Consider the following 84,018-nt stretch of genomic DNA (forward strand, 5'->3'; position numbering starts at 1 on the left):
TGGCGCGACGTCGTCGTGGACGCGACCACGGGCAAGGCCACCGTCCGGACCGACAAGGACGACGACGACCAGGACGACCGGGACGACGCGAAGGCGCTCAACGCCGCCAAGATCGACGCGACCCAGGCCGCCCGTACCGCGCTCCAGACCGCCAAGGGCACCGTCACCTCGGTCGAGCTCGACGACGGCGACGCCTGGCAGGTCGAGGTCACCGGCACCGACGGCAAGGAGCGCGAGCTGGACGTGAACGCCACGTCCGGCAAGGTCACCGCCAACACCGTCGACGACGACTCCGGCGACGACGACAAGGGCGACGACAACGACGACGACGACAGTGACGACGGCGACGACGACTGACCGGGGACCGGGGACCGGGGCTCGGGGTCAGTGCAGGCCGGGGTCAGAGCAGGCCGTGGTCGTGGGCATAGATCGCGGCCTGCGTACGGTCGCGCAGGCCCAGCCTGCCGAGGATGCTCGACACGTGGTTCTTGACGGTGCCCTCGCTGACGTAGAGCCGGGCCGCGATCTCGCGGTTGGTGGCGCCGGTGGCGATCAGCCGGATCACCGCCAGCTCCCGGCCGGTCAGCGCCGCTCCGCCGGTCCCGCCGCCCCCGGTCGCCGGCCGGGGCGGCGGGCCGTCCAGGGCACCGAGGAGCCGCCCGGTGACGGCCGGGGCCAGCTGGTCGACCCCGGCATGGGCCAGCAGTACGGCCCGCGCCAGCTCGGCGGCGGGCAGGTCCTTGAGCAGGTAGCCGTTGGCGCCGGCCCGCAGCGCCGCGACGATGTACTCCTCGTCGTCGAAGGTCGTCAGCATCAGGATCCGGCAGCCGGGCAGCAGCCGGCGCAGCTCGGCCGTCGCCTGGACCCCGTTCAGCACGGGCATCCGCACGTCCATGAGCACGACGTCCGGCACCAGCTCCATGGCCCGCTCGACGGCGGCCCGCCCGTCCTCGGCGACGCCCGCGATGACGACGCCGGGCTGCAGGCCGAGCAGCGAGGCGATCCCCTCGCGAATGAGCCGCTGGTCGTCGGCCACCAGGACGCGGACGCCGGTGGCCTCAGCCTCGGCCATGACCGCCCCCGGCGGGTACGGTCGCGTTCACCCGGGTCCCGCGCCCAGGCCCGCTGTCGATGAGCAGCGAGCCGCCCACCATCTCCAGGCGCTCGCGCATGCCCTGGATGCCGAATCCGCCGGAAGGACCGGGCGTGAAACCGCGGCCCTCGTCGGCGATCAGGAGGCTGGCCTCCCGTTCGGCCAGCCGGACGCGTACCGTCGCCTGGTCCGCGGCCGCGTGCCGGCACGCGTTGGTCAGGCCCTCCTGGGCCGCGTGATAGAGCGCGAGCAGTGCCGTGCCGCCGTAGCCGGACTCCTCGCCCCGGATGTCGAGCGTCACGCCGAAACCACCGCCCCTGAGCCGTTCCGCCAGCGCGGCCAGGGCGCCGGCCAGGGAGAACGTCTCGTCGGGGGTCCGCAGGGAGCCGACCGAACGGCGGACGTCCTCCAGCGCGAGCCGAGCGGAGTCGCGCGCGTCGGCCAGCGCGCGGTCGGCCGCACCGGGATCGAGGTCGCGGAACGCCGCCGCCTTCTCCAGCTGGACGGAGATCACGGTCAGATGGTGGCCCACGTCGTCGTGGATGTCACGGGCCAGCCGGTTGCGCTCGGCGGCGGTGGCCAGCTCGGCGACCTGGCCTGCGTAGCCGCGCAGCCGCCGGTGGGAGTCCGCCAGCTCCGCGAGCAGGCCCTCCGCGCGGGCCCGCGCAGTGTCCTCGCGGTGCGCGACCGCGGCCATCGCGATCGCGAAGACCAGGCCGATGCAGAACATCAGCAGGTCCGAGATGCCCTCGCTGTCGGTGTGCCAGCCAGGCCGCGCCGACAGGGCCAGGACCACAGCACCCAGGCACAGTGCAGCCAGCGCGTATCCGGCGCGGCGGCCCAGCGTGAAGTAGCCGATGAACGGGATCAGCAGGAACAGCGACCGAGCCGTACCGGCGCAGTCGAGCGCGCTGACCAGGACGAACAGCCCAGAGCGCAGCGCCAGGAGCGCGATCGCCTGCCCGCGCGGCGTACGGGCGCCGTACAGCCGCCGCTCTACCGGCTCGAACGCCGCCAGCACGAGCAGTGCCCCGACGAATCCCGCCGTGCGCGGCGCACTCGCCGGGCAGACTCTGGCCAGGTCGCTGTAGAGCCCCGCCGCCAGGACCGTGGCGTACAGGAACGTCGCCAGCCAGGAGACGGTCCGCGGCCGGGACGCCGTCCCCTCGCCCACCATGCGCTCAGCGTAGGAGCCGGGAACGTCCCGCGATATGGACCGGCGCCGGTATTGGCCAAAGGTCATGGGTCGGATGGCCGGCGGGCCCGGCCGCACGGCACTTACCGCCCGTACAGGGGATTCGTAGGTTCGGGGCACCTCGAACCCACGAAGGAGTTCCCATGCCCCCCTACCTCGTTGCTGCGCCTCAGTGCCGTGGCCGGCGGGATCTGCGGAGTCGCGATCGCGGCCGGCGGTCTCGGCGAGATCCTCAACGATGGCAAGACCGCCCCGACCGAGTTCCTCAACGGGCTGTCCCCGGCGTTCGGCCTGGCCTTCCTCGTCGGCCTCTACCTGGCACAGCGCACCGCCGTCGGCACGTTCGGCACCGTGGCGTTCATGGTCAACTACATCGGGCTCGCGCTGTTCGCGGGAGCGGCGTTCGCCCGCAACTTCGTCCTCGTCCACCTGCCGAAGAGCCAGGTGGAGGAGCTTCTGGAAGGACGGCCCCTGATCGCCTTCCTGATCGCCGCCCTGCTCACCCTTACGGGGACGGTGCTGTTCGGCCTGGCCATGTACCGCGCGGGCGTCGTCCCGCGCCCGGCCGTGCTGCTGTACGTCGTGGGCTTCGCCCCGGTCTGCCTGTCGTTCTTGCTCCCCGTGCTGGCCGTCCGTACCGGCCACATGGTCGCCGGAGCGGGCATCCTCTGGCTGTCCCTGGCGATCTGGTCCCTGCACTCCGTACCCGCGCCCAGGCACACGGCGGCGCCCGCCGCCCGCTAGCCGTCGCCAGGACCGTCGCTAGGACGGTCGCTAGGACGGTCGCCCCTGGTGGGGCTCCTAGCCGTCGCGTTCCAGGGGCGGGACGATCAGGGTCGGGCGGGCCGCGTGGTGCAGGACGCGGTCGGAGACGCTGCCGAGCAGGACCGACTTGACCCTCGACAGCCCGCGCGACCCGACCACGATGAGCGAGGCGTCCAACTCCTTGGCGAAGTCCACGATCGTCGCCCAGACGGGGCCGGTGCCGCGTTCGGCGCGCGGTACGGCGTCGAGGAGTCCGGCTGCGATCGCGAGGTCGGCGCCCTCCTGAGCCACCCGCTCGGCCTGCCGCTCCTCCTCCCGTTGCTCGCTCTCCTGCTGGAGGGGGATGGGTCCGCCGGCGGCCAGCGGGGCCCAGGCGAGCTGGCTCAGCAGCGGCTCCCAGACGGTGAGCACGACAGTGGGTTCCGGCCGGAGCCGGGCCCCGGTATAGGCGATGGCGGCCTGCGCGTCCAAGGACCCGTCGAAGCCGATCAGGTAGGTCATGCCCCTGGCATATCCACCCTGACCAAAACCGAACGCACTCCGTTGACTCGTGGCGTGTTCGCCCTTCCCGACCCCCGGAAAAGGCGAACACGCCACGAGTCAACCGGAGGTGGGGGCGCGGCCGGGGCCGGAGGGGCCGGCGAAGGCCTGGGCCACGTCGAGCCAGTGGCCGGCGTCCGGGCCGTGGGCGACGACGGCCAGGTCGGCGCGGTGGCGGCGCTGGGTCGCCAGCAGGCAGAAGTCCAGTGCGGGCCCGGAGACGGACTGCTCGGCGTCCTCCGGGCCCCAGGTCCACTCCTCGCCGTCCGGGCCGGTCAGGACGACGCGGATCGGCGCGGTGGGCGGCTGCAGGCCACGGTTGATGTACGTGAAGTCGCGCGCCCGTACGCCGATATGCGCGACATGGCGGAGGCGGGCGGTCGGCTCCCGTTCGACGCCGAGCGCGTCGGCGACGTCCTGGCCGTGGGCCCAGGTCTCCATCAGGCGGGCGGTCGCCATGGACGCCACGCTCATCGGCGGCCCGAACCACGGCAGGCGCGTCCCCGGCGGCACCTTCGCCAGGGCCTCGACCATCTCGCGACGGCTCGTACGCCACCGTTCCAGCAGGTCGGCGGGCGCTTCACGGGCACCCTCGGCGGCGCCCTCGTCCACGAACCGGTCGGCCTTGTCGGCTGCCTCGGTGAGGATCCGGTCGAACGCCTCGGGGTCGGTGGCCGCCACGACGGACTGGCGGTCGGTCCAGGCCAGATGGGCGATCTGGTGCGCGATCGTCCAGCCCTCGGCGGGCGTCGGTACGGTCCAGTCGGACAGCGGCGCGACCAGGGCGTCGAGCGCGTCGCCCTCGGCGGTCAGGTCGGCGAGCAGTGCGGTGCTGAGGTCGGGCATCTGGCAATGGTCTCCCGTTCAGGAGGCGATGACGAGGTTCAGGAGGCGGTGACGAGGGTTCGGGCGGCGGCGTAGTCGGCCTTGCCGTTGGGCAGCCGGAGAGAGCCGTCCGTCCGGACGAAGGCCTTGGGGATCTTGTAGCGGGCCAGCCGGCCGGCGCAGGCGGCGCGCAGGTCGGTGTCGCCCGGCGCGAGCGCGGGGTTCAGCACGGCCACGATCTCGCTGCCCCAGCGCTCGCTCGGGCGGCCGAGGACCAGCGCGTCCGTCACGCCGGGAATCGCGCGCAGGACGGCCTCGACCTCCTCGGCGAACACCTTCTCGCCGCCGGTGTTGATCGTCGTGGCCTCGCGTCCGTGGACCTCCACGCCGCCGTTCGCGAGCAGCCTGGCGCGGTCGCCCGGGACCACCACGCGCTCGCCGTCCACCGTGGGGAACGTGGCGACGGTACGTTCCGGGTCGCCCAGGTAGCCGAGCGGGATCGAGCCGCCCTTGGCCAGCCAGCCCATCTCGTCCTCGCCCGGCACCAGCTTCCGGGTCCGGTCGGCGCTGATGACGGAGGTTCCGGGCTGCAGGGAGAACGCGCGGTCGCCGCCCTCGCGCCGCGTGACCTGGAAGCCCGACTCCGACGAGCCGAGCACGTCCACGATGCCGCGCGCGTTCGGCATACCGGCCAGCAGCCGCCGGGCCACGCCGGGATCGATGGCCGCCGCCGAGTTGATCAAGGTACGGACCGAGGTCAGATCGTGGTCGCCGCGCTCCACCGCGTCCGCGAGCGGGCGGGCGAACGCGTCGCCGACCAGCGGCATCCGGGTGGCGCGCTCGCGGGCGGCGGTGGCCAGCAGATCGTCGGCGTCCAGCCCGTCGCCGCGGGACGGGAGGATCACGCAGCCGCCGCCGCACCAGCCGCCCAGCGCGGTCCAGGTGCCCGCGCCGTGCATCATCGGCGGGCCGATCAGGACCCGTGTCGGCGACGTGAGCGCCGCGTCCACCGCCGTCTCGATGTCGGTGACCAGGGCGCGGTTGCGGTCGCGCAGGCCGAGCGGCCCGTCGATCAGGTCGCCGATCCGCCACAGCACGCCCTTGGGCAGGCCCGTGGTGCCGCCGGTGTAGAGGATGTGCAGGTCATCGGCCGTCGGTACGACGCCGTTCAGCGGCTCGGGGGACGCGGCTGCCAGCGCGGCCTCGTAGTCGAGGGCGCCGGGCAGCAGGTCGTTCCCGGAGTCGTCGGCCACCTGGAGCAGGAGCGGCGGCGGGTCGAGCCGGGCGGCGACGCGGCCGATCGTCTCGGCGAAGCTCGCGTGGAACAGCACGGCGCGCGGCCGGGCATCGGCGAGGACCTGCGCCAGCTCGTCGTCCACGTACCGGTAGTTGACGTTGAACGGAGCCACCCGCGCCTTGTGGGCGCCGAGCAGGCCCTCCAGGTATTCGGGGCAGTTGTGCAGGTAGAGCGCGAGGTGGTCGTGCGGCGACTCCCAGGGCTCGGTGGCCGTTCCCTCCCGTACACCGAGGCCGTGCGCGTGCAGCACGTGCGCCAGCCGGCGGGTCCGTTCGGTGACCTCGCGCCAGGTCAGCCTGCGGTCGCGCCAGACCAGGCACTCGCGGTCCGGAACGGCCGCCGCGATGGCCTCGTGAAGGGTGGCCAGATCGAGCTGGGGCATCGCTCTCCTCCAGGTGGGGGCACCTGGAGATCAAGGTAAGGGATCGGTGACCGAATGACGTTCAGCGGGGTGCGTTCCCCAGCCTCCGCGTCCCCCGGTCGACCGTGGCCAGGCTCGGGCGGCCCTCGCCGATCCGGAACTTGCGCAGCGTGAGCAGTTCCGGCGTCTCGGCCGTACGGATCGACCGGACCGCCTTCATCGTGGCCGTGATCCCGGACGTCGTCACGTCCATCACCACATAGCCGTGCGCCGCCGAGTTGAAGTACTGGAGGTGCGGATTGCTGCCTTGCAGCGCCCACGTCAGCTCGGTCTCCGGCGGAACGATCAGGCCGCCCTGCCCGAACGTCGCCATCTCGACGAAGTTGGACGAGGTCACCGAACCGCCGAGCAGCGCCACCCCGATCGGATCCTGTGCCGGGTCGTCGAAGTCGGGCCGCAGGTAACCGGCACCGAACGAGTGCAGATCGCCGGTGATCGTGACCAGGTTCTCCACATTCGCGTTCCGGAACGAGGACAGCAGCCGGGTCCGCTCGGCCGGGAAGCCGTCCCACTGGTCGAGGTTGAAGAAAACCGAGAATCGGCCGTCCGATTTCGCCTTGCCCTCGTACAGGTGCGGGAACAGTTGCTTCAGGTAGATGTCGAAGAGCTTGAACTGCATCAGCATCACCTCGTTCCCCCACACCTTCCAGGTGGCGGTGGAGGAGGTGATCTGGTCGGTGAACCAGTCGCGCTGCCGCGTACCGAGCATGGTCCGGGACGGGCTCAGCCGTTCCGGGCACCCGGCCGTCGCGTACTTGTCGAGGAGCCCGAGCCCGCACGGCGGCTTGCTGCGGTACGTGCGCTCGTCGGTCAGCACCAGGTCCATCAGCCCGCCGAAGTTCAGCGTCCGGTAGATGGTGAGCGCACCGGTCGGACCGCCCGCCGGGTCGAACCGGGCCCCGGCCGTCGAGTACTCCGACCAGGCGCGGACCGAGGCCAGCTTGCGTTCCGGCGCGTGGTTGGCGGCCTCGTCGTCGGAGTCGGTGTCGTACGCCCCGTACGAGTCGTTCGCGAACTCGTGGTCGTCCCAGATCTGGATCATCGTGAAGCGCTCGTGCAGCCGCTGCAGGTCCGGATCGGTGCGGTAGGTCTTGTAGAGCGCGCGGTAGTGCGCCAGCGTCTCGGCACGGGTCGCCCCGCCGGGCAGCGCGATCTCCCGTACCTGCGCGCCCTGGAAGCTGGAGTCGGCCGTCGTCTCGTAGATGTAGTCGCCGAGATGGACGACGAAGTCGATGTCCTCGTTCGCCAGGTGCCGCAGCGCCGTGTAGTAGCCGTTGGTGTAGTCCTGGCAGGAGATGTAGCCGAACCGCAGCCCGGCGAGCGCGGCTCCGGGTGCGGGCAGCGTACGGAAGCGGCCCGTACGGCTGGCGGTGCCGTCGACGATGAAGCGGTAGTAGTACATCCGCCACGGCTTCAGGGCCCGTGCCTTGATCCGTACCTTCACGGTGTGGTCGCGCTTGGCCTCGGCCGTCGTCACGCCGCGTACCAGCGGCTTCGTGAACGTCTCGTCGGCCGCGATCTCGTACGCGACCCGTCCACCGGCCGCGCCCGCCGCCTCGGGGGCGACCCGCGTCCACAGGACGACGCCGTCCGGGGACGGATCGCCGGAGGCCACGCTCTGCGGGAAGACCTGCGGGGCGAGGCGTGCGCCCCGGATCTCGAAGAGGCGGGCGACCTCTCCCGGCGCCCCGGCCGAAGCGGGCACCGCCTCTCCGACCGACCAGGTCACCGCGGCGGCGAACGACAGGCCGAGGAAACTTCGGCGGGACACTTCGGACACAGGGACCTCCGGGGGGAGAGGCGGGGCGGGGGAGCTTGTCCGGCGCAACCCTGACGGTGACGGACGATCACCCGGTTATCAACAGGTGTCCGGCCCCTGGCGGTGACCGGAAGCGGCAACCCTGCCGTCGAGGCGTTCAGTGGGCGCGGACGTTCAGTGGGTAGCGCGCCATGGTCGTCGACGGGGCTTCGGAACATTGAAGCCTCTTGGTCTCTCCGCTCCGTGCAGGTATCTGCGGAGCTGAGCCTTCTTTTCTCTCGCTCCTCTATGGCTGTTCTGGGTGGACGGCTGAGGTGACCTCTTCGCGTAGTCGTACGTCACGGAGGTAGGTGCGGATTGTCGTCACGTTGGTTGGGGTTGCAGGTGGAGGAATTTGTTGATCTGCGGCCAGGTGCATATGAAGCCTTGCGCTTTGCGGTACCCCGCGCCGCCCGTCACCCTAAGACACTTACCTCAGCCACCACCGCAACCAACGTGACGCCCGCCCGCTACTGAGCGGCAGATGAACGCAGGGCCGCAGCGGCCACCCCAGCCTCCCACCTACCTGAGCCACACCATTTCGGTAGCAAAAGACCTGGCAGGTGATGACCTAGATCAAGCCGATTGGTCGAGGTTCGGTATGGAGAGTGATGTAACACACAGAACGGTGCTTTGTTCGAGATCTTATTGTGATCTTTTCGAGTCATGCATTATTATGGGACTCTGATGGGAGGTGGGTGGGCAATGGTGCAGATGGCGGCTATTTTTGATGTCGGTATGGCGCTCGGTGAGAAAGAATCCCGATCCCGGTCCATGCCCGACTCCCATGCTGCGCTGTTGTCGCCCGAGCGGGAACGGTTTTCGGATCTGTCCGAGACCGAGTTGCTCGAGGCCGCCGCTTCCGCGCGCCGCCAGACCTCCTGGGCGCAAGCCCGTGAGCTTGCGGCGATCGCCGAGCTGTACCACCGGCGCCGCCGAGCCGAAGACGACGACCAGAGCGAGAACCAGGGCGAGCACGATCCCCGTGTCCTGTCCGCACACGAATCGGTGGTGGAAGAGGTCGCGGCGGCGCTGACCATCACCGGCAACGCCGCCGGCACCCTGGTTCACCTGGCCGACCGGCTCAGCACCGACCTCGCCGGTACCGGTGAGGCTCTGGAGGCCGGGCGGATCGACCTGCCCCGCGCCCGGGCCATCTGCGACGTCACCGATGGCCTGCCCGAGGGCCTCGCCGAACGCCTCGAAGCCGCTGTCCTGGACGCGGCGCCGTCCCAGACCACCGGGCAACTACGCCGACGACTCAAGCGCATCACCCATCGCCTGGCCCCCGACCAGGTCGAAGACCGCAAACAGCGGGCGGTACGGCAACGACGCCTGGAGCTGTGGGAGACCGCCGCGGGCACCTGCGACCTCGCGCTTCTGGACCTGGCACCCCAAGACGCCCACGCCATCTACAACAAGATCACCGCAGCGGCACACGCCCTGGTCGCCGACGGCGACACCCGCCCCCTCAACGCCATCCGCGCTGACCTGGCCCGGGAACTGCTGAACGGTGCCGCGCTTCCTGACGCCATCCGCGCCCAACTCCAAGCAGCAGCCGCAGCGACAGAGGCAGAGGTCTCAGCCCCCGCCCCCGCCCCCTGCCTGCGCGCCAACGAACCGGCCACCACGACTCCCCGGACTGCCCCGGCCACTGCCCACGGGCCGCCTTCTCCCGCTCCGTTGGGGGCTGGCGGTGGACCACTCGCCGATGACGCGGGTCATCGGCCCGGTGGCCAGGTGAACGGACTCCCGGGTTCGGGCGCGCGTCCAGGCGGGCCAGAGGACGAGAGGGTGATCGCGGTCGTCGCCGGGATCATCGACCAGAGACTCACAGCGGTACGAGACCACGTCCGAGCCGTCGGCAGGCTCGAAGCACTACCGAGGCTGAGCGCACGAGCCGTACAGGACGTCCATGACGCGCTCGCCGAGCTCCGCGACACCCGGTGTCAGGCCGCTCAGGGCATCCATGACGCTGATGCCACCGACGCCGTCACCAATGCCGCCACCGGCGCGCACGGGCGGCCCAGCTACCGCCCGCCAGCTCAGCTGCGGCGGCAGGTCCAGGAACGGCACGCCACCTGCGTCTTCCCGACCTGCAACATCCGCTCCAGCCGCTGCGACCTGGACCACGCCGTCCCGTACGGCAAGGGCATCACCTGCGCCTGCAACCTCGCCCCACTGTGCAGACGCCACCACCGGACCAAACAGACCAGCGGCTGGACACTCCACCAACCCTGGCCAGGCCTACTCGTATGGACCACACCCACCGGCGCATGGCACATCACCCGACCCGACAGACAGTAGGTCTCGGCGGGCGAGATGGCGCGAGCCGATCGCTGTTGTCCGGGAAGGTGCGCCGGGCGGCAGTCTCACAGCGTGAACCCCGCGCGGTCGATGATGATCTTCGGCTCCTTGGGGTTGGAGTCACGTACGGCGATGGCGGGTGTCAATTGCAGAAGTCGGCGGCACGGATGTCCGCACTCGCCTGCACATGGTCAGGGGGCCCGCGCCGCGCTGAAGTCGCCAGGGGCCGTCAGGCGTCGTCTGCTGCTCGTGGGCGTAGGAAGAGATACATCAGTCCTGCCGCGCATGCAGCCACGGCCGCGCTGACTGGCGGCACGAACTGCCATCGGATCCCGAGCAATACCGCTGGGACGCCCACTCCGAAGAAGATCGCGAAGATGGTGAGGAGTAGCGATATGCCGTACAGCCACAAGCTGAAGGGCTTGTAGCCACGCGGCCGGAGGAGGCGCACCGCACCGAATATGAGGCTCTGCGCCGCGACGAGCGCACCGATCATGCCGAACGCGGCGGTTGCCTGGAGTTCGTCACGAGGGGCGTTTGAAGTGTTCTGCTGTATGCCGTCTTTGCTCAGCACCACGATTTCGCGGCGCCAGACGGTGGCCGTGACCTGGTCACGGGGCTTGAGCCGCTTGCGAAGAGGGCCAGGGTCTCCGAAGCTCACGGTTCCCCGCCAGGAGTTCTCGCCCGCCAAAATGGTTTTGTTGCTCCTGGGCTTGACCTCGATCTTTAACACGGTGAAGTGCCGGGTGCTGAGGCAGTCCGGTGGTCTCTGCTCCGTCTCGCGCGGAGGGCATGCCTGGGCAGCCTGGTAGTCCTGGTAGCGCGCTTTGTCGTGGGGAATCCACCAGGTGAACGCCGCGTAGCAGCCTGCCGCCGGTATCAGGGACAGCAGGATCAGTAGTACCCCCGAGAAGCGGGCCCAGCCCGGCGGCAGCAGAGCGGGGCCCGGTCTATCTGCGCCGTCAGCGCCGGCCTTCGTCGTCGTCATCGCGCGATCCCTGCCTTCAGCCGCGTCCGGGTGCTGCCACGGCGGCCTCTCGACGCCGAGGACTGCATCGGCGTGTCTCTGGCACAGTGCCCGAATCCTTGTCCCCGCGCCAGCGGCCGGGCACCTGCTGCCCACCCACCGCGGGCTTCACACACATCCAGCAGGCTCCTCCCACCGAGCACGCATCAACGTGCTTGATCCGGTCCCGCGAAGCCGGTCCTTGTGGCAGGTTGCCTTTGACGACCAGGATGTACTGGGCGTGGTGGCCTGGTTGTCGACCTGTTCCTCAGCCGTCGACTACAGGTCGAGCGGGACCTGGTTGGAGCTCATCACGGTGCGGGCGTAGTCCTCGGTTTGAAGGATCCCGTTAACTATGGCGAGCTCGTAATTTCTGAGTGAGCTCGCTTCCTCTTCTTTCTTCGCGTACTCGGCGAATCCTGGAGGCAGCAGGGAGATGTGCCGCGTCTCCAGAATGCGCTCTCGCAGGCGGACGAACAAGCCATTGGTCTTGAAATAGGTGTCGAAGGCTTCGGCGAGTTCCAGGGACGGTAGGTTCTTGCAGAGCTCGATCTGGCCGATGTAGGAGTCGGTGTAGCCGAGCGCCTTGGAGAGTTCCACCTTCGAGAGCCCTGCCTGCTTTCGCCACGCCTGGAGTGATCGCTTGATCACATAGAGTAAACGCCAGGTCTGTGGAGGGTCGAGCTTTCTTCGATCACGGCATGTGAGGGAGACCACGCCGCCGGGGCGGGACAATCGGGGAGTGGTCCGTACGCAGAAGCCCCAGGGAGAGGTGACCCGGGGCACCACCGCCCCCAACCGGCTCCGCCGCGTGGACCGCTGGATCGCCGCCACCCAGTCCGGGCCGCTGCGGGCCGGTGCCCGGCCGCTGGCCGTCGATCTCGGGTACGGGGCGTCCCCGGTGACCACGGTCGAGTTCCACGGGCGCCTCCGCGAGGTCTCACCGCGCCTGGAGGTCGTCGGCATCGAGATCGAGCCGGAACGGGTCGCGGCCGGTCAGCGGATCATGTCCGGGTACGAGGGCCTGTCGTTCCGGCGCGGCGGCTTCGAGCTTCCGGTGGACCGGCCGCCGGTGCTGGTCCGGGCGTTCAACGTCCTGCGCCAGTACGACGAGGCGGCCGCGTGGCGAGCCTGGGACGGGCTGTGCGCGCGGCTGGCTCCCGGCGGCGTCCTGATCGAGGGGACGTGCGACGAGATCGGCCGCCGCGCCGTATGGGTCGCCCTGGCCGCCGAGCCGTACACCGGCCGGGCCGAGCCGTTGACGATCACGTTCGCGGCCCATCTGCCGACCCTGGTCAAGCCCTCCGACCTGGCCGAACGGCTGCCGAAGACGCTCATCCACCGCAACGTGCCAGGCGAGCGGGTGCACGCGCTCCTCGCCGACTTCGACCGCTGCTGGGCGATCGCGGCGCCGCAGTCGGTCTTCGGGCCGCGCGCGCGATGGATCGAGGCGGTGTCCCTGCTGGCCCGGTCCCATCCGGTGTTCGCGCGGCCTCCGTACGGCGGCCGTGGCCGGTGGCGGCTCGGCGAGGTCACCCTTCCGTGGTCAGCAGTCGCTCCCGCGAGCCCACCTGCGCCGAGCTGAGGATCTCCACCGCGCCGCCCTCGCCGTCCACCCGGACCCGGTCCCCGGTACGCAGCCGCGTGGTGGCGTTCCCGCAGCCCACGACCGCCGGGAGGCCCAGTTCGCGGGCCACGATCACGGCGGGCGACAGCAGCGCGCCCACGTCGGTCACCAGGGCGGCGGCGCGCGGGAAGAGCGGTGTCCAGCCGATGCCGGCCGCGGTGGTGACGAGGATCTCGCCGGTCAGCAGCTCCGCGCCCTGCTCGGGCGTGTCGACGACCCGTACCGTTCCCTCCACGATCCCGGCGGTCGCCCCGGCGCCGCTGACCGGCTCCTCGCTGAGTCCCGCCAGGGGCCGGCCGCCGTCGTAGTAGTCCAGTCGCCGGCCGCGCCCACCGGCCCACGTGACCGGATCGAACCGGCCGCGGATCAGGGCGGGGTACGGCGACAGTGCGCGGTATCGCTCGTAGGTCCGCCGCCGTACGGCGACCTTCTCCAGCGGGCGCGCGTCGCCGTCCAGTACGGCGAGGATCTCGTCGATGGTCAGGTAGAACAGGTCGTCGCGGCGGCCGGTCAGCTCCCCGGCCCGCAGCACGAACTCGCGTACCACCGAGATGACCCGCATGACCTCGGAGCGGGCCGACTCCTGGTCGTGGACGGCCTGCGCCCAGCGTCCGATGCGGCGCCGGGCCGAGGCCACCCGGTGCCGGTGGTGCCGCCGGAACCGCTTCCAGGCCGCGCGGCTCTTCACCCGCTGCCGCCCGATCAGCTCGACGGCGTCCCGGCCCGGTTCGGTGGCGTTGATCCACTCTTCCTGGTGGTCGATCCAGCCCGGTTCCTCGGCGGGACGCGGCATCGCGATCTCGAACTCGTGCGGGCCGCGATGCCCCCAGCTCCGCAGGTACTCGGTACGGCTGATCTCGCCCCGCGCGAGCCGTGCCAGCCCCGTCATCGGCCCCAGCGCGGCGAGCCCGCCCTCGCCGGGTTTGCCCAGGCCGGCGAGCATCGCGTTCGCGTCGGCCCGTCCCGCCAGCCGGTCCAGGTCCTGCCGTACGGCGACGAACGACGCGCCGTCCTCATGCCCGGTGGCCTCCAGCATGTGGCAGGCGTCCAGGAAGAACGGCAGCAGCGCGTGCCCCCACAGGTGCAGCAGTTCCTGCGGCTCGTTCTCGTCCCGGATCCGGTCGCGCAGCGCCTCGCAGCGTCCCGGCGACGACGCCAGGAAGTCCGGGAGCCGATCCCGGTCGGCGCGTGCCCTGCGGGTCGCCCTCGCTGCAGCGGGCAGCCGTTTGCGCACGTTGTCGGTGATCGACAGCCGCGCGGGCGGGATCTCCACGCCCGGCGGAAGGGTGCCGTAGACCGCCTCCAGCGTCTCCGGCCCGACGCCGAGGGCCGCGATCTGGCTGAGGTCGGTGTAGAAGTGGCCGCCGATGTTGCCGTACGCGCGGTGCCCCGGCAGCGACGACGCCGCCCGCGATCCGCGCATGAACATCTGCACCAGCGACCATGTGCACGGCGTCATCACGTCCGGGACGGACTCGCCCAGCCCGCCCCTGGTCCACAGGTGATCGCCGGTGAGGCTGTCGTTCCAGACCTCGGTGCCCTTCTCGGCGCCTTCCCCGGTGCCCGTTTCGGTGCCGGTCTCCTGGGCCGGGCAGGCCTGGAGGATGTACGGCTCGTGCTCGTGGATCGCCCACTCGACGTCCATCGGCCCGCCGTTCAGGGCCTCGATCCGTTCGCCGAGCCTGGCCAGCCGGGCGGCCTCCTCCGAGTGGAGCACGGGTTCGTTCCGCCAGCGCTCCGGTACGACGCGCTCGAACGTGCCGCCCTGGTCGCCGGCGACCATCATCACCGCCTTGTCGGCGATCCGCCGCTCGACGACCCGGCCGGTGCCCTTCTCCACGATCAGCGCGTCCGGCGTGACCCGGCCGGAGGCCACCGGCTCGCCCAGCCCCCACGCGGCGTTCAGCAGGATCCGGCCCGTACCGCCGCTGACCGGCGCCGCCGTGGACATCACCCCGGCCGCGTCGGCGGGCACCATCGTCTGCACGATCACGCCCAGCGCGACCTCGCCGTGGTCGATGCCGTTGCGGCAGCGGTACTCGATCGCCCGGGCCGTCCACAGCGAGGCCCAGCAGTGCCGGATCGCCGCCAGCAGCGCCGCCTCCCCGCGCACGCCGAGCACCGTGTCGTGCCCGCCCGCGAACGGCAGCCCGGGCAGCCCCGGCAGCTCCTCGGCCGTCGGCGAGGACCGTACCGCCACCGGATGATCGCGGTCGCCCAGCGACGCGTACGTCCAGCGCACCGGCCCGGCGATCTCCGTCATCACGTCCTGCCGCTCGAACAGCTCGGCGATCCGCCGCGCCGCCGCGTCCGCCGTCACCGGCAGCTCCGGGTCCACCCGGGCCGCCATCGACAGGACCGCGCCCCGCAGCCCGCCCCGTTCCACGAACTCGCGGTACGCGTCGGCGGTCACATGGAAGCCCGCCGGTACGGGCAGCCCCGCCGCCGCCAGGCGCGCCAGCTCCGCGCCCTTGCCGCCCACCACCGCCGGACCGGCGGCCGCGTCCTCGAGCGGCAGTACGAAGGTCCGCTGGGTCATCTCGTGCTCCGTCCTCCGGAATCTCCCTGGGTCGCATACCCGGGAACGGAGCGATGATCCTTACCCCTGGCTACCGGCGGTGCAGCTTGTGGGGGGCGGCCTGGACCCTCGGCTGGACGTCGATCCTGTCGATGTTGACGTGCGGCGGCCGGGTGACCGCCCAGGCCACGCAGTCGGCGACGTCGTCGGCCACCAGCGGCTCCGGAACGCCCTCGTACGGCTTGGCGGCCTTGCCTTCATCGCCCCGGAACCGCACCAGCGAGAACTCCTCGGTCTTCACCAGCCCCGGCGCGATCTCGGTGATCCGTACCGGCTCGGCCACCAGCTCCAGCCGCATGACCTCGTTCACCGCGTACGCGGCGTACTTGGCGGCGTTGTAGCCCGCGCCGCCCTCGTACGGGACGTGCGCGGCCAGCGACGTGACATTGACGACATGGCCCGCGCCGCTCTCGATCAGCTTGGGCAGCAGCGCCTTGGTCACCCGCAGCAGCCCCAGCACGTTGCTGTCGTACATCGCCTGCCAGTCCGCCGGATCGGCGTCGGCGACCGATTCGGTGCCGATCGCGCCGCCGGCGTTGTTGACCAGGACATGGCAGCCGGGCACCGCCGCCGCCAGCGCGTCCACCGACGCCTGGTCGGTCACGTCCAGGGTCAGGGCCACGACCTTCCCGGCACCCGGTACCCCCTCGGTGATCTCCTTGGCGAGGGCGTCCAGCCGCTCCCGCCGCCGGGCGGCCAGGACGACATTGAACCCCTCGGCGGCCAGCCGCCTGGCCGTGGCCGCCCCGATCCCGCTGCTGGCTCCCGTGATTACGGCCGTTTTACGCATGACCGTATTTTCGCAGGAGCACTCGTCCGGGAGGGCCGGGGGGTTCGGCTTTGTGGCAAGGGAACGTCATGGGCCGGTACATCCCCGTTGGGGGGAACACCGATCGCTGCGGATAGGTTGCACCATCGGAGGTGGTGTTTTGGTGTCGCGTCGTATCGACCGGGTCGCGACGATCAGCGTTCACACGTCTCCGCTCGATCAGCCGGGGACCGGCGACGCGGGCGGGATGAACGTCTACATCGTCGAGGTGGCCAAGCGGCTGGCGGCGCGGGGGATCGAGGTGGACATCTTCACCCGGGCGACGTCGCGGGCGCTGCCGCCCGTCACCGAGCTGGCCCCCGGCGTCCTGGTGCGCAACATCGTCTCCGGGCCGTTCGAGGAGCTGGAGAAGACGGCGCTGCCCCGGTACATGTGCGGCTTCACCTCGGGCGTCCTGCGCGCCGAGGCGTCCTACGACCCGGGCCACTACGACGTCATCCACACCCACTACTGGCTGTCCGGCCAGGCCGGATGGGCCGCCAAGGAACGCTGGGGCGTACCGCTGGTGCACTCCATGCACACCATGGCCAAGGTCAAGAACGCCGCGCTGGCCGACGGGGACAGCCCCGAGCCGCCGGAACGCGTCCTGGGCGAGGAGCAGGTCGTCGGCTCGTCCGACCAGCTCGTGGGCAACACGGCCAAGGAGTCGCGCGAGCTCATCGACCTCTACGGCGCCGATCCCGCACGCGTCGCCACCGTCAACCCTGGTGTCGACCTCTCCCTCTTCCAGCCCGAGCCGCCGTCCCCGGCCACGGGTACGGCACGTGACCGCCTCTTGCAGTCCGGGCCCGCGCTGACCCGCGAGACGGGTACGGCGCGGGACCGCCTGCGCCTGCCGCGCGACGCGTACGTGCTGCTGTTCGTCGGACGGATTCAGCCGCTGAAGGCCCCGGACGTCCTGCTGCGCGCCGCCGCCCGGATGCTCGCCGACGACCCGTCCCTCCGCCGCCGCATGGTCGTCGCCGTCGTCGGCGGCCCAAGCGGCAGCGCGCGCTGCCGTCCCGAGGGGCTCCAGTCGCTGGCCGCCGAGCTGGGCATCGCCGACGTCGTACGGTTCGAGCCGCCCGCCCCGCAGGCGGAGCTGGCCGACTGGTACCGCGCCGCCGACGTCACCGTCGTGCCCTCGCACAGCGAGTCGTGCGGCCTGGTGGCCGTGGAATCGCAGGCCTGCGGCACCCCGGTCGTCGCGGCCGCCGTCGGCGGGCTGTGCACCGCCGTACGGGACGGTGAGTCCGGGCTCCTGATCAGGGGCCATGACCCGTCCGACTACGCCGCCGTGCTCCGCCGCCTGGACACCGAGCCCGGTCTGCGCTCCCACCTCGCGGGACGCGCCGTACGACACGCGGCCGGCTTCGGCTGGGACGCCACCGTGGATCGGCTCCTCGAGGTGTATACCGGTGCCCAGTCCAATCTTGCCCGTATGCCACTAGCTGCGAAGGTGACCGCATGACCGAGCGAAGCGAGGTCATGCAGTGGCCTGGGGGGTCGTCCCCCAAGAAGGAGTTCGCATGACGCTGGCCTCAGTGATCGAGGAGACGCTGAAGGGCGCGGAGCTGGAGTACGACCAGCCGCGGCCCGGGGCGTTCTTCGTCAAGCTGCCCGGCCAGCACAAGCTCGCCACCATGACCTGGCTGATCGTCGGTGACCACAGCCTGCATGTCGAGGCGTTCTTCTGCCGCCGCCCGGACGAGAACCACGCCGACTTCTACCGCTTCCTGCTGGAGCGCAACGGCCGGATGTACGGGGTGGCGTTCACCCTGGACGACGTCGGCGACGTCTATCTGGTCGGACGTGTCGCGCTCTCGTCGATCAGCCCCGAGGAGATCGACCGGCTGCTCGGCTGCGTGCTGACCTACTCGGACGAGAACTTCGACAAGGCCCTGGAGTACGGCTTCAAGTCGTCCATCCAGCGCGAGTGGGACTGGCGGGTCAAGAGGGGCGAGAGCCTGGCCAACCTCCAGGCGTTCGCCTCGTTCGCCGACCCGGCCAACCGTTCCCCGAACGACTCTTCCCCGGTCAACCGTTCCTTGGGCGGCGCTTCCCCGAACGACTCTTCCCCGGTCAACCGTTCCTTGGGCGACTCCTCCGGCTGAACCTTCTTCATCCCCGGGGTCTTCAACGGCCGGGCCACGGCGCCAAGCCGGCTGGGAAAGGTTCACTGACGCCCGATAGGCTCTGGGGCCATGGCGACCTTGGTATTGCTGCGGCATGGCGAAAGCGTGTGGAACGCCGAAGGGCTGTTCACCGGCTGGGTTGACGTGGACCTGTCCACGAAGGGGGAGGGTGAGGCGACCAAGGGCGGCGATCTGCTGCTCGACGCCGACATCACCCCCGACGTGCTGCACACGTCGCTGCTGAAGCGGGCCATCCGCACCGCCAACATCGCGCTGGACGTGGCCGACCTGCTGTGGATCCCGGTGCGCCGCTCGTGGCGGCTCAACGAGCGCCACTACGGGGCGCTGCAGGGCAAGAACAAGGCGCAGACGCGCGAGAAGTACGGCGAAGAGCAGTTCATGGTGTGGCGCCGCTCGTACGACACCCCGCCGCCGGTGATCAAGGACGACGACCCGCTGTCGCAGGTCAACGACCTGCGCTACGCCGGGCTGCCGTCCGAGCTGATCCCGCGTACCGAGTGCCTGGCCGACGTGGTCGACCGGATGCTGCCGTACTGGTACGACTCGATCATCCCCGACCTGGCCGCGGGCAAGACCGTGCTGGTCGCGGCGCACGGCAACTCGCTGCGCGCGATGGTCAAGCACCTGGACGACGTCTCCGACGAGGACATCGTCGGGCTCAACATCCCGACCGGTATCCCGCTGGTGTACGAGCTGGACGACGACTTCGCCCCGCTCAAGCGCGGCGGCGAGTACCTCGACCCGGCCGCCGCCAAGGCCGCGATCGAGGCCGTCAAGAACCAGGGCGGCGCGGCCCCGGCAGCCCCGGCCAAGGGCGCCAAGCCGAGCCGAGGCCGCCGCAAGAAGTGAGTCGACTCGTGGCGTGTTCGCCATCCCGGAACGGCCACGAGTCGACGGCGTCAGCTGAGGTCGACGATCTCTTCCGGGCGCTGGCCGGTGACGAGGTACACGACGTCCTCGGCCACGTGCACGGCGTGGTCGGCGAACCGCTCGAAGTAGCGCCCGGCCAGCGTGATGTCCACCGCCGGCTCCACCCCGTGCTTCCACTTGGGCGACAGCAGCACGTCGAACAGCTTGCGGTGCAACCGGTCCATGGCGTCGTCGTCGCGGTCGAGCTCCAGGCCCATCTCGACGTCCTGGGACGCGATCACGCTGCCGGTCTTGGCGATCATGCGTTCCGCGATCTGGCCCATCTCCAGCACCGTGGCCTGCAGCTCCGGCGGTACGGCCGATTCCGGGTGCCGCCGGCGGGCGGTCTTGGCGATGTGCACCGCCAGGTCGCCCATCCGCTCCAGGTCGCCGCTCATCCGCAGCGAGGTGATCAGCATCCGCAGATCACCGGCCACCGGCTGCTGCCGCGCCATCAGGTCGAACACGGTCTGCTCGATCTGCGCGTCGATCTTGTTGACGTTCTCGTCGCTGCTGATGACCTCCTCCGACAGCCGCAGGTCGGCGTCCAGCAGCGCGGTCACCGCGCGGGCCATCGCGGAGCGGACCAGCCGGGTCATCTCCACAAGGTTGTCGGAGAGGGCGTCGAGCTCCTCGTGGTAGGCGTCGCGCAATTGAATTCCTCAGGGGTACGTGGATCGGTCGGACTCGTCCACGTCACAGCCTGCCGGACAGGTGTGAACCAACCCGGATAAAGAGGTGAACTTTGGGCGAACGCGCCCGCGTTCGCCCCCTCCATGGTGCAGGAACGGCCAGGTCGGCGCTTACGATCGCTCCTGTGGAGGTCGAGTTGATCGCAGCCCTGACCGGGCTCGCCGGGCTTGCGATCGGGCTGGCGACGGGATTGGCGGTGCGCGTGAGCGAGCGAGCCCAGCGTACGCAGCCCCCTGCGCCGCCCCAGAACGCGCTGCCGCCCGGAGTGGCGTCGGTGCTCAGCGTGCTGCGCTCGTCCGCCGTCGTGGTCGACGGCGAGGACCGGGTGCTGCGCTCCAGCTCCGCCGCCCGCGCGTTCGGCGTGGTCAGCGGCGAGCGGCTGGTCGTGGACGAGCTGCTGGCGATGGCCCGGCTGGTGCGCAGGGACGGCGAGATCCGGGAGACCGAGATCCAGGTCGGCCCGTCCCGGGGCCGCGGCCGCGTCGAGGGCCGCTGGTTCGCCGTACGGGTCGCGCCGCTCGGCTCGCACGGCCTGGTCCTGGTGCTGGCCGAGGACCTCACCGAGATGCGCCGGGTCGAGGCGATTCGGCGGGACTTCGTGGCCAACGTCAGCCACGAGCTCAAGACCCCGGTCGGCGCGCTGTCGCTGCTGGCCGAGACCGTGGAGGGCGCCGCCGACGACGCCGAGGCCGTGCGCCGCTTCGCCGGCCGGATGCAGATCGAGGCGGTCCGGCTGAACAACCTCGTCCAGGACCTCATGACGCTGTCGCGGATCCAGGGCGACGAGCCGCTGCCCGAACTGCACCCGGCCGTGCTGGACGAGCTCATCATCGAGGCGATCGACCGTTCTCAGATCAAGGCCCAGGCCAAGGACATCGAGCTGACCGGCGGCGGCGAGCAGGGCCTGAAGGTCCGCGGCGACGAGGAACTCCTGGTCAACGCGATCCGCAACCTGATCGACAACGCCGTCGCCTACAGCCCCGAGCACACCCGCGTGGTGGTCGCCACCCGCCGGGCCGACGACCAGTTCGTCGAGATCAACGTGACCGACCAGGGCATCGGGATCCCCGAGGACGAACTGGAACGGATCTTCGAGCGCTTCTACCGGGTCGACCCGGCCCGCTCCCGCCAGACCGGAGGCACCGGCCTCGGGCTGGCCATCGTCAAGCACGTCACGACCAAGCACGGCGGCGAGGTCACCGTCTGGAGCAAGGAGGGCTCGGGATCCACGTTCACGATCCGGCTCCCCCTGCTGCACCCGGTCCGGCCGCCCGTGCCCGCCGCCGTACGAGCTACGGCACCCCCGCCCCCACTCTCAGCCCCACTCCCACCCGAAGCCGAAGGACCCGAGCGATGACCTGGCAGACCAGTTCCATCGGACAGACCCGAAAGACCGCCCGGGAGGCAACACCGTGACCCGCGTGCTCGTCGTGGAAGACGAGGAGTCGTTCAGCGACGCACTGTCGTACAACCTGCGCAAGGAGGGCTTCGAGGTCGCCGTCGCGGCCACCGGCCCCGACGCGCTCGACATCTTCGAGCGCAACGGTGCCGACCTGGTGCTCCTGGACCTCATGCTGCCCGGCCTGCCGGGTACCGAGGTCTGCCGCGAGCTGCGGTCGCGCTCCAACGTGCCCGTCATCATGCTGACCGCCAAGGACAGCGAGGTCGACAAGGTGGTCGGGCTGGAGCTCGGCGCCGACGACTACGTCACCAAGCCGTTCTCCACCCGCGAGCTGATCGCCCGGATGCGCGCCGTGCTGCGCCGCCGGGGCGAGGTCGAGGAGCTGGCCCCGGCGACCCTGGAGGCCGGTCCGGTCCGGATGGACGTCGAACGGCACGTGGTCAGCGTCGCCGGCGAGGGCGTCCAGCTGCCGCTCAAGGAGTTCGAGCTCCTGGAGGTCCTGCTGCGCAACGCCGGCCGGGTCCTGACCCGGATGCAGCTGATCGACCGCGTCTGGGGCGCCGACTACGTGGGCGACACCAAGACCCTGGACGTCCACATCAAGCGCCTCCGCGCCAAGATCGAGGCGGCCCCCTCCACACCCCGCTACATCGTCACCGTCCGAGGCCTCGGCTACAAATTCGAGCCGTAAGCCCGGGGACGGCCTAGATATTCGGGCCCTGAGCCTGGGGACGGCCTAGATGTTCGAGCCCTGAGCCTGGGGGACGGCCTACATAGAAGGCGCGGCATAGAAGGCGCGGCCCGTACGGATTTCTCCGTACGGGCCGCGTCGTCGTTCAGCCAGCGGGTCAGTGGCCGCCGGTGGCCGGGGTCTCGGCGCCTCCGGGGGTGGGGCTCTGCGTGCCCTCCGGGGTGGAACCGTGGCCGGGGGAGCCCGCCGGAGCGGGAGTGGTCGGCGTGGCGGTCGCGCCGGGTGCCGGGACGCCGGGGGAGACCGCGGCGTATTCGGCGTACTCGCGCTGGTGCGGTACGACCGGGACCGCGATCTCGATCGACCCGGCGTGCTCGAACTCGAGCTGGATGCGGAGCGTCTCGCCGCCGAGCAACTGGCGGTTGAGGCCGCTCAGGACGACCGTCGGGGCCTTGCCTTCGGGCGTGACGCCGGTGGTGTCGGTCGGCCGCGTCGTCGGGGACCCGGGCGGCGGCGTGGCCGTCGGGGAGTCGCTCGCGGGCGGGGAGGTCTGCTGGCCCGGCTGCGGGGTCGCCTCGGCACCCGGCCGGGTCGCCTCGCCGCTGGGCCGGTCGGTGGCACCGGGCTGCTCGGTGGCCCCGGCGCCCGGCTGCTTGGTCTTCTTGTCCGTGGCCGCCGGCGTGGGCGCGGCGGCGGGCCCGGTCAGCGTCACGGGCGTGCCCTCGCCGGTCGGCTGGGCGGGCGGCAGCGTCACGGCGCCGCCGGTGATCTTCGCCTGGGCGAAGTCGGGCGCGGCGACGCGGACGAGCCGGTCCTGGCGGCCCTCGACCTGGTTGATGATCGTGGCGTAGAGCGGGACCGATGCGCCGGTCGTGAACATCTTGTCGGCCTGCGGGCCCAGCAGGAACATGTTGCGGATGTCGACCTGGGACGTCGCGGCGCCCTTGGGGACCGAGGCGTTGACGCCCTCGGTCAGCTGGGTGGGCGCGGCGGACTGAGGGTTGCTGCCGGCGCCGCAGCCGGAGATCACCGGCGCGATGGCGACGGCACCCGCGATGGCGAGTGCGACCACTCGACGGCTGTTTCGGATCACGGCGTCGAACTCCTCGGGAAGGGCGTTGAAGGCTGTCACGGTGGCGATAAACGCCAGGGGAAGCGTAGCGAGGCCCGGTCGGTAATACCGATTCGGGGGTGGAAACCGGTGTGGCGCGCGCGTAGCACGGACGGACGGGAGCGCGCGTGCTAGCCGAGTGCCTTGATCTTTTCGGTGAGCTCGCGGCCCGCCTGGGGGGAGTGGATGACGTCCGCGACGACGCCGTCCGGCTGGACGAGGACCGCCGTCAGCCCGGGCTTTCCTTCGGGTCCGGTCCCGATCGATCCGGCGGTGGGGCCGTACGTGCCGGCGAGCAGGCTCTGCGTGTCGTCGATGACCGTGGGCGTACCGGTGTGCGCCGTACCGGCCAGGGCCTTCAGGCCGCGCAGCGTCTCGTCGGCCGGGATGGTGGCCTCGCGGCGGTCGGCGGCCAGCCAGAAGTTCAGCTGGAACTGCGTGGCGGGGCCGGCCAGCGCGGCGACCATGCTCTCGCAGGCACAGCCGGGCGGCACGATGCCGATCACGCCGGGACGCAGCTCGCGCAGCGCCTTGGGCCTGCGCTCCTTGCCGATCTCCGCGACCTGGCCCTCGGGCAGGTAGCCGCCGACGCGTCCCGGTCCGGCGGAGGGGTGCGGGGCGAGCAGGGCGGCGGTGGGACGCGGCGCCGGCCGCGGGCCGAACACCGTCATGAGCGCCCCGCTGATCAGCGCGACCAGGAGCGCGCCCGCGATGATCGGGATGGCCACCCCGTAGCCGCCGAACGGGCCTAGGACCTTGCGGGTGCGCTCGCGGCGCCGCCTGCGCCGCTCCTCGCGGCGGTAGGCGTCCACGTCGCGGTCGAGCTCGCGGGCGTCGTCGGGCACCACGACGTCGACTCGGGGGAGCCCGTAGTCATCGGGCTCGGGGTCGCCGTCCGGCCTCACGCCGCACCTCCTCCTCGCTCCGCCTCCTCAGCTCCGCGCAGCACCGGTTTCCACCCGAACCGGTAGTACCGACCGGTGCCGCACCTTCCCTCTCGGTCCGCGCCGTACCCCTTCGCGCTCGGCGGGGTTCCGGGTTTCCCCCCTTCTGGGCGCTTCGTACCCACGCGGCCGGGCACGCTCACCTTCCAGTATGAGCCGCTTCGCGCGTTCCGGCAGGATGCCGGCGGAAGGCCTTTCCGATCATGTTTCGGGACTCCAACAAGTCCGAAATGCACCTTCCATTGGCTTTGTCAAGACCCCAATAAGTGGGTTGACCTGCGCAAATGCCCTTAACGCCGGTACGGTCACCGCCGGGCTCGTGGTACTCTGGTAGTAGCGGAAGGGGTACTTGTCACATGACTTTCCAGGTCGGCGACACCGTCGTCTACCCCCACCACGGGGCTGCTCGAATCGATGCCATCGAGACTCGCACCATCAAGGGTGAGGAACGGATCTACCTGGTGCTGAAGGTCGACAAGGGCGACCTGACGGTGCGGGTTCCAGTGGAGAACGTCGAGGACGTGGGCGTTCGGGACGTCGTAGGCCAGGAAGGGTTGGAGAAGGTGTTCGAGGTGCTGCGCGCACCGTACACCGAAGAGCCCACCAACTGGTCGAGGCGTTACAAGGCGAATCTTGAGAAGCTCGCCTCCGGCGACGTCAACAAGGTCGCCGAGGTCGTCCGCGACCTGTGGCGGCGCGATAAGGAACGCGGCCTGTCCGCCGGCGAGAAGCGGATGCTCGCCAAGGCGCGGCAGATACTGGTCAGCGAGCTCGCGCTGGCGGAGAAGACCAACGAGGACAAGGCCGAGGCTCTCCTCGACGAGATCCTCACGGGCTGAACCGGCCGAGTTGAGCGAGCTGCTACCACGGGTGGGCGTCGGAACCGACGTCCACCCATTTGTATCCACCGAAGACGTGTCCAGTGAAGACTGGGCCCGTGCAGGTAGGGCTGGTGCGGACCGGGCTGGTGCAGACCGGGAACGGGGCCAGGACCGTCCGCTGTGGGTAGCGGGCCTGTGCTGGCCGGGCGAGGGGCAGGGCCTGTCGGGGCATTCCGACGGCGATGTCGCCGCCCATGCCGCCTGCGACGCCCTGCTGTCGGCCTGCGGACTGGGCGATCTCGGTGCCGTGTTCGGTACGGCCGACCCGCGCTGGTCCGGTGCCTCCGGGGCCGACCTGCTCGGCGAGGTGGCCCGGCTGGTCACCGAATCCGGGTACCGGATCGGCAATGTGGCGATCCAGGTGATCGGCAACCGTCCCAAGATCGGCAAACGCCGGGCCGAGGCCGAGAAGGTCCTGAGCGAGGCCCTGGGCGGCGCCCCGGTCAGCGTTTCGGCGACCACCACTGACGGCCTGGGCCTCACCGGCCGCGGTGAGGGCCTGGCCGCGATAGCCAACGCCCTGGTCTTCCCCACCGCCTGAGCCCTGCCCTCTCTGCCCTCTCTGCGTCGCCCCTGTGTCCGCGCTGCCCCTCTGCGCTCGTGCGGGCACGTCGGTGTCGGCATGCCCGCGTTCACTCGGCGGGCGGGACGGGAGAGCTGCGCAGGGAGCCGGACGGCGGGTCCTTGTCCCAGTCCCAGATCGGCAGGTCGCCGTCGTCGTCACCGGCGTCGGGATCCTCCGCACGATCAGCGGCCGGGACCTCCGGCTCGCCGTCGGCACCCGCGGGGCCGTCCAAGGTGATCGGCATGATCATGTCCGGCTGGGTGGTGTTGGCGCGCACCCCGTCGGCGCGTACCCCGTCCGTGCCGGGCCTGCGGGCGACCTCGACATCGGACGGCAGCAGCGCGAGCGGCGGCGGCGTCGGCCTGGCCTGCTCGGCGTGCTCGCCGGGCGGGATGACGGTGACGGCGGCGGCGTCGCCCCCTGAATTCCCTTCGGCAGCGGGCGCGGGCGCGGGGGCGAGACGGCCGGGACGGGCCTGCCGGAGCTGCTTGATCATGCGGAGCCAGAGCCAGACGGCGATGATCAGCATCAGGTGCGGGGCCACCGCCACCCCGGCCCGTACCGGGTCGCGGGGCAGCGAGCCGAAGCCCCACAGTGCGTGCTGGACGGAGATCGCGGCCGTACCGGCGACCAGGAGTAGCAGCAGGGCGCCGCGGAGCCAGCGGGACCACCAGCGGGCGCCGCGGGCCACGATCAGGGCCAGCACGGTCATCACCAGCAGCGCGTCGACCATGATCGGGTACGCGGGCGCCCAGCGCCTGCTCGCCCGGCCCGCCACGGCGAAGTCGCGCAGCAGGTCGAAGGTCAGCACGAACGCCCCGGCCGCCAGGACGGTCACGGCGAGGCCGGCGGCGACGGCGAGCAGCGCCGGGGAGCGGTGCTTTTCGGGCAGGGCAGGGGGATCAGCGGGCATCGGCTCGTCTCCGGGGGTGGGGTCTCCAGAGGGAGGTTAACCAGCCGGGCGGGCGGATTCTCCTACCTTCGCGGGGTGGCGCGCGATTGGCCGACAGGTTCCGGCCACTGCGGCCCGGTCCGGCCCCGACCGGCCCCGACCGGCCCCGACCGGCCCCGACCGGCCCCGACCGGCCCGGACCGGCGGCGCGACGGCACGAAGATCATGAATACGCCCGGACACGGCCCCCGAACCGCGGGCCGACGCGCTAGCGTCATACGGATTTCGTCAACCAAAGAGTCGGGTAGTCGCATTTCCATGTCCTTTCCCCCCTCGGTCCTGGAACAGGCGTCCGATCGCAAGCTCGGAGAGCCGGTCCGGGCCTTCGACGCACGCGTCGGCCTTCAGCGCGTAATGACGTACTTGTCCGTCCGGCGTGGTGGCTCGTCCATCCGGCGGGGTGGCTACCGGTCCATCTACCTGTTCACCGGCGGTCTCGTCCTGGACGAGGGCGGCGGGCGGCGCTCGGCCTATCTCTGGGACGACCTGGTCTCGGTGACGGTCTCGGGTGTACGGCACGCGGACCGCAAGCGGACCAGCTACCGGTTCACGGTCACGGCCGCGGACGGCGGGCAGATCCGGCTGGGCGATGAGCTGCCCGACGCGCGCGAGCTCGGGGAGAACGTCACCACCGAGGTGGCCCAGCGCGTGCTCCCCGGCTATGTCGAGCGGATCGAGGCAGGCGAGAACGTGCGGGTCGGGCCGTTCGAGGTGGGCCAGGACGGCATTCGCAGGGAGGACGAACTCGTCCCTTGGCCGGCGGTGGACGAAGTGGACATCGACAACGGAATGGTCGTCGTCCGTACGCATGACGGTGTCCAGTCCTTGTCCGCCATCGCGTCCCAGGTACCGAACGCGGTCGCCTTGATCAAGCTGTGCCAGGGACTGAGCGACGAAGATGCCGTCACCCCGTACTAGAAATCCAATAGCCTGATCCCGTGAGCCTGCGCCTTTACGACACCGGTACCCGTACGATCCGCACGTTCGAGCCCCTGGAAGAGGGCCGCGTGGGGATGTACGTGTGTGGTGCGACACCGCAGGCGGCACCGCACATCGGGCATCTGCGCTCGGGCGTCATCTACGACGTGCTGCTGCGCTGGCTGCGCCGGTCCGGGTACGAGGTGACGTTCGCCCGCAACGTGACCGACATCGACGACAAGATCCTCACGATCGCCCGGGAGCGGGGCGTGCCGTGGTTCGCGGTGGCCGAGGGCAACCAGCGGGTCTTCACCGCCGGGTACGACGCGCTCGGCTGCCTGCCGCCGACGATCGAGCCGCGCGCCACCGGGCACGTCCCGGAGATGATCGTGCTGATGCGGCGGCTGATCGAGCGCGGGCACGCCTACGCGTCCGGCGGCGACGTCTACTTCGACGTCCGGTCGTGGTCCGGGGAGTACCTGCCGCTGTCCAACCAGCGGCTGGAGAACATGCGCTCGGCCGGTGACACGCCGAACGAGGACTGCAAGCGCGACCCGATCGACTTCGCGCTCTGGAAGGGCGCCAAGCCGGGCGAGCCGTCCTGGGAGACGCCGTGGGGCGAGGGCCGTCCCGGCTGGCACCTGGAGTGCTCGGCGATGGCGACCAAGTACCTCGGCCCCACGTTCGACATCCACGGCGGCGGCGTCGACCTGATCTTCCCGCACCACGAGAACGAGATCGCCCAGTCGCAGGCGGCCGGGGACGGGTTCGCCCGCTACTGGCTGCACAACGGGCTGCTGACGGTGGACGGCGAGAAGATGAGCAAGTCGGTCGGCAACGTCGTGCTGCTGCCCGAACTGCTCGGCAAGGCCCGTCCCGCCGAGATCCGCTACTACCTGGTCTCCGCCCAGTACCGGTCGCTCATGGACTACACCGACGCCGCGCTCGCCGAGGCGGTGTCGGCGTACCAGCGGATCGAGGGCTTCGTCACCCGGGCCGCCGAGCTGATCGGCGCGGGCGAGGCGGGCACGGCGGGCGAGGCGGGCACGGCGGGCACTGAGTCCGCCGAACTGCCCGAGGCGTTCGTCGCGGTGATGGACGACGATCTCGGCGTACCGCAGGCGCTGGCGGTCGTGCACGACGCCGTACGGGAGGGCAACAACGCCCTGGCGTCCGGTGATCTGGACGCGGTACGGGGCGCGCTGGCCTCCGTACGGGCGATGACCGGCGTGCTCGGCCTCGATCCGCTGTCGGAGCAGTGGTCGCGGGCGGGCGAGGACGATCTGCGGCCGGTCGTGGACGCGCTGGTCGCGGTGGCCCTGGAGCAGCGGCAGGCCGCCCGCAAGCGCAAGGACTACGGCGCGGCCGACGCGATCCGCGACGGGCTTGCCGAGGCCGGGATCCTGGTCGAGGACACCCCGAACGGGCCGCGCTGGGAGCTCAAGCACAGCTGAGCCTGGGCTTTCTTCGGGTGAGACCCGCGTTCCCTCGGGGATGTCCTCGTCGCCGCCGGGCGCGGGGGCGTACGGTCGGATGATCCGCTGCGATCGATCCCCATGAGGTGATCACGCGATGTTCGAACGGTTCACCGACCGGGCCAGGCATGCCGTCGTGCTGGCTCAGGAGGAGGCCCGGCTGCTGGGCCACGACTACATCGGCACCGAGCATCTGCTGCTGGGGCTGCTGCGCGAGGACGGCGGGGAGGTACCCGCGGCGCTGGCGCCGCTGGAGATCGACCTCGCCGCCGTCCGGGCCAAGGTCGAGGAGATGGTCGGCGAGGGCACCGCCGACGCGTCCGGGCACGTCCCGTTCACTCCGCGCGTCAAGCGGGTCCTGGAGCTCAGCCTGCGCGAGGCGCAGCGGCTCGGCCACGAGTCCATCGACGCGGGGCACATCATGCTGGGCCTGCTGCGCGAGGGGCAGGGCCTGGCGGCCCAGGCCCTGGTGGACCTGGGGGCGAGCCTGCCGGCGCTGCGGGAGGCGCTGTCGCGCGCCCTGGGCGGTACGCAGGGGCCCGAGCCTCCCGAGATGCCGGAGATGCCGGGACGCGGGCAGGGCGTCCGAGCCAGGCTGGACACCGTCGACGGGCGGCTGGCGTCGATCGAGGACCGCCTGGAGGGCCTCGAACGCGCCATCACCCGGCTGACCGAGCGGCTCGACCCGCCCGCCGGCGGCTGACGGGCGTTCCACCCTGAGCCGACCGCGCTGGGCCGAGCATGCTGAGCCGAGGACTCTGGGCCGACCGCGCTGGGCCGACGACCCTGAGCCGACGACCCTCGGCCGACCGCGCTGAGCCGACCACTCTGCGCGGCACCTAAAATTGGATGTTTGGGGGCGTCCGCCGATGTGCCGCCCTGCGACGGAGCACGAGGGGCGTACGGAAGATGGCCAAGCGACAGGGGAAGGGTCCTACTCCCAAAGCCGAGGACCGGCACTGGCACGGCAAGCGGCAGAAGGCCCGCGCCGTCAAGAGCTCCAAGCGGACCGGCACCCCGACCGTGGGCCCGGGCAGCCGCCCCCAGGCCACCGAGCCCGCCAGGACGGGCCGTCCGGCCGGCGCGCGCCGCGCCAGCGGTGAGACCCCGGAGCTGGTCACCGGCCGCAACCCGGTGGTCGAGGCGCTGCGGGCCGGGGTGCCCGGCAGCGCGCTGTACGTGACGACCGACACCGACGACCGCGTCCGCGAGTCGATCCAGCTGGCCGCCGACCGCAAGATCCCGCTGCTGGAGACCGGCCGCAACGAGCTGGACCGGCTCACCGACGGCTCGGTCCACCAGGGCATCGCGCTCCAGGTCAGGCCGTACCGCTACGCCCACCCCGACGACCTGCTCAAGGGCAAGGCCCCGCTGATCGTCGCGGTGGACGGCATCACCGACCCGCGCAACCTCGGCGCGATCGTGCGGTCCGCCGCCGCGTTCGGCGCCAGCGGCGTCGTGGTCCCGGAACGGCGCGCCGCGGGCGTGACCGCCGGTACCTGGAAGGCCTCGGCCGGGACCGTCGCCGCGGTGCCGGTCGCGCAGGCCACCAACCTCGCCCGGCAGCTCAAGGCGTACCAGAAGGCGGGCTGCTTCGTGGCCGGCCTGGACGCCGACGGCGGCACCGCCGTCGGCGATCTCGAGGTCGCGGCGGGCCCGTTCGTGCTGGTCATCGGCTCGGAGGGCAAGGGCCTCGGACGGCTGGTCGCCGACACCTGCGACCTGCTGGTCACGATCCCGATGCCGGGCAAGGCCGAGTCGCTCAACGCCGGGGTGGCCGCCGGGATCGCGCTGTACGAGATCTCCCGGCTGCGTTCCTGAGCGCTGCGCTGTGTTCCTGAGCGCTGCGCGCAAGAGTGGGGCGGGGCTCAAGAGGGGCAGGGCTCAAGAGGGCCAGGGCTCAAGAGCGGGTCAAGGATCAGGGATCAGGGCTCGATGAGGCCGGTGCGGATGGCGTACCGGGTGAGTTCGAGCCGGTCCTTGAGCCCGAGCTTGGCCAGGATGTTGGCGCGGTGCCGTTCCACCGTCTTGACGCTGATGTAGAGCGTGTCACCGATCTGCCGTGAGGAGTGGCCCTCGGCGACCAGTTTCAGCACCTCCTCCTCGCGCGGGGTGAGGACGGTCTCCGGGGCGCCCCCCGACCTGGCCTGCTCCAGGTACGAGCGGATGAGCGCGGTGACGGCGCCCGGGTACAGGAACGGCTCGCCGCGCATGGCCGCCCGGCAGGCGTCGATCAGGTCGCGGTCGGCGAGGGACTTGAGCACGTATCCGGCGGCACCGGCCTTGAGGGCCTCGAAGAAGTACTGCTCGTTGTCGTGCATCGTCAGGATCAGGATGCGCAGTTCCGGCTGGACCCGGGCGAGCTCGCGGGCCGCCTGCAGGCCGGTCAGCCGGGGCATCGCCACGTCCAGGATCGCCAGGTCGGGCCGGGTGGCGCGGGCCAGCTCCACGGCCTCGGCGCCGTCCCCGGCCTCCGCGACGACCTGCAGATCGGGCTCGTTGTCCAGGATCAGCCGGATGCCGCGGCGTACCAGGGCATGATCGTCGGCCAGCAGGATCCGGATCGGCGCCGCCGCCCGGCTCGCCCCCGTCGGCCCGCCTGCCCCGCCCGGCCTGCTCGGCTCGTGTGGCCTGCTCGGGTCGTGCTCGGTCATGAGGCCCCTTGCTCGGTCGGCGTCGGTGTCGGCGTCGTCGTTGGAGGAAGTGGTACGCGCAGGGTCACCCGGGTACCGTCCCCGGGACGTGAACGGATGGTGAGCCGCGCGCCGATCAGCAGGGCCCGTTCCCGCATCCCCCGGATCCCGGCGCCCTCCGGCGTACGGTCCATTCCCGCGCCGTCATCGGTGATGCTCAGGACCGCGCCGTCCCCGTCCGCGATGAGCTCCAGGACGGCCGTGGAAGCGCCGGAGTGGCGGGCGGCGTTGGTCAGGCTCTCCTGCGCGATCCGGTAGAGCACCAGCTCGATCTGGGGGCTCAGCGGCGGCAGGTCGGGTTGCAGGTCCCGGCGGACCTTCAGCTCGGTGTGCGCGTCGAACTGGTTGGTCAGCGCGGCCAGCGCGCTCATCAGCCCGAGGTCCTGCAGGACGCCGGGACGCAGCCGGTGCACGATCGTGCGCACCTCGTCCAGGCTGTCGCGGGTGATCTCCTGGACCTGGCGCAGGTCCGGGCGCATGGACTCGGGGGCCTGGCCGGTGAGCCGCTTGAGGTCCAGCAGCACCGCGGTCAGGCTCTGCCCGATCTCGTCGTGCAGCTCCTGCGCGATCCGGCGCCGCTCGTCCTCCTGGGCCGACAGCGCGCGGGCGTTGCTGAGCCCGCGCTCGGTCTCCAGCCGGTCGAGCATCTGGTTGAACGTGGCGATCAGCGCGGCCATCTCGGCGCTGCCGCCGACCGGCAGCCGCTGCCCGGGCTGGAGCAGGTCGATCGTGGTCATCAGCTGGGCCAGCCGGCCGAGCGGGGCCAGCCCCCAGCGCAGCAGCGCGGCGTTGGCGGCCAGCATCGAGCCCGTACCGGCGATCAGGACCACCGCCTCGGTGAGCCGGATCGGGGCCGAGACCGTCCAGGGCCCGATCATCAACAGGATGGTCGCGACCACGCCCACCAGGGCGTTCAGCCAGAACACCCGCCAGAACAACCGCATCGCCCTGGGTTCTCCTCGTCGTCTGTGTTCCCGGTCACGGCCCGGGGACGGGCGGCGCCGCTTCACCGTAGGCGACGGGCGCCGCCACCGGGACCGGCCGTTCGCCGCGTTCCCCCTCTACACGTTCTCTTCCCATCGAAATGGGTGCCGGGCCCGATGGTGGAACCGGGCGCCATGGCCGATGGTGAAGAAGGAGCCATCCATCCCGGATGGCTCGTGCTCGTCCGTGCCGTACTCGTTAAGCGACGTTCCCACCTCGCGGGGAACGGGGTACGGCTCGGCGGCCCCGGCCCCTACGCCCTGGGGGGCCGGGGCCATCTCAGTTCAGGCCGGATTTCGTCCGGCCTCAGGACGGCTGAAAGGGGTGTGTCGCATGACCGCGAACGCGGAACACGGTGTCACCGAGGAGTTCGCGCCTGGAGGTGCGGGCGCCAGGGAGGCGCACCGGCGCCTCGAGGACGAGCGGCTGGCTCGCGCCTCGCAGCTGTCCGACCTGGAGCGGTCGGTCGAGCAGACGCCGCTGGACGAGGTGGAGCAGTCGGACCACACCCGGCTGGACAACCTGCGCGCCAGCCTGAAGGAGATCAACAGCGCCTTCCGGCGGCTCCAGGACGGGACCTACGGCAAGTGCGAGGGCTGCACGAAAGCGATCCCGCCGGGACGGCTCGAGATCCTCCCGTACGTCCGCTACTGCGTGGGCTGCCAGCAGCGGCTCCGCTGAGTCCCCGCCCCCTCTGACCAGGATCCCCTGCCTGCCCGTACGGGGATCCTGCCGCTGCCGGGCCCGGACGGCTCCGCCGACCCGTGATCGGCGGGGCCACCCGGACCCCCGGGCCCGGCAGCACCCTTCTCGTTCCCAGAAGGCTCGATGAAGGCTCAGGAGGCTCGGGATGCCCGGGAGGGGCGTCGGAGGCTCAGGGGAGTCGATGAAGGCTCAGGAGGTTCGATGAAGTCGGAAGGTTCGCTGAATGCCGGCCGGCAGGCCGCCCTGGATCTGGGCAGCAGCCGTACCCGCGTGATCGTTCCCTCTGGCGGCGTGATCGTCGATCAGCCGTCCCGGCTGGGCGGCGCGCCGGTGACCGGCCGCCGCTCCGGCCGCCGTTCCGAGGGCGACGTGAACGGGCGGTGGCCGATCCGGCACGGCGTCGTGGCCGACGCGTCCGGCTGTACCCGCCTGACCCGCCGCGTGCTGGGCGACATCGCGACCGGCATCCTGACCGGTACCGCGACCGGTACCGAGGCGGTGCGGAGCGCCGAGGCCCCGGACGGTACGGGGCTGGACGAGGTGCTGCTGGGCGTGCCGGTCACCGCGACGCCGTCCCAGCGGAACGTGGCGGCCGTGGCCGTCGAGGCCGCCACCGGCTGCCCGGTCACGGTGATGGAGGCCCCGCTGGCCGCCGCGATCGGCTCCGGGCTGGACGTGGCGGGCCCGCGACCCCGGCTGATCATGGACATCGGCGCCGGGGTGGTCGAGATCGTGGTGATCGCCCATGGCCGGATCCTCGGGGCCCGGGCCATCCAGTACGAGCCGCAGCACTCGGCCGGGCGCCCCCGTCCCCACATCCCCGACCACGTCCTGCAGCAGATGGCGGACGTGGTGCACCGGGTCATCGGCGACCTGCCGTCCGGTACCCGGCCCGCGGTACGCCGAGGCGGGCTGGTCCTCACCGGCGGCGGTGCCCGTACCGCCTCCCTGCCGGGCCGCCTGACCACCGACATGCGGCTGATGGTCAGCGTGGCCCCGGACCCGGCCTGGGCGACCGTACGGGGACTCGCCCGGATGTGCGCGCGCCCCGCATGAGGGATCCCGCCGCCGGCGGGATCCCTTACTTGCCGATGAAGCCCTTGGACTTGAGCCAGGCCTCGGCGACCGCGGCGGCGTCCTTGCCCTCGATGTCGACCTGGGCGTTGAGGTCCTGGAGCACGGGGTCGGTCAGGGCGGCCGCGATCGGGCCGATGACCTTCTCCAGGGCGGGGTGTTCCTTGTAGACGGTCTCGCGGACCGTGAGCGCGGGGTTGTAGATGGGGAAGAACTTCTTGTCGTCGGCGATGACGGTCAGGCCGAGCCCCTTGATCCGCCCGTCGGTGGTGGTGACCATGCCGAAGGTGCAGGGGTCGCGCTTGGAGATGCTGTTGTAGATCGCGCCCTCGGCCAGAGTCGCGAGGTCGGCCTTGGCGACGGTGAAGCCGTAGGCCTTCTGCAGGCCGGGGAACCCGTCGCTGCGGGCGGCGAACTCACTCGCCACGCACATGGAGGCCTTGGCCGGGTCGGTGTCCACGAGCTTGGCGTAGTCGGACAGGGTCGTGACGCCGAGTTCCTGTGCGGCGGCGGTCTTGGCGGCGATGGCGTAGGTGTTGTTGGCCGTCGTCGGTGCGAGCCACTTGACGTGGTTCTGGCTCAGGTCCTGCTGGGCGACGGCCTGGTACTGCTTGGCGGAGTCCGGGATCGGCTTGGTCTGCTTGAGGTAGTTGGTCCAGGCCGTCCCGGTGTACTCCCAGTACATGTCGATGCTGCCCGAGGTCAGCGCGGCGCGGGTGGTGTTGCTGCCCTGGAGTCCGCACTTCTCCTTGACGGTCGCGCCGGTCGAGCGCAGGGCGAGGCTGGTGATCCCGCAGAGGACGAGCTGCTCGGTGAACTCCTTGGACCCGACGGTGAAGGTGGCGCCCTTCAGCGCGCCGTCCTTGGCGAGGGTGCCGGGCTGGGCGTCGGTGGTGCCCGAGCTGAAGCACCCCGCGGTCATGGCGGCGAGGGAGAGGGAGAGGGCGGCGGCGGCGACGGTCAGGGGGCGGCGGCGGGAGGGCAAGCTCATGATCGTTCTCCTCGGGGTGGGTGGCGGTCAGAGCCCGCGCGGGCGCAGGACCCGCTCGACGAGGCCGATGAGCCAGTCGGCGGCCAGCGCGAGCACGGCGGTCAGGACACTGCCGGTGAGCAGGATCGGGGTGCGGTTGAGCGCGATCCCGGTGTTGATGAGATCGCCCAGCCCGCCGGCGTTGGTGAACGCGGCCAGCGCCGCGGTCCCCACGTTGAGGATCACCGCGACCCGGACGCTGGCGAGGATCACCGGAACCGCCAGCGGCAGTTCGATGCGGAACAGCACGGCCGTCTTGGTCAGTCCCAGGCCGCGGCCGGCGTCGATGTACGCGGGATCGACCCCCCGCAGGCCGACCATGGTGTTGCGCAGTACGGGGAGCGCCGACACGAGGATGAGCGCGATCACCGCCTTCTGGAACCCGATCCCGACCGTGACCGCGAGGATCACCAGGACCCCGATGGACGGGACGGCCTGGCCGATGTTGGCGACCGCCAGCACCGGCGGGCTCAGCCAGCGTGACCAGGGCCGGGTGAGCAGCACCCCGAGCGGGATCGCCACCGCGAGCACCAGGCCGGTGGACACCGCGACGAGCTGGATGTGCTCGATGAAGCGATCCGTGATCACCTGCCGGTTGATCGACCGGCGTTCGATGACGTCCAGGTCCTGCCCGCGCAGGTAGAGGAACAGGGCCCCGCAGGCCACGAGGAGGATCGCCGGTGTCGCCAGGGTGCCCGCCGCGGAGTACCAGGCGGGCGCGGCGGCCGGCGTTCCCTTCTCCGATGTCCGCTCGTCGAGCATGGTGACCACGCTCATCGCGGGCCGCCGTTCCGCCGGTCCGGGGCTTCGGCGGGCGACGCCCCGGCGGCGCCGTCGGGGATGCCCTGCACGATGGCCGACCAGGAGAGCGCGCCGACGGGCCGTCCGCTCTCGTCGAGGACGGTCGCGCCGTCATCGCCGGCACGCAGCATCGCGTCGAGCGCCTCGTACAGGGTCTGGTCCACCCGTACCGTGGCGGAGTGGCCGGCACCCTTGTCGGCACCGTCGGCACCGTCGGCACCGGTACCGCCGTGGACGGCCCGCACGGGTTCGAGGTCGATCGAACCGACCGGCACCAGGCGCAGCCGGCGCATCGCGGCACCGGAACCGACGAAGGACGTGACGAACGCGTCGGCCGGCCTGGCCAGGATCTCGGCGGGCGTGTCGTACTGGACGAGCCGCGCCTGCGGGCCCAGGATCGCGATGCGGTCGCCGAGCTTGAGCGCTTCGGAGAGATCGTGGGTGACCAGCACGATGGTCTTGCCGATCTGGGCCTGGAGGTCCAGGAACGCGTCCTGCAGCCGTTCGCGCGTGATCGGGTCGATCGCGCCGAACGGTTCGTCCATGAGCATCGCGGGCGGGTCGGCGGCCAGGGCGCGGGCGACCCCCACTCGCTGCTGCTCCCCGCCCGAGAGCTCCTTGGGATGGCGGCGGCGGTACGTCGCGGGTTCGAGGCCGACCATGTCGAGAAGCTCGTCGACGCGGGACCGGATGCGCTTCTTGTCCCACCCGAGGGTCCGGGGGATGAGGCCGATATTGTCCGCGATCGTCATGTGGGGGAACAGGCCGACCTGCTGGATGACGTAGCCGATCCGGCGGCGCAGCTGGGCGGGGTCGGCCTGGGTGACGTCCTCGCCGTTGAGGTAGATCCGGCCCGAACTCGGCTCGATCAAGCGGTTGATCAGGCGGAGGGTGGTGGTCTTGCCGCAGCCGGAGGGCCCCAGCAGGACCACGATCTCGCCTTCGCGCACGCTGAGCGACAGGTCGGAGACCGCGGGCGCGGACTGGCCGGGGTAGCGCTTGCCGACCCCGTCCAGCCGGATCATCACCCCGGCCGGCGAAGCGGTGGCGTCAGGCTCGGTCATCGGATTCCTCGCGAGATGGTGAGGCGGGACAGGGCGACGAAGAGAAGGTCCAGCACGAGCGCCAGCAGGGCGACGCCGAGCGTTCCGGCGAGCGTGTCGTTGAGCGCGTTCGCCCCGCCGATCCGGGCCAGCCCGATGAAGATGAGCTCGCCCAGACCCGGACCGGCGACGGCGGCGGCGATCGCCGCGATCGCGACGGTCATGATCGTGGCGACCCGCACGCCGGTGAGCACGATCGGCCACGCCAGCGGCAGCCGGATCCGGACCAGGCGGCTCAGCCGGCTCAGGCCCATGCCGCGGGCCGCCTCCTCGACCGCGCCGGGCACCGACTCCAGGCCGGTGATGGTGTTGCGCAGGATCGGGAAGACCGCGTACAGCACCAGGGCGGCGATCGTGGGCGCCAGGCCCAGCCCGAACAACGGAATGAGCAGGCCGAACAGCGCGAGCGAGGGAATGGTGAGCATCGTGCCGGTCAGCCCCAGGGCCAGCCGGCTCGCCAGCGGATGGCCTTCGACGGCGATCCCGATCCCGATCCCGAGCACGGTCGCGATGCCGATCGCGATCAGGACGACCTGCGCGTGCTCGAACATCATCTGGGCGATCGTGGGCCAGCGGTCGGAGAGATACTCGGGGAAGCTCATCGGGAGCTCTCGTCTGCCATGGCCATGAGCTTGCCCGTATGGTGATCAATACCGCAAGCAGGGTGTAATCGGGTGAGACCGAATCGTTCGGTATCCCGGCCGTGGTTCGGCGGGCCCGTGGTTCAGCGGGACAGGTGGCGGGAGATCACCAGGCGCTGGATCTGGTTGGTGCCCTCGAAGATCTGCATGACCTTGGCCTCGCGCATGAAGCGCTCCACCGGGAAGTCGCGCGTGTAGCCGGCACCGCCCAGGACCTGGACGGCGTCGGTGGTGACCTTCATGGCGTTGTCGGTGGCGATCAGCTTGGCCACCGACGCCTCCCGCCCGTACGGACGGCCCGCGTCCTTGAGCCGCGCCGCCGACAGGTAGGTCGCGCGGGCCGAGTCGACCGCGGCGGCCATGTCCGCCAGCACGAACGCCAGCCCCTGGTGGTCGATGATCGCCTTGCCGAACGCCTCGCGCTCCTTGGCGTACGCGACGGCGTGGTCGAGCGCCGACTGCGCGAGCCCGGTCGCGACCGACGCGATGCCGAGCCGTCCCGCGTCCAGCCCGGCCAGGGCGATCGTCAGGCCCTGGCCCTCCTGGCCGATGAGGTTCCCGGCCGGGATCCGTACGCCCTCCAGCCGTACGGTCGCGGTCGTCGAGCCCATCAGGCCCATCTTGTCCTCGGGCTGATCGAACTCCAGGCCCGGAGTCCCCGCCGGTACGTGGAAGCACGAGATGCCCCGCGCGCCGTCGTCCGACGTCCGGGCCATCACCGTGTAGAAATCGGCCTTGCCGCCGTGCGTCGTCCACGCCTTGGCGCCGTTCAGGACGTAGGAGTCCCCGTCCCGTACGGCCTTGGCCCGCATCGCCGCCGGGTCGGAGCCCGCGTGGGCCTCCGACAGGCAGTACGCGCCGAGCCGTTCGCCCGAGAGCATGTCGGGCAGCCACGCTGCGCGCTGCTCGTCCGAGCCGTACGCGAACAGCGGGAAGCACGACAGCGCATGCACGCTGACGCCGACCCCGACGCTCGCCCACGCCGTTCCGATCTCCTCCAGGGCCTGCAGATAGATCTCGTACGGCTGGTCGCCGCCGCCGAACTCCTCCGGATACGGCAGCGACAGGAGCCCCGCCCGGCCCAGCGTCGTGAACACCTCGCGCGGGAACGCGCCGGCGCGCTCGGCGTCGTCGACGCGCGGTGCCAGCTCCTTGCCCGCGATCTCGCGGGTGAGCGCGATCAGGTCCTCGGACTCGGAGTTGGGCAGGTGCCGGGTGGCGGGCATGCGGGGCTCCTTTCGCCGGGCGACACGATACGTCCGTCGGCGAGCTTCAGCGGCGCCGGTTCTCCGGCCGGAGCGAGGGGTCGCCGGTCATGTGGCCGATCCCGGCGATGTCCTTGCCGGGCCGGACGACCTCGTCGATCGCGTCGAGGGTGGCGGTGTCGAGCGTGATGTCGGCGGCGCCCAGCAGCCCGTCGAGCTGCTCCATCGTCCTCGGCCCGATGATCGTGGACGTGATCGCGGGATGCGCGTCCACGAAGCCCAGGGCCAGCTGGGTGAGCGAGATCCCGGCCTCGTCGGCGATCTGGACGAGCCGCTCGACGGCGTCGTACCGCACCGGGGTGCTCGGGTCCTCCTCCAGGGCGTGCCCGCGGCGCCGTGCCATCGCGCTGTCGTCGGCGTACCGCGACCCGCTCGGTGCCTCCTGGCCGCGCCGGTACTTGCCGGTCAGCCAGCCACCGGCCAGCGGGCTCCAGGGGATCACGCCCATGTCGTGCCGCTCGCAGGCGGGCAGCACGGCCTTCTCGATCGAACGGGCGAAGATCGAGTACTGCGGCTGCTCGCACACGAACCGCTCGGTGTTGCGGCGCCGCGCGGCCCACTGGGCTTCGACGATCCAGTCCGCCGGGTACGTGGACGATCCCAGATACAGGACCTTGCCCTGCCGGACGAGATCGGTCAGCGCCGAGAGGGTCTCCTCCACATCGGTGTTCCAGTCGTGCCGGTGCACCTGGTAGAGGTCGATGTGGTCGGTGCCGAGGCGCCGCAGGCTGTCCTCGACCGCCTGGACGATCCAGCGCCGCGAGCCGCCGCGCTGGTTGCGCTCCTCGCTCATCGGCGTGAAGCACTTGGTCGCCAGGACGATCTCGTCCCGGCGGTCCTTGATGGCCTTGCCGACGATCTCCTCGCTCTCGCCCCGCGAGTAGACGTCGGCGGTGTCGATGAAGTTGATCCCGGCGTCCAGCGCCCTGCCGATGATCCGGGCACAGTCCTCGTGGTCCGGATTGCCGAGCTTGCCGAACATCATCGAGCCCAGGCACTGGCTGCTGACCTCGACACCGGTACGGGCGAGCTTGCGGTACTGCATCGTTGACGTGCTCCTTCGTTGGCCCGGCTCCACCAGGGCCTCCCGCCGTTCGCGACGGCCGGGGCCCATGACCATGATCCGGCGTTGACTACCCTTCTGGGGTGAACAGTCTGGATTAGTCGTTGAATCTGCTAAGTCGTTAGAACCTGAACGTTCGCTCAGTCACGAGGGGGTCCACTTGCCCGACTCCACCTCCCGCCCCTGGCTCCGGCTCTACAGCCCCGCCCGTCCCGCGTCCCTCGTCCAGGAGCACCGGACGATGACGGAGCTCTTCGAGGCCACCGCGGCGGCGGCCCCCTGGCGCACCGCGCTCCACTACTTCGATGGCGCCCTCACCTACTCCGAGCTGAACGAACGTTCCGACTCCCTCGCGGTCGCCCTCGCCGAGCGGGGCTTCGCCCCGGGCGACGCCCTCGCCCTCTATACCCAGAACGACCCCGCCTTCGTGGTCGGCCTCCTCGCCGCCTGGAAGGCCGGCGGCAAGGCCGTCATGGTCAACCCGATGAACAAGGCCCGCGAGCTGGCCCACCTCCTCACCGACTCCGGCGCGACCGCGCTCCTGTGCCTGGACACCCTCTACACCGAGGTCGCGCACGCCGTCCTGCCGGGAACATCGGTGACCACGACCGTCGCGTACTCGGCCCTGGACGGCCAGACCCGCGACGACCCCCGCCTCTTCGACGGCATGGAACGCGCCATCCCCGACGGCACTCTCGACCTCGAACAGGTCTTCACCACATACCGGGGCAAGAAACCCGCCCCCGCCCTCCCCGACGGCGACGACGTGGCGGTCCTCTCGTACACCTCCGGGACGACCGGAGCCCCCAAGGGCGCGATGAACACCCACGCGTCCATGGCGTTCAACTGCCAGACCTACCGCGAGTGGACGGCCCTCACCGAGACCGACCGCATCCTCGGCCTCGCACCGCTGTTCCACATCACCGGCCTGATCGGGCACGTCGGCGCGGCCCTCCTGACGGGCTGCCCGCTGATCCTCGCCCACCGCTTCGAGCCTTCGGTGATGCTGGACGCCATCCGCGAGCACCACCCCACGTTCACGGTCGGCGCCATCACGGCGTTCATCGCCCTCACGTCCCGGCCGGACGTCTCCAAGGACGACTTCGCCTCGTTCCGGATCGTCTACTCCGGCGGCGCCCCGATCGCCCCCGCCGTCCACGACCGTATCCTGGACGACACCGGCGTCGACATCCACAACATCTACGGCCTCACCGAGACGAACTCGCCGACCCACGCCGTACCGATGGGCCGCCGCGCCCCCGTCGACCCCGCCACCGGCTCCCTCTCGGTGGGCGTCCCCGTCTTCGACACCCTGTCCCGCATCGTCGACGACGAGGGCGAGGAGGTACGCCCCGGCACGATCGGCGAGATCGTCACCTCCGGCCCCCAGGTCGTCCCCGGCTACTGGAACGACCCCGTCCCGTTCCCCGGCGGCGAACTCCGTACCGGCGACGTCGGCTTCATGGACCACGAAGGCTGGTTCTACGTCGTCGACCGCAAGAAGGACATGATCAACGCCTCGGGTTACAAGGTCTGGCCCCGCGAGGTCGAGGACGTCCTCCTTGCCCACCCCGACGTCCAGGAGGCCGCCGTCATCGGCGTCCCGGACGACTACCGAGGCGAGACCGTCAAGGCCTTCGTCGTCCTCCGCCCTGGCGCGTCCGCCACGCAAGAGGACCTGATCGAGCACTGCCGCACCCAGATGGCGGCGTACAAGTACCCGCGCTCCATCGAGTTCCTCGACACCCTCCCCAAGACCATCTCAGGCAAGACCCTCCGCCGCGCCCTCCGCCCCCCAGGTTGACTCGTGGCGTGTTCGCCCTTCCCACGTCCAGATGAGGCGAACACGCCACGAGTCAACCGGGTCTGGCGGCTATTCCACGGCCTCGAGTTTCCTCGTACCGGCGTACGAGAGACTCGGCCACGTCGTGCAGGTCGACGATTGGGCGGCGGACACGGGAACCGCTGGAGTCGGTGAAACTGAGGTGTCCTGGTTCCACCCACACGTTCACCTCATCCCTCACCTTCTCTCTCGTTTCCTCCTTGCGGAGACGGATGCTCAGCAGGGATACGGACCTGCCGTGGCGGTAGGTGACGTCCTCGATCCCGCACGAGATCAGCGTGGACGCCAGGTGCCGGGCGGCCAGCATGGGCGGGGCAGTGGTCCGTGCGTCGGGCCATGGGCCGGGCAGGGCGAAGACGGCCCAGACGGCCTTTCCCGGAACGCCGCCCGTGCATAGTCGGGATCGCGACAGGTGCGCCCCCCATCCGTCGGCCACCGCGCCGACGATCCCGATACCCCTGCCGTGCTCGTCGAGCAGACCGTGTGGAGTGGTGTCCGGCCAGGACGACCGGCAGCTGTCGAACACCGACACCACCAGTTGCCGTACCGGCCTGGTCCTGGCCCACACCCAGAGCTCGGGCGGGACGATGGGGGCGGACGGGACGGCGCGGAGTCCGTGATGCAGCGCATTGGTGGCCAGTTCGCTGGCTACCAGGGACGCGTCGTCGACGATGTCACGGCCCAGGCCCATGGTCGTCAGAGCGATCTGGACCAGCGATCGGCCGATCGAGGCACAGCCGGCATCGGCGGGCAGCCGCCACGCACACATACCGCCCTTCGCGATATCGGCGACATGGCCGTCGATTACATGTCCGGGCTGCACTTTCTGTTCCATTTTGTACGCTCCCTCGCAGGTCAGAGGTTCCTTTCTTTGCGTCACAGAGTGCGTCGCCCGGCCTACTCTTTGCAGAGTTCTTCGCAACTCCTGCAACTCACGGAAAGTCGGAGGCAAGGATGAGTCACAAGCCGTCACCGGACCCGAAGTCCTCGATGTGGGGCCTCATCGCCTACTACCTGCGGTTCTGCCGTCTACAGCGCAACCTCACGGGCGACCTGATGGGCGAGATCCTGAGCTGCTCGAAGTCCACAGTTTCCCGACTGGAGACCGGCGCCCTGCAGTTGGAAGCGGCTCAGGCTATGGCCATCGATCGGCACTGGAATACGGGTGGGATATTTTCCATACTTGTCTGGTATGCCACACTTGGTCACGATCCGAACTGGTTCTGCCAGTACCTCGGCCTGGAGGAACGGGCTTCGCTCATCAAGGTCTGGGAGGCAAATCTGGTCCCCGGACTTCTGCAGACCCCCGAATATGCCAGGGCCGGTCTCTCCACGGGCATCGTCGACGATGTAGAGGCGGCCGTCGAAAAGCGCTTGGCGCGACAGGCGATACTGGAGCGTGCGCAACCGCCGATGATGTTGTTCCTTTTGTCGCAGAGCCTGCTTGAGCTTCCATGTGGCGGGGTGCGGGTAATGAAGGAGCAACTCGCCCATATTGGTGAAATATCACACCACTCCAGCATTGGCGTGCGAGTAGTCCCCAAGTCAGTAGGACACCACCCGGGGCTGGATGGAGCCTTCATGATGATGGCGCTGGCCGAGCCGCACATGGTTGTGGCTTATGTAGAAGCACCGGGCGGAGGGAGGCTCGTCTCGGGAGCCACCGAAGTAGCCGCCTATACGCTACGTTATGACCAGATAGGGCAGCATGCACTGCCCGAAGGGCTATCGCGAGATTTGATCAAGAGGATCATGGAGGACATGTAGTGAGTCCCGTATGGCGCAAGAGTCGCAGGAGTACCAACCAGGGCGGGGCGTGTATCGAGGTTGCCGCGCTCTCCCGTGCCGTAGGCGTCCGTGACAGCAAGAACCCTGACGGCGGCCACTTGGCCCTCACGCCCGACCGATTCGCAGCACTTCTTTGGCGGATCAAGGACAATTCTCTAGAGTTGTAGCGGTAGCCCGTGCCGTCAGGGAATGCAGGAGTGTCTCCTTGGTCCCTTGGGCGGTGTATACGGCTTTCCCTGTGCCGGTCGCCCATCGTGGCGACGATGACACCGTGGTGAACGCGGGCAAGGAACAGGTTGCCGTGGGTCGGCAGACTGCACACCCCTGGCAGGGGCGGCCTGCACCACCAGCGCCCCGGATCTGGCGGCCGGAGGGGTCCATCGATCGTCGATGTGCCAGCGGCGAAGATGATCAGTAGCTTGGGGCCGTGATCAATGGTGAACGGGTGCTCGCCGACCGGTACGTCCTGTCGGATCGTCTCGGCAGTGGCGGCATGGGAACCGTGTGGCGCGCGGCGGACCGGCTCCTGAACCGCACCGTCGCCGTGAAGGAGATGCATCTCCGGGCCACCGGCGAGCAACTTGCCAAACACGCGGCCCGGGCGCACCGGGAGGCGCATGCCATCGCCCGGATATCTCATCCGAACGTCGTCAACATCTACGACCTCGTGAACGAGAACGAGCGGTTGTGGCTGGTGATGGAGTTCGTGGACGGGCCCTCGCTGAAGGAACACGTCGCCGCCGCCGGCCCGATGAGCCCCTCCGACGTCGCCGGGATCGGTCTGCAACTTCTCGCCGCACTGGAGGCCGTGCACGCCGCCGGTGCACTGCACAGGGACATCAAACCGGGCAATGTCCTGCTGCGCCCCGACGGCAGGGTGGTGCTCTGCGACTTCGGTATCGCGGCCTTGACCGGAACCGACTCGCTCACCGCGACCGGCGCGGTGGTGGGTTCCTTCGGGTACTTCGGCCCGGAAAGGCTGACCGAGCAGCCGGAGGGACCGCCCAGCGACCTGTTCTCCCTCGGCGTCACGTTGTGCGTGCTCCTGTCCGGCCGTTCCCCGTTCGCTCGCCCGAGCACCGCCGGCATGCTGCATGCCGTCGTCCGGGAGGAACCGGAGATCCCGGCCGCCGCGGGGCCGCTGCGCCCCGTACTCGAGGCGCTGCTGCGGAAGCAGCCGGCCGATCGTCCTTCCGTCGCGGAGACGAGCGATGTCCTGCGGTCCCTCACCACGACGGCGCCGGCCGCGTACGCCGTTCCCACGGGGGCGGGGGAGATCGGTGCAGTTCCGCGGCGGAGCCACCGCCGTCTCGTTCTGGCCGCGCTGTCGGCCGTTCTCCTGCTCGCGGTCGTCGCCACCGCGGGCGTGCTGGCGACCCGCTCGGGGAACGACGGCGACGCGGCGGGCGCGGTGAGTCCGCCGCCACCATCGGCGAGTCCCGGCTCCACGGGCCCGACGGGCCCGACGCCCATCGACGCGGTCATGCCCGTTCCGGACGACCCGGACCTCAACGCTCCGAGCGGTTACTGGTTGTTCTCCGGCGGCCAGTACGTCCGAGCCCGTATCTCGGCCTCGGGCTACCCGGTCCGGCAGGGCCTGCCGGCCGCATCGCCATTGCGAGCTTGGGGCGGCGCGTTCGAGAGCCTGCCCGGGTTCCGGGACAGGATCGACGCGACGCTCCGCGTTCCCGGCTCTCGAAACGAGTACTGGGTCTTCTCGGGGAACCGGTACCTCAGAATGCGGGCCCCCGGCGCCGGTGCGGCGTCCGGTGGCGCGCTGGTGGCGGGTCCGAGGCCGCTCAGCGACTGGGAGAGCGTCTTCGGAGACCTGCCGGACGACGGCATCGATGCCGTGATGCGGACCCCGGACGACCCGGAGCAGTACTGGGTGTTCGCGGGCGACCAGTACGTCCGTACCTCGCTGGACGGCGAGGGACCCGGCGGCAGCGTCACCTACGGTCCGTCGGGGCTCGGCGGGTGGGCCGGCACCCTGGAGAAGTTCTCGGGATCGCAGCAGGGGATCGACGACGCGATTCCCGTACCGGGCACCCGGAACGACTACTGGATCTTCTTCGGTACGCAGTACATGAAGATCCGGGTCACCGATGTCGCGTACGACGACACGGTGGTCGAAGGCCCCAAGCTCCTGCTCGACTGGACCGCCCTCCGCTGACCGGGCCCGCGGTCGGCCGGGGCGGCGGGGAAGCGGGGGCTCGTCGGCATTGGATGGCGATCGGCGCTGCCGATCCACCTGGGTTGCGCTGAACGGGACCAAACCGTCTCGCCAGGATGTGTCGATCCCCGCCCATCCCGTTCGTAGAGGGGGTAGGGACGGAGATCAGGGCACCGTCTCGCCAACCGAGGAGGTTCATCATGCGCGGAGACTCCACCAGCCCCCACGAGCCCGGTGTTTCGGTGATCGCCGACGCGGCCAAGCCCCCGGTCGCCGACCGGGCCGCGTTCCAGAGCGAGCTGGACCGGCTTCGGATCCGGGAAAAGGCCCACACCCGCGAGGGCGATGCGATCGCCGCCGCCCGGCGCCGCCTCCCGATGGTCGAAGTCGATCCGCGGACTCCGCTGACCGGAGCGGACGGGCCGGTGCCGTTGATCGACGTCTTCGGCGGCCGGTCCCAGTTGATCGCCTACTTCCACATGTGGCACACCGGCAGGCCTGCCGCGGAGCAGTGCGAGGGCTGCACCTTCAACACGTCCCACATCAACGAGCTGGCCTACCTGCACTCGCGCGACGTCAGCTACGCGGTCTTCGCTGAGGGGCCGTACGAGGAGAGCTCGCGGTATCGCGAATTTATGGGCTATACCGCTCCCTGGTACTCGGTACCGCAGGACTCCGTGGACCGGCTGGTCGCGGACCGGTACTTCGGCATCCTGGCCTGCTATCTCCGGGACGGTGACCAGGTCTACGAGACCTACTGGACCTCCGGGCGCGGCAACGAGGCGATGGCTCCGTCGTACGGGCTGCTGGATCGGACCGTCTACGGCCGGCAGGAGTTCTGGGAGGACTCGCCGGCGGGCTGGCCGCAGCGCTGGGGTTCCAAAGGGGGCCAGTTCCGGCTGGACGATGGCCGTCCGATGGCCCAGGGGCCGCGGATCCAGGCCGGGCGCGACGACGACCTCGGCCCGATGCCGGACGGATGGACCGCGTGTTCCTGCTCACTGCACACGGGACCACCTGCCGGGGCGGCGACCTGAGCGCTGGACGTCTCTTCCGGGCATCGTCGAGCCGCTCGTTGCGGGATCGGGACGCGAAGGCGGGCTGGATCGTCGCCTGAATGGTGAAGGGCCGCCCCGGTCTTGGAGCGGCCCTTCGGTACAGGGGCGGGTCATGCGTCGATGGGTTCCCGGACCGGTGCCGGTACGGGCTTGGGGGTACGCATCGTGGCCAGGGCGAGTCCGGCTCCGGCGAGCGCGACGATCGCCGCGCCGATGAAGGCGGCCTGGAATCCGTTGGTGAGGCTGGGCAGGTTACCGAGCTTGTCCGCTCCGTTCGAGGTGGCGATGGCGGTCATGACGGCCAGGCCGATGGCCGAGCCGATCTGGTACGTGGTGTTGACGATGCCGGAGGCCAGCCCGCCCTGCTCGGGTGCCACGGCGCCGATCGCGGCCATGGTGGCCGGGATGAAGACCAGCGCCATGCCGACCGCCGAGATCAGCGAGCCGGGGAGCACGTCGGTGACGAACGATCCGCCGGGGCTGACGGTGGACAGGATGCCCAGGCCGGCGGCCAGGACGACGAGCCCGGTGACGATGAGCGGCTTGGTGCCGTACCGGCCGATGAGCCGTCCGGTGATACCGACCATCAGCAGCATCATCAGTGCGGTCATGGGCACGAGGGCCGCGCCGCTCGGGAACGCCCCGTACCCGAGGACCTGCTGCAGGTAGAGGTTGAGGAAGTACCACATCGGGATCCACGCGGCGCCCAGCAGTGTCATCGCCACGTTGGCGGCGGCGAGGTTGGGGGTGCGCCACACCGACAGCGGCATCAGGGGGTTGCGGACGAGGCGCTGCAGTCCGACGAAGACGACCAGGAGCACGGCGGCCCCGGCCAGCTGCAGCAGGGTGGCGGCCGAGCCCCAGCCGCGCTCGGGGGCCTGGACGATCGCGTAGACGGCCAGGGCGAGCCCGCCGGTGACGGCGAGTGCGCCGAAGACGTCCAGTCCGGTACGGCGTCCGGGTACCGACGGCAGGACGGCGGGGACGAGCGCCAGGGTGAGCAGGCCGATCGGGATGTAGATGATGAACACCCATGGCCAGCTCAGCCATTCGGTGATGACGCCGCCGAGGAAGACGCCTGCCGTACCGCCTGCCGGGGCGGCCGCGCCGTAGAAGGCGAGGGCCTTGGCCATCTCCTTGGGCTGTCCGGAGAACAGGACCATGAGCAGGGTCATGGCGGCGGGTGCGATCAGCGCCGAGCCGACGCCCTGGATGGCGCGTCCGGCGATCTCGGTGCCGGCGTTCCCGGCGGCGGCGGCGACGATCGAGCCGCCGATGAGGACGACCCATCCGGCGGCGAACACGCGCCGCGCGCCGAGGATGTCCGACAGCTTGCCGCCGAGCAGGAGCAGCCCGCCGAGGGCGACGACGTAGGCGTTGAAGACCCATTGCAGGCCGCCCTGGCTGAAGCCGAGGTCGCGCTGCATCTCGGGAAGGGCCACCCCGATGATCGAGGTGTCCATGATGACCATGAACTGTGCGGTGGCGAGCACGGCCAGTGCCCACCAGCGCCTGGGGTCGGGAGACATGGAAGGACCGCCCATCATTGTGGAACCGATACCCCTGGGGGGTGTGTGTCAGGGAACGTAGCACACGCGTAGGGGGTAGGGGTATCCATGGGCTCTGGAAGATCCGGGCTCTTGGAAGATCCGGGTCCTCAGAGGATCCGGGGCGCTCGGAGGATCCGGGCCTCAGAGGATCTGGGTGACCTTGTAGGCGATCCCGCCTTCGATCAGGTAGCCCGATGCCACGCAGACGATGTCGTTCAGCCACGCGTACTGCTTCGCCCCCGTCTCGAAGAGCGGGGTCGTGCGGAAGTAGTAGCGGGCGGGGTCGATCCGGTGCCTCGTCGCAGGGTCGGCCATGTCGGTACGCAGGTCGGGCGGGGTGATGAAGCGGCCGCCGTACGCCATGTGCACCAGGGCGGCGTCGTGTGTTCGCAGCGTCAGCCGTACATCGAGCACCATCGCCCCGTCGGGACGGAACAGCGCCCAGTCGCCACCGCCCGCGAGCACCTCGCCGTGCAGTTCAGGGCCGTCGAACGATCCGCCGACGGCACCGAACAGCACCCGCTGGCCGTACGGACCCTTGCCGATGTTCAGGGGCGGGTTCAGATCGACGACCATGTCGAAGAGGTGCGCCGTCTCGATGTCGCCGACGGCCCGTACCCGTGCGTCCGGTGTCATGACTCCTCGCTTCCGAAGATCCTTCGCCGGACCGTGTCCGTCGAGACGCCCGTCTGGGCGCAGAGTTCCGACAGGTCGAAGAAGAACCGCTCGCCGGCGATCAGTCCGTCCTCGAACGTGAACCGGATGAACACCGGCAACTCGGCACGCCTGCCGTTGGGGACGACACCGAACCGCTCACCGGTCATGGTCATCCGTACCGTTCCCCAGCAGGCCAGCGTGTGACCGTCGCTCGCGTGACCGTCCAGAACGACGTCGTAGTCCGGAAAGGACGCGAAGAACCGGGTCAGGGCCTTCTCGTTCTCGGCCGGGCCTCGCGCCGTCGTCCCGAAGGCCGGGGTCTCGAGCCGCATGTCCGGATGGAGCAGCTTCATCGCCGCGGGTACGTCCTGCCGGCTCTTGGCGATGGCCAGTGCCTGCGCCAGCTCGTACATCCGATGGCCGTCCATGTGCGCTCCTTGCCTGTGCGCTCGTTGCCTATGCGCTCCTTGGAAAGAGCGCCGCCCGATCGTCTCGAACTAAACGTACGACCGGTCGTACGTTCAATGCAATGGATATGGCAGGATGGCGCCGATGAGTGAGCTTGCAGGGCAGTCGGCGGTATCCGACCGCCGCCTGCTGCGCGGGGCGCGGACCAGGCGGGCCGTCGCCCGCCATGCCGTCGACGTCGCGTCCCTCGAAGGGCTCGCCGGGCTCAGCCTCGGCCGGCTGGCCACCGATCTCGGGCTGAGCAAGAGCGGTATCCAGACGCTCTTCGGTACGAAGGAGAACCTGCAGCTCGCGGCCGTCGAATCGGCGCGCGAGCAGTTCGCCGAGGCGGTGATCGGTCCAGCCGAGGCCGCGCCTCGGGGCGCCGCGCGGCTGCGGGCGCTGACGGAACGCTGGATCGACTACGCCGAAGCACCGCTGTTCCCCGGCGGGTGCTTCTGGTCAGCGAATCTCGCCGACTTCGACAGCCGCCCGGGGCAGGTACGCGACCTGCTGTTCCGGCACCATCAGGACTGGCTCGGGCTGATCGCCGGTGAGCTGCGGCAGGCCGCGGACGCGGGCGAGATCGCCGACCTGGACGCCGATCTCACGGCTTTCCAGATCGACGCGGTGCTCACCGCCGCGAACACCGCGCTGCGCCTCGGCGACACCAGCGCCGTGGACAAGGTCCGTCGCGTGGTCGACGGATTCCTCACGCCCTGAACGACGAAAACGGCCGGCGGAGGACCGCCGGCCGTGTGCTCGCGAATGTCTGGGTCAGGGCTTCCGGCCCACGCCCCCGGTCATGAACCGCACGTCGATGGTGCTGGCGTCCAGAACCGGTGTGTCCGGCCGCCACAAGGGAAGCGGGACCAGGCCGGGCGACAGGACGTCGAGCCCGTCGAAGAAGGCGGCCAACTCGCCGGGCGTACGGACCCGTCCGGTACCGAGTTGCTCCAGCAACTGCCGTTCCAGGTCCATCGACTCGGGCGCGTCGCCGAGGCGGGTGAAGTTGGTGATGAAGAAGAACGATCCGCTGGGCACGGCGTCGCGCAGCACTTCGACGATGCGGCCGGGGTTCTCGTCGTCGGCCAGATGGTGCAGGATCCCGACGAGCATCACGCAGACGGGCCGGGTGAAATCGATGCGGGCCTGGACGTCGGGGTGGTCGAGCACCGCCCGAGGTTCGCGGATGTCGGCGGTGACCACGGTGGTGTTGGCGGTGCCGGCCAGGATGGCGTGGCCGTGCGCCAGCACGATCGGATCGATGTCGACGTAGACGACGCCGGCGTCGGGATTGACCGCGTGCGCGACCTCGTGGGTGTTGCGGGCGGTGGGCAGGCCCGATCCCAGGTCGAGGAACTGGGTGATCCCCTCCTCGGCGGCCAGGTACCGGACGACGCGCTGCAGCATGGCGCGGTTGTGCAGCGCGATGTCGCGCAGCTCAGGCATGATCTTCAGGCTCGCCTCGGCGACCTGCCGGTCGATGGCGAAGTGGTCCTTGCCGTTGAGCATGACGTCGTAGACGCGTGCGGCGGTGGGGACGTCGGTGGGGATGTCGGGGGGCATCTCGGCCATGCGCGCCTCGTTCGGCTGGAACGGATCAGTCCCGGCATCGTAGCCCGGCGATCTTCCCGCAGACCGGCGAGAACCCTTGCGGCACAGGGCGATCGGCGCCTATGGCCGACTGTGCGGAGGACTGCGATCACGCGACGGCCCGGTCAGCTCAGCCCGGTAGGCACAGCCCGGTCAGCGCGGCTCGGCGGCTCCGAGTCGCTGTGGTGCCGGTCGGCCAGGGCGGTGATGCCGGCCGCGGCGGCGGTGGCGAGGTCGGTGACCATCGCGTCGTCGACGGGCAGGTTGAGGATGTACAGGGCGGCCGCGAGGGAGCCGAGCAGCAGCAGGTGGGCCATCGCGGGGTCGACGGGTCCGGCGAGCTCACCGCGGGCCGTGGCGCGTTCGATGATCTCGGCGAAGGCGGTCTGTTCCTCGGCCAGGAAGGTGTCCTGGAACCGGGTGTCCAGTTCGGGATTGACGGCGAGTTCGCTCATCAGGGCCGGTGCCAGGTGCCGGGCCGCCGGAGTGTCCATGCGGACGTGGAACGTGCGGACCAGCGCCAGCAGGTCCCCGTGCAGGGACCCGGTGTCGGCCAACGGGGGCGACTCCTGCTCGTGCATGGTGGCGGCGAACGCCATCTCGGCCTTGGAGGCGTAGCGGCGGTAGATCGCCGCCTTGCCCACCCCGGCACGAGCCGCGACCTGGTCGACGGTCAGCGCCGGGTAGCCGACCTCGTCGATCAGTTCACGGGCGGTCTGCAGGATTTTGTGATCCACGCGACTGTCTCGGGGGCGTCCACCCCGTTGCGTTCTCGCTGCCATACCCGCATGATACGGAACATGAGTACCGAAACTGCAGTTCCGGAACCGACCCGGCCCGACGCCGGCCGCCCCCATCGCCCGATGGAGCCGCACGGCACGGCTCCGCGACCGGAACGGAGAACACGGATGATCAAGTGGGCCGGCTGGATCCTCGCGTTCTCCGGAGCCGCGCACACGATCGCCGCCCTGACGGTGGAGAAGGCCGCGCGCCATGCCGGGACGTGGTTCAGCGGCGGACTGTGGCACGAGGACCTCGCCGAACTGGGCCCGGCGGGCAGCGCCTACTTCTTCAGTGTGGACAGCTTCGGCCCACCGCTCATGCTGGTCGGCCTGATCGTGCTTTGGCTGGACCGCCGCGGCATCACACCACCGGCGTTCATCGCGTGGATCCTGGGGATCTGGACCGTGGTCGACGCCGTGGTCCTCCCGTTCGCGCCCTGGCCGCTGGGCGTGCTCGCGGTCGTCCTGCTGCTGGTCGGAGCCCGCCGCGCCGCCCACCGCGACGACCCCGCGTCCCAGGCTGGACCTCCACGATGAATTCAGGCGCATTCTCAATTCCCGGACCAGGCCGACGAGACGCGACTTCCTCGGCCTGTCCGAGGCGGACGCGAATCTTCGGCCCTTCTTCGCTCGCCGACACCATGCCCCCGGCATGCGCGGAAAGTGAAAGCAGGTCCAGCCCCGTCAACCCGTCCGTTGGTGGTTGCATGCGGTCGCCCGTTGCGGCGCCTGTGGCTCTGATTCCTCGTGGCGGCTAGGATCATTGCTACGGCAGGACCGGCGGGCAGAGGGGTTGGGCTCAGGTATGCCGCTGTATTTGATGATCCTTCTTGGGGTGCTTGGAATAGGGGCAGCAGGTTTCTCCTACTACCGGACCCGTTCAGGCCGGTCGGATGTTGACGAGGTGTTCGACGGATTCAGCACAGGGGGCCGCACGCCCGCGCGCAAGAATCCAAAGAATCCCGATGACCCCGACCCCTACGGCGACATCGAGTCCTTCAGGCGCTGACGCGGCGAAGGCCGGGCCTTACGTTCGGCGATGGCCTCGAACCTGGCAGGGGAAACGAGCGTGGGATCCCCGTTCGTAGGGGACCCACCCGCGTGCCGTGCCGAAGCCTCATGGGGACAGGCGGTCTCGGGCTGACGCTGGTTCATCGCTGCTCCACCTTCGGTGTGCGATGTTCCAGCAGGTCGTGACAGGTGCGAGCCCCGGCCGGGCACGCAACAGATAGGGGACCCGCCCCCCGTCCCCCGGTCGGGTGTGCATCGCGGGGACGTTTCGGTTGGTGATCGGCAATTAGGCTGTCGGAGTGGCTGGTGAACGAACTCCCAGGGTGAAGCCCGTTCCGGTTGCGGAATGTAACGATGCCTGGGAGTTCCTCGATCAGGTTCGTGCCCGTCCCGGGATGTGGGTGCGCGGCGGGTCGCTGCGTGAGCTGGAGGTCATGCTGTGCGGGTATGGCGTCGCGCTGCTGGTGCATGGGATCGGAGAGGATTTCGCGTTCGGGCCCCGTGGCCGGTTCTCCGACTGGCTGAATGAGCGGTTCGGCTGGTCACTGGTGCTGGGCTGGGCCGCAGCGATCGAAGCGCATGCGGATGGAGAGCCTGCCTTGGAGATGTTCTTCCGCCTTGTCGAGGACTTCCGCCTCACTGCTCCTGGCTTGACCGTCTCGTAAGAGCCATCGCGTGACGGCGAGACCTACGAGGCCACCGGCGACGATGTGGACCGACCGCGCACCTGATCCCAGGCCAGCCGGACGCCCGCCCTGGGCCCGCGTGGCGCGGAGGCGATACAGGCGGTGCCGTCAGACCCGCCCGGTTGCGTGGGGATCGCCCCCGGGTCGGCCACAGGGCCTCGACCCACAAGATGCCCGCCCCAGTTCACTCCCAGTCGACTACGAACAGCGGCGGAGGACGGAATGACCGTACGGCTGTGACTGAGCACTTCAGTTGGCGAGCGTGGCTTCCCTCCGAGGGGGGCTCGCTGAGCCGATGTCCTGTCGCACTAGAGCCGGCGGATTCTCAGTCGTTCTCATTCGTGGTGTCAGATTCTCGTTGCGGCGCGTGCTGAGCGAACGAGACTTCCGCGAAAGCCAGATCGGTTGAGAACACCGGTTCGCGGCGACCTCAAACCATCTGGCACCACAGCAGGTCAGGGGTTCGCCACCGGACAGGCTCAATGCGACAGGACACGTCAGGCGGGTCACCCCTTTGGGCGGTTGAGGGGTAGCGCGAACCGTCCGGGATCAGTGTGCTGACACCGTGGCCCGCTCGGCTACTGTTCGCCGACTTTGAGTCCTCGGTGCACAGCATCGTGGCCCAGCCGCTCCTGCTGCCGTGCACGCCGCGCACGCCGCGTCATGACGATTGCGGGGATACCGAGCGCCAGCAGCACCGGGATCGCGGCGGTGATCCCGAACCCCGGGTCACTTCTTCGCCGGGTCCCACGCGCCGGCGTTGAAGCTGCGCAGGAGGACGATCAGCGCGGCCCCGAGCCGCCAGTCCACACCGGGTGCGTGTACGTGCAGTTTGTCGCCCTTGGATCTGAACTCCAGCGGGACCTGCCCGTTCGCGCGCCACCGGATGCGCCGGGGTGCGCGTGCGAAGCCGCCCTCGTTGCCAGGGACGCTGTCGAAGACGCTGATCACGAGGACCACCGTCATCAGGGGCAGCAGGAGCCACCACATCCACCACCATACGATCCTCCCCTTGAAGCCGACCGCTGCGGAGCCGCCGGGCTGGTGCACGGTCCAGCGGGTGCGCAGGCCCCTGCCGCGGAGCGTCTTCTCGCGCATGAGCGTGCCGATGACCTCGCCGTGCGCGCCGAGCACCTGAAACCTCGCGACGCCGCCGCCGGCCGACGGGGTCACCACGGTGGCCACCCGCTCCCGGCGTTGATCGTCGGCCCACAGGGCGAAGGAACGGGCCCCGCCGCCCCGGGCCGCGAGGTACGCGGACGTGCCTCCCGGCGGCAGTTCGCGCTCCACGTACACCGCCGACGGCGCCGGCCCCGACCCGTCGTAGAAGCTGACCATGTCCGCCACCTTCGCCTGCCCCTGGCCGTCGACTCGTCTCGGCCAGCCGTACATGGTCAGTACGTTGCCGCTCATTCGATGTGCTCCAAGTGGTAGCCGCGTGCGGTCACGTCCAGCGGAGTGGTAGATGAGCAGGTTCCCACGTGATCCTGTTTCTGCAGGTTAAGCGGTGAGCGTGCTCCAACTGCGCCCTGCGCGACAACTACTGGGAGTGCCATCGGCGCGGCGACGAATATGTGGCAGGCCACATCCCAGCCAGGGGCGGCGAGCCGGTCGGCACCGACGTCGACTCCCGGAGCCACGTCGGCCCCTCCGGGACACATGTCGGCATGGTCTTGGCCCACCCCTGGTCCGAGTTGCTGCAGGGTGCCGAGGAATACCTGCGCCACTGCGTGCAGCGCCCTGGCGTCCACCCCGACGCCAAGCACCGGCTGCAGGCGATCCTTGAGAAGTAGGACGCACAGAGCCCCGCCCGGCCAGGCGCACCTAGGAGGCTTTTGTCCCAACACAGAGCAACCTCGCGCAGCGAACTCATCTCCGCGCCGCGAGCTCGACGCGTACGCCGGGCAGGTGCGGCGCGTCCGCGACGCTGCCGCGGACATGCACGAGCCGTGGTTCTCGCCCACCGTGCCCGCCCACGCCCAGGGCGCCGGCTACCGGGCCGACTGCCCCCGGCTGCCAGATCGAGGCCGCCCTGTCGGCTCTGGCCGCCGACGAGGTCTGCGCCGGGCTTTGCCGTGTCACTCGGGATGCGCTAGCTGAGCAGGATCGGGCTATAGCAGGAGCCCCGATTGTGTACCGTCACCTTGACGCGGACCCTGACCCCCTCGGGCAAGTCCCGGTCCTTCATGTCGGTAGAGGCCTGGCCTTCTGGTGGCTCTGGGAGGTTGAACCTCCAGTTCTCTTCCCAGACATTCGGCTGGTACATGACGTACAGCCGGACCGTGGCCTTGGTGCCTGTCCCGTTGACGCCGCCGAATTTCTCCCCCTTGGCGTTGAAGGCACCTGCCGCGACGGCGTCGGTGTTCTTCCATCGGCGGTTCACCCCGCCGGAGATGCCGCCCGGGTCACCGTCGCTGGAGTCGCTGTTCCTTTCACAGCGCCAACCACTCGCGCCAGACGTCGACTTGCTCTTGGGGGCGACGCCGCTTGAAGCGAGGGTAACCGGCGCGGCGGCGGTTCTGGTGGCGGCCTTGGCCTGGCTGGATACCGACGCCGCGTCGGCAGTCGGCGCAGTGAGCAATGCCGCACCGACCAGCCCCGATAGCAGGCCGACTGTGATCTTCCCCGTGGCGTGCATGTATTCCCTTCCCTTTTGAGTGGCGGGTCCCCTCGGGTCCCCTCAGGAGTGCACACCGACCGACTGTCAGTGCACGGACTCCGATCGTGTTTACGTGGACTTGCGGAGCCCAGTGGGTGAGGCCCCGTAGGCGGCTCGGGATACACCCCGATTCTGGGAGCCGCGGCCGATCCACACGAGGGGCGTTTTAGCCAACGAGGGTCGCTTTCAAGACACTCGACGGAAAGGCACCCCGAGGGGCTCGGGCCTGTTGTGGGCTCCGACGCCCCGACTCCTGGCCGACGAGCGACCGGGAGGTCTGGTCGTCTGTACCGCTTGGGCGTCTGGATCGCCACCACACCCCGTACGGGCACGACCTCGGCCCGGACCGGGTGCTGGTCGGCTGGTCGCCCTGCACCTGCGCCGAAGCCCTCGGCCACCACCGCGGCCACCGCACCCACCAGTGCCTGACCTGCCGCCGCTACCGGATTACCAGCGTGCACTACGCCCCGCCACACCTGGGCGGCGGTCACCCCAACCGGTAAGCGGGCCCATTCTCCTGTGACGGCATAGCGGGCCTGCCGCGCCCGGGTCCGTACGAGTGGTTGCGGCCGTGAGAAGCAGGAACGTTTGTGCATCTTCAACTGTCGTCGGTCGCCTGAGCGTCAGCGGTTCTGAGCGCGGGATGCCAGTGCATCGGTCGCTTCGGCGTCAGCAGTCGGTCGCGACAACGCTCAGTTGGGGCCATCTGAAGCGGCGGGAGATCTACGCCGATGCCTTCGGCCGGTGGCCCAGCTGCTGGACGGAGACCTGTGGGCGCAGGAGAGGCCCGAGGTGCTGACCGCGCTCAACACGGACGCGCTGCTGGCCGATCACACCCACACCCTGGACACCGCCTACCGCAGGTGGGCGACCGCTTGGCGGTCAACACCAAGGTCCGCATCGATGACGACGGCAAGCGCGAGGACCACGACGATCTGTAGCGACCCCTTGCCCGCTGGTCGGCCCAAAGCGTCGCTGGTGCCTGCTCCAGCACTCCTCGTTCGCGGCTGGGGACAGGTCCGTTATCGGCACCCGGACAAGCGTCGGATTGTCGGACCCGGATGGCAGGCTCGATGTCTTCTGTGATGCATACGATGCGTAGGAGGGTTCGTTTGGCCAGTTGGCGTGAGGTCGCCGCTTCGGCGCCGGAGTTCGCTGCCCAGGTACGAGGCGCGTTCGAGGCGCACAAGCACAAGACCTTGGCGACGTTGCGAAAGGACGGTACGCCGCGAGTCAGTGGCATCGAGGCGTACTTCGTCGGGGACGACCTGTGGTTCGGGTCGATGCCCGGCGCGCTGAAGGCCCGAGACCTGCAGCGCGATCCGCGCTTCGCGCTTCACGGGCCGCCGGTCATCCTGAGTGCCGAGGATCCCGCCACGGCGCCAGGTGACGCCAAGGTCACCGGCCGGGCGATGGAGGTCACCGACCCGGAACGGCTTACCGCGATGCTCACCGGGCGAGGACTGGCTCCTGACGCCTTCAGCGACTCCCACTTCTTCGTCGCCGACATCGGTGAGGTCGTCCTCACTCGGATCGAAGGACCGGCCATGGTCATGGATCTTTGGCGGCCTGGCCACGGACTGCGGACTCTCCGCCGCGCTTGACGCACTCGCCTACCACGACCTTCACCGCCACGGACTCCGCGGAGCAACCCAGACGGCGGTCCGCGGTGCGGTCCCGCCCTTGGGTGAGCTGTGGTGAGGGTCAGCCGGCGGCGTGTTCTCGGGCGCGGGTCTGGGCGAGGCGGTAGGGGTCGGTGCCGGTCTCGATGAGGGTGCCGCCGAAGGTGACGCGGTCGACGATAGCGGCGCACAGACGCGGGTCGGTGAAGGTCTTGGCCCAGCCGCTGAAAGCTTCGTTGGAGGCGATGGCCAGGCTGTTCTTCTCCTCGCGCTCGGTCAGAACCTGGAACAGCAGCTCGGCGCCGCGGCGGTCCGGCTCCATGTAGCCCAGTTCGTCGATGCAGAGCAGGTCGACGCGGCCGTAGCGGGTGATGGTCTTGTTGAGCTGCCTGTCGTCGGCGGCCTCGACCAGCTCGTTCACGAGTTTGGTGGCCAGGGTGTATTTGACCCGGTATCCGGCCACGGCCGCTTCGGTGCCCAGCGCGATGAGCAGGTGGGACTTGCCGGTGCCCGAACCGCCGATCAGGCAGAGCGGTTCGCCCTTCTTCACCCATTCGCTGGACTCTACTGCGCTGCGGTGCTGGACTGCTTTTCCCGCCGGATCATCGGCCATTCCATCGATATCCGCCAGACCAGCACCCTGGTCATCGATGCGATGAGCGCGGCGGTCGCGCGACGCAAGCCGACGGCCAATCCACGGTGCTGCATCCACCGGTTGAGTCCGCCCAGTACACGTATGGGCGTTTGGCCGGCGGCTTCGCGAGGCGGGATTGCTCGGCTCGATGGGGACGGTCGGTGATTGTTTCGATAATGCCACGATGGAGTCGTTCTGGGGGACGATGCAGCTCGAACTCCTCGATATCAAAGAATGGCCATAAAGGACTGAACTCGCCGCCGTGATGTTTGAATGTCTCGATCTGGTACAACCCGTTCAGAAGGCATTCCAGCATCGGAATGCTCGGCCCGGTCACCTTCGAGGAGCAGTACCAAACCTCACAGACCGGACACTGACCCATCTCACCCCAGGTGGCCGTGCTACGTAGGGAACCTCACGAGATGGTTTTGCGAGACTGGCGGGGTGGAGTTGACCCCCGATGTCGATTTCAGAAGTTCTCCGCGCGAATGTCAGAAGTCGTCTGCACTGACGTTGGGCCGGCCTATGTGCTTGTGTTGAGGGTGTCGGCGTAGTGCTGGCGGCGTTCGGCGATGAGAGCGGCGACGTTTTCGGCGGTTGCCTCTGGAATCTGGAGTAGGTGGCCCAAGAGGTTGTCTCGCTGCTGGTGACCGGAGCTGCTGACGTGGGCGATCGTGTGGGCTGTTCCGCCACCGGCGAGGAGCAGGCGGTGCGGGATGCCACACCAGGTGTCGAAGCTGGTGACGACGGCATCCCAGAGAAGCCAGACGTCGTCGGGCCGGTGGTGCTCGGCGACCAGGAGCGCTGCGGTCTCGATGCTGTGGCTGAAGCCCCAGCAGTGGCGGTGGAATCGGGCCTCCTGGTCCAGGAGGAAGCAGGCGAAATCATGATCCGCCGGTCCCGGAGTGCGGATGAGCGTGTCCAGGACGTCTCTGCGATCCTTCCACCAGCGATCGAGGGGCAGTCCGGCCTCGTCGTGGTCTGCCTCGAATCGTAGGAGGTCCCAGCGTTCGATGTCCTCCAGCCACCAGGTGAGGCTGAAGGCGCCGTCGGCCGCTTCGCCGTGTCGGACCGCGGTCATGACCGGGGTCCGGGGACGCTGTTGGGTGGGGTGGCGCGGTTCAGGACGCGGTAAACGGTAGCGCGGCCGATGGAGAAGACCTCCATCAGCTCAGCGATGGTGTACTCGCCGGTGGCGTGCATCCGTACAAGTTCGGCCTGCTGGCGGGCGGTGAGTTTGGGCTTGCGGCCCTTGAGCCTGCCGCGGGAGCGGGCGATGGCCATGCCCTCGCGGGTGCGCATCTTCAGCAGGTCGGCCTCGAACTCGGCGAACACGGCCAGCATGTTGAAGAACATCTTCGACATCGGGTCGGCCGGGTCGTAGATGCTGCCGCCGAGCGAGAGGCGGACGCCCCGGGTGACGAGGGCGTCGCCGATATCGCGGGCGTCGGGGACCGGGCGCGCGAGTCGGTCGAGCTTTGGGACGACCATGGTGTCGCCTGCGCGTACGGCGGCCAGGGCCTGGTCGAGGCCGGGCCGCTCTCGGTTGGTGCCGGTCAGTCCCTTGTCGAGGTAGATCCGGTCGGCGGGGACGCCGAGGGCGGTGAGGTCTTGCAAGACGGTCGAGCACCGGGCGTAGCCGATCAGTTCTCCCACCCGCCGATCGTACGGTTTAAGCCCCCTTCTTCGGGCACTTTCGCGGCCCACTTATCTGAGACGGAATTTCCGCAGGTCGAGTCCTCGCGCGAGGAACGATGCCTCATCGAAGGACTGTCAGACTTCTTTGCGGTCAACGTCTTCAGCCCGCACCGCCGAGACCATCTCGGTGCTCTTCTCCAGCAGACTGACGACCGCGCGGTAATTGATCGTCAGGCTCGCCTGGATTCGATCGGCCGCGCGATCGAAGACATTGAGCATCGGCGCCGCCGCCTCATCCGAAGCCTCGAGTTGACGGATGATGTCGATGTCTCCCTTATGAACGAGATCCGCGCTCGCTCAGCGGAACTCGGCAACGAGCGAGACGCGAAGAGTGCCCAGCTCGAAAAGCTACGGGAGAGTCAGCCCGCTGAGCCTGCCCCTGAGCTTCTCGACCTGCTACCGCAAGCAGCCGGTGCCATCCGGCTCGGGGATGTTCCCGAAGACCTTGTGCGGTTGCTGTTCGAGGCCTTCCGCCTGGAGATCCGATACGACCGCCGGACGGACCCAAAGCGCGAAGTGCCAGGTCACTCTCTCAACGGCGGCCATCGAAGCCCAGCAGAGGACCGCTTGTAACGTGCTGGCGGCACAGGGGCCGGGGAGCGATCACGCCCCGGCCGCACCTATCTGTTGTGAGCCCCCGGCCGGATTCGAACCGGCGACCTGCCGCTTACAAGGCGGCTGCTCTGGCCAGCTGAGCTACAGGGGCCTGCCGGCTGTGCGCCGACGGGGCCACAATACCGGTCGCGGGGAGCCGCGTGCCGCCGGATATCGGTGTGCCGGGTGGTGAGGGGACTGGTCGAGTTACTTACCGGTAGGGCATGCTGGGGACGTTTCGCCGGGCGTTCGGGGCGTGCTGTCCCGAGCGTGCCCGAATGTGCCGAGTGACCGGGCCGGGGAAGGGGCCCATGGCACAATGTTGCCTCCCACAACGAGGGGCTGGGCCGCAGTGGAACCGCGCTGGTGTCGGACGGCCGGGAGGAGGTGCGGTGGCGTGTCGGATGCCGGTCGCCGCCGCCCGCATACCGTCAGGTTCGCCGCCACGGCCACGGCGCTGACCCTCGTCGCCGCCCTCGCGGTGCCCGCCGCGCTCGTACCGGACGGCTCGGCGTCCGCCGGCCGGAGCGCGCAGCAGGCCAGGACCGCGCCGGTCGACCAGATCAGGGCCCGCGAGTGGCATCTGGACGCGATGCGCGTTCCGCGCGCGTGGAAGTGGTCCAAGGGCGAGGGCGTCACCGTCGCGGTCCTCGACACCGGCGTCGACCAGCGGCATCCCGACCTGACCGGCCAGGTGACCGACGGGCCCGACCTCACCGGCGGCGGGCGGCGTCCCGGCACCAAGTACTGGGGCCTGCACGGTACGTCGATGGCCAGCATCATCGCCGGGCACGGCAACGGGCCCGGGCAGGAGCGCGGCGTCATCGGGGTCGCCCCCGACAGCCGCATCCTGTCGATCCGGGTGACATGGGAGAACGACGACCCGCAGCGGCAGAACAGCGGGCGGGTGACGCGCAACCGGGACGCGGTCGCGCAGGGCATCCGGTACGCCGTCGACCACGGCGCCCAGATCATCAATATGTCCCTCGGCGGCGGCCGGCTCTTCTACGACGGCAACTCCACCGAGGAGAGCGCGATCCGCTACGCGCTGAACAAGGGCGTGGTGCTGATCGCGTCGGCGGGCAACGACGGGGCCGGGGAGAACCGCAACAACTTCCCCGCCGCCTACCGCGGCGTGATCGCCGTCGGCGCGCTCGACCGGCGGCTGAAGCTCTGGAAGGACAGCAACCGGCGCCCGTACGTCGCCGTCTGCGCCCCCGGCGTCGAGATCGTCAGCGCCGACTCCAGCAACGGGTACGTGATCGGCACCGGGACCAGCCCGTCCTCGGCCATCGTCGCCGGGGTGGCCGCGCTGGTGCGGTCCCGCTACCCCAAACTGACGCCCGACGAGGTCCGCCAGGCCCTGGTGCAGGGTGCTGCCCCGCGCCGCCCGACCGGGTCGTCCACCTGTACGGGGCCGCTCGACGCGGTACGGGCACTCGCGGCGGCCGGCAAGCTCAACCGCGCTGCGGCCGCCCCCAGTGCCCACGCCAGCCGTAAGGCGGCCCCGCCCGCGCCGTACGAGGAGCCGGAGGAGGAGGGCGGCGGGATGCTGTTCACCGCCGTGCTCGGCGGCGGTGGCGTGCTGGTGGCCGTCGGCGTGCTGATGGGCTGGCGGCAGCGCCGCAGGCCCGAGGACGAGTACGACGAGTACGACGACGCCGAGTACGACGAGGTCGGCTACGGGTTGGGTGCCCCGCGCGAGCCGGTCGACGCGATGGCCCACCCCATGCGGCCGGCTCCCTCGGCGCCCCCGATCGCCCCGGTCAACGCCCCCATGTGGCAGAGCAACGACGTCTACTCGGGCCCGCCCGTACCCCAGAACCCCGTGGCACCCCAGAACCCGGTGCAGTCCCAGAACACCGTGCAGTCCCAGAACACCGTGCACCAGAACCCTGTGGTGCTCCCTCCTCCGGTGGCGCCTCAGAACCCGGTGGCGCCGTGGCCACCGCCGCCGGTGGAGCCGCCCCCGCCCGTACAGGGGCAGGGCAGCCCGGCGGGGCACGCGTTCGGCGACCTCAACGGCGGCCCTCCACAGCCGCCTCCCCAGGCGAACGGCAACGCGTACGAAGGCGGGGATCCCAACTTCACCGTCATCGACGACGAGGAGTGGGAGAGGTTCCGTCGGACCGCCCTGGAAGGGACGGTGATGGACGGGGACTACACGGACGGGGACTACGAGGAGAGCCGGCCCGCGCCCCCCGTCCACCCCGGGGAGGACGAGCAATGGCGTTCTCCTCCCGGCGACCCCGACGACTACCGGCCCCCCTGGTGGTGAACGGTCCCGTCCGCTACCCCAGCGGGCGTAGCCGGGGTGTCTCCGGCGGGACGATGACGAGGGCCTGACCCTTCGCCGAGCATCGACTCATCCGCGAAAGAGGAGAGGTCGATGACCATGCTGACGACACTGATGACCCACCCGGGCCCGTGGAACGAGGGCGGCGGCGGCCCGGCCGACGCACCGGCCTGGTGGCCGGTCTTCCCGATCACGTTCGGGCTGTTCTGGCTGGCCGTGGCGGCGGGCGTGTTCTACCTGGTGCGGCGCCGGATGAACCACACCGCGACCGTGACCGCCGCCGCGTCCGATCCGTTCACCCAGGCCAGGACGGTCGTGGCCGAGCGCTTCGCCCGCGGTGAGATCGACGAGGACGAGTACCACGCCCGCCTGTCGGCCCTGCGCTTCGAGTGAACCGGGCACGAGTCAACCGGGGTTACGAGTGATCCGGGGGACCCCCGGGCCAGTCCGCGCAGTCGGCCTGGGCCACCTCGAAGATCTTGTCCACGCCGTCCGGGTCCATCGGGGCCCGGACGGCGGCTTCGGCGAAGCGGGTCAGCAGGCGCGCGAAGTCGGCGCGCTCGGCCGGCGTCCAGTCCGCCATGAGCTCGTCCAGGTAGGCGCGGCGGAACCGGTCGGCGACCTGCTTGACCCGGCGGCCGGCGGCGGTCAGGCCGAGGTTGGCGCGGCGGGCGTCCACCGGGGAGGGGCGGCGGGAGATCAGGCCCGCGTCCAGCGCGTGGCCGACCAGCCGGCTGGCGGTGGACGGGTCGATCTCCAGCCGGTCGGCGACCGCGCCGACGGTGACCTCGGTACGGTCCTCGGCGGTGAGGCCGGCCACGGCGTGCACGACCATCAGGTTGGACAGCTGGAGCGGTCGGCCGTCCGGGCCGGCGTCGGTCTGCGCGCGGATCCGCTTCATCAGATCGGGCTTGGCCCAGATCCGGCGGAGATGGAACAGCGCCAGGGAGACGTCGGCCAGGACCGGGTCGGGTAGCCGGCCGGACGGATCGGGGGACCCCGCGGACGGCGCATCCGCCGGGTCGTTCTCCCTGGTCATTACCGTGATCTCCCGTCGTGGAGGGTGCTCGCCCGGATCGTGGCGCGCTGGACGCATGCATCCTGCATGTTTCAACGGAGGCGGCGCCCGGAGGGTTCCAGCGGCGTGGCGGGGGACCGGGCCGTACGCTTCTGCGAGAGCGTTCGAGAGGGCCTGAGAGAGGGCCTGCGAGGGCCACGGATACGGCCGTGGAGAGGGATGCGGAAGGGGCGCGCGAGGGGCCGCGGAAGGGCTTTGATCGTCCGGAACCGTTCCGTGGGAACCGCCGGACGATGTCGCCGGGGGCGCGTAGCATGGCACCGGCCGAACCCGGACGAGCCGGGATTAGTGACCACAGAGGGGACCTCATGCGCGAGGCTCAAGCCCCCGGTGACGGTCCCCAACAGGACGGAAGCATGGACGATGGCTCAGCCCTGCAACCGGTGACCGAAGAGGGTCGGGACGACGACGGCGCCTTCCCGGCCGACCTCCTGTCCGAGCGTGACCGCCAGATCCTCGCCTTCGAGCGGCAGTGGTGGAAGTACGCCGGAGCCAAGGAACAGGCGATCCGCGAGCTGTTCGAGATGTCGGCGACGCGGTACTACCAGCTGCTCAACACCCTGATCGACAGGCCCGAGGCGCTCGAGCACGACCCGATGCTCGTCAAGCGCCTGCGGCGGATGCGTTCGCAGCGGCAGCGGCAGCGTGCCGCGCGGCGATTCGGCATCCGGCCGTGATGTGACCAAAACTGGTCAGGTGAACCCTCTCGACTCTCTCCAGGCCGCCGGTGCCGACGGCCTCCGCGCGCTCCGCGGCGACCCCTCCGGAGCCGTGCTCGGCTTCGACTTCGACGGCACGCTCGCACCGATCGTCGACGACCCGGCGGCGGCGCGGGCGCACCCCGGCGCGGCACCGGCGCTGGCCCGGCTGGCCCCTCGGGTGGGCGCGCTGGTCATCGTCACCGGCCGGCCCGCCGCCGTCGCCGTCGAGTACGGCGGATTCGAGGGCATCGACGGCCTCGTCGTCCTCGGCCAGTACGGGCTCGAACGCTGGGACTCCGGCGAGCTGACCGTTCCCGAGCCCCCGCCGGGCGTGGCCGAGGCCCGCGCCAAGCTGCCCGAGATCCTGCGGGTGTCGGGTGCCCCCGCCGAGACGTTCATCGAGGACAAAGGCCAGGCCCTGGCCGTGCACACCCGGCGCTGCGCCGAGCCGCAGGTCGCGCTCGAACGGCTGCGCAGCATCCTCGTGGCGCTCGCCGAACGGACCGGCCTGGTGGTCGAGCCCGGACGCTTCGTCCTGGAGCTGCGCCCGCCCGGCATGGACAAGGGCAGGGCGCTGCGCCGCTTCATCGCCGAACGGAATCGGCCCTCGGCGGTCCTGTTCGCCGGGGACGATCTCGGCGACCTGGCGGCGTTCGACGCGGTCGACGAGATGCGGGCCGACGGCGTCCCGGGCATCACGGTGTGCAGCGGTTCCACGGAGGTGACGGCCCTCGCCGAACGGGCCGATCTCATCGTCGACGGTCCCGCCGGTGTGGTGTCCTTCCTGGAGTCGCTGCTCACCACCTGAACGCGACGGCGATGAAGCCGGCGCAGTAATTTGTCGCATCCGGACAAGAGCCGCCGGGCTGTTTGGCGAATCATGCGTTACCACTGGGGTGCGCGCGGGTGAAGAGTTCGGCTGCGCGAGACTGGGCACGATCCGGCGGTGGCGTGAAGGGGGACGTGACGTGGACAGGGAGCCGGGAGACCGGCGTCGGTACGAGGATCCGCAGCGGCGGGAACGGCCGCTCGTCCCACCGGCGCAGAGCGCTCGGCAGTCCGGAGCGCTGGGGGCGCGCGAGACCAGCGGCGTGCAGGTGCGCCTCGGGTCGCGGAACGCGTCCGCACGTGCCAGGCGGAAGCCGCGGGGGCGGCGGACCGGCCTGGTCATGGTGGGTGTCGTGGCCGGGGTGGCCGCGCTGGCGGCGGGCGGGGTGCTGCTGTGGCCGCGCGGCGCGGATCCCGGCGCCGAGGTCGGCCCCCAGACGGCCCCGGGCTCGTCCGCCGAGGTGACCGCGCGGATGCCGCGCAGCGGGAGCGCCATCGACGTCGGTACGGCCGACGGGTCCCAGTACCGGATCGCGGCCGTGAACGGGGGGATCGACGAGGGCGGGGCGACGCCCCAGCAGTCGTCGCCTCCGGCCGGATCGAGGTTCGCCTACATCGAGTACGTGCTGAGCAACCCGTCGAAGGAGCGCGTCCTGCTGGACTTCCCCGGCGACGTCTTCCTCAAGCGGACCCTGGTCGCGGAGCAGGCGCGCGGCCGGTGCATGTGGCAGGCGGGCGTACCCGAGGACATGTGCACGCCGCCGACCCGCAGCGAGGTCGTACGGCGGCTCGCGGGCGGGGCGCTGGTGGCGGGGGACGGCAGCGACAAGTACCTGCCGCCGGGCTCGTCCTATCTCGTACGGGCCACGGTCGAGGTGCCGGTCAGCGAGCAGATCAGGCGCGACGACCTGCGGCTCTACATCTGGAAGCAGCTCTACATGGCCGACCGCCTGGCCAAGCAGGCCCCCTTCCCCGGCTGAGCACCGGCCACGCCATCACGGAACGTCCCGGAGCGTGACGGCCCGCTCCGGAACGGGGAACATCCGGAAACGGGAATGGGAACGGGAACGGGAACGTCCCGGAGCCGGGTCGGCACCGGGACGTTCCGCTTGCGCGTTCACTCGGCTTCGGGGTCGTCGGCGAGGATCCCGTAGATGCGGCGCCGGGCGTCGTTGACGGTGTCCAGGGCCCGCGCCTTCTGGTTCTCGCTGCCGACGCTCATGACCTGGTGCAGCGCTCCCATCAGCTGCCCCACGGCCTCGCGTCCGCGCAGCGCGTTCTCGCCGGCGGCCTCGGTGACCTCGGCCCAGGGGGCGGTGGTCTGCTTGGCGACCTCCTCGCGGCCGGTGTCGCTCAGCGCGAACAGCCGCTTGCCGCCCTCCTCCTGGCTGGTGACGTGCCCCTCGTCCTCCAGCATCTGCAGCGTCGGGTAGACCGAGCCGGGGCTCGGGCGCCAGACGCCGCCGGTGCGCTCGTCGAGTTCCTGGATCATCTCGTACCCGTGCATCGGCCGTTCGCCCAGCAGTGCCAGCAGGGCGGCGCGGACGTTGCCGCGCCGGGCCCTGCCGCGCCCGCCGCGACCTCCGCCGCGGTGGCCGGGGCCGCCGCCCCAGGCACCGAACGGGTCGCCGCGCCGCAGGCGCTCCTCAGGGGGACTCATGTGTCCGTACCTCATGGTTGTTCTCCTTCGTCGGCCGTTCTACCGGCCTTCTCTGATCTCCCGACCTTCTCTGATCGGTTGCGATACGTTGACGATATATCGGAAGCGCTCGGAACGCAAGAAGAAGAGCCCCCGGCGCGCTGTACCGGGGGCTCTGCGGGGTTCTACAGGGGGCTCTACGACGCTCTTACCAGGGGCTGACGACGTCCTGCGGGGGCGATCAGGGGCCGGCGAGCTTGAGGTTGTTCAGGATGTCCTTGGTGACGTTGCGGGTGTTGTTCTCCTTGATCCGGATCCACACGCCGTACTTGCCGTCCTTGTCGCGCAGCCCGACCTCGACGACCGTCGGCGTCCCGACCTTGCACCCGGTGAACCGGTTGATGGTGCCGGTGAGGGCCTTGTCCGGCGAGGTGTAGTTCTCCGGGGTCGCCTTCGTGCACTGCGGATGCTGCGCGACGCTGGCCGGGGGCAGCTTTCCCTCGCCCGCATCGGTGGTGATGCCGATGAAGACGCCCGGAGTCTGCCCGTTGCCGAGGAAACCGTTGACGCTCGGCGTGGCCCGCAGCACCGGCCGCGCCTGCGTGTCGTTCAGCCCCACCGACGACGGCACCCAGGTGGGCTCCTGACCCTTCGGCCACACCTTCGGCACCGGGGCCTTGATCTTGCCGCTGGCATCGGCGAGCTGGACGAGGTCCTGCGGAACGGCCGGCTTCTTCGCCGGATCCTCGCCTCCCGACAGCAGCGTGCCGAGCAGCAGGCCGCCGACGAGGGCGACGGACAGCACCGCCGCCATGATGATCAGCGGCGTCATGTTCTTCTTTCCCCCGCCGCCCTGACCACCCGGGCCACTTGGGCCACCTTGGCCGCCGCCGGAAGCGCCGGAGCGCCCGGGCAACCCGATGCTCTTGAGCCGAGCCTTCAGGCCCCCGCCGCTGCCGCTGCCGCCGCTGCCGCCGCCCTGCGCCGGAGGTGCCTGGAAGCCGGTCGGAGGAGGCCCCTGCCCCTGTACGGGGAACACCGAGGTCCTGCCCTCATCGCTCGAAGGCCCCGGCGGTCCCTGGGGCCCCGGCGGGCCGCCGCCGTGGAACGGGGTGGCGATCGTACGGTCGTCGGCGCCCACGGAGGGAGGCGGCTGGGATGCGACCGGGTGGTCCACGATGGTCTGGTCGCCCAGCGGCTGGGAGCCGGGCCGATCGTCCCGCGTCGGTGGCTCCGGCTGGACCGGGCTCTGCGGCGAAGACGGCCCCGGCCCCGGCCCGTAACCGGAAGGCGGCGGGCCCGTGTTCGATTGAGGCGGGACGGCCTGCGAACGCGCAGGCGGAACGTCACCGGGCCCCGGCCCCTGGGCGTAAGAGCGAGCGGGATCGGCCGGATAGAACTGGTCCTGGATGGTCTGGTCAGGCTCGATCTGAGGCGGGCTCTGCGCCTGCGGAGGCGCGGGGGGCGTGGCCGCGCTCGCCGCACCGGGCATGCCGGTCGGCCGCAGCGTCGCCAGGGCCTCCGCGAAGGCCTCCGCGGTCGCCCAGCGCTTCTCCCGTTCCGTCTCCATCGCGCGCAGCACCACCTGGTCCAGCGCGGGCGTGACGCCTTCCCTGAGGGAGCTCGGCGGCTCCTGCACCGGCGGCCGGCCGGGTGGGCGGCCGGTCAGCATGTGGTATGTGAGGGCGCCCAGCCCGTACACGTCGGCGCGCACGTCGAGGCCGCCGCCGAAACGGGCCTGCTCGGGCGACATGTAACCGGGCGTACCGACCGGGAGCGTGAACGCGCCGGAGGCGTGCGCCAGGGCCTTGGCCAGGCCGAGATCGGCGATCAGCAGCCGTTCGCCGCCGTCCGGCGCCGACTGGAACAGCACGTTCGACGGCTTGAGGTCGCGGTGGATCACGCCGAGGGTGTTGATCACCTCGACCCCGTAGGCGATCTCCTCGGCCAGCGCAATGGCCTGGGCGACCGGAAGTGGCCGCTCGCGCATCCGGTCGGCCAGCGTCCCGAGGTCGGCGTACGACATCACGAAGTAGGGGCGGCCGTCCGGAAGCTCCCCGATGTCGTGGACCCGGACCAGCCGGGCCGAGTCCGCCCGGCGCAGGATCCGCGCCTCTTCCAGGAAGCGATTGCGCACGTCGAGGTCGTCGAGGAGGCTGCCGGAGAGCACCTTGATCGCGACCTGCGAGTCGAGCGCCTCGTCATGGCCGAGCCAGACGGAGGCGAACGCCCCCGATCCGAGGACGCGATCGATTCGGTAACGGCCGACGCTTGGAGGGAAGGACACTCCCGTATCATGCCCAACAAACGGGGAGTGTGCGCGAACGAGCATGGGGCATGGCGATGGCATTCGATGAGAGAACCGAGGAGCTGGCCGTCAAGGCCGCCCAGGGCGATCAAGACGCCCTGAACGCGCTCCTCGCCAAGATCCAGCCCGACGTGCTGCGGCACAGTTCACGCTTCCTGCCCTGCCGGCAGGACGCGGAGGAGGCCTGCCAGGACGCGTTGTTGCAGGTGGCACGCAACATCCACCGCTTCGAGGGGCGGTCCAGGTTCAGCACCTGGCTGCACGTCGTGGTGTCCAACTCGGCCCGTTCCACCTACCGGTCGCTCAAGCGCCGCTCGGTGGAGCAGGCGGGCGAGCTGCCGCAGCAGCGGCCCGATCCGCGCCGGACGAGCGTGATCGCGGGCTCGCGGGTCGACATTCTGGACGCGATGGAGGACCTGGAGGCCCGCAAGCCGGACCTGATCCAGGCGCTGGTGCTGCGCGATGTGTCCCAGCTGGAGTACGCCGAGATCGCCGCGCAGCTCAACCTGCCGCTCGGCACGGTGAAGTCCCGCATCCACGAGGCCCGCAAGCAGGTCCGCCAGACGCTGGGTGAGTCCTACACCTGACGCTCCGCCGGGCACCGAACGAGCCCGGCACCTGCCCGCCCGGGGCCCCGTGCCCCGGGCGGTACAGAAAGCGGCATGACCGGGTCAGGCGCGTTCAAGCATCGGTAATGTCTCGGCAACCGTGCGCCTAGGCGGCGGGCGGGGCACTGGCGCGTCGGCCAGCATGCGGTGCATGTCACCAGGTCGCATGTCGCCAGGTAGGGCCGCCGGTGGGGACGGTACGTCCGGCCGGCCGCTGTTCGTGATCGGATGCCCCCGGTCGGGGACCACGCTGCTGCAGCTGATGCTGCACTCCCATCCCCGGATCGCGGTGCCCGCCGAGACGCGGTTCGTGCTCCAGGCCTATCTGTCGCGGTGCGAATTCGGTGACCTCACCGACAGGGACAACAGGCGGGTGCTGGCGGAGTGGATCACCACCCGCAAGGAGACCAAGTTCCACGATCTCGGCCTGGACGCCGACGAGGTCGCCGCCGAGATCGTCGAGGGCCCGCCCACGCTGGGCTCGGCCGTGGGCCTGGTCTTCCGCGCGTACGCCCGCCGCTTCGGCCGGCCGCGCTGGGGTGACAAGCGGCCCAGCTACTTCCGGCACGCGGGCACGCTGCTGCGGATGTTCCCGGACGCGCAGTTCGTGCACCTGGTCAGGGACGGCCGCGACTGCGTCGCCTCGTTGCTGGAGATGCCCTGGTACAAGCAGGACGTCTACCACGCCATCTGCGCCTGGCGGGAGTCGATCGACACCGGCCACCGGCTGGCCGCGCGGCTGGGCCCCGACACGTACTACGAACTGCAGTACGAGCGGCTCGTGGCCGACCCGGCGGACGAGCTGATCCGGCTCTGCACGTTCCTCGGCGAGGACTTCGACCCGGCGATGCTGCAGCCCCAGGACATCGCGGAGAAGACCGTACCGAAGCAGAAGCGCTGGCATGACCGCACCCGCTCGGCCATCAGCCAGGGCCGGATCGGCTCCTGGGCCCAGCGCCTGGAGCCGTGGGAGATCGGCCTCGCCGAGAACGCGTTCGGCGACCGCCTCGGCGAGTACGGCTACGAGCCGAGCGAGATCGCGGCCCGCCCGAGCCCCCGGCACCTGGCCCGCCTCGCCAGGACCGGCGCCCATCGCCGCGCCTCGGTGCGCAAGGCCGACCTGAAGGACCGCTGGCAGCGCCGGTACGAGCCCAACCCGGTCGCCAGCCTGCTCGCGGCCGACTCGTACAAGACCTCGTCCTAGCCGGACCCGCTCTGGCCGGACCTGCTCCTGGCCGGCCTCAGTCCAATGCGGCGAGCTGGTCGGCGAACCACTGCTGGGGCGGCAGGGCGGTCGCCGCCGCCGTGAGGCGCTCGCAGCGTTCGACGCGCTCCTTGTGCGGCATCAGCAAGGCCCGGCGCAGCGCCGCCGCGGTCTGCGACACGTCGTACGGGTTGACCAGCAGGGCGTCCTCGCCCAGCTCCGCCGCCGCCCCGGCCTCCCGCGACAGCACCAGCGCGCAGCCGTGCTCCGCCAGGATCGGGCCCTCCTTGGCGACGAGGTTCATGCCGTCGCGGATCGGGTTGACCAGCAGGACGTCCGCCATCCCGTACGCGGCCAGTGAACGCGGATAGTCGTCGTTCACCTGCAGGATCAGCGGATCCCAGTCCGGTGTCCCGAACTCCTCGGTGATCTGCGCGGCCGCCTTCCGTACGGCATCGGTGTAGTCGCGGTACTCGGGCAGATCGTGCCGGGACGGGTACGCGAACGCCAGCTGCACCACCCGGCCGCGCCACTCGGGATGGTTGATCAGCATCTCCCGGTACGCGGCCAGGCCCCGCACGATGTTCTTGGACAGCTCCGTCCGGTCGATCCGGACGATCAGCTTCCGGTCGCCCACCTGCTCGCGCAGCGCCCGGGCCCGTTCGGCGACGTCCGGCTCGGCGGCCCGCCGCCGCAGCGCAGCACCGTCGATCCCGAGCCCGTACACGCCGATCGTCGTCACATGCCCGCCCCGCGTGACCGTACGGGCCACGCGGTCCACCTTGGCGCCGGGCAGCGCGCAGCAGCAGTCCAGGAACGCCTCGGCCCAGCGTTCGGTCAGGAACCCGGCATGGTCGGCGCCCAGGATGCCGTCCAGGATCTGCTCGCCGATGTCGTCGGGCAGCAGCCGGTAGTACTCGGGCGGCGCCCACGGCGTGTGCGAGAAGTGCACGATCTTCAGATCCGGCCGCCTGTCGCGGAGCATCCGGGGTGCCAGCGACAGGTGGTAGTCCTGGATCGCGGCCTTGGCGCCGGGCGCCGCGTCCCGGGCGAGCGCGTCGGCGAACGCCGCGTTGTACGCCTCGTACGACTGCCAGTCGCGCCGCGCGCGCGCGTCGAAGTGCGGTGCCCGGGGCGTGTCGTACAGCAGATGGTGGACGAACCACAGCGTCGAGTTGGCCACGGCGTTGTACGCGCGGTGGAACGTCGCCGCGGGGATGTCGAGCATCCGGACGGCCGACCCGCCGATGTCGTGCCCCGCCAGGTCCAGCCGCCCGTCCGGGGCCTGCCGCGCCGCCGTACGATCGGCCTCGCCGAGAGCCGCGCACACCCACAGCACGTCCGGTGCCCCGGCCTCCGCCACGGTACGTACGGACCCGGTCCGGGTGCCCGCGCCACCCGGGTCACCGGGAGCGCCGGTGACCCCGGCGAGGCCGGACACCAGCCCGCCGGCGCCGCGGCGCATGGTCAGCGCGCCGTCATCGGACTGAGAGAACGACACCGGGCCACGGTTGGACGCCACCAGCACTTGGCTCATACCGGCAGGGTCTCAGTTGGGAACGGGGCGCATCAAAGTGACCCGGGTGATTTCGCGGCTCCGATTACCGGGATCCTCGCCGGGTACCGGGGCCGGATGAGCCGGGCGGAGACCACCAAGACCGTCCTCGTCGCGGGGACGGCCAACCTGATCCTGGCCGTCACCAAGCTGATCGCGGGCGTGCTGTCGGGATCGAGCGCGATGCTGGCAGAGGGCGCGCACTCGGTCGCCGACACCCTCAACCAGGGCTTCCTCCTGGCCTCGCTGAACCGCAGCGCCCGCCCGCCGGACCGCAGGCACCCGTTCGGGTACGGCAACGAGCGCTACTTCTGGTCGCTGCTCGCCGCGTTCGGGATCTTCGTCGCCGGCGGCGGCTACTCGATCTTCGAGGGGATCCTGACGATCACCGGCAAGGAACCCGGCGGCGGCGAGCAGGCCTGGCTCGCCTTCGCCGTCCTCGGCCTGGCCGCCGTCCTGGAGGGCACCTCCTGGCTGCGCGCCTGGACCCAGGCCCGCCGGGAGAACCGGCACACCGACCACGGTCTGGTCGAACACGTCCGCGACAGCCCGGACGTCACGTTCAAGGCGGCCCTGTTCGAGGACTCCGCCGCGATGATCGGCCTCGCCTTCGCCGCCACCGGACTCGCGCTGCGCGAGATCACCGGCTCCCCGTTCTGGGACGGCCTGGCCTCGGTCATGATCGGCCTGCTGCTGGTCGCGGTGGCCTTCGCCCTCGGCCGCGACAGCCGCAGCCTGCTGATCGGCCAGTCCGTGGCCCCCGCCGTCCAGCGCGAGATCCGTACCGAGATCGCCTCCGCCCCCGGCGTCACCGGCGTCCAGGAACTGTTCACCATGCACTTCGGCCCGGACGACATCCTCGTCGCGGCCAAGGTGAACTTCTCCGACACCATCAGCGCCGACGAGGCCGAGGACATCGCGGGCGAGATCGACCGCCTGCTGCAGGAGCGGATCCCCCTCGTCCGCCATGTCTTCCTCGACCCGACGCAGGTTTTAAAGGCGTAGCCCTTGGCGTCGGGCCTGGCGGCCCTCCTTCGGCGGGCTACGCGGCGATCGCTGGCATCGCTCCGAACTCGCCTGGCGGCTCGCTTCGCGATCAGGTTCTCGCTTCGCTCGAACCTGCCTTCGGACGCGATCGCAACGTTTGAGGCCGTCACAACTTCAGCAGGGGGCGGGGCTGGGGGCGCGAGGGTGATCTACACGTCGGTCGGGTAACGTCTCAAACGGCGAGACCCAGCTGTCCGGCAACCGGGCAGGTCATGTAAAGTCACGCATACGACGCGATACCGCCCAGGGAGAACGCATCTGCGTTCGGGTGGTATCAATGTCCTGCAGCGTTCATAGCGCTCATCAAGAGGGGTGCAGGGAGCACAGCGGCCTCGGGCCGGTCTTCCAGCTCAACTCACACACAACTTCATAGCGCTCATCAAGAGGGGTGGAGGGACCGGCCCGTTGAAGCCCCGGCAACCGACTGATTCGTACGCGCTCGCGATCCTGCGAGGCCGATCAGGAGATGGTGCCAACTCCGGCCTGTGACCAAGGTGGCACAGGGAAGATGGGGAGAAAGGCCTCGCTCCATGGCAATCACGCCTGCCAACCCGAACCTCTCGTCCGGCCCCGACCTCGGGCCCGCGACGGCCCTGGTCTGCCGCGAATGCGGGAGCCGCCGCGATCTCGGCCCGTTCTACGCTTGCGAAGAGTGTTTCGGGCCCCTCGAGATCGCCTACGACTTCAGCGGGATCACCCGCGCGAGCATCGAGGCGGGACCGCAGAACATCTGGCGCTACCGCGGGCTCCTGCCGGTGCCCTCGACGGTCGCCGAGACGCCCAACACCGAGCCGGGGCTCACCCGCCTCGTCCGCGCCGACCAGCTCGCCGAGTCGCTCGGGCTCGAGCGGCTCTGGGTCAAGGACGACAGCGGCAACCCGACCCACTCGTTCAAGGACCGCGTGGTCGCGGTGGCGCTGGCGGCGGCGCGCGAGCTGGGCTTCAAGGTGCTGGCCTGCCCGTCCACCGGCAACCTGGCCAACGCGGTCGCCGCGGCGGCGGCGCGCGCGGGAATCCGCAGCGCGGTGTTCGTGCCGTCCGACCTCGAGCAGCAGAAGATCATCACGACCGCGGTGTACGGCGGGACGTTCATCACGGTCGACGGCAACTACGACGACGTCAACCGGCTGGCCTCGGAGATCGCGGGCGAGCAGGAGGACTGGGCGTTCGTCAACGTCAACGTCCGGCCGTACTACGCCGAGGGCTCCAAGACCCTCGGGTACGAGATCGCCGAGCAGCTCGGCTGGCGGCTGCCGGACCAGATCGTGATCCCGGTCGCGTCCGGTTCCCAGCTGACGAAGATCGACAAGGCCTTCCAGGAGTTCATCAAGCTCGGCCTGGTCGAGGACAAGCCGTACAAGGTCTTCGGTGCCCAGGCCGCCGGCTGCGACCCGGTCGCGGCCGCCTACAAGGCCGGGCACGACGTCGTACGGCCGGTGAAGCCCGACACCATCGCCAAGTCGCTGGCGATCGGCAACCCGGCCGACGGCCCGTACGTGCTCGACGTCGTCCGGCGTACGGGCGGCGCGGTGGAGGACGTCACCGACGAAGAGGTCGTCGAGGGCATCCGGCTGCTGGCCCGTACCGAGGGCATCTTCGGTGAGACCGCGGGCGGGGTCACCGTGGCCACGCTGCGCAAGCTGATCGGCAGCGGCGCGCTCGACCCGGCCGCCGAGACCGTGATCATCAACTCCGGGGACGGGCTCAAGACCCTGGACGCGATCTCCTCCCAGGTGGGACCGGGCGCGAACATCGCTCCCACGCTGGAGGCCTTCCGGGCCGCCGGCCTCGCCTGACCCGTACGTCCGTCCCAGAGCATTCTTGGAGCCAGCAGCAATGAGCACCGTTTCCGTGCGGATCCCGACGATCCTGCGTCCCCTCACCGGTGGCGCCTCGGAGGTCAAGGCCGAGGGCGCCACGCTGCGCGCGGTGGTGGCCGACCTCGAGGCGAACCACCCCGGCATCGCCGCCCGCGTGCTGGACGACAACGGCAAGATCCGGCGCTTCGTGAACGTGTACGTGGGTGACGAGGACGTGCGGTTCGCCGACGGCCTGGACACCCCGACGCCCGAGGGCGCCCAGATCTCGATCATCCCCGCCGTCGCCGGCGGCTGATCGGGCTCGGCCCTTTGCCCCCTTTTCTCGGTAAATGCCGGGAAAAGGGGGCTTTGCCATGCTGGGGAGCGGGAAGAGGCTCTGCATGGGAACAGCCGAGAAAATCGCGGAGGCGGTCGAGGCGCATCCCATGGTGAGCCGGATCGAACTCATCGGATCGCGCGCCCGCGGCACCGCCACCGAACTGTCCGACTGGGATTTCCACGTCACCGCCGAGGACTTCGGCGAAGTGGCCGCCGACCTCCCCGCCCTGGCCGCCTCGTACGGACCGCTCGCCGCCCAATGGGACCCCCTCGGCGACTGCGAGAGTTACCTCCTCATCTATCCGGGCCCCGTCAAGGTCGACCTGCTCTTCCGCGACGTACCGCGCAGCTGGAATCCGCCCTGGCGCGTAGGCCCCGACACCCTCACGGCGATCGACGCGCACTTCTGGGACTGGTCGCTTTGGCTCGTCAGCAAGTGCCGCCACGGTATGACCGACCGCATCCGCGGCGAACTCCTCAGGATGAGCCACCACATCCTGAGGCCCCTCGGAATCGAAACGCTACCGCTCTCCCTCCAAGAAGCCGCGGAACGCTTCATACGCGCCCGCGACCGGCTGGAGATTCGCTACGGGTTGCACATATCCCGGCGCCTGGAGGAAGAAGTGCTCCCCCTCGTACGCGCGTCCCACCGTGACCATTACCGGCCGTCGGGCCTTCGCTCATAAGGACCGGTGCCGTACAAGAGCGAGATGCCCCTCAGCCCCCTCGCGGCGTGGGCTGACCGTTCAGTACGAGGTGACCGGAGCCTGCCGGTCGATCTCCATGGCGAGCGTGGTCACCATGGACTTGACGGCGGCCTGGCCGTGCTTCCGCTCAAGAACGGGGATCAGCCCCTTGCGCGCGGCCTCGTTCAGCATCCACGACAGCGCCGAATGATCCGCGCTCCGCCCGGCGGCGACCTCGTCATAGGTGTGCCGGCTGACCCTCAGCAACTCCGGGTACGAAGCCGACTCGGCCATGACCATGCGCGTCGCATCCCTGAGATCCATGCCCGGAGTCTAAGCGCGCCGCGCGCGTACCGGCTGGACGCGTCCATCAGCAACGGCTCATGGCAGCCTCCGGCCGTCACCCTGTTCGGACGGCATGCGCGCTGGTGGTGGCCAGGAGGACATCGGTCCCCCGAGCCACGTCCGGTCCTCGACCAGCGGCGACACTGACCCGTACCGGAGCAAGTTGCGCCCCGCTCGCCGCGGCGGTTCGGGTACGACCGTGCCACGTCCTTGCCTGCGATCATGTGCCGATGACCTCACCGCTCCCCGTCGACTGGACGATCGAGCGAGTACGCGCCGTGTCAGGCGATGACAGCGCCACAGCGCTGCCGACGGAACGGCTCGTACTGGTCGAGGAGCGGATCGGAGGCCAACCCGCCTACGAACCCGTACGGCCTGAACTGGTCGAAACGATCCTTCAGTTCCACGGCCTCTGTCTCGTCGGCATCGAAGGTGAGTGGTACATGGGTGACCTTCAACCGGACGGTTCCATCGCCTGCTGGGGGTCCTATGGGACTGATCTCCAAGCGGCCATCCGATCGCTTTAGAGGCATGACGTGGTGACTGATGCTCCGCTTCACTGCAGCCGGCTAGATCACCGCCGCGAAGTACAGCGCTAGGCGGGGGTGCGCGGCCGTCTGGGCCGCCGGTCGGTGGTCGACGCCCACGCGGCGGGACGGCGGGTGCAGCGACGCGAGTGCCGCGCCCCGATGGCGGCGGTGCCCGTGGTCACGCTTCTGCCCACGAGGAGCAAGTCTCGCGTGTGGGCCGCCTCTTTATGATGACGCTGTGGCTCTCGTTCTGTTCGTTCTGCTTCTGGGCACTCTGGTGTTCTCGGTCGTGTACGGGGCGGCCACGCTCGCCGGTGCCAACGACATGGTCAGCCTGTGGGTCGCAGTGGGAGCGGTGGCGGCACTAGCGATATTTCTGGCGTTCGATGTCCGTTCCACGATCGCTGCTGTCAGGGCGAGAGAGGCAGAGGAACGAGAACACCGCAGAGGATCGAAACCGATCGCGCCAGACGCTCCCGATGGGACGTGGGGTCGTTACTGGGACGAATGACCCGTGCGGAGGGAAACACCTCGCAGGGTCAGGCTTCCACCCCAACCATCGACGACCGTCACGGGTCCGAGCTGAGCCTCCCAGAGTCAGAGGCCCTCGCCGGAGGCGCTTCATCCGATCCGCTGTCCATCCTTCCTGGTATTTCGCTGACCTGGCCTTGCGTGTCCTCGACCCCGTTGACGACCGTGAGCGTCCATGATCGTCCGCCGTGACGGGCACCCAGCGGGCACGGTGCCTCTTGCTGATGAGCCGCTTTCTCTGGTCATGCTTGGTGAAGCGCGTAGAGAAGGAACGCGACGCAGCAGAGAGTCAGCGCGCCCTTCCCAGCGAAGTACACGCTCGCCCTGCGCCGTCGTCCCAGCAGTGCCGTTGCAAGGCCGATGATCGGCGCAAGCGCGGCACCACCGATCCCGGCCCATAGCAGTGCTACACCGGTCGATCTTTCGAAGACGTTCGGAAAGGGACGGCCAACGAGAGCATGGCCCATTGCGAAAGCTACGGGAAAGGCGAGCCACCATGAGGCCATGCCGGCAACCAGCCAGGATGTGATCCTGGCTGCGTTAACGCGTGTCTCGGCGTGCGGGGAATCTGACGGCGTAGCTGTAGCAGGCGGCATGTTGGGATCATAAGCGTCCCCTATGTCTCGGCCGCTAACGTTCGTCCCTGCCTCGCGACTACGCCCGACCTGGAGGAACCCGGAGCCTCCGTGACGGCGACGCGAGCGCCGCCGCCCTTGAACACGCGGTCAGGCTGAAAGTGTTCTCGGCAAATCCGCTCCGCGATGTCGACTGGGAAACGCCCCACGGCGTTCAGGGGATAGACCCCCAGCAGTCCCTGTCAGCTATGAGGCTGTGTGGTCTCGGGCTCGTGTCCAAGTGCTGACTCCCGATCAGCTCAAGACTCCGCTGGCCCAGCGGCCGTACGACCTTCGGCATGCCTGTCTGTCGCTCTGGCTCAACAGTGGTGTCCCGGCGGTCAACGTGGCGGCGCGTGCCGGGCGCTCGGTAGCCATGCCCCAGAGCACGTACGCGCACTGCCTCGACGGTGACGAGGAGATCAGGAACGAGCGCATCCAAGCCGCGCTTGGAACTCCCACGACCCCTGTCGCGGTACACCCGGTACAGGCCACCCCCGTGCCCAGACCCGTGTAACGCGACCACCGGCGTACGGCGGCTCGCGTTCCGTCCGACTTCGGACGGTTCCGCTCCTGGTCAGGGCGAGAACGACGAGGTGGAGGGGCCATCGCCTGGTCAGGACGTACGGCGCTTGCACTCGATTGGGTAGAGTGCTAAAAACCAATGGTTGGCACTCTGCTGTGGAGAGTGACAATCCCACAGTCTGGATCGAGGCGATGAGGCCTCACTCCGGCGGCGGAAATGACGCCGTCGGGGAGGTCGTCCGTCGCGGGCGTCGGCTCGATCCTTCATGGCCACCTTGTTCCGGGAGGACTGGAGCCTATGGCTGCAAAGATGATCGCGTTCGACGAGGAGGCTCGCCGCGGGCTGGAGCGCGGTATGAACCAGCTCGCCGACGCCGTGAAGGTCACCCTTGGGCCCAAGGGTCGCAACGTCGTGTTGGAGAAGAAGTGGGGCGCACCCACGATCACCAACGACGGCGTTTCGATCGCCAAGGAGATCGAGCTCGAAGACCCGTGGGAGAAGATCGGGGCCGAGCTCGTCAAGGAAGTCGCCAAGAAGACCGACGACGTCGCCGGTGACGGCACGACGACCGCGACCGTACTGGCGCAGGCGCTGGTACGCGAGGGTCTGCGCAACGTCGCCGCCGGCGCCAACCCGATGTCGCTGAAGCGCGGCATCGAGGCTGCGGTCGAGCGGGTCAGCGAGGAGCTCTCCAAGCTGGCCAAGGACGTGGAGACCAAGGAGCAGATCGCTTCGACGGCCTCCATCTCCGCGGGCGACCCGCAGATCGGCGAGATGATCGCCGAGGCGATGGACAAGGTCGGCAAGGAAGGTGTCATCACCGTCGAGGAGAGCAACACCTTCGGGCTCGAGCTTGAGCTCACCGAGGGCATGCGCTTCGACAAGGGTTACATCTCGCCGTACTTCGTCACCGACCCCGAGCGGATGGAAGCGGTCCTCGAGGACCCGTACATCCTGATCGTTCAGGGCAAGGCGTCGGCCAACAAGGACCTGCTGCCCGTTCTCGAAGGTGTGATGCAGGGCGGCAAGCCGCTGCTGATCATCGCCGAGGACGTCGAGGGCGAGGCCCTGGCGACCCTGGTGGTCAACAAGATCCGCGGGATCTTCAAGTCGGTGGCTGTCAAGGCCCCCGGCTTCGGCGACCGCCGCAAGGCCATGCTCGGTGACATCGCCACCCTCACCGGTGGCCAGGTCATCAGCGAGGACGTGGGTCTCAAGCTCGAGAACACCACGCTCGACATGCTCGGCCGCTGCCGCAAGGTGGTCGTGGCCAAGGACGAGACCACGATCGTCGACGGCGCCGGTGACGCCAACGAGATCGCGGGCCGGGTCAACCAGATCCGTACCGAGATCGACTCCACCGACTCCGACTACGACCGAGAGAAGCTGCAGGAGCGGCTGGCCAAGCTGGCCGGCGGCGTTGCGGTGATCAAGGCCGGAGCCGCCACCGAGGTGGAGCTCAAGGAGCGGAAGCACCGGATCGAGGACGCCGTTCGCAACGCGAAGGCGGCCGTCGAGGAGGGCATCGTGCCCGGCGGTGGCGTCGCGCTGCTGCAGGCCGGTATCCCCGCCTTCGACAAGCTCGAGCTGGTCGGCGACGAGGCGACCGGTGCCGCGATCGTCAAGCGCGCTCTGGAAGAGCCGCTGAAGCAGATCGCGGTCAACGCCGGCCTTGAGGGCGGCGTCGTGGTCGAGCGGGTCCGCAACCTGACTCCGGGTGAGGGCCTGAACGCCGCGACCGGCGAGTACGTCAACATGTTCGAGGCCGGGATTCTCGACCCGGCCAAGGTGACCAGGTCCGCGCTGCAGAACGCTTCGTCGATCGCCGCGCTGTTCCTGACCACTGAGGCCGTCATCGCCGAGAAGCCCGAGAAGGGCGGTGCCGCCGCTGGTGGTGGCGCTCCCGACATGGGCGGCATGGACTTCTGATCTAGTCCATCACTTCGGTGAGCCTCAAGGGGCGGTCCTTCGGGACCGCCCCTTTCGGCTGTCCGGGGTCTGCGGCACTATGCGGGTCTATGACCGATCTCTTCAGTTCCCCCGTGCTGCGCGTCGAGCAGCCCCGCCGCGCTCCGTCCGCCCGGTCCCAGTACAAGGTGTACGACGGCGCGGGCACGCTGCTCGCCAGCGCGGCCGAGCAGGGCGTCCCAATGCGCCGCCAGGCGTACCGGACGTTCTTCGGCGAGGGGGACGACCGCCGTGCGGTCTACGTGGAGAGCGGGCAGGGCGTACCGCTGCTGGTCCTGGAGAAGCCCAAGGCCGCGCGTGGCGCCGCGGGTACCTGGGTGAGCACTCCCGACGGCCGCCTGGTCGGCTCGGTGCGGATGGACCGCTACCGGTACCAGTACGTGCTGCTGGACGCGGCCGACCGTCCCGCCGGACGGCTGGAGGGCAACCGGCTGGCCCGCAAGTTCCGGGTCCTCGACGGCCACGGCCACCATGTCGCCCAGGTCGACAAGAAGTGGAAGGGCGCCGCCACCGAGGTGCTCACCACCGCCGACAAGTACTCCGTCGAGATCTTCCGGCCCCTCGCCGATCCGCTCCGCGTACTGGTGGCCGCCGCACCGATCGCGATCGATCTGATGCTGTACGAGGGGAAGGACTTTCCCGTCCCGAGTTGAGCCGGTTCGCCCAGGGACTTTCGCGTACGGTGGGGCTCGCAGGACGTGCCCGACGACGAGGCCAGGAGATTGCATGAGCGACCCCTTCCGTTCCTCCGTACTGAGGGTCGAGCAGCCTCGCCGCGGTCCGTTCGCCCGGTCGCAGTACACGGTCATGGAGAAGGACGGCACGGTGCTGGCGGTCGCCGACCAGATCGGCGAGCTCGCGGGGACCGAGAGGCTGCGCACCATCTTCCCCGGCAAGTCCCAGCTGCACGCCCGGGCCGTACTGCTGACCACGCCCGACGACACCCCGCTCCTGGTGGTCGACAAGGAGGAGGGGCGGATGCGGACGACGGTCAGCCGCCCGGACGGCGAGGTCGTGGGCACGTTCAGGACCGAACGCGTCGGGCGCCGGTACCTCCTGCATGACGGTGACGACAAGGTGCTCGGCGAGATCTCGGTGGATCTCGCCCGCAACAACTTCACCGTGCAGGACACCGACGGCAAACGGGTCGGCCATGTACGGAAGAAGTGGGCCGGGGCCATCACCCACCTGCTGACCACCGCCGACAAGTACACGGTGGAGATCGACGACCCGGTGGCCGAGCCGCTGCGCACCCTGGTCGTCACCACGGCGATCGCGATGGACCTGACCCTGCACGAGTCCAAGGACATCACCTGAGCCAGGCCATCGGACGCCACCCGGCCGGACCCACCTGAGGCCAGGGTCTTCCAGTCGCCGCGCGGCCGAGGTACGTTCCGTTCGTGCAGGTCACACCCGAGCGGATGAGCGGCTGGTGGATCTCACCGGCCCTTCCCACGATCGCGAACCTCCTGCTGGCCGCCCTCTGGGGCTTCTCGACCGCCGGCGGGTGGGGCGAGGCCGCCTTCTGCGCGGACGCGGGAGTGAGCGGGGATGACTGCGCCGCCGACTTCCAGCTCGCCGTGCTGTTCTCCCTTCCTCCGGCCGTGCTGGCCACGGTCATCGTCCTAATCTCCTGGGGCCTGCCCCGGGTGCGGCGGCGGCCCGGCAGGCTCGACGCCCTGCTGACCGTGGCGGCAGCTCTGTGGGTCCTCGCCGAGGGGATCCTCTTTCTCGGCGGATACTTCGCCGCGTCCTGAACGGACGCCGCGGAGCCGGCGACCCGGGAATGAATCCGGCCGGGAACGCCGTTGGATCGACAGGATGCGACGGAGCCTGACCGGAATCTGACGAATCTGGCGGGAATCCGGCGGACACCGGGACGGTAAAACCCGAGGTCGAGGGCTTGTCCCGCTGAGCGGGCGAGGCCGGCCGGTGAAATCTTCCGGGCGGAACGCGCCGGTCGGTTTGACGTCACCCTCCGTTGGGCATACTGTTCACTTCGCCCCGCAGGGGACCAGGACGCCGTCATGGCGGCCGGCCCGCGGGACACCATCCACGATCAAGTCGGTGTGACTCCGTCATGCCCTCGATCCGAAGATGGGGCCGGAAAAGGTTCGATTTTGACAATCGGCTGGAATCTGGTGAAATAGAGCCATCGCCCGGAAGGAACCGCGGAAGCGGAACTGGAACGGCGAATCGGAAAAGCCCGAAATTGACAGACCGGGTGGACCTGATACAGTTTAAAAGTCGCCCCGGGGCGGGAAACGCGAAAGCGGATCCGGTACGGTGGGTGTCCGTTTCT

82 protein-coding genes, 1 tRNA gene, 1 pseudogene and 1 riboswitch (1 of these 85 running past the window's edge) are annotated in these 84,018 nt (G+C 70.1%); of the genes and pseudogenes, 44 read left to right on the top strand and 40 right to left on the bottom strand.

What is annotated here, in order from left to right:
• Window positions 1-357: the 3' portion of a PepSY domain-containing protein gene (locus ACH34Q_RS36040; protein ID WP_395987642.1), read on the top strand. Its footprint begins 252 nt before the window's first position; only the last 357 of its 609 coding nucleotides appear in the window; the start codon falls outside the window, past its left edge; it ends in the stop codon at window positions 355-357.
• A gap of 43 nt (window positions 358-400) precedes the next feature.
• On the opposite strand, the gene ACH34Q_RS36045 is transcribed toward ACH34Q_RS36040, so the two are convergent.
• Together ACH34Q_RS36045 and ACH34Q_RS36050 are read right to left on the bottom strand one after the other, a co-directional pair.
• Window positions 401-1,072, bottom strand: coding sequence for a response regulator (locus tag ACH34Q_RS36045; protein ID WP_395987643.1), 672 nt, complete (start codon window positions 1,070-1,072; stop codon window positions 401-403).
• Window positions 1,059-2,270, bottom strand: a complete 1,212-nt coding sequence (locus ACH34Q_RS36050; RefSeq protein WP_395987644.1) for a sensor histidine kinase — start codon at window positions 2,268-2,270, stop codon at window positions 1,059-1,061. The genes ACH34Q_RS36045 and ACH34Q_RS36050 overlap by 14 nt, the downstream gene beginning before the upstream one ends.
• Window positions 2,271-2,447: 177 nt before the next feature.
• Between ACH34Q_RS36050 and ACH34Q_RS36055 the strand changes: the two genes are divergently transcribed.
• A complete protein-coding gene (locus ACH34Q_RS36055; RefSeq protein WP_395987645.1) occupies window positions 2,448-3,032 on the top strand; it encodes a hypothetical protein in 585 nt (194 codons plus the stop codon).
• A 57-nt stretch (window positions 3,033-3,089) separates the two neighbouring features.
• Here ACH34Q_RS36055 and ACH34Q_RS36060 read toward each other — a convergent pair whose 3' ends face one another.
• The 4 genes from ACH34Q_RS36060 to ACH34Q_RS36075 all read right to left on the bottom strand — a co-directional run bounded on the left by ACH34Q_RS36060 (window position 3,090) and on the right by ACH34Q_RS36075 (window position 7,907).
• On the bottom strand, window positions 3,090-3,554 hold the full coding sequence (locus tag ACH34Q_RS36060; RefSeq protein WP_395987646.1) for a universal stress protein: 465 nt from the start codon (window positions 3,552-3,554) through the stop codon (window positions 3,090-3,092).
• Window positions 3,555-3,653: 99 nt separating this feature from the next.
• Complete coding sequence (locus ACH34Q_RS36065; RefSeq protein ID WP_395987647.1) at window positions 3,654-4,439, bottom strand: TIGR03084 family metal-binding protein; 786 nt, start codon at window positions 4,437-4,439, stop codon at window positions 3,654-3,656.
• Window positions 4,440-4,477: 38 nt separating this feature from the next.
• Window positions 4,478-6,097: an AMP-binding protein gene (locus ACH34Q_RS36070; RefSeq protein WP_395987648.1), complete on the bottom strand. Its 1,620-nt coding sequence runs from the start codon at window positions 6,095-6,097 to the stop codon at window positions 4,478-4,480.
• 61 nt (window positions 6,098-6,158) lie between these two features.
• On the bottom strand, window positions 6,159-7,907 hold the full coding sequence (locus ACH34Q_RS36075) for an alkaline phosphatase D family protein (RefSeq protein ID WP_395987649.1): 1,749 nt from the start codon (window positions 7,905-7,907) through the stop codon (window positions 6,159-6,161).
• Window positions 7,908-8,708: 801 nt separating this feature from the next.
• On the opposite strand from ACH34Q_RS36075, the gene ACH34Q_RS36080 reads away from it, so the two are divergent.
• Window positions 8,709-10,241 (top strand): DUF222 domain-containing protein, encoded by a 1,533-nt coding sequence (locus ACH34Q_RS36080; protein ID WP_395987650.1) that lies wholly within the window; start codon window positions 8,709-8,711, stop codon window positions 10,239-10,241.
• A gap of 229 nt (window positions 10,242-10,470) precedes the next feature.
• Here ACH34Q_RS36080 and ACH34Q_RS36085 read toward each other — a convergent pair whose 3' ends face one another.
• Together ACH34Q_RS36085 and ACH34Q_RS36090 are read right to left on the bottom strand one after the other, a co-directional pair.
• Window positions 10,471-11,229: a hypothetical protein gene (locus ACH34Q_RS36085; protein ID WP_395987651.1), complete on the bottom strand. Its 759-nt coding sequence runs from the start codon at window positions 11,227-11,229 to the stop codon at window positions 10,471-10,473.
• A 297-nt stretch (window positions 11,230-11,526) separates the two neighbouring features.
• A complete protein-coding gene (locus ACH34Q_RS36090; RefSeq protein ID WP_395987652.1) occupies window positions 11,527-12,081 on the bottom strand; it encodes a Scr1 family TA system antitoxin-like transcriptional regulator in 555 nt (184 codons plus the stop codon).
• Between ACH34Q_RS36090 and ACH34Q_RS36095 the strand changes: the two genes are divergently transcribed.
• Window positions 11,990-12,832 (top strand): class I SAM-dependent methyltransferase, encoded by an 843-nt coding sequence (locus ACH34Q_RS36095; RefSeq protein ID WP_395987653.1) that lies wholly within the window; start codon window positions 11,990-11,992, stop codon window positions 12,830-12,832. The genes ACH34Q_RS36090 and ACH34Q_RS36095 overlap by 92 nt on opposite strands.
• On the opposite strand, the gene ACH34Q_RS36100 is transcribed toward ACH34Q_RS36095, so the two are convergent.
• A complete protein-coding gene (locus ACH34Q_RS36100) occupies window positions 12,780-15,413 on the bottom strand; it encodes a PEP/pyruvate-binding domain-containing protein (RefSeq protein WP_395987654.1) in 2,634 nt (877 codons plus the stop codon). The two genes, ACH34Q_RS36095 and ACH34Q_RS36100, sit on opposite strands and share 53 nt — an antisense overlap.
• Window positions 15,414-15,483: 70 nt before the next feature.
• Entirely contained in the window at window positions 15,484-16,242 is a 759-nt protein-coding gene (locus tag ACH34Q_RS36105; protein ID WP_395987655.1) for an SDR family NAD(P)-dependent oxidoreductase, read from the bottom strand.
• Window positions 16,243-16,384: 142 nt separating this feature from the next.
• Between ACH34Q_RS36105 and mshA the strand changes: the two genes are divergently transcribed.
• The 3 genes and pseudogenes from mshA (at window position 16,385) to ACH34Q_RS36120 (ending at window position 19,265) form a co-directional block, all read left to right on the top strand.
• Window positions 16,385-17,731 carry a D-inositol-3-phosphate glycosyltransferase gene (mshA, locus tag ACH34Q_RS36110; RefSeq protein ID WP_395987656.1) on the top strand — a complete coding sequence of 449 codons (1,347 nt, stop codon included), beginning with the start codon at window positions 16,385-16,387 and terminating at the stop codon, window positions 17,729-17,731.
• Between the two features lie 58 nt (window positions 17,732-17,789).
• A pseudogene (locus ACH34Q_RS36115) lies at window positions 17,790-18,269 on the top strand (YbjN domain-containing protein); the annotation flags it as partial.
• Between the two features lie 195 nt (window positions 18,270-18,464).
• The gene (locus tag ACH34Q_RS36120) at window positions 18,465-19,265 is read left to right on the top strand and encodes a phosphoglyceromutase (protein WP_395987657.1); all 801 of its coding nucleotides are present in this window, start codon (window positions 18,465-18,467) and stop codon (window positions 19,263-19,265) included.
• A 50-nt stretch (window positions 19,266-19,315) separates the two neighbouring features.
• Here the strand turns inward: ACH34Q_RS36120 and phoU are convergent, their stop codons facing one another.
• Window positions 19,316-19,978, bottom strand: coding sequence for a phosphate signaling complex protein PhoU (phoU, locus tag ACH34Q_RS36125; RefSeq protein WP_395987658.1), 663 nt, complete (start codon window positions 19,976-19,978; stop codon window positions 19,316-19,318).
• Between the two features lie 164 nt (window positions 19,979-20,142).
• On the opposite strand from phoU, the gene ACH34Q_RS36130 reads away from it, so the two are divergent.
• The gene (locus ACH34Q_RS36130; RefSeq protein ID WP_395987659.1) at window positions 20,143-21,375 is read left to right on the top strand and encodes a sensor histidine kinase; all 1,233 of its coding nucleotides are present in this window, start codon (window positions 20,143-20,145) and stop codon (window positions 21,373-21,375) included.
• A gap of 55 nt (window positions 21,376-21,430) precedes the next feature.
• A complete protein-coding gene (locus ACH34Q_RS36135) occupies window positions 21,431-22,111 on the top strand; it encodes a response regulator (RefSeq protein WP_395987660.1) in 681 nt (226 codons plus the stop codon).
• A gap of 157 nt (window positions 22,112-22,268) precedes the next feature.
• Here the strand turns inward: ACH34Q_RS36135 and ACH34Q_RS36140 are convergent, their stop codons facing one another.
• Together ACH34Q_RS36140 and ACH34Q_RS36145 are read right to left on the bottom strand one after the other, a co-directional pair.
• Window positions 22,269-23,243, bottom strand: a complete 975-nt coding sequence (locus ACH34Q_RS36140; protein ID WP_395987661.1) for a hypothetical protein — start codon at window positions 23,241-23,243, stop codon at window positions 22,269-22,271.
• Window positions 23,244-23,353: 110 nt separating this feature from the next.
• Window positions 23,354-24,127: a hypothetical protein gene (locus tag ACH34Q_RS36145; protein WP_395987662.1), complete on the bottom strand. Its 774-nt coding sequence runs from the start codon at window positions 24,125-24,127 to the stop codon at window positions 23,354-23,356.
• 395 nt (window positions 24,128-24,522) lie between these two features.
• Between ACH34Q_RS36145 and ACH34Q_RS36150 the strand changes: the two genes are divergently transcribed.
• Window positions 24,523-25,005 (top strand): CarD family transcriptional regulator, encoded by a 483-nt coding sequence (locus ACH34Q_RS36150; RefSeq protein ID WP_395987663.1) that lies wholly within the window; start codon window positions 24,523-24,525, stop codon window positions 25,003-25,005.
• 31 nt (window positions 25,006-25,036) lie between these two features.
• Window positions 25,037-25,588: a 2-C-methyl-D-erythritol 2,4-cyclodiphosphate synthase gene (gene ispF / locus ACH34Q_RS36155; protein WP_395987664.1), complete on the top strand. Its 552-nt coding sequence runs from the start codon at window positions 25,037-25,039 to the stop codon at window positions 25,586-25,588.
• 91 nt (window positions 25,589-25,679) lie between these two features.
• Here the strand turns inward: ispF and ACH34Q_RS36160 are convergent, their stop codons facing one another.
• Window positions 25,680-26,525, bottom strand: a complete 846-nt coding sequence (locus ACH34Q_RS36160) for a DUF2637 domain-containing protein (RefSeq protein ID WP_395987665.1) — start codon at window positions 26,523-26,525, stop codon at window positions 25,680-25,682.
• A gap of 402 nt (window positions 26,526-26,927) precedes the next feature.
• On the opposite strand from ACH34Q_RS36160, the gene ACH34Q_RS36165 reads away from it, so the two are divergent.
• The 4 genes from ACH34Q_RS36165 to rlmB all read left to right on the top strand — a co-directional run bounded on the left by ACH34Q_RS36165 (window position 26,928) and on the right by rlmB (window position 30,778).
• The gene (locus ACH34Q_RS36165; RefSeq protein WP_395987666.1) at window positions 26,928-27,482 is read left to right on the top strand and encodes a DUF6585 family protein; all 555 of its coding nucleotides are present in this window, start codon (window positions 26,928-26,930) and stop codon (window positions 27,480-27,482) included.
• Between the two features lie 20 nt (window positions 27,483-27,502).
• Window positions 27,503-28,936 carry a cysteine--tRNA ligase gene (cysS, locus tag ACH34Q_RS36170; protein WP_395987667.1) on the top strand — a complete coding sequence of 478 codons (1,434 nt, stop codon included), beginning with the start codon at window positions 27,503-27,505 and terminating at the stop codon, window positions 28,934-28,936.
• A gap of 118 nt (window positions 28,937-29,054) precedes the next feature.
• Window positions 29,055-29,660: a Clp protease N-terminal domain-containing protein gene (locus tag ACH34Q_RS36175; RefSeq protein WP_395987668.1), complete on the top strand. Its 606-nt coding sequence runs from the start codon at window positions 29,055-29,057 to the stop codon at window positions 29,658-29,660.
• Window positions 29,661-29,866: 206 nt separating this feature from the next.
• Window positions 29,867-30,778, top strand: coding sequence for a 23S rRNA (guanosine(2251)-2'-O)-methyltransferase RlmB (gene rlmB, locus ACH34Q_RS36180; RefSeq protein ID WP_395987669.1), 912 nt, complete (start codon window positions 29,867-29,869; stop codon window positions 30,776-30,778).
• Window positions 30,779-30,882: 104 nt separating this feature from the next.
• Here rlmB and ACH34Q_RS36185 read toward each other — a convergent pair whose 3' ends face one another.
• Complete coding sequence (locus ACH34Q_RS36185; RefSeq protein WP_395987671.1) at window positions 30,883-31,611, bottom strand: response regulator; 729 nt, start codon at window positions 31,609-31,611, stop codon at window positions 30,883-30,885.
• On the bottom strand, window positions 31,608-32,594 hold the full coding sequence (locus ACH34Q_RS36190) for a HAMP domain-containing sensor histidine kinase (protein WP_395987672.1): 987 nt from the start codon (window positions 32,592-32,594) through the stop codon (window positions 31,608-31,610). Before ACH34Q_RS36190 ends, ACH34Q_RS36185 begins: the two co-directional genes overlap by 4 nt.
• Window positions 32,595-32,967: 373 nt before the next feature.
• Between ACH34Q_RS36190 and ACH34Q_RS36195 the strand changes: the two genes are divergently transcribed.
• Window positions 32,968-33,315: a TraR/DksA family transcriptional regulator gene (locus tag ACH34Q_RS36195; protein ID WP_395987674.1), complete on the top strand. Its 348-nt coding sequence runs from the start codon at window positions 32,968-32,970 to the stop codon at window positions 33,313-33,315.
• Window positions 33,316-33,540: 225 nt separating this feature from the next.
• Window positions 33,541-34,395 carry a rod shape-determining protein gene (locus ACH34Q_RS36200; protein ID WP_395987675.1) on the top strand — a complete coding sequence of 285 codons (855 nt, stop codon included), beginning with the start codon at window positions 33,541-33,543 and terminating at the stop codon, window positions 34,393-34,395.
• 25 nt (window positions 34,396-34,420) lie between these two features.
• On the opposite strand, the gene ACH34Q_RS36205 is transcribed toward ACH34Q_RS36200, so the two are convergent.
• From ACH34Q_RS36205 to ACH34Q_RS36230, 6 genes are all read right to left on the bottom strand, one after another.
• Complete coding sequence (locus ACH34Q_RS36205) at window positions 34,421-35,404, bottom strand: glycine betaine ABC transporter substrate-binding protein (protein WP_395987676.1); 984 nt, start codon at window positions 35,402-35,404, stop codon at window positions 34,421-34,423.
• 27 nt (window positions 35,405-35,431) lie between these two features.
• Window positions 35,432-36,220: an ABC transporter permease gene (locus ACH34Q_RS36210; protein ID WP_395987677.1), complete on the bottom strand. Its 789-nt coding sequence runs from the start codon at window positions 36,218-36,220 to the stop codon at window positions 35,432-35,434.
• Window positions 36,217-37,308 carry an ABC transporter ATP-binding protein gene (locus ACH34Q_RS36215; protein WP_395987678.1) on the bottom strand — a complete coding sequence of 364 codons (1,092 nt, stop codon included), beginning with the start codon at window positions 37,306-37,308 and terminating at the stop codon, window positions 36,217-36,219. The genes ACH34Q_RS36210 and ACH34Q_RS36215 overlap by 4 nt, the downstream gene beginning before the upstream one ends.
• Complete coding sequence (locus tag ACH34Q_RS36220) at window positions 37,305-37,949, bottom strand: ABC transporter permease (protein WP_395987679.1); 645 nt, start codon at window positions 37,947-37,949, stop codon at window positions 37,305-37,307. The genes ACH34Q_RS36215 and ACH34Q_RS36220 overlap by 4 nt, the downstream gene beginning before the upstream one ends.
• A 122-nt stretch (window positions 37,950-38,071) precedes the next feature.
• On the bottom strand, window positions 38,072-39,214 hold the full coding sequence (locus ACH34Q_RS36225; protein ID WP_395987680.1) for an acyl-CoA dehydrogenase family protein: 1,143 nt from the start codon (window positions 39,212-39,214) through the stop codon (window positions 38,072-38,074).
• A gap of 46 nt (window positions 39,215-39,260) precedes the next feature.
• On the bottom strand, window positions 39,261-40,298 hold the full coding sequence (locus ACH34Q_RS36230) for an aldo/keto reductase (protein WP_395987681.1): 1,038 nt from the start codon (window positions 40,296-40,298) through the stop codon (window positions 39,261-39,263).
• A 178-nt stretch (window positions 40,299-40,476) separates the two neighbouring features.
• Here ACH34Q_RS36230 and ACH34Q_RS36235 point away from each other — a divergent pair, with 178 nt between their 5' ends.
• On the top strand, window positions 40,477-42,120 hold the full coding sequence (locus ACH34Q_RS36235) for a class I adenylate-forming enzyme family protein (RefSeq protein ID WP_395987682.1): 1,644 nt from the start codon (window positions 40,477-40,479) through the stop codon (window positions 42,118-42,120).
• Window positions 42,121-42,172: 52 nt separating this feature from the next.
• On the opposite strand, the gene ACH34Q_RS36240 is transcribed toward ACH34Q_RS36235, so the two are convergent.
• Window positions 42,173-42,994, bottom strand: coding sequence for an ATP-binding protein (locus ACH34Q_RS36240; protein ID WP_395987683.1), 822 nt, complete (start codon window positions 42,992-42,994; stop codon window positions 42,173-42,175).
• Window positions 42,995-43,113: 119 nt separating this feature from the next.
• Between ACH34Q_RS36240 and ACH34Q_RS36245 the strand changes: the two genes are divergently transcribed.
• The 4 genes from ACH34Q_RS36245 (at window position 43,114) to ACH34Q_RS36260 (ending at window position 47,157) form a co-directional block, all read left to right on the top strand.
• Window positions 43,114-43,926 (top strand): helix-turn-helix domain-containing protein, encoded by an 813-nt coding sequence (locus tag ACH34Q_RS36245; RefSeq protein WP_395987684.1) that lies wholly within the window; start codon window positions 43,114-43,116, stop codon window positions 43,924-43,926.
• Window positions 43,926-44,114: a DUF397 domain-containing protein gene (locus ACH34Q_RS36250; protein ID WP_395987685.1), complete on the top strand. Its 189-nt coding sequence runs from the start codon at window positions 43,926-43,928 to the stop codon at window positions 44,112-44,114. Before ACH34Q_RS36245 ends, ACH34Q_RS36250 begins: the two co-directional genes overlap by 1 nt.
• Before the next feature lie 260 nt (window positions 44,115-44,374).
• Entirely contained in the window at window positions 44,375-46,120 is a 1,746-nt protein-coding gene (locus tag ACH34Q_RS36255) for a protein kinase (protein WP_395987686.1), read from the top strand.
• Between the two features lie 200 nt (window positions 46,121-46,320).
• The gene (locus ACH34Q_RS36260; protein WP_395987687.1) at window positions 46,321-47,157 is read left to right on the top strand and encodes a DUF899 family protein; all 837 of its coding nucleotides are present in this window, start codon (window positions 46,321-46,323) and stop codon (window positions 47,155-47,157) included.
• Window positions 47,158-47,288: 131 nt separating this feature from the next.
• Here ACH34Q_RS36260 and ACH34Q_RS36265 read toward each other — a convergent pair whose 3' ends face one another.
• From ACH34Q_RS36265 to ACH34Q_RS36275, 3 genes are all read right to left on the bottom strand, one after another.
• Entirely contained in the window at window positions 47,289-48,707 is a 1,419-nt protein-coding gene (locus tag ACH34Q_RS36265; RefSeq protein WP_395987688.1) for an MFS transporter, read from the bottom strand.
• 162 nt (window positions 48,708-48,869) lie between these two features.
• Window positions 48,870-49,364 (bottom strand): DUF3237 domain-containing protein, encoded by a 495-nt coding sequence (locus tag ACH34Q_RS36270; RefSeq protein ID WP_395987689.1) that lies wholly within the window; start codon window positions 49,362-49,364, stop codon window positions 48,870-48,872.
• The gene (locus ACH34Q_RS36275; RefSeq protein ID WP_395987690.1) at window positions 49,361-49,813 is read right to left on the bottom strand and encodes an ester cyclase; all 453 of its coding nucleotides are present in this window, start codon (window positions 49,811-49,813) and stop codon (window positions 49,361-49,363) included. The genes ACH34Q_RS36270 and ACH34Q_RS36275 overlap by 4 nt, the downstream gene beginning before the upstream one ends.
• 124 nt (window positions 49,814-49,937) lie before the next feature.
• On the opposite strand from ACH34Q_RS36275, the gene ACH34Q_RS36280 reads away from it, so the two are divergent.
• Window positions 49,938-50,555: a TetR/AcrR family transcriptional regulator gene (locus tag ACH34Q_RS36280; protein WP_395987691.1), complete on the top strand. Its 618-nt coding sequence runs from the start codon at window positions 49,938-49,940 to the stop codon at window positions 50,553-50,555.
• 54 nt (window positions 50,556-50,609) lie between these two features.
• Here ACH34Q_RS36280 and ACH34Q_RS36285 read toward each other — a convergent pair whose 3' ends face one another.
• Together ACH34Q_RS36285 and ACH34Q_RS36290 are read right to left on the bottom strand one after the other, a co-directional pair.
• On the bottom strand, window positions 50,610-51,410 hold the full coding sequence (locus ACH34Q_RS36285) for an SAM-dependent methyltransferase (RefSeq protein WP_395987692.1): 801 nt from the start codon (window positions 51,408-51,410) through the stop codon (window positions 50,610-50,612).
• Window positions 51,411-51,553: 143 nt separating this feature from the next.
• Entirely contained in the window at window positions 51,554-52,165 is a 612-nt protein-coding gene (locus ACH34Q_RS36290; protein ID WP_395987693.1) for a TetR/AcrR family transcriptional regulator, read from the bottom strand.
• Between the two features lie 171 nt (window positions 52,166-52,336).
• Here ACH34Q_RS36290 and ACH34Q_RS36295 point away from each other — a divergent pair, with 171 nt between their 5' ends.
• Together ACH34Q_RS36295 and ACH34Q_RS36300 are read left to right on the top strand one after the other, a co-directional pair.
• A complete protein-coding gene (locus ACH34Q_RS36295; protein ID WP_395987694.1) occupies window positions 52,337-52,747 on the top strand; it encodes a DUF6463 family protein in 411 nt (136 codons plus the stop codon).
• A gap of 797 nt (window positions 52,748-53,544) precedes the next feature.
• Window positions 53,545-53,886 carry a hypothetical protein gene (locus tag ACH34Q_RS36300; protein WP_395987695.1) on the top strand — a complete coding sequence of 114 codons (342 nt, stop codon included), beginning with the start codon at window positions 53,545-53,547 and terminating at the stop codon, window positions 53,884-53,886.
• Window positions 53,887-54,636: 750 nt separating this feature from the next.
• Here the strand turns inward: ACH34Q_RS36300 and ACH34Q_RS36305 are convergent.
• Entirely contained in the window at window positions 54,637-55,320 is a 684-nt protein-coding gene (locus ACH34Q_RS36305; protein ID WP_395987696.1) for a hypothetical protein, read from the bottom strand.
• 254 nt (window positions 55,321-55,574) lie between these two features.
• On the opposite strand from ACH34Q_RS36305, the gene ACH34Q_RS36310 reads away from it, so the two are divergent.
• Window positions 55,575-55,700 carry a hypothetical protein gene (locus tag ACH34Q_RS36310; RefSeq protein ID WP_395987697.1) on the top strand — a complete coding sequence of 42 codons (126 nt, stop codon included), beginning with the start codon at window positions 55,575-55,577 and terminating at the stop codon, window positions 55,698-55,700.
• 299 nt (window positions 55,701-55,999) lie between these two features.
• Here the strand turns inward: ACH34Q_RS36310 and ACH34Q_RS36315 are convergent, their stop codons facing one another.
• On the bottom strand, window positions 56,000-56,545 hold the full coding sequence (locus tag ACH34Q_RS36315) for a hypothetical protein (protein WP_395987698.1): 546 nt from the start codon (window positions 56,543-56,545) through the stop codon (window positions 56,000-56,002).
• A gap of 1,133 nt (window positions 56,546-57,678) precedes the next feature.
• On the opposite strand from ACH34Q_RS36315, the gene ACH34Q_RS36320 reads away from it, so the two are divergent.
• On the top strand, window positions 57,679-58,170 hold the full coding sequence (locus ACH34Q_RS36320; protein ID WP_395987699.1) for a pyridoxamine 5'-phosphate oxidase family protein: 492 nt from the start codon (window positions 57,679-57,681) through the stop codon (window positions 58,168-58,170).
• A 100-nt stretch (window positions 58,171-58,270) separates the two neighbouring features.
• Here the strand turns inward: ACH34Q_RS36320 and ACH34Q_RS36325 are convergent, their stop codons facing one another.
• The 5 genes from ACH34Q_RS36325 to ACH34Q_RS36345 form a co-directional block, all read right to left on the bottom strand.
• Window positions 58,271-58,900, bottom strand: coding sequence for an ATP-binding protein (locus ACH34Q_RS36325; protein ID WP_395987700.1), 630 nt, complete (start codon window positions 58,898-58,900; stop codon window positions 58,271-58,273).
• 445 nt (window positions 58,901-59,345) lie between these two features.
• Window positions 59,346-59,903 carry a hypothetical protein gene (locus ACH34Q_RS36330; protein WP_395987701.1) on the bottom strand — a complete coding sequence of 186 codons (558 nt, stop codon included), beginning with the start codon at window positions 59,901-59,903 and terminating at the stop codon, window positions 59,346-59,348.
• On the bottom strand, window positions 59,900-60,478 hold the full coding sequence (locus ACH34Q_RS36335) for a recombinase family protein (RefSeq protein ID WP_395987702.1): 579 nt from the start codon (window positions 60,476-60,478) through the stop codon (window positions 59,900-59,902). The genes ACH34Q_RS36330 and ACH34Q_RS36335 overlap by 4 nt, the downstream gene beginning before the upstream one ends.
• Window positions 60,479-60,595: 117 nt before the next feature.
• Window positions 60,596-60,739 (bottom strand): hypothetical protein, encoded by a 144-nt coding sequence (locus ACH34Q_RS36340; RefSeq protein WP_395987703.1) that lies wholly within the window; start codon window positions 60,737-60,739, stop codon window positions 60,596-60,598.
• Window positions 60,740-61,152: 413 nt separating this feature from the next.
• Window positions 61,153-61,226: transfer RNA gene (locus ACH34Q_RS36345), tRNA-Thr, on the bottom strand.
• 285 nt (window positions 61,227-61,511) lie between these two features.
• On the opposite strand from ACH34Q_RS36345, the gene ACH34Q_RS36350 reads away from it, so the two are divergent.
• On the top strand, window positions 61,512-63,392 hold the full coding sequence (locus ACH34Q_RS36350; RefSeq protein WP_395987704.1) for a S8 family peptidase: 1,881 nt from the start codon (window positions 61,512-61,514) through the stop codon (window positions 63,390-63,392).
• A gap of 111 nt (window positions 63,393-63,503) precedes the next feature.
• Complete coding sequence (locus tag ACH34Q_RS36355) at window positions 63,504-63,803, top strand: SHOCT domain-containing protein (protein ID WP_395987705.1); 300 nt, start codon at window positions 63,504-63,506, stop codon at window positions 63,801-63,803.
• 22 nt (window positions 63,804-63,825) lie between these two features.
• Here the strand turns inward: ACH34Q_RS36355 and ACH34Q_RS36360 are convergent, their stop codons facing one another.
• The gene (locus tag ACH34Q_RS36360; RefSeq protein ID WP_395987706.1) at window positions 63,826-64,449 is read right to left on the bottom strand and encodes a MarR family winged helix-turn-helix transcriptional regulator; all 624 of its coding nucleotides are present in this window, start codon (window positions 64,447-64,449) and stop codon (window positions 63,826-63,828) included.
• Between the two features lie 395 nt (window positions 64,450-64,844).
• Here ACH34Q_RS36360 and ACH34Q_RS36365 point away from each other — a divergent pair, with 395 nt between their 5' ends.
• The 3 genes from ACH34Q_RS36365 to ACH34Q_RS36375 all read left to right on the top strand — a co-directional run bounded on the left by ACH34Q_RS36365 (window position 64,845) and on the right by ACH34Q_RS36375 (window position 66,997).
• Window positions 64,845-65,165 (top strand): DUF3263 domain-containing protein, encoded by a 321-nt coding sequence (locus ACH34Q_RS36365; RefSeq protein ID WP_395987707.1) that lies wholly within the window; start codon window positions 64,845-64,847, stop codon window positions 65,163-65,165.
• A 19-nt stretch (window positions 65,166-65,184) separates the two neighbouring features.
• Window positions 65,185-65,997 (top strand): trehalose-phosphatase, encoded by an 813-nt coding sequence (otsB, locus tag ACH34Q_RS36370; protein WP_395987708.1) that lies wholly within the window; start codon window positions 65,185-65,187, stop codon window positions 65,995-65,997.
• Window positions 65,998-66,157: 160 nt separating this feature from the next.
• A complete protein-coding gene (locus ACH34Q_RS36375) occupies window positions 66,158-66,997 on the top strand; it encodes a hypothetical protein (protein WP_395987709.1) in 840 nt (279 codons plus the stop codon).
• A gap of 137 nt (window positions 66,998-67,134) precedes the next feature.
• Here the strand turns inward: ACH34Q_RS36375 and ACH34Q_RS36380 are convergent, their stop codons facing one another.
• Window positions 67,135-67,677, bottom strand: a complete 543-nt coding sequence (locus ACH34Q_RS36380; protein ID WP_395987710.1) for a PadR family transcriptional regulator — start codon at window positions 67,675-67,677, stop codon at window positions 67,135-67,137.
• A 220-nt stretch (window positions 67,678-67,897) separates the two neighbouring features.
• Window positions 67,898-69,943 carry a serine/threonine-protein kinase gene (locus tag ACH34Q_RS36385; RefSeq protein WP_395987711.1) on the bottom strand — a complete coding sequence of 682 codons (2,046 nt, stop codon included), beginning with the start codon at window positions 69,941-69,943 and terminating at the stop codon, window positions 67,898-67,900.
• A gap of 56 nt (window positions 69,944-69,999) precedes the next feature.
• Here ACH34Q_RS36385 and ACH34Q_RS36390 point away from each other — a divergent pair, with 56 nt between their 5' ends.
• Window positions 70,000-70,551, top strand: a complete 552-nt coding sequence (locus ACH34Q_RS36390) for an RNA polymerase sigma factor (RefSeq protein ID WP_395987712.1) — start codon at window positions 70,000-70,002, stop codon at window positions 70,549-70,551.
• Window positions 70,552-70,723: 172 nt separating this feature from the next.
• A complete protein-coding gene (locus ACH34Q_RS36395) occupies window positions 70,724-71,776 on the top strand; it encodes a sulfotransferase family protein (protein ID WP_395987713.1) in 1,053 nt (350 codons plus the stop codon).
• A gap of 37 nt (window positions 71,777-71,813) precedes the next feature.
• On the opposite strand, the gene ACH34Q_RS36400 is transcribed toward ACH34Q_RS36395, so the two are convergent.
• Complete coding sequence (locus ACH34Q_RS36400; RefSeq protein ID WP_395987714.1) at window positions 71,814-73,313, bottom strand: trehalose-6-phosphate synthase; 1,500 nt, start codon at window positions 73,311-73,313, stop codon at window positions 71,814-71,816.
• 96 nt (window positions 73,314-73,409) lie between these two features.
• Between ACH34Q_RS36400 and ACH34Q_RS36405 the strand changes: the two genes are divergently transcribed.
• The 4 genes from ACH34Q_RS36405 to ACH34Q_RS36420 all read left to right on the top strand — a co-directional run bounded on the left by ACH34Q_RS36405 (window position 73,410) and on the right by ACH34Q_RS36420 (window position 77,202).
• Complete coding sequence (locus ACH34Q_RS36405; protein ID WP_395987715.1) at window positions 73,410-74,336, top strand: cation diffusion facilitator family transporter; 927 nt, start codon at window positions 73,410-73,412, stop codon at window positions 74,334-74,336.
• Between the two features lie 415 nt (window positions 74,337-74,751).
• Window positions 74,752-74,893: riboswitch (SAM riboswitch) on the top strand.
• A gap of 15 nt (window positions 74,894-74,908) precedes the next feature.
• Window positions 74,909-76,174: a threonine synthase gene (thrC, locus tag ACH34Q_RS36410; RefSeq protein ID WP_395987716.1), complete on the top strand. Its 1,266-nt coding sequence runs from the start codon at window positions 74,909-74,911 to the stop codon at window positions 76,172-76,174.
• A gap of 40 nt (window positions 76,175-76,214) precedes the next feature.
• Window positions 76,215-76,493, top strand: a complete 279-nt coding sequence (locus ACH34Q_RS36415) for a MoaD/ThiS family protein (RefSeq protein ID WP_395987717.1) — start codon at window positions 76,215-76,217, stop codon at window positions 76,491-76,493.
• 85 nt (window positions 76,494-76,578) lie between these two features.
• Window positions 76,579-77,202, top strand: a complete 624-nt coding sequence (locus tag ACH34Q_RS36420) for a nucleotidyltransferase domain-containing protein (protein WP_395987718.1) — start codon at window positions 76,579-76,581, stop codon at window positions 77,200-77,202.
• Between the two features lie 60 nt (window positions 77,203-77,262).
• Here ACH34Q_RS36420 and ACH34Q_RS36425 read toward each other — a convergent pair whose 3' ends face one another.
• Entirely contained in the window at window positions 77,263-77,526 is a 264-nt protein-coding gene (locus tag ACH34Q_RS36425; protein ID WP_395987719.1) for a hypothetical protein, read from the bottom strand.
• A 251-nt stretch (window positions 77,527-77,777) separates the two neighbouring features.
• Here ACH34Q_RS36425 and ACH34Q_RS36430 point away from each other — a divergent pair, with 251 nt between their 5' ends.
• From ACH34Q_RS36430 to ACH34Q_RS36455, 6 genes are all read left to right on the top strand, one after another.
• Window positions 77,778-78,074, top strand: a complete 297-nt coding sequence (locus ACH34Q_RS36430; protein ID WP_395987720.1) for a hypothetical protein — start codon at window positions 77,778-77,780, stop codon at window positions 78,072-78,074.
• A gap of 241 nt (window positions 78,075-78,315) precedes the next feature.
• On the top strand, window positions 78,316-78,588 hold the full coding sequence (locus tag ACH34Q_RS36435; RefSeq protein ID WP_395987721.1) for a hypothetical protein: 273 nt from the start codon (window positions 78,316-78,318) through the stop codon (window positions 78,586-78,588).
• 1,457 nt (window positions 78,589-80,045) lie between these two features.
• Window positions 80,046-81,677, top strand: a complete 1,632-nt coding sequence (groL, locus tag ACH34Q_RS36440) for a chaperonin GroEL (RefSeq protein ID WP_395987722.1) — start codon at window positions 80,046-80,048, stop codon at window positions 81,675-81,677.
• Window positions 81,678-81,766: 89 nt separating this feature from the next.
• Window positions 81,767-82,369: a phospholipid scramblase-related protein gene (locus ACH34Q_RS36445; RefSeq protein WP_395987723.1), complete on the top strand. Its 603-nt coding sequence runs from the start codon at window positions 81,767-81,769 to the stop codon at window positions 82,367-82,369.
• Between the two features lie 73 nt (window positions 82,370-82,442).
• Window positions 82,443-83,033 (top strand): phospholipid scramblase-related protein, encoded by a 591-nt coding sequence (locus ACH34Q_RS36450; RefSeq protein ID WP_395987724.1) that lies wholly within the window; start codon window positions 82,443-82,445, stop codon window positions 83,031-83,033.
• A gap of 83 nt (window positions 83,034-83,116) precedes the next feature.
• Complete coding sequence (locus tag ACH34Q_RS36455; protein WP_395987725.1) at window positions 83,117-83,473, top strand: hypothetical protein; 357 nt, start codon at window positions 83,117-83,119, stop codon at window positions 83,471-83,473.
• The last annotated feature ends 545 nt before the right edge of the window (window positions 83,474-84,018 follow it).

The organism is Actinomadura sp. 9N407 (assembly GCF_044326315.1).
Lineage (GTDB): Bacteria > Actinomycetota > Actinomycetes > Streptosporangiales > Streptosporangiaceae > Spirillospora.

Bases quoted from the DNA above. Each gene is read 5' to 3' on its own strand.
- ACH34Q_RS36045 (WP_395987643.1), bottom strand. From the start codon at position 1,072: ATGGCCGAGGCTGAGGCCACCGGCGTCCGCGTCCTGGTGGCCGACGAC.
- ACH34Q_RS36050 (WP_395987644.1), bottom strand. From the start codon at position 2,270: ATGGTGGGCGAGGGGACGGCGTCCCGGCCGCGGACCGTCTCCTGGCTG.
- ACH34Q_RS36060 (WP_395987646.1), bottom strand. From the start codon at position 3,554: ATGACCTACCTGATCGGCTTCGACGGGTCCTTGGACGCGCAGGCCGCC.
- ACH34Q_RS36065 (WP_395987647.1), bottom strand. From the start codon at position 4,439: ATGCCCGACCTCAGCACCGCACTGCTCGCCGACCTGACCGCCGAGGGC.
- ACH34Q_RS36070 (WP_395987648.1), bottom strand. From the start codon at position 6,097: ATGCCCCAGCTCGATCTGGCCACCCTTCACGAGGCCATCGCGGCGGCC.
- ACH34Q_RS36080 (WP_395987650.1), top strand. From the start codon at position 8,709: ATGCCCGACTCCCATGCTGCGCTGTTGTCGCCCGAGCGGGAACGGTTT.
- ACH34Q_RS36085 (WP_395987651.1), bottom strand. From the start codon at position 11,229: ATGACGACGACGAAGGCCGGCGCTGACGGCGCAGATAGACCGGGCCCC.
- ACH34Q_RS36100 (WP_395987654.1), bottom strand. From the start codon at position 15,413: ATGACCCAGCGGACCTTCGTACTGCCGCTCGAGGACGCGGCCGCCGGT.
- ACH34Q_RS36105 (WP_395987655.1), bottom strand. From the start codon at position 16,242: ATGCGTAAAACGGCCGTAATCACGGGAGCCAGCAGCGGGATCGGGGCG.
- ACH34Q_RS36120 (WP_395987657.1), top strand. From the start codon at position 18,465: ATGGCGACCTTGGTATTGCTGCGGCATGGCGAAAGCGTGTGGAACGCC.
- ACH34Q_RS36150 (WP_395987663.1), top strand. From the start codon at position 24,523: ATGACTTTCCAGGTCGGCGACACCGTCGTCTACCCCCACCACGGGGCT.
- ACH34Q_RS36160 (WP_395987665.1), bottom strand. From the start codon at position 26,525: ATGCCCGCTGATCCCCCTGCCCTGCCCGAAAAGCACCGCTCCCCGGCG.
- ACH34Q_RS36175 (WP_395987668.1), top strand. From the start codon at position 29,055: ATGTTCGAACGGTTCACCGACCGGGCCAGGCATGCCGTCGTGCTGGCT.
- rlmB (WP_395987669.1), top strand. From the start codon at position 29,867: ATGGCCAAGCGACAGGGGAAGGGTCCTACTCCCAAAGCCGAGGACCGG.
- ACH34Q_RS36185 (WP_395987671.1), bottom strand. From the start codon at position 31,611: ATGACCGAGCACGACCCGAGCAGGCCACACGAGCCGAGCAGGCCGGGC.
- ACH34Q_RS36190 (WP_395987672.1), bottom strand. From the start codon at position 32,594: ATGCGGTTGTTCTGGCGGGTGTTCTGGCTGAACGCCCTGGTGGGCGTG.
- ACH34Q_RS36195 (WP_395987674.1), top strand. From the start codon at position 32,968: ATGACCGCGAACGCGGAACACGGTGTCACCGAGGAGTTCGCGCCTGGA.
- ACH34Q_RS36200 (WP_395987675.1), top strand. From the start codon at position 33,541: ATGAAGTCGGAAGGTTCGCTGAATGCCGGCCGGCAGGCCGCCCTGGAT.
- ACH34Q_RS36205 (WP_395987676.1), bottom strand. From the start codon at position 35,404: ATGAGCTTGCCCTCCCGCCGCCGCCCCCTGACCGTCGCCGCCGCCGCC.
- ACH34Q_RS36210 (WP_395987677.1), bottom strand. From the start codon at position 36,220: ATGAGCGTGGTCACCATGCTCGACGAGCGGACATCGGAGAAGGGAACG.
- ACH34Q_RS36215 (WP_395987678.1), bottom strand. From the start codon at position 37,308: ATGACCGAGCCTGACGCCACCGCTTCGCCGGCCGGGGTGATGATCCGG.
- ACH34Q_RS36220 (WP_395987679.1), bottom strand. From the start codon at position 37,949: ATGAGCTTCCCCGAGTATCTCTCCGACCGCTGGCCCACGATCGCCCAG.
- ACH34Q_RS36225 (WP_395987680.1), bottom strand. From the start codon at position 39,214: ATGCCCGCCACCCGGCACCTGCCCAACTCCGAGTCCGAGGACCTGATC.
- ACH34Q_RS36230 (WP_395987681.1), bottom strand. From the start codon at position 40,298: ATGCAGTACCGCAAGCTCGCCCGTACCGGTGTCGAGGTCAGCAGCCAG.
- ACH34Q_RS36240 (WP_395987683.1), bottom strand. From the start codon at position 42,994: ATGGAACAGAAAGTGCAGCCCGGACATGTAATCGACGGCCATGTCGCC.
- ACH34Q_RS36245 (WP_395987684.1), top strand. From the start codon at position 43,114: ATGAGTCACAAGCCGTCACCGGACCCGAAGTCCTCGATGTGGGGCCTC.
- ACH34Q_RS36260 (WP_395987687.1), top strand. From the start codon at position 46,321: ATGCGCGGAGACTCCACCAGCCCCCACGAGCCCGGTGTTTCGGTGATC.
- ACH34Q_RS36265 (WP_395987688.1), bottom strand. From the start codon at position 48,707: ATGTCTCCCGACCCCAGGCGCTGGTGGGCACTGGCCGTGCTCGCCACC.
- ACH34Q_RS36270 (WP_395987689.1), bottom strand. From the start codon at position 49,364: ATGACACCGGACGCACGGGTACGGGCCGTCGGCGACATCGAGACGGCG.
- ACH34Q_RS36275 (WP_395987690.1), bottom strand. From the start codon at position 49,813: ATGGACGGCCATCGGATGTACGAGCTGGCGCAGGCACTGGCCATCGCC.
- ACH34Q_RS36280 (WP_395987691.1), top strand. From the start codon at position 49,938: ATGAGTGAGCTTGCAGGGCAGTCGGCGGTATCCGACCGCCGCCTGCTG.
- ACH34Q_RS36285 (WP_395987692.1), bottom strand. From the start codon at position 51,410: ATGGCCGAGATGCCCCCCGACATCCCCACCGACGTCCCCACCGCCGCA.
- ACH34Q_RS36295 (WP_395987694.1), top strand. From the start codon at position 52,337: ATGATCAAGTGGGCCGGCTGGATCCTCGCGTTCTCCGGAGCCGCGCAC.
- ACH34Q_RS36305 (WP_395987696.1), bottom strand. From the start codon at position 55,320: ATGAGCGGCAACGTACTGACCATGTACGGCTGGCCGAGACGAGTCGAC.
- ACH34Q_RS36310 (WP_395987697.1), top strand. From the start codon at position 55,575: ATGGTCTTGGCCCACCCCTGGTCCGAGTTGCTGCAGGGTGCCGAGGAA.
- ACH34Q_RS36315 (WP_395987698.1), bottom strand. From the start codon at position 56,545: ATGCACGCCACGGGGAAGATCACAGTCGGCCTGCTATCGGGGCTGGTC.
- ACH34Q_RS36330 (WP_395987701.1), bottom strand. From the start codon at position 59,903: ATGACCGCGGTCCGACACGGCGAAGCGGCCGACGGCGCCTTCAGCCTC.
- ACH34Q_RS36340 (WP_395987703.1), bottom strand. From the start codon at position 60,739: ATGCTCAATGTCTTCGATCGCGCGGCCGATCGAATCCAGGCGAGCCTG.
- ACH34Q_RS36355 (WP_395987705.1), top strand. From the start codon at position 63,504: ATGACCATGCTGACGACACTGATGACCCACCCGGGCCCGTGGAACGAG.
- ACH34Q_RS36360 (WP_395987706.1), bottom strand. From the start codon at position 64,449: ATGACCAGGGAGAACGACCCGGCGGATGCGCCGTCCGCGGGGTCCCCC.
- ACH34Q_RS36365 (WP_395987707.1), top strand. From the start codon at position 64,845: ATGGACGATGGCTCAGCCCTGCAACCGGTGACCGAAGAGGGTCGGGAC.
- ACH34Q_RS36380 (WP_395987710.1), bottom strand. From the start codon at position 67,677: ATGAGTCCCCCTGAGGAGCGCCTGCGGCGCGGCGACCCGTTCGGTGCC.
- ACH34Q_RS36390 (WP_395987712.1), top strand. From the start codon at position 70,000: ATGGCATTCGATGAGAGAACCGAGGAGCTGGCCGTCAAGGCCGCCCAG.
- ACH34Q_RS36395 (WP_395987713.1), top strand. From the start codon at position 70,724: ATGTCACCAGGTCGCATGTCGCCAGGTAGGGCCGCCGGTGGGGACGGT.
- ACH34Q_RS36400 (WP_395987714.1), bottom strand. From the start codon at position 73,313: ATGAGCCAAGTGCTGGTGGCGTCCAACCGTGGCCCGGTGTCGTTCTCT.
- ACH34Q_RS36405 (WP_395987715.1), top strand. From the start codon at position 73,410: ATGAGCCGGGCGGAGACCACCAAGACCGTCCTCGTCGCGGGGACGGCC.
- thrC (WP_395987716.1), top strand. From the start codon at position 74,909: ATGGCAATCACGCCTGCCAACCCGAACCTCTCGTCCGGCCCCGACCTC.
- ACH34Q_RS36415 (WP_395987717.1), top strand. From the start codon at position 76,215: ATGAGCACCGTTTCCGTGCGGATCCCGACGATCCTGCGTCCCCTCACC.
- ACH34Q_RS36420 (WP_395987718.1), top strand. From the start codon at position 76,579: ATGGGAACAGCCGAGAAAATCGCGGAGGCGGTCGAGGCGCATCCCATG.
- ACH34Q_RS36425 (WP_395987719.1), bottom strand. From the start codon at position 77,526: ATGGATCTCAGGGATGCGACGCGCATGGTCATGGCCGAGTCGGCTTCG.
- ACH34Q_RS36430 (WP_395987720.1), top strand. From the start codon at position 77,778: ATGACCTCACCGCTCCCCGTCGACTGGACGATCGAGCGAGTACGCGCC.
- groL (WP_395987722.1), top strand. From the start codon at position 80,046: ATGGCTGCAAAGATGATCGCGTTCGACGAGGAGGCTCGCCGCGGGCTG.
- ACH34Q_RS36445 (WP_395987723.1), top strand. From the start codon at position 81,767: ATGACCGATCTCTTCAGTTCCCCCGTGCTGCGCGTCGAGCAGCCCCGC.
- ACH34Q_RS36450 (WP_395987724.1), top strand. From the start codon at position 82,443: ATGAGCGACCCCTTCCGTTCCTCCGTACTGAGGGTCGAGCAGCCTCGC.